At 38.9% G+C, this 84,470-nt stretch carries 68 protein-coding genes and 2 tRNA genes; 32 read left to right on the top strand and 38 right to left on the bottom strand.

The annotated features are described in order from the left end of the window. Positions 1 to 329: 329 nt before the first annotated feature. The 13 genes from GGR21_RS18730 to galE all read left to right on the top strand — a co-directional run bounded on the left by GGR21_RS18730 (position 330) and on the right by galE (position 8,745). Positions 330 to 905, top strand: coding sequence for an HdeD family acid-resistance protein (locus GGR21_RS18730; RefSeq protein WP_183308796.1), 576 nt, complete (start codon positions 330 to 332; stop codon positions 903 to 905). A gap of 71 nt (positions 906 to 976) precedes the next feature. Continuing rightward, positions 977 to 2,476 carry a glycosyltransferase family 39 protein gene (locus tag GGR21_RS18725; RefSeq protein ID WP_183308795.1) on the top strand — a complete coding sequence of 500 codons (1,500 nt, stop codon included), beginning with the start codon at positions 977 to 979 and terminating at the stop codon, positions 2,474 to 2,476. A gap of 93 nt (positions 2,477 to 2,569) precedes the next feature. Further along, a complete protein-coding gene (gene dtd / locus GGR21_RS18720) occupies positions 2,570 to 3,022 on the top strand; it encodes a D-aminoacyl-tRNA deacylase (protein WP_183308794.1) in 453 nt (150 codons plus the stop codon). Continuing rightward, on the top strand, positions 3,022 to 3,348 hold the full coding sequence (locus GGR21_RS18715) for a nucleotide pyrophosphohydrolase (RefSeq protein ID WP_183308800.1): 327 nt from the start codon (positions 3,022 to 3,024) through the stop codon (positions 3,346 to 3,348). Before dtd ends, GGR21_RS18715 begins: the two co-directional genes overlap by 1 nt. A gap of 1 nt (position 3,349) precedes the next feature. Then, on the top strand, positions 3,350 to 4,216 hold the full coding sequence (gene deoC, locus GGR21_RS18710) for a deoxyribose-phosphate aldolase (RefSeq protein WP_183308793.1): 867 nt from the start codon (positions 3,350 to 3,352) through the stop codon (positions 4,214 to 4,216). A gap of 30 nt (positions 4,217 to 4,246) precedes the next feature. Then, entirely contained in the window at positions 4,247 to 4,744 is a 498-nt protein-coding gene (gene ribH / locus GGR21_RS18705; RefSeq protein ID WP_183308792.1) for a 6,7-dimethyl-8-ribityllumazine synthase, read from the top strand. Between the two features lie 36 nt (positions 4,745 to 4,780). After that, positions 4,781 to 4,863 (top strand) — tRNA-Tyr (locus GGR21_RS18700). 11 nt (positions 4,864 to 4,874) lie between these two features. Then, positions 4,875 to 4,947: transfer RNA gene (locus tag GGR21_RS18695), tRNA-Gly, on the top strand. A gap of 97 nt (positions 4,948 to 5,044) precedes the next feature. Then, positions 5,045 to 5,569, top strand: coding sequence for a hypothetical protein (locus GGR21_RS18690; protein ID WP_183308791.1), 525 nt, complete (start codon positions 5,045 to 5,047; stop codon positions 5,567 to 5,569). 24 nt (positions 5,570 to 5,593) lie between these two features. Beyond that, positions 5,594 to 6,823, top strand: a complete 1,230-nt coding sequence (locus GGR21_RS18685; protein WP_183308790.1) for a hypothetical protein — start codon at positions 5,594 to 5,596, stop codon at positions 6,821 to 6,823. Positions 6,824 to 6,940: 117 nt separating this feature from the next. Then, positions 6,941 to 7,072, top strand: a complete 132-nt coding sequence (locus GGR21_RS21000) for a hypothetical protein (RefSeq protein WP_262890074.1) — start codon at positions 6,941 to 6,943, stop codon at positions 7,070 to 7,072. Positions 7,073 to 7,157: 85 nt separating this feature from the next. Continuing rightward, positions 7,158 to 7,592, top strand: coding sequence for an acyl-CoA thioesterase (locus GGR21_RS18680; RefSeq protein WP_183308789.1), 435 nt, complete (start codon positions 7,158 to 7,160; stop codon positions 7,590 to 7,592). 118 nt (positions 7,593 to 7,710) lie between these two features. Then, positions 7,711 to 8,745 (top strand): UDP-glucose 4-epimerase GalE, encoded by a 1,035-nt coding sequence (gene galE / locus GGR21_RS18675; protein WP_183308788.1) that lies wholly within the window; start codon positions 7,711 to 7,713, stop codon positions 8,743 to 8,745. 54 nt (positions 8,746 to 8,799) lie between these two features. On the opposite strand, the gene GGR21_RS18670 is transcribed toward galE, so the two are convergent. From GGR21_RS18670 to GGR21_RS18610, 13 genes are all read right to left on the bottom strand, one after another. Further along, a complete protein-coding gene (locus GGR21_RS18670; protein WP_183308799.1) occupies positions 8,800 to 9,660 on the bottom strand; it encodes an AraC family transcriptional regulator in 861 nt (286 codons plus the stop codon). A gap of 372 nt (positions 9,661 to 10,032) precedes the next feature. Next, positions 10,033 to 11,853, bottom strand: a complete 1,821-nt coding sequence (locus GGR21_RS18665) for a helix-turn-helix domain-containing protein (protein WP_183308787.1) — start codon at positions 11,851 to 11,853, stop codon at positions 10,033 to 10,035. A 134-nt stretch (positions 11,854 to 11,987) separates the two neighbouring features. Next, a complete protein-coding gene (locus GGR21_RS18660) occupies positions 11,988 to 12,638 on the bottom strand; it encodes an HAD family hydrolase (protein ID WP_183308786.1) in 651 nt (216 codons plus the stop codon). Positions 12,639 to 12,783: 145 nt separating this feature from the next. After that, entirely contained in the window at positions 12,784 to 13,575 is a 792-nt protein-coding gene (locus GGR21_RS18655; protein WP_183308785.1) for a M48 family metalloprotease, read from the bottom strand. A gap of 45 nt (positions 13,576 to 13,620) precedes the next feature. After that, positions 13,621 to 14,049: a GNAT family N-acetyltransferase gene (locus tag GGR21_RS18650; protein WP_183308784.1), complete on the bottom strand. Its 429-nt coding sequence runs from the start codon at positions 14,047 to 14,049 to the stop codon at positions 13,621 to 13,623. Between the two features lie 47 nt (positions 14,050 to 14,096). Further along, complete coding sequence (locus tag GGR21_RS18645; protein WP_183308783.1) at positions 14,097 to 14,921, bottom strand: alpha-1,2-fucosyltransferase; 825 nt, start codon at positions 14,919 to 14,921, stop codon at positions 14,097 to 14,099. An 86-nt stretch (positions 14,922 to 15,007) separates the two neighbouring features. Next, entirely contained in the window at positions 15,008 to 16,111 is a 1,104-nt protein-coding gene (gene ychF, locus GGR21_RS18640; protein WP_183308782.1) for a redox-regulated ATPase YchF, read from the bottom strand. A gap of 101 nt (positions 16,112 to 16,212) precedes the next feature. Next, positions 16,213 to 17,418: a serine/threonine transporter SstT gene (gene sstT / locus GGR21_RS18635; RefSeq protein WP_183308781.1), complete on the bottom strand. Its 1,206-nt coding sequence runs from the start codon at positions 17,416 to 17,418 to the stop codon at positions 16,213 to 16,215. A 70-nt stretch (positions 17,419 to 17,488) separates the two neighbouring features. Then, positions 17,489 to 18,568: an acyltransferase family protein gene (locus tag GGR21_RS18630; protein WP_183308780.1), complete on the bottom strand. Its 1,080-nt coding sequence runs from the start codon at positions 18,566 to 18,568 to the stop codon at positions 17,489 to 17,491. Positions 18,569 to 18,605: 37 nt separating this feature from the next. Beyond that, entirely contained in the window at positions 18,606 to 19,538 is a 933-nt protein-coding gene (locus GGR21_RS18625; RefSeq protein ID WP_183308779.1) for a DMT family transporter, read from the bottom strand. A 58-nt stretch (positions 19,539 to 19,596) separates the two neighbouring features. Next, positions 19,597 to 20,286 carry an SGNH/GDSL hydrolase family protein gene (locus GGR21_RS18620; RefSeq protein ID WP_183308778.1) on the bottom strand — a complete coding sequence of 230 codons (690 nt, stop codon included), beginning with the start codon at positions 20,284 to 20,286 and terminating at the stop codon, positions 19,597 to 19,599. A 22-nt stretch (positions 20,287 to 20,308) separates the two neighbouring features. Beyond that, positions 20,309 to 20,917 (bottom strand): hypothetical protein, encoded by a 609-nt coding sequence (locus GGR21_RS18615; protein ID WP_183308777.1) that lies wholly within the window; start codon positions 20,915 to 20,917, stop codon positions 20,309 to 20,311. Positions 20,918 to 20,995: 78 nt separating this feature from the next. Next, complete coding sequence (locus GGR21_RS18610; RefSeq protein ID WP_183308776.1) at positions 20,996 to 23,659, bottom strand: TonB-dependent receptor plug domain-containing protein; 2,664 nt, start codon at positions 23,657 to 23,659, stop codon at positions 20,996 to 20,998. Positions 23,660 to 24,184: 525 nt separating this feature from the next. On the opposite strand from GGR21_RS18610, the gene sppA reads away from it, so the two are divergent. Further along, positions 24,185 to 25,942: a signal peptide peptidase SppA gene (gene sppA / locus GGR21_RS18605; protein WP_183308775.1), complete on the top strand. Its 1,758-nt coding sequence runs from the start codon at positions 24,185 to 24,187 to the stop codon at positions 25,940 to 25,942. 58 nt (positions 25,943 to 26,000) lie between these two features. Beyond that, positions 26,001 to 26,969 (top strand): glycoside hydrolase family 43 protein, encoded by a 969-nt coding sequence (locus tag GGR21_RS18600; protein ID WP_183308774.1) that lies wholly within the window; start codon positions 26,001 to 26,003, stop codon positions 26,967 to 26,969. Between the two features lie 230 nt (positions 26,970 to 27,199). Here the strand turns inward: GGR21_RS18600 and uvrC are convergent, their stop codons facing one another. The 6 genes from uvrC to GGR21_RS18570 form a co-directional block, all read right to left on the bottom strand. Then, the gene (gene uvrC, locus GGR21_RS18595; protein ID WP_183308773.1) at positions 27,200 to 29,026 is read right to left on the bottom strand and encodes an excinuclease ABC subunit UvrC; all 1,827 of its coding nucleotides are present in this window, start codon (positions 29,024 to 29,026) and stop codon (positions 27,200 to 27,202) included. A 52-nt stretch (positions 29,027 to 29,078) separates the two neighbouring features. Beyond that, a complete protein-coding gene (locus GGR21_RS18590; RefSeq protein WP_183308798.1) occupies positions 29,079 to 29,630 on the bottom strand; it encodes an adenine phosphoribosyltransferase in 552 nt (183 codons plus the stop codon). Positions 29,631 to 29,705: 75 nt separating this feature from the next. Further along, positions 29,706 to 31,580 (bottom strand): tRNA uridine-5-carboxymethylaminomethyl(34) synthesis enzyme MnmG, encoded by a 1,875-nt coding sequence (mnmG, locus tag GGR21_RS18585; protein WP_183308772.1) that lies wholly within the window; start codon positions 31,578 to 31,580, stop codon positions 29,706 to 29,708. Positions 31,581 to 31,683: 103 nt separating this feature from the next. Further along, positions 31,684 to 32,415, bottom strand: a complete 732-nt coding sequence (locus GGR21_RS18580) for a copper homeostasis protein CutC (RefSeq protein ID WP_183308771.1) — start codon at positions 32,413 to 32,415, stop codon at positions 31,684 to 31,686. 180 nt (positions 32,416 to 32,595) lie between these two features. Further along, on the bottom strand, positions 32,596 to 33,105 hold the full coding sequence (locus tag GGR21_RS18575; protein WP_183308770.1) for a TlpA family protein disulfide reductase: 510 nt from the start codon (positions 33,103 to 33,105) through the stop codon (positions 32,596 to 32,598). Between the two features lie 56 nt (positions 33,106 to 33,161). Then, entirely contained in the window at positions 33,162 to 34,979 is a 1,818-nt protein-coding gene (locus GGR21_RS18570) for a YgiQ family radical SAM protein (RefSeq protein WP_183308769.1), read from the bottom strand. A 256-nt stretch (positions 34,980 to 35,235) separates the two neighbouring features. Between GGR21_RS18570 and tamL the strand changes: the two genes are divergently transcribed. The 4 genes from tamL to ung all read left to right on the top strand — a co-directional run bounded on the left by tamL (position 35,236) and on the right by ung (position 42,586). Continuing rightward, positions 35,236 to 37,533 (top strand): translocation and assembly module lipoprotein TamL, encoded by a 2,298-nt coding sequence (gene tamL / locus GGR21_RS18565; protein WP_183308768.1) that lies wholly within the window; start codon positions 35,236 to 35,238, stop codon positions 37,531 to 37,533. A gap of 127 nt (positions 37,534 to 37,660) precedes the next feature. Next, positions 37,661 to 39,754: an HD family phosphohydrolase gene (locus GGR21_RS18560; protein ID WP_183308767.1), complete on the top strand. Its 2,094-nt coding sequence runs from the start codon at positions 37,661 to 37,663 to the stop codon at positions 39,752 to 39,754. 28 nt (positions 39,755 to 39,782) lie between these two features. Then, positions 39,783 to 40,958, top strand: a complete 1,176-nt coding sequence (locus GGR21_RS18555; RefSeq protein ID WP_183308766.1) for a C1 family peptidase — start codon at positions 39,783 to 39,785, stop codon at positions 40,956 to 40,958. Between the two features lie 965 nt (positions 40,959 to 41,923). Then, positions 41,924 to 42,586, top strand: a complete 663-nt coding sequence (gene ung / locus GGR21_RS18550; protein ID WP_183308765.1) for a uracil-DNA glycosylase — start codon at positions 41,924 to 41,926, stop codon at positions 42,584 to 42,586. Between the two features lie 40 nt (positions 42,587 to 42,626). Here the strand turns inward: ung and GGR21_RS18545 are convergent, their stop codons facing one another. The 5 genes from GGR21_RS18545 to GGR21_RS18525 all read right to left on the bottom strand — a co-directional run bounded on the left by GGR21_RS18545 (position 42,627) and on the right by GGR21_RS18525 (position 45,703). Next, positions 42,627 to 43,577, bottom strand: coding sequence for an NAD(P)-dependent oxidoreductase (locus tag GGR21_RS18545; protein WP_183308764.1), 951 nt, complete (start codon positions 43,575 to 43,577; stop codon positions 42,627 to 42,629). A 64-nt stretch (positions 43,578 to 43,641) separates the two neighbouring features. Next, on the bottom strand, positions 43,642 to 44,415 hold the full coding sequence (locus tag GGR21_RS18540) for a hypothetical protein (RefSeq protein WP_183308763.1): 774 nt from the start codon (positions 44,413 to 44,415) through the stop codon (positions 43,642 to 43,644). A gap of 2 nt (positions 44,416 to 44,417) precedes the next feature. After that, the gene (locus tag GGR21_RS18535) at positions 44,418 to 44,918 is read right to left on the bottom strand and encodes a DUF5034 domain-containing protein (RefSeq protein WP_183308762.1); all 501 of its coding nucleotides are present in this window, start codon (positions 44,916 to 44,918) and stop codon (positions 44,418 to 44,420) included. A 68-nt stretch (positions 44,919 to 44,986) separates the two neighbouring features. Next, positions 44,987 to 45,409, bottom strand: a complete 423-nt coding sequence (locus GGR21_RS18530) for a hypothetical protein (protein WP_183308761.1) — start codon at positions 45,407 to 45,409, stop codon at positions 44,987 to 44,989. A gap of 96 nt (positions 45,410 to 45,505) precedes the next feature. Next, positions 45,506 to 45,703, bottom strand: a complete 198-nt coding sequence (locus GGR21_RS18525) for a Sec-independent protein translocase subunit TatA/TatB (RefSeq protein WP_183308760.1) — start codon at positions 45,701 to 45,703, stop codon at positions 45,506 to 45,508. A 158-nt stretch (positions 45,704 to 45,861) separates the two neighbouring features. On the opposite strand from GGR21_RS18525, the gene GGR21_RS18520 reads away from it, so the two are divergent. Continuing rightward, complete coding sequence (locus GGR21_RS18520) at positions 45,862 to 47,337, top strand: O-antigen translocase (protein WP_183308759.1); 1,476 nt, start codon at positions 45,862 to 45,864, stop codon at positions 47,335 to 47,337. Here GGR21_RS18520 and GGR21_RS18515 read toward each other — a convergent pair whose 3' ends face one another. Next, the gene (locus GGR21_RS18515) at positions 47,338 to 48,039 is read right to left on the bottom strand and encodes a hemerythrin domain-containing protein (protein WP_183308758.1); all 702 of its coding nucleotides are present in this window, start codon (positions 48,037 to 48,039) and stop codon (positions 47,338 to 47,340) included. A 104-nt stretch (positions 48,040 to 48,143) separates the two neighbouring features. Beyond that, positions 48,144 to 48,752: a response regulator transcription factor gene (locus GGR21_RS18510; protein WP_183308757.1), complete on the bottom strand. Its 609-nt coding sequence runs from the start codon at positions 48,750 to 48,752 to the stop codon at positions 48,144 to 48,146. A 170-nt stretch (positions 48,753 to 48,922) separates the two neighbouring features. Between GGR21_RS18510 and GGR21_RS18505 the strand changes: the two genes are divergently transcribed. From GGR21_RS18505 to GGR21_RS18450, 12 genes are all read left to right on the top strand, one after another. Next, a complete protein-coding gene (locus tag GGR21_RS18505) occupies positions 48,923 to 49,825 on the top strand; it encodes a DUF2156 domain-containing protein (protein WP_183308756.1) in 903 nt (300 codons plus the stop codon). Positions 49,826 to 49,843: 18 nt separating this feature from the next. Continuing rightward, positions 49,844 to 50,710 carry a GNAT family N-acetyltransferase gene (locus GGR21_RS18500; RefSeq protein WP_183308755.1) on the top strand — a complete coding sequence of 289 codons (867 nt, stop codon included), beginning with the start codon at positions 49,844 to 49,846 and terminating at the stop codon, positions 50,708 to 50,710. Between the two features lie 100 nt (positions 50,711 to 50,810). Continuing rightward, entirely contained in the window at positions 50,811 to 51,587 is a 777-nt protein-coding gene (cdaA, locus tag GGR21_RS18495; RefSeq protein ID WP_183308754.1) for a diadenylate cyclase CdaA, read from the top strand. A 219-nt stretch (positions 51,588 to 51,806) separates the two neighbouring features. Further along, positions 51,807 to 53,822: an excinuclease ABC subunit UvrB gene (gene uvrB / locus GGR21_RS18490; RefSeq protein WP_183308753.1), complete on the top strand. Its 2,016-nt coding sequence runs from the start codon at positions 51,807 to 51,809 to the stop codon at positions 53,820 to 53,822. Between the two features lie 136 nt (positions 53,823 to 53,958). Then, positions 53,959 to 55,263 (top strand): anaerobic C4-dicarboxylate transporter family protein, encoded by a 1,305-nt coding sequence (locus tag GGR21_RS18485; RefSeq protein ID WP_183308752.1) that lies wholly within the window; start codon positions 53,959 to 53,961, stop codon positions 55,261 to 55,263. Positions 55,264 to 55,276: 13 nt separating this feature from the next. After that, positions 55,277 to 55,867, top strand: coding sequence for a sugar O-acetyltransferase (locus GGR21_RS18480; RefSeq protein ID WP_183308751.1), 591 nt, complete (start codon positions 55,277 to 55,279; stop codon positions 55,865 to 55,867). Between the two features lie 79 nt (positions 55,868 to 55,946). Beyond that, positions 55,947 to 56,945, top strand: a complete 999-nt coding sequence (locus GGR21_RS18475; RefSeq protein WP_183308750.1) for a malate dehydrogenase — start codon at positions 55,947 to 55,949, stop codon at positions 56,943 to 56,945. Between the two features lie 143 nt (positions 56,946 to 57,088). Further along, on the top strand, positions 57,089 to 59,752 hold the full coding sequence (locus GGR21_RS18470; RefSeq protein WP_183308749.1) for a valine--tRNA ligase: 2,664 nt from the start codon (positions 57,089 to 57,091) through the stop codon (positions 59,750 to 59,752). Positions 59,753 to 59,895: 143 nt separating this feature from the next. Continuing rightward, complete coding sequence (locus GGR21_RS18465; RefSeq protein WP_183308748.1) at positions 59,896 to 60,495, top strand: porin family protein; 600 nt, start codon at positions 59,896 to 59,898, stop codon at positions 60,493 to 60,495. 871 nt (positions 60,496 to 61,366) lie between these two features. After that, positions 61,367 to 63,133 carry an ArnT family glycosyltransferase gene (locus GGR21_RS18460; RefSeq protein WP_183308747.1) on the top strand — a complete coding sequence of 589 codons (1,767 nt, stop codon included), beginning with the start codon at positions 61,367 to 61,369 and terminating at the stop codon, positions 63,131 to 63,133. A 27-nt stretch (positions 63,134 to 63,160) separates the two neighbouring features. Further along, positions 63,161 to 63,634, top strand: a complete 474-nt coding sequence (locus GGR21_RS18455; RefSeq protein ID WP_183308746.1) for a GtrA family protein — start codon at positions 63,161 to 63,163, stop codon at positions 63,632 to 63,634. 470 nt (positions 63,635 to 64,104) lie between these two features. After that, positions 64,105 to 64,929, top strand: coding sequence for an NUDIX hydrolase (locus tag GGR21_RS18450; RefSeq protein ID WP_246348120.1), 825 nt, complete (start codon positions 64,105 to 64,107; stop codon positions 64,927 to 64,929). A 3-nt stretch (positions 64,930 to 64,932) separates the two neighbouring features. Here the strand turns inward: GGR21_RS18450 and GGR21_RS18445 are convergent, their stop codons facing one another. From GGR21_RS18445 to GGR21_RS18390, 12 genes are all read right to left on the bottom strand, one after another. Further along, complete coding sequence (locus GGR21_RS18445) at positions 64,933 to 65,835, bottom strand: bile acid:sodium symporter family protein (protein WP_246348119.1); 903 nt, start codon at positions 65,833 to 65,835, stop codon at positions 64,933 to 64,935. A 261-nt stretch (positions 65,836 to 66,096) separates the two neighbouring features. Continuing rightward, a complete protein-coding gene (locus GGR21_RS18440) occupies positions 66,097 to 67,695 on the bottom strand; it encodes a sulfatase family protein (RefSeq protein WP_183308744.1) in 1,599 nt (532 codons plus the stop codon). Between the two features lie 292 nt (positions 67,696 to 67,987). Continuing rightward, on the bottom strand, positions 67,988 to 69,313 hold the full coding sequence (locus GGR21_RS18435; RefSeq protein WP_183308743.1) for a BT_3987 domain-containing protein: 1,326 nt from the start codon (positions 69,311 to 69,313) through the stop codon (positions 67,988 to 67,990). Positions 69,314 to 69,346: 33 nt separating this feature from the next. Continuing rightward, on the bottom strand, positions 69,347 to 70,492 hold the full coding sequence (locus tag GGR21_RS18430) for a glycoside hydrolase family 18 (RefSeq protein WP_183308742.1): 1,146 nt from the start codon (positions 70,490 to 70,492) through the stop codon (positions 69,347 to 69,349). A gap of 61 nt (positions 70,493 to 70,553) precedes the next feature. After that, positions 70,554 to 72,146 carry a SusD/RagB family nutrient-binding outer membrane lipoprotein gene (locus GGR21_RS18425; RefSeq protein ID WP_183308741.1) on the bottom strand — a complete coding sequence of 531 codons (1,593 nt, stop codon included), beginning with the start codon at positions 72,144 to 72,146 and terminating at the stop codon, positions 70,554 to 70,556. A 26-nt stretch (positions 72,147 to 72,172) separates the two neighbouring features. Continuing rightward, on the bottom strand, positions 72,173 to 75,457 hold the full coding sequence (locus tag GGR21_RS18420; protein WP_246348118.1) for a SusC/RagA family TonB-linked outer membrane protein: 3,285 nt from the start codon (positions 75,455 to 75,457) through the stop codon (positions 72,173 to 72,175). A gap of 320 nt (positions 75,458 to 75,777) precedes the next feature. Then, positions 75,778 to 76,743: a FecR family protein gene (locus GGR21_RS18415; RefSeq protein WP_183308739.1), complete on the bottom strand. Its 966-nt coding sequence runs from the start codon at positions 76,741 to 76,743 to the stop codon at positions 75,778 to 75,780. A 67-nt stretch (positions 76,744 to 76,810) separates the two neighbouring features. Beyond that, positions 76,811 to 77,398, bottom strand: coding sequence for an RNA polymerase sigma-70 factor (locus tag GGR21_RS18410; protein ID WP_183308738.1), 588 nt, complete (start codon positions 77,396 to 77,398; stop codon positions 76,811 to 76,813). A gap of 215 nt (positions 77,399 to 77,613) precedes the next feature. Beyond that, on the bottom strand, positions 77,614 to 79,893 hold the full coding sequence (locus tag GGR21_RS18405; protein ID WP_183308737.1) for a family 20 glycosylhydrolase: 2,280 nt from the start codon (positions 79,891 to 79,893) through the stop codon (positions 77,614 to 77,616). Between the two features lie 140 nt (positions 79,894 to 80,033). Further along, a complete protein-coding gene (locus GGR21_RS18400; protein ID WP_183308736.1) occupies positions 80,034 to 81,617 on the bottom strand; it encodes a sulfatase family protein in 1,584 nt (527 codons plus the stop codon). Then, a complete protein-coding gene (locus tag GGR21_RS18395) occupies positions 81,614 to 83,044 on the bottom strand; it encodes a sulfatase family protein (RefSeq protein WP_183308735.1) in 1,431 nt (476 codons plus the stop codon). Before GGR21_RS18395 ends, GGR21_RS18400 begins: the two co-directional genes overlap by 4 nt. A gap of 147 nt (positions 83,045 to 83,191) precedes the next feature. Then, a partial coding sequence (locus tag GGR21_RS18390; RefSeq protein ID WP_183308734.1) for a GH92 family glycosyl hydrolase occupies positions 83,192 to 84,470 on the bottom strand: 1,279 nt, incomplete at its 5' end.

Here is an 84,470-nt window from a genome sequence, read left to right as displayed (position 1 = left end):
GATTTTTTGTAACTTTTGTATCAAGACAAAAGTTGAGAAAACAAGCCGACAGGCGCGTTAGTGAAATTGAACGATTATTTATTACAATCATAATTCCAACTACTGATTGGCATGCTTAATAATATTTTACTTTTGGGACAGTCTCTTCTGATTCACATTATTAATAAACAAATAGATCATAGTAATTGTTATAAAATAATAAGTACACTTAGTATATAACAAATTAAACTGACACATTATGAAAACGAGCATGAATCACAATTCGCTAAAAATCGATGATAATTTTGTCATGCGAGTTTCCATATAACCATTAAAAACTAAATTATCGTATGAAAAATGATCTGTTCTATTCAGTAAAACAAGCGGTTAAGCATTGGTGGATATCTCCACTGATCGGTGTTATAGCTATTATTCTCGGATTTTGGTCATTATCAAACCCGGGTACTACTTTGGCTCTTTTGGGAGCGTTTTTTATAGCCGGTTTTCTAGTAAGCGGTATCTTCGAAATTATTTTTGCCCTGGCAAATAAAAATACACTAAAAGGATGGGGATGGACTCTCGCCAGCGGTATCATAGATATACTTTTTGCTCTGCTATTGCTTGCCATGCCGATAAGTACAATAGCTGTACTGCTTTTCATGGTCGGTTTCTGGGTGATGTTTCAATCCATTTGGGCCATTGGCGGGGCAATAGAGCTACAACGTAATTCTGTTAAAGGATGGGGATGGATTCTCACATTCGGTATATTAGGAGTGATCCTGTCTTTCATACTTATTGCCAACCCTGTATTTGCTGCCGGATTTATTATTTATATGTTGGCTTTTGCCCTGTTCTGCTATGGCGTTTTACGTATCTATTACGGATTCAGGCTCCGCAATATTCATAAAGATATTGAGGAAGAATAAGGAGCATCTTGCTAATATTTAGGTTTAAGGTTGTATATTTGCACTGAATATACAACCTGTTTTGTAATAATATGTCACACCCTATTATCAGAAACAAGGCAAGTAAAGAAGACAAGATCATATACTCCCTCCTCTTCCTTTTTGCTCTTCTTGTATGCTTTTTCAACACCAAGAATTCTCCATTCTACCTGTTTAATGACTGGTGCGATCCTAATATCTATTTCTCGATAGGCAAAGGTGTATTCAATGGTAAAATCCCCTATAAGGATTTGTTCGATCACAAAGGACCTCTCATATTCCTTATTTATGGTATTGGATACCTGATTTCCAATATGACGCTATCGGGCATATTTCTCATACAGGTATGCTTGTGGACTGTGAGTATGATATATGCTTATAAACTATCGATGTTATTCCTCGACAGGACTTTTTCGTTTACCATCGCCCTGCTCTACTCCACGCTCCTATATAGTAAAAGTGGTACAGGAGGATCGGCCGATGAGTTTATAGTACCGGCCATTACTATTAGTTTCTATTATTTCATTACTTTCTTTGTATCTCAGTACAAGGAAGATCATCTCCGCCACAAAATCATGCTGATACAAGGTATTTGTTTCGGCGTGGCGTTTTTTATCAAATTCAGTGTGGCTGTTTTTTGGATACCGCTTCTACTATCTATATACTATCAGTCTTATTCGGCGAAAAAGTATAAAGAAATGGCATATGATGTTCTGTATTTTCTTGGTGGATTTATGGTGTTATGTGTACCTATCTGCCTTTATTTTGCGGTGAATGGAGCATTTGATGACTTTATTTTTGCTTATTTCCGATTCAATTCGATGTATGCGAATACAGGCTTCGATTTCGATGTACTGATGAACATTGTTGCCCGGACGATAAAATTGGTATTGGGATTTTATATTGCCTTCCCCCTTGTCTTGTTTGGATTGGGAATGCTACTGTTTTCGAGGAAATATATAAAGGAAAAGGCCCCTCGAATGGGTATTTTCTTCGCGTTCGTCTTACTTTATCTACCGATGGTAAACAGTGTGAACCACAACCTGTACGCATACATAAATCTTTATATATTCGCATTAATGGGACTGATTATTCTGGTCAGCATTTTAGCTAAATATATCAAAATAAAATATCGATATACATTGGGGGCGCTTGCTATTGTGGTGGTGTTATTATTGAATATCTACAATCAGGGATTCTTACTATATTCGCCAAATATGCTCAATGCCGATAAAAGTAAAGTATGGCAAAATCAATTTGCCGAAATTATCAATAAAGAACCAGCCCCTACCTTACTCGATCTGGGTTTAGACAAGGGTGTGTATACAGCAGCCAATCTTGTACCGGCATATAAATATTTTTTCCATCCATTGATCGACGACAGGTTGTTTCCGGAAATAAGAAAATCACATGAGGAATTAATAAAAAACAAGGAGCCGTTTTTTGTTATATCATCAGGATTTAGTTTCCCTTATCTGGAAGAGAATTACGAAGTTATTTCAGAATACGTGGAGTCGGAACACAGCAGTATATTTTTATTCAAGAAGAAATGAAAAATTTACCGATAGGATATAATATTACAAAAGATTCTGAATCAAAATAGAAGAACGTAAATAACTCACATTTTTAATAAATATTTATCTAATATGAGAGTATTGATACAACGGGTAAGTCAGTCGTCCGTCACAATAGAAGACCAGATAAAATCATCTATTTCGGATGGAATGCTTATCTTTGTAGGAATAGAAAACGAGGATAGTGCAGAAGATATGGAATGGTTGTGCAAAAAGATCATCAATCTTCGTATTTTTAACGATGACAACGGTGTTATGAATAAATCTATCATTGAAGCCGATGGCGAAATATTGGTAGTATCGCAATTCACACTGCATGCTTCAACCAAAAAAGGAAACCGTCCATCATATATAAAGGCGGCGAAACCGGATATTTCCATACCTTTGTATGAAAAATTCTGTGAAACGCTTGAACAGCATTTTCAGAAAAAGGTGCAAACCGGAGAGTTTGGCGCAGATATGAAGGTATCACTGATAAATGATGGACCGGTGACAATCTGGATGGACTCGAAAATAAAAGAATGATGACAATAGAGGAAGCACAAAAAGAGGTGGATAGCTGGATCAAAACCATTGGAATCCGTTATTTCAGCGAACTTACCAATATGGCCATACTTACCGAAGAAGTGGGCGAACTGGCACGCATTATGGCACGCACATACGGAGACCAGTCGTTCAAAAAATCAGATATGGGTAAAGACTTGGGAGACGAAATGGCTGATGTATTGTGGGTGCTTATCTGCCTGGCTAATCAGACGGGAGTTGATCTCACCGAAGCATTTAAAAAGAATCTGGAAAAGAAAACCAACAGGGATAAAGAACGACATATAAACAACGATAAATTAAAATAACATGGCAGAAGTAAATAAATACGAGGATACACTCAAGTTGTATGATACCAACCTGAATGATGCTGATATCACTAAAAAAGTAAATGACATCATAAGTAAGAAATTTAAGGAAAATGATAAGCCGGAGGTATACAAAAAAATATATTCCTGTATAGATCTTACTTCTTTGAATTCGACCGATACACGCGAAGGTATCTGGAAATTTACCGATGGTGTAAACACTTTCGACGGAACTACAGATATAGATAATGTAGCTGCCATCTGTGTATATCCTAATTTTGTAGAAACAATAAAAGAAGCTCTTACCGCTGACGTGAAAATAGCAGCCGTGTCGGGAGGATTTCCCTCATCGCAAACCTTTATTGAAGTAAAGGTAGCCGAAACAGCTCTCGCCGTAGCCAACGGTGCAAACGAAATAGACATCGTGCTGAATCTTGGTTTCTTCTTTGAGGAAAACTACGAAGAACTGGCTGAAGAGATTGACGAAATAAAACATGCCTGCCGCGATGCCCACTTGAAAGTAATACTGGAAACAGGAGCATTGAAATCGGCATCGAATATAATGAAAGCCTCTGTCCTATCCCTTTATTCGGGAGCAGACTTCCTGAAAACATCTACAGGAAAAGGTTACGAAGGTGCTACCCTGGAAGCTGCCTATGTGATGTGTACTGCTATCAAAGAATACGAAGCCAAAACTGGTCGTAAAGCCGGGTTTAAGGCCTCCGGTGGTATCTCCACTACCGAAGATGCCGTGAAATACTACACAGTAGTAAAGGAGATTTTAGGCGAAGAATATATGACTAATGAATTCTTCCGCATCGGGGCCAGCCGTCTGGCAAAGAATCTCCTCGATAGTATCAATTCATAATTTATAACCCATAATTCATAACTAAATAACATGGCAACAGCATTTCATAATTTATCATCATACAATCCTGAAACAGTACCAAACGGAGCCGATATGAGAATAGGTGTAGTAGTTTCGGAATGGAATGAAGCAGTAACCAGCAAATTGCTTGAGGGAGCATTAAAAACATTAGTAAAACATGGAGTGAAAGAAGAAAATATTATCACTGATTTTGTTCCCGGCAGCTTCGAACTCATTTTCGGATCAAAACATCTGGTAGAAAATAAAGAGATCGATGCGGTGATAGCATTAGGTTGTGTGGTAAGAGGCGATACTCCTCATTTCGACTATGTGTGCAGTGGTGTTACACAAGGTATTGCCGACATGAATATCCGCTATGACATTCCTTTCATATTCGGCTTACTTACAACAGATACTATGCAACAGGCCGAAGACCGCGCAGGAGGCCGGCATGGCAATAAAGGTGACGAATGCGCAATAACAGCATTAAAAATGGTGGATTTTTATCGCAGAAATTTGGAAGAATAAATAAATATATTACCTTTGCATTCGCTAAAGAATTTTGGGCAGTTACCAAAGTGGCCAACTGGGGCTGACTGTAACTCAGCTGACTTACGTCTTCGGAGGTTCGAATCCTTCACTGCCCACAACATACTTTGCGGAAGTAGCTCAGTTGATAGAGCATTAGCCTTCCAAGCTGAGGGTCGCGGGTTTGAGCCCCGTCTTCCGCTCTGATGAAAAGCGACTACAGAAATGTGGTCGCTTTTTTGTTTACAAAACTAAGTATTTAAAAATTAAACTTATACAAGCTATAAAAAAATCTATATTATGAAAAAACTTATATTATTATCCGTATCCTTCTTTCTTACAATTGTAGTCTCAGCACAGATGATAAATACCACAATTCCTATTACCGGATTGGGTGAATTTGCCTTAGGGATGACTCCCGAAGAAATGATTGAAGTCCTTGAGCAAAGTAAAAGTAGTAATTCTAAAATATCAGGAATATTTGACGGAGAATCTTCATTAAGCATAACAAACCTGAAATGCTTCGGATATTTGTTTGATGAATGCTATTTCACGTTCTCAGACAATAAACTCAACCGTATCAATTTTTCGATGGATTTTGATAAAAAAAATAAAGAACCTAAAGAATTCGAAGAATTACTATCTATACTGGAAGATGATTATGGAAAATTACCTTACCAAAAGCAAGGTTTACCTTCTATATGGGAAAATGACGATAAAACAAAGATCATGTTTTTTCTAAAAAACGAAAAGAAAAAGACACGAATAACAATTGCTGTAATGAGAGATATATTCAATTTAAACAACACGATGATATACAAATAGTGGTAATAATTGATTTAAAAAATTATGAAAAAATTACTCATAATACTTGTCTTTTGTGGAATAATAAACCTTACTTCACATGCTCAGCAACAATTTTATGCCATAGATGGCAGTGAGTGGGTGACAGAGAAAGACCGTGATGCACGCGAAAAATTGTTGTGGGACGAATTTTATGTCTATGCCAGCTATATCAAAAAACAAAACCTACCCGAAGCTGAATTAATAGAGACTTACTCTTCCCTGATGGATCTGTTTAAGGACTTTTTCACTACATGCAGGAAGATTAATGCAGGACTTAAAACTATTATTGATGAAAGAGGTCAGGAGTTGGAGTTGATAAAAACCAAAATAAAAATAGATCCTGTAACAGCCCGAAACAAAGAAATGTTTTATGAAAAAGACCTGAGAATAATTTTCGATCTTGGCTTAGACCAATTTGATTTGATTTCCACCTATACCAGAGATATTGTAAATTATAATATCGGAGAATCAGTGAAGGTACCGCGGGTAGATATAGAACGATATACAAATAACGCGACTAAAATAGCAGCAGCAGGCCCCAATTTTACCAAATTGGCCACTGATCTTCAAGAGGTTTCTGACAACTATAAAGGTAAAGCTATACTCGAGGCTGTAGCCAAAGAAAATCAGATCAATCAAAAAGATATATATTATACTTTTGATGGTCGCGAGTATAAAACCCTTAAAGGGCGCAACAATTACGAACAGCGCCTGAAAGACAAATACAATAAGATTTTTGATCTTATAAAAGATGATGTAAAAGACTCTCAGGATATAGAAAATTTACGAGATGTTGTATTCGATACTTTAGATCTTCTTCAAGAAACAAGAACTTTCAATGGCTTACTCGGGTTTTTAGAGAATGACGAGCTAAGAAAGAAAGCAAAAAAAGAATTCCCAAATATCGACTTTACTCCACATACTTCACGTAACAAGGAAATCTGTAATATAAAAAATATATATGATGCATATGATTCACTATTGGGTGTATTTGAGATACAGGCAAGCGTCATGGAATATCTGGAGAAAACACATAAAGAGAATATAAAAGCAAGGAATAAAGGGGGAACAACTGTCATGTCTTTAACGATTGATGTGAACGAACACAAAGATTCTTATGGTGTCACCCACAGCGAATTATTCGCTAAAGCGACTAATGCTGCGAAAAAATTAAATCTATTCTTCCCAAAATTGGTGGCTTTCTACGAAAAAGAAAAGCAAAAAATGAAATAATAAAGGCTACATGAATGTAGTCACTTATTTATGGGACTATCCCTTCCTAAAATAAGTTTTTTGTGTCAACTTACGCTAGGAAATTCAAACAGGAAAAAAGAATACTATCATATAAAAATGGATAATGGATATGAATGGTACTCCGAAATATGGGGACTTATTACAGACATAAAAAATGACTATATAGAATTGAATATAAATATGCAAAATTTAAGTAAAACCATAGGGGTTGAAATAGATACGAAATAGAAATAACTATAGAAAAAATAATTGTCTATATATCATTTCCGTAAAAATAGGCTACCTTTGCAATCCAGAACCATCGTAAATCCTCATGGAAGAAATAAAATATAATCACTCTATTCCCCTTCAGATACGCTTCAATGATGTAGACAAATTCGGACATGTTAACAATGCGGTTTACCTCAATTTTTATGATACGGCAAAAACAAATTATATTGGCACTGTATGTCCGGATGTGAATTGGGAAAAAGATGCTATTATTGTCGTTTATATAGAAGTGATCTTTAAAGCACAGATATACGGAACAGACAATATTGATGTACAAACAGCTGTTACTGCCATTGGAACAAAGAGCTTTGATCTTAGTCAACAGATCATTGATACTAAAACGAATGAGATAAAATGTATTTGTCGTTCAACTATGGTAACTTATGATTTGACAGAACGAAAAACAATACCATTAAAAAATGAATGGATAAAAGCCATATGTGATTTTGAGGGCAAAGATTTAAGAAAAAAGAAGTAAATATGATATTTCCGGCTAAAAGTCAGATATTCTTCATATTACGATAAACATTTTAAATATCCATTCTCTTTTACTTACGATTTTGTATCTTTATGCCTTAATTTAAAACACTCTAATAATGAAGGGAAAAATACTTGTAACAGGAGGAACCGGATACATCGGTTCACACACTGTCGTAGAGCTACAGAACGCAGGTTACTCTGTAGTGGCCATCGACAATCTGTCTAACTCCACCACCGATTCTTTGAACGGGATAGAAAAAATTACAGGAATCAGGCCTGTATTTGAAAAACTCGATTGCAACGACCTCGAAGGTTTGAGGAAACTTTTCAAAACACACCCTGATATCAAAGGCATTATCCACTTTGCGGCTAGCAAGGCTGTGGGAGAATCAGTGCAAAAACCCCTACTCTATTATCGCAACAATCTGAATTCGCTGATAAATCTGCTGGAGTTGATGCCTGAATTCGGAATTAAGAACATTGTGTTTTCTTCTTCATGCACAGTTTACGGAGAACCGGACAATAATCCGATAGATGAGACCGCACCCGTGAAACCGGCAGAGTCACCATACGGAAATACAAAGCAAATAAACGAAGAAATAATAAAGGATGTGGTTCGCTCGGGAGCCGATATCAACAGCATCATACTTCGCTACTTCAATCCTGTGGGAGCACACCCTACAGCAGAAATAGGCGAACTGCCGAATGGTGTACCTCAAAACCTCGTGCCATATATCACCCAGACAGCAATGGGTATACGTGAGCAATTAAGCATTTTCGGAGACGATTATAACACTCCTGACGGCTCATGTATACGTGACTTCATAAATGTGGTAGACCTCGCCAAAGCGCATGTAATTGCCGTGAACAGGATGCTGGGTGAAAAATCAGCAGATAAAGTAGAGATATTCAACCTGGGAACAGGTCGTGGGGTATCGGTACTGGAACTGATAAAGGTATTTGAAAAAGTATCGGGCGTTAAACTCAATTACAAAATAGTAGCCCGCAGGGAAGGCGATATTGAAAAAATATGGGCCGAACCTAAACACGCCAATACAGTATTGGGATGGACTGCCAAAGAAAATATTGAAGATACGATGGAATCTGCCTGGAAGTGGCAATTGAAACTTCGGGAAAAGGGAATAATGTAAGCCAAAAATATAAATTAAGGAAAGGGTGGTAAGATTAACCACCCTTTCCTTTTTCTACTCTATCGGAATATAAATCTCTGTTTTCAGTTTCTCCTCCGGCGTATTATCGGGATTGTTCAGGTATTTTTCAAATCCCTGCTCCATCCTTAACTGATAGCCGCTTTCAGGCAACCATTTTCCATAAATTGAATTGAAAACAGTGTATAAATCACTGTATGGCCCCACATAAGTAAATACAGCGAACTTACCTCCGGCAATATTCCTCACCCCTACTTCGCCTTTTGGTTCAACGGGTTTATGCACCACGAGGCATACATCTGTCCTCAGTTTATCCGTATCAGTTACTTTAGGATCGTCATAACTGGCGGTCAAATGCTCTATGCCCGCCGTATATAATTTATGCTCTTTCACAAAAGCCCACAACTTGCCATAGGCTCCGCAATAGTCCATTGTCTGATAATTACCCTGCAAACGCACATAAATAGCCTTTTTAGGCTCTGCCTCTATTATCCTTGGGGATTTTAACTTTACATCCGAATTGATCTGTAACGGCTTCATAATAGTGTGATTTTTATTATTTCTGTATTCTATTGGTGAGATACCATAGAATTGACGGAAAACCTTTGTCAACGAAGAGGGTACATTATAACCTACGTTGTAGGCAATATCATGAACAGGCAGAATGGTGTATCTTAAAAGCCGAGCTGCAGTCTCAACCCGCATTCTTACAACAAATGCGCCAACAGATTCACCCACAATACCTCTGAATATCCTGTGGAAATGATATATGGAGAATTTAGATACTTCGGCCAGTTCATCCAGATTAATTTCTCTATCCAGATTACGTCCGATGTGCTCTACGACCATATTTATCCGTTTGGCATATTCTTCTTTCGTCATCGTTTTTTGTTCCATCATTCTATATTGATACCGGTACAAAATTAAAGAACACATAATTATTTCACTTTTCCAAACTTGCTATCTTTATTTTGATGAAAAGAAGAAAGAGTACCATTGGTACTCTTTGGAAGGTTTTGTGTAGTTTGAAAAGTGTGATAAAAATTGGGGATCTAATTCATTCAGTACAAAAATATATGTTGAATTGCACATATTTGTTAACATTTATCATTCCTAACCACAAGTTTGAAAATTATTTCATCCCTTGACAAAATGCCATCTATAAGTAAAAATTCAGAATAATCTGAGCAGAATTTAAAGAACACAACAATCCCTCACATTGTAAATATTTATAATTTTTTACAATGTAAATTACTTATATAATGAACTTTAATTCATGTTTACAACTTTATTGTTTCTAAAGTCGGAAGGAGTCAGTCCTGTTATTTTTTTAAACGACTGATAGAAAGAAATGCGGTTATTAAACCCGACTTCGAGGGCAATGGCATCTATGGAAATGAGATCGGACTTTTCATCCGACATTATTTTTATCGCTTCTTTTATCCGGTACTCGTTGATGAATGTATTGAAATTTTTTCCGGTAGTTTTATTTATTGCTTTCGATAAATAGTTCCTGTTAACATTCATTTGTTTCGACAAAGATTCGAGTGTAAGGTCTAATTCCTTAAATACTTTTTCAGTCTTTATCAACTCATGTACCTCCTTCATCAGCATTACATCTTCTGCAGCAGGTTCATCCTCCAGGTCTTTTCCAACATCAATATTCTTGACCGGGACATCCACTTTTTCAAACACAGTGGCTGTACTGCTTGCCCAATCCTGATTTTTTTGAACCAATGCCCGGTAGGCATTACGATTTCTACGATACAATATGATAAATACTACAAGTCCCAAGGATATGAACATAATAATGAGAACCCCATAAAGAAAACGCTCATTATATATTTCTTTCTGATACCTCAATTCCTCACTCTGGGCATTGTTCTCGGCTTCAAAGAGTTCCTGCTCGGCACGCATGATGTGTGTACTGTTATACTTATTCAGATAGCGTTCGTTAAAAGCGATGGTAGAGTCCATATAGGCAGTAGCCATAGCTTTATCACCAGTCTTTATATAATATTCGCACATCAAGGGATATAACGATTTGTAAAGATCATTATTCCCGGATTTTTCTATATATATCAATGACGAATCTATCAGTTGTCCGGCTTTTCTCATGTCTCCCTTCCCAAAGTAACATTGTGCAAGCCCAACTGCCACATCAGATGCCGATTTATAAGCATTTTTATCGAGCATATACGCAAACCCTGCCCTGAAATAAGGAATGGCCTCATCATATCTTTTTTTCTTTATAAGATTATACCCCAGGTTTGTAAGAGCTATTCCATCATAAATAGTCCTGGATTTTACTTTATCAGAACTATTATATGCTAAACGAAAATAATAATCGGAAGAGTCTATCTTTCCTTTCAGGCTGTAGTATATCCCTACCGTATTTATTGCTTTCAGGTTAGTTCTGTCTATATATAATTTTGATGGCACCATAGCCTTTCGAAGATAAGGCATGGCTTTGTTATAATCCTTGAAAAAGAAATACGCTTCCCCTATACGAAAACTAATAGCTTCTTTCAGGGGAAATTCTTCATCTGATACATTCTGTAAAGCTTTATCCATAGAATATATCTGCTTGAAGGCTCTTGCATATTTTGCCCTCCTCCAGTACAAATCAAAAGCGGCTTCCATAGACCTCATCTGCATACATGCATCTTTCATTTTTGCAGACTCTTCACTCAATTGTATCAGCTTATCGGCTTTGTGGAATATTTGTGCTTCATCTTCTTCTGGTAAACAAAAGATTTCAAGTAATCCGGCTTCTTTCAGCAGGAGCGGACTATTCTTCTTTTCGGCAATCTGCTGCATTTTTCTTATCTCCTCTTTTCTCTTTTCCAAAGGCAGATAAGCAAAAACATCTTCATAATATTCATAGAGATCGTTTACCGTTTCCTTGAATCCGTAGTCAGCATAATTGGAAAAAATGGTATCAGAATTGAAAAAGACTACCTTATTATATTCTTTAATAAGAATACTATCCTCCTTGTTTTCTGCCTTGGATGTAGCAGGAAATAAAAGAGTAAAACAGATAAACAACAGTACTGTATTAAGAAAATACTGTGAAAAATATTTGTGCATTTTTGTATTAAGAGCTTGCCTTTTTATTAAATAATGTTGCAATTTAACAATTGCTTTTCTAAACACAACCATTTTTTAACATAAAAGTAGCTATTTAGCTACTTTTATATTTGCTTGTGTACTACTTGACTACTTTAACCTAAGTATGATTTAAGCTTTTCCAGATCTGAAAAATCTTTAACAATACCATAGGTATAATCTTTCAAAAAGCTTTCGGACAAAGTAGTAGCTACTCCTATAACCCGCATGAACGCATATGTTGCAGCTTTTATACCTGTGAATGAATCTTCGAAAACAGCGCACTCGCCCGACTGCACACCAAGATTGGTCTTCGCCAAAACATATCCCATAGGATCGGGCTTTCCTTTTTTGATGCTATCGGAAGTAATTACAGTATCAAATGTGTCTGTCAATGATAACTGATCCAAAACCACCTTCACTTTTGCGGTGGGTGAACTGGTAACAAGTCCTGTTTTATAGCCGGCATCTTTCAAATACTCTATAAAGCCAAGAACACCCGGAATCACTAACTTTGTGTAATCAATAGACTGCTCCATGTCAGAACAAGCTTTTCTTATAGCCTGTTTTTCTTCAAAAGTAGAAATGGCAAAATAGAGCTCTATTATCGAATTAAGGGTCATCCCCTTTATAACTGCCGCAAAATTGTTTATTTTCAGCCTGTTGTTGTCTGCTATACTACTCCAAAATTTGTCGTACTCTTTCTCTGTATCCACCACAACTCCGTCTAAACCGAATAAAACAGTGGTAATCTTACTTTTTGCCATTCTTGTATAGTTTAAATATCTTATCAATAACAAATTTAAACAAAGTAATACATTTTTTCCCGGTCTGCAAATTGGTATAAGATAAAAAAAGCAGGAACCGTATTGTAAACGTTCCCGCCTTGTTTTATTCGTCTGTAGGAATTGCTTATTTGTTTTCCTTTTCGTATTTTTTATCTAATGCTTCTGCTCTTTTACCGCTTTCGGGGTGAGAAGAGAAAAGCTGTCTTACTTTACTGGTATCAACATTGGCATCCTCCTGTAGTTTTTGAATAACACGAAGAGCCGAAGCCATAGACTTAGCATCTTTTCCACATTTTTTAAGCAATTCGTAACCATAGCTGTCTGCTGCATATTCTGCTTTCTGAGAGAATTGCGCACCTGCCAGAGCTTCGCCAAGTTCTCCCAATTGAGAATCGGTAAGAGCCGCAGCTGTATCGCTGGTGGAACCGGCTACATCTTTAAGCGCAGAGGTAAGAAGCGCTTTTTTAAATGCATCTTTCGAGTCTTTATTCACAATGTGAGCTATTTCGTGACCTACAATGCCTAGTATTTCGTCGTCTGTCATCAGATCCATTAATCCTGCAAAAACACGGATACTGCCGTTAGGACAAGCAAAGGCATTCTGATCTACCACAAAATATGCCTTAATGTCCATTCCTTTTCTTTCGCTTTCGGGAATCTGGTTTACTATCTTTTCAAGACGTTGTGCATACTCCCCTCTGTTAGTGGGATCTGTTGTAGCGCAAACCGGGTTGTTTGCATCCATCCAATCCATATATTCCTGAGCGTACTGAGCCATCTGGGCATCGGTAAGGGTAAAAGCCTGAGCTGCTTTTTTAGCTGCATCAAGGTGTTTGCTGTTAATTTTTCCAAATTGGGCATTTGCCGTATATGTGCATGAAATGACCAGGGCTAACGCAAGTAGTAGTTTTTTCATAAATAAAAGTGTTTGAGTTTGTAAATAAAAAAAATATGTAAATTATTAGTGTTTTTCGAGATGCAGTATAGGATATCCTTTACCTTCTCCGTCGTATTCGGAGCGATCTATTTCAACAAATCCAAGATGATAATAAAAGTTTAAAGCCTGTGTGTTTTGTTCGTTTACATCTACCCTGCGGGCATTCAATGTATTTATAGCATAATCGAGCAATACTTTCCCTATACCCGATCCACGGCTTTCGTTGTCAACGAATAACATTTCTATGCTATCATCCGTAACACCAAGAAAAGCCTTTATAATTCCTTTTTCATTTTTGTACACATAAAGTGATACATGCTGAAAATAGATAGGTATATGAGATTTGTAAAATTCAAAATCTTCATCCGATAGAAAAGTATGGGTTGCTTTAACTGCACTTTCCCAAATGTCTATCAGTACTGGATAATCTGCTTTATTTGCCTGACAAATCATTGTTTTATAATAAATTAGATTGTAATTAATCTTAAAATATTGCCTTTTTAATCCAAGATTAACACTTTTCCGTCCTCAAATTTATTAAATGATACGATTCTGGAGAAATCCTGAAGCAATATTTTTTCATTTATGGACATTATATACTTTACCGGAACCTTTCCTATAAATGATGCCCACTCGGAATAAGTACTCGGAGGGCCTACTATATAGGAGCATTTAGACAAGGCGTACAAATCCTTAGCTCCCGATGAAGCCGGTATGGTAAAGTAATCCAGTCCCTGAAAATTAGCAAGTTCTATTTTTTCATTCGAGCATAACAAAAACTTTGCTTTCTTCCCTTGCAATTTCAACTGCTCCGCAATTGTTTTCATCACATAGTAGTAGTCTTCATCGACATAATAATATATGCCATCGAGCCATTCTTTATAATCACCTCTGCGAATATGCACTCCTACTATGGTATAATCAGCATCAAACGACGAAAAAACAGAATCTACCGGATCTGTTATTTCTTGCTTAAAACGAAAGATAGAACGTATTTCATCAGCCTGGCGTTCTACTTCTCCGGCATTACCTAAACGGTTTGGCCAACCCTCTATCATATTCCACCCCAACAGGCGGGAAAAAATATTCGGCTTTCCGTTTTGTACCCAGCCTCTTACTTTTATGGAATGAATGAATTTCTTCAGTAGTTTCCGGGGAGCAAATTTTATAAACCGATTCCTGTTCAGATTCTCGAAGTCGGCAGAATACTCGTTAAAGTTGATGATCAATACTTTTTCGTTGTATTCCAACCCATATGCAACAGACGGTACAATCGACCATATTCTATTACATAATTGCCCCGGAGAATCATAGTTTATAATCATTATTTTAGTAGTTAACAAGTTCACAAGTAGACGAGATACGAGTTAAAAGACTTGTTTACTTGTATCTTGTTTACTTGTTTACTACTTCAAACATTGAAACGGAAGTGCATAATATCACCATCCTGAACAACGTATTCTTTGCCTTCTACACTCATCTTTCCAGCTTCTTTCACTGCTGCTTCCGATCCTAAGGTAACAAAATCATTGTATTTTATCACTTCGGCACGGATAAATCCTTTTTCGAAGTCGGTATGAATAACTCCGGCTGTCTGCGGTGCTTTCCATCCGGCAGTAAATGTCCATGCGCGCACTTCCTGCACCCCGGCAGTAAAATATGTTTGCAGGCCAAGAAGCTTGTAAGCGGCTTTTATCAGACGTGCAACACCCGATTCAGTCAAACCTATTTCCGAAAGGAACATTTCACGTTCTTCATAAGTTTCAAATTCAGCTATTTCCGATTCTATTTTTGCCGCCACAATCAGTATATTGGAGTCTTCATCTTTTATAGATTCGCGCACCTGCTCTACATAGGCGTTACCCGAAACAGCACTGCCTTCGTCTACATTACAAACATAAAGTACAGGTTTGTAAGTAAGCAGATAAAGCTCTTTAGCTATCTTTTCGTCTTCTTTATTATCGAATTTTACCGTACGGGCAGATTTGCCTTGTTCCAGCACTTCTTTGAACTGCACCAGTATATCATAAGCTCGTTTGGCCTCTTTGTCTCCACCTGTCTTCGACTGTTTTTCTACTTTTTGTATACGGGCCTGTATCGTTTCAAGGTCTTTCAGTTGAAGCTCTATATCGATGATTTCTTTATCACGAACAGGATTTATACTACCATCCACATGAGTGATATTATCATCATCGAAACAACGCAACACATGCAGGATAGCATCTGTTTCGCGTATATTGGCAAGGAATTTATTTCCCAAACCTTCCCCTTTACTTGCACCTTTTACCAGTCCGGCAATGTCTACTATCTCTACAGTAGTAGGTACTATGCGGTTAGGTTTTACCAGTTCGGCAAGCTTATTCAGCCTCTCATCCGGAACGGTTATCACACCCACATTAGGTTCGATAGTACAAAAAGGAAAGTTAGCCGATTGGGCTTTCGCGTTCGATAAACAGTTGAAAAGTGTAGATTTTCCCACGTTAGGGAGTCCCACTATACCACATTGTAATGCCATTATTTTCTCTTAGTTTTATTTTCAGGCTACAAAGATAGGACTTTTTATTCAGTTAACAGTCAACAGTTATCAGTGAACAAAAATATACATTATATAAGAAGTTATTTCCTTTGTTCACCTATATCGGCGGCAGCAGTAAATAAAATATCGGTAGACGAATTAAGGGCTGTTTCCATCGAATCCTGTATCACACTGATAGTCATTCCCACACCAACTACCATCATTGCAGTATCCACAGGAATATTAAATAAACTGCAGGCAACAGGAATAAGCAGCAGAGATCCTCCCGGTACGCCAGATGCCCCACAGGCACCCAAAGCAGAAACAACGCTAAGCAGTACAGCTGTTAATATATCCACTTCTATACCCAGAGTATGTACAGCTGCAAGGGTAAGCACCGTAATGGTAACGGCAGCTCCTTCCATGTTGATGGTTGCTCCTAATGGAATGGACACAGAATAGGTATCTTCATGTAGTTTCAGTTTTTTGGCAAGTGCCATATTCACTGGGATATTGGCTGCCGAACTGCGAGTAAAGAAAGCCGTGATCCCACTTTCTTTCAGGCAAGTGAAAACAAGAGGGTAGGGATTCTTTCTTATTTTCCAATATACGATTATAGGATTGACAACTAAAGCGATAAATACCATAGTACCTACCAAAACCAGAATGATGTGAAGATATTCAAATAAAGTTTCTACTCCTGTAAGAGCAATAGTAGATGCTACCAATCCGAAAATACCTATTGGTGCAAAACGGATAATAACCCTGACTATGGACACCATAGCATCGGACAGATCGGTAAAAATCTGCTTGGTATTATCCGATGCCTTCCTCATAAAAATACCAATACCTATAGACCAGGCCAGTATCCCAATAAAGTTAGCATTTAAGACAGCATTGACCGGATTATCGACAATCTTAAATAAAATATCTTTGAGTACCGCAAATATACCTGACGGCGGCAAAAGGTCTGTTTCTACCGATTCTTTAAATGTGATGACCGATGGAAAAAGAAAACTTGCCGCTACGGCTATTAATGCGGATAGGAAAGTACCCAACAAATAGAGCAGAAGCACAGACTTTATATTCGTTTTTTGTCCTGCCTTATGATTAGTAATGGATGATATAATAAGCAAAAAGACCAACACGGGCGCGGCTGCTTTTAATGCATATAAAAATACATCACCTAACAAACCTACAGATACAGCTATATCGGGTAAAAATATACCTAACAGTATTCCCCAAATTAATCCTATAGATATTTGTAATACAAGGTTACCACGTAGTATGAAATTCTTTATAGTCATAATATTTCGAAATATACTATCTTGTTTAATGGAATATACAATATTTATTATTTATCTGATTTTATACGTTTTATATTTTTATAAATACAGATTTTTTATATAAATAGTAACAAAACAGCCATTCCAGACCCAATACAACACATGCTGTAATAACAGCTAACGGGTGTTCGGGAATACTTATCAATCCACCGAAACCTTTTACAAATATACCTACAAATCCATTAAACCATTGATGCCCCATAGTTTGGGTCAATAAATAGATAAGTATAGAATTCATTCCTACAATAGCAAAAGGAAATACTATTTTACTTTGCTTCATGATATCTATAAACCAGAAACAAAATGCCAAGGCTAAAATTGTCCATCCACCCGATGCAAATACAAATGAAGCAGTAGAAATCCGTTTAATAATGGGAACAATACCGGCAAAATCTAAACCATAACCTATAACAAGAAAACCTACTCCCAAAAGAGTCATATATTTCAATTTATTTAAATTGCTGATAGCCGGATCAAACATTAAACGGCCGGCAATAACACCCCATATTGTATGAGCCGCAGTAGGAATACAATTAATAGCTACCCATCCGCCACCGGAATTCATTTTACCCATCAAAACAAGATCCATCCAGGAACCAAAATTCTGATCTTTAACATAAGGATGATCAAACCCCCCGACAGGGAAAAATCTGTATGTTAAATCTGTAAAAAGGAGTAAGGCAATAGAGATAATCATCTGCCATTTTATATCGAGTTTCATTATAGCGTAAGCGATAAGTATAGTAACAGACATCTGGGCGAGTACATTCCATAGTTCCCAAACCAACCTGTTATTATAGGCACATTGAATAGTTACACCCATCAGAAGAAGAATAAAACAACGCTTCAGAATATGTTTCCAGTTTTGCTTATAACTAACACCTTTAGCTTCACGATTAGCTAATGACACAGGCATAGCCACTCCTACTATAAACATAAAGAATGGTTGTATCAGATCCCAGAAACGTAAACCATTCCATTCATGATGATGAAATTGCTCCCATCCTAAAATATCATATAAACCTGTTGTTTCGGCTACTAGTAAAAACATAGTCACTCCCCTGAAGAAATCGAGTGATAATACCCGGTTTTGTGCTTTATCCTTTTGCATATATATTATTTCTATTAAGTAATATTAAAATAGTTATTCAGAGAAAGAAAAGAGAAACCCCAAAAACACTTATTACAGCTCCAATCACTTCCTTTAAAGTAACCTCCTGCTTAAAGAACAGGCGGGAAGGCAATAAAATAAAGATAGGTGTAAGTGCCATTAGTGTGGAGGCAATACCGGCTTCTGTGTATTGCACAGCCATAAGTGAAATTGAAACCCCTATAAACGGACCGAAAATAGTTGCACCCAAAGCTGCTCCGGCACCTTTACCATCATTCTTTACAGCAAGGAGAGTATTGAATTTTCGTTGATATCCCATTATAAGGAGAAATCCAAAAACTCCTGTGATAGCACGAATAAAGGTAGAGGCAAACGGTATCATGTCATTTACAGAATTCATGCTGTCGTGAGGAATACTCAATTTATAGTAATTCATACCAACTTTGCTCAGTACGAGACCCACTCCCTGCCCCACTCCGGCACCAATGCCAAGTAAAACTCCTTTTACCGGCAATTTCAACCCTATTTTGTGAGTAGTTCCCCTATTAAAAATAGAAATACCAATTCCCGTAATAGTTACCAGCATGCCTGCAACAGCCTGCAAAGGCATACGCTCGTCCAAAATTATCCAACCGGAAAAGGCGGCTGCAATGGGCGCCAATGTCATAAATAACTGCCCAAAACGGGAACCAATAAGAATATATGAGTTAAACAAACAATAATCACCCAACACATAACCCACAAAGCCTGATAGTGACAACCAGAACCAGGTTTCGCCATCAGCATATAATGGTACAGGAGATCCTGTAAACCACCATAGAGTAATACCCAGCATAACCAAAGAGAGTGTCATGCGGATTACATTCATTTGTAACGAACCCAGTCGTTTACTGCCAACTTCAGCAAAAAGAGCCGTCGCCGTCCAGGAAACAGCTACTCCCAACGAAAGTATTTCACCTAAATAAGCCATACTTTTTTTATTCGGGAATGAATAAAAAATAAATCACTTAATAAGAAGTGGTAATACGTTATTTCTTTATCACTTTGTCTATAACAGTTTTGGCAGTTTTTTCCATTATTTCATAAGCTATTGCGTTAGGGTGCACACCATCGTCTCCATAAGCTGCCTTCAAAGCATTATTATCGTCTTTCAATACAGGAAAATAATCTATATACGCAAAGCCTTTTTCCTTTGCATATGCTTCTATAGCCGCATTTAAAGCCATTATCTTTTCGGGCACATTTTCTATAGTCGTTCTCCATTTGTACCCGGCAGCTGGTGTTACCGACGAAAGAATGACCTTTATACCGTTAGCATCGGCAAGTTCGGCCATTGACATAATATTTCCGAGCGTAAAATCGTGATCGTACGGACCTGTATTTTCCGCTATATCGTTTGTGCCAATATTAATTACGACAGCTACCGGCTTCAGATTTATCACATCCTGACGAAACCGGGATAGTAGTTGCGGACTGGTCTGACCACCAATACCACGGCCTATATAATTATTTTCTTTAAAGAAATCAGGGCGCTGTCTTACCCATCCTTCGGTAATAGAATTACCAATAAATACCACACGTTTTTCCTCTTTGGCCGGAGCAGCTAGTTCAGCATTTGCCTTTTCGTATTTCTGTAAGTTTATAAGTTCATTGAATTTCTGTGCATTGGCAAAAAGACAAAAGAAAGATAAGATAACAACGAAGACTAATTTTTTCATGAATATTTATATTTAATGTTTCCTAAAACCTGAATGTATATCCTACACTATAAAACAGATTATTGCCGTACGGAGAGTTATCATCCTGCACTACATCATATTGTATCATGGCTATCATTCCGCCAAGGCGCAGTCCTCCGCCAACAAGGAACGAAGGTACAAATTTACTTTCACTTACTTTCACGCCGTCATTCCATTTTACACTTTGCCACATACGGCTTATTTCGGGCTGAATACCGATCACAATATATTCGATAGGATAAAACCTGCCAAAGAGATCGAAACTAACGTAACTGCTACTCCATTTATAGTCATACGTCTTATCCTTAAAATACGTATATCCAAGTCCTGCCCCTGCCGTTAAATATTTATTGAAATCGTATCCTACCTGCGGGGAAATACCTACCACTGTATAGTCTCCAAATTGTAAACTTAAATTACCTCCGAAAGAAAGTTTCGACATATCAAACGATGAACCCGAAGAACTTCTATTATTCGATTTTGCAGAGGTGGCCGTTGTTGTCGAACTTTTACGCTGATCATATACATTTCCTTTATTATCAACATAAATCTGTGCCTGTAAAGCAATAGTCATACTAAATAGCAGAGCCATAAAAATCATCTTTTTCATATCTGATAAAATTTATTATTTATAATTATAACAAACAAACGTATAAATCGGATATTATTAAGGTTGTTCGCATATATTTTAGTCTTTACGTGATATTTTATGAACAGAGTGAATCAATGACCCATTAGTTGTAATACCTTCTACAACTACCGAATAAGAAGTAGATCCGTCGGATGTGTAAAAATCAATGGCAGCACTTCCACTATTATCAGTTTTAAGAGAAGGAGCCCAATGGATGGTAGTACGCAGATCGGGATTCGGGTTTGATTTTTTGTCTTCGGTTTCGTACCTGGGTGAATAAAATTCTTTGGTAACCTGATAACCAAGAGGTGTAATATATTTTATATTGAATTTTATATCCCTTGCACTGGTTATTTCACCTCTTTTTGTCGTTATCATAATAACTCCATTAGCTCCGCGCATTCCGAAAATAGCGGCAGTACCATCTTTTATTACTTCCACTTCGTCTACATCCTGTATAGGTATAGAAGATAAAAATTCCGCTTCATACTGTATATCATCAACTAATACCAAAGGATCGCCACCACCACGGATAGATACTTTGTCACCTGTCACTACGACTCCTCCAAAATTTCTGAGAACCTGAAATATATCGTTTGGATGATATTTTTCAAAATCTTTATACGATACACGTGGATTCATACCCGAAGAAAATGTGGATTTCCCTCTCTCTGACAGTGAATTCTTTTTTCCTATAATTTCTATATCCTTCAGATAGATCATACGCATACCATTAGTCACTATAAAATTCTGATCGGCTTTTTCCATGTATTTTTCAAAAGAAGGACTATCTGTATAGGTATGAGGTAAAGTAAATTTACTTTGAGGAAAAGTCTCATTATCTATAAGTAATTCCACACGATCACCACCTTTTTTCGTCAATCCCTGTATAATAAATGAAGTACTGTCAGGCGCTTCAAAGCCCAGAAAATGAAATTTTCCTTCTTCATCTGTCAATGTCTGGTTAAACACACCTCCCTTTGATGAAATCAGGGTAACAGGATATCCACCCGATTTTTTATTCATAAACAAACCACCCTTCACCGAACCCGATATATACTGTCCCAGTTCAAGATAATTTTTAGGTCTTTCAAAGTCTCCTTTAAGTACTTTTTCTACGTCATACCTGCTCCAGCCCTGAGTCATCATCAGTAAATCGAGTTTACCTGCTTTATCAACATTCATATCTGAAAAGTAATAAACCGGCGATTCTATGTATCCTTTCACCTCTGATGTCAATAACAATGTGGATAGTATATTTACACAAGTATCAGGCTTTATATCCTTATCGTCGGTCACCGAAACCGAAAAACTGGCCATTACGGGATTATTTTCATAATTGGATAATTTTATAGAACCTTTTACTTGTTCTCTCTGTCCGTAATTACTTTTATTTGTAAAAAAATCCACCTTGGTTGTATCAGTCTCACTAATATTAAAAACGAGCCTTTCGCTAATCGGATTCTTATCTGAATCAATCAATAGAAACTGAATAACCCCTGAAGGTAATTGCTCTTTTGGTAAAAACATGAAGGGCTTGGTATTATCCCACTGAAACACATTCAGTATTTGTCCCCGGCATTGTATTGCCACATACAAGGACGATGCGTTATCTACAGGAGCATCGTACGGGTTACGAAGCGAGATAACATACCTGTCGGGCCTGTTATTTACCTGCAAGGCTATATGGCCAGTTACAGCATCAGGCAACTTATATTTTTTAACCAGCCCCGCCTTATTTTTACAAATAGCATAAAACATACTATCGACCTCTGGTTGAAACAGGAGCAATCCCATGCCCAGATGATTGGAATTGAAATCGCCTACAGTATCTCCTTTTGTATTAACTATTATACCTTCTATATCTTCACCATATCCATCCGAATTTAGCGTTTTAAAAGCAATCCTGTTAACAACTCCGGCAATATTATGCCCACCCTCAGGTAAAAAAGAAACATCAAAATCGGGATTGTTAGGAATAGAAATAAACTGTTTGTGAAATTTACCATCGTAGTCATACTTTATATACAGCTGCCTGTTGTTGTTTTCCCTATCCGAAAATTTTAGCGATATGTTAGCTGTATAGTCGTCTTTTATCTTTATTGTCCTCAATTCGCCTTTATTATCTATTATTTCAAGATTATCAGGCTTTATCGGACTATTATTTTTTATGTCGATAAACTTCAGCTCTATGTTGACCTTTCCTTTATCTTCGTATTCAAATTTAGATTCTGTTCTGTAAAGAGCTGATAGTGGATCACCTATACGTACCGATCGTTTAAAAAAATAATTATCACCCAGGCTTTCCATAAACTTGGTATAGAACCGCAACATATATTCCCCCTCGGGCATATCTTCTTGCAGTTTAATATATCCGTGATAAGCTCCGTTCACAGGTCTTATTTTCACCCTGCTTGCAACAGAATCCACAGGATCGATGAGCTCGGCGTACACATAGCGACTCGTAGTATCTACCAGATTGGAATAAGCATCCACAAGGTATATTCTGAACCAGATGTCTTCTCCTGTAATATAATAAGGTTTATCGGTTTGTGCATATATTTTTTCCTGAGGATAAATTCTCACTTGTTTCTGAAAATTATCTGCGATATTTGCAATAATGGAGTCGGGTAGAGGATCAATTTCATTTTGAGCTTCCACCGGTATTGTTGAACCGATGATAAATGAAGTTATAAGTGTTTTTATGTAAGAGATTTTCATATAATGATAGTAGTTATCAAATGATATTAATATATATTCTTTTTATTTAAAACTTAAAAAAAATCATGGTTATGATTATTGACTGTTAATACTGTTTATTCTTTTTTGTATGAATACTTGTATATTTTGATATTAAAAGTTTGTTGTATGTACAAAGAAAGTTATTAAACGGAGTAAAAATAGTCAAATTATTTATATAAAGCGTTTTGTGAACTTTATTAAAAAGCTGTTGATAACTATTATTGTTAAAAACTTATTTTTTATTTTCTTTGATTTGTTGTTAATAAAGGTTTGAAATAAGTCTTATAATTTTCTGTGATTTTTAATTGTTTGTTGCGACTTATTTCATATATGATGTTTTTGTTTAGAAACCATTAAATTTTTATTAAAAAATATTTCAACAGTTTTCAACATTATATCAACATATTATATATTGAATTAAATAAGAGATGATAATGCTGTATAAATAGCTTTTTATCAGATAAATATGTATTTTTGTAACTTATAAATATAAATAATAGAAAGATGAAAGATTTTTTTAAGGGTATGCTGGGCTCAATAGTCGGCTGCTTTATAGTTTTAGGATTGTTTTTTCTTATACTTTTCATTTCAATAGCTTCAATGTCATTCAGTTCTTCGGATAAGTATACACTGAAGGATAATACCGTGCTTACACTGAAACTGGAAGGTGTATTATCGGAAAGGGTAGAAGATGGGAATCCGTTTCTTGCTCTTTTGGGACAGGATCAGGAACCACAAATCGGTCTGGATGATGTTTTATCGTCTATAAAGAAAGCAAAAGAAAATGATAAAATAAAGGGTATTTATATTCATGCCGGAGCTTTTTCTGCCGGTGGAGCATCTATAAAAGAAATTAGAAATCAGTTGCTGGATTTTAAAGAAAGCGGCAAATTTATAATTTCGTATGCCGACATATATACTCAGGGATGTTATTATCTTTCTTCGGTAGCCGATAAAGTGATATTGAATCCACAAGGGAATTTAGATTTGCACGGATTGGCAGCTACGCCTATGTTCTACAAAGGATTGCTTGATAAAATAGGAGTGGAGATGCAGATATTCAAGGTAGGAACCTTTAAGTCGGCTGTTGAGCCATTCATGCTGGATAAAATGAGTGATGCTAACCGCGAACAGCTTTCGGCGTATATAAATGACGCTTGGAACACAATTATTACCGATATATCATCATCGCGTAATATATCTCCCGAAAAATTGAATGTGCTTACCGATTCTCTTCCTACTTTCAGAGAAGCATCGGTAATGTTGGCAAACGGTATGGTAGACACTCTTATGTATGAAACGGGTGTAAAAGAATATCTGAAAAACCTGCTTGAAGTAGAAAAAGTAAAAGATGTACATCTGGCGTCAGTAAATGATATAACGACTGTTCCTGCTGTAAAAGGAGATAAATCGGAAGATATAATAGCCGTATTATATGCAGAAGGTTCTATTACAGACGGATCGGGTAGGGAAGGTATTACCAGTAAGCGTTATGTGAAGGAAATAGAAAAACTAAGGGATAATGACAAAGTAAAAGCCGTTGTATTCCGCGTTAACTCAGGTGGAGGTAGTGCTTATGCTTCGGAAGAAATATGGGAAGCTGTGGGACTTTTGAAAGCTAAAAAACCAGTGGTGGTGTCTATGGGTGACTATGCCGCTTCGGGTGGTTACTATATCTCATGTAACGCAAATAAAATCATTGCACAGCCGAATACACTGACAGGATCGATAGGCATATTCGGTATGTTTCCTAATATTGAGGGTTTGACAAAAAAAATAGGCGTTAGCGTCGATGTGGTTAAGACAAATAAATATTCCGACTTTGGTAATATGACCCGTCCGATGAGGGACGATGAAAAAGTGATACTTCAGAGTTATATAGAGCGTGGATATGATTTATTCCTTACACGTTGTTCTGATGGTCGTGGCATACCGAAAGATTCACTTGATATGATAGCTCAGGGACGTGTGTGGACAGGTAACAAGGCTTTGGAAATCGGGCTTGTGGACGAAATAGGTGGTATTGAGACAGCTATAAAAGAAGCGGCTAAATTGGCTGAACTGGAAAACTATTCATTACGTGATTTTCCTCGTAAAGTTGATTTCTTCGAAGCTTTCCTGTCTAATCAGAAAGAAGAATTGACTACTAAGGCTTTGAAAGATTATCTGGGAGCTGACTACGAATACTTTAAGATATTAAAAGAGATAAAAGAACAGGATTTTGTTCAGGCACGTATGCCTTACGATATGATAATTAAATAAAATAAATAAAAGCCTGTTTTAATCTAAACAGGCTTTTTAGTTTATAAAATTTATTACTATGAATCTTATTTTGTGCTTGATTTCCTGCTTTTCATTTATCTGTTATGGAAATAGTGACGAAGGGAATGTTTGTGAATTGAAAACGGAAGTAGTGTCTTCTCCTGTGGCTTTAGCTGATCCTTTCATACTCTATCACGATGGCACATATTATGCTTATGGCACACATTCAAAAGACGGAATAGAAGTATATTATTCTAATTCACTAAATTTGTGGAAAAAGCATTTTATATTGGCTTTAGATAAGAAAAACTCTTATGGAGAATGGGGTTTCTGGGCTCCTGAGGTTTATTATAACAAGTCGAATAATAAATTTTATATGTACTACTCAGCTGAGGAACATATATGTGTGGCTGTTTCCGATTCTCCCTTAGGACCTTTTATTCAGGATGAAAAAAAGCCTATGAGAGAAGAAAAATCTATAGATTCTTCTTTGTTTGTCGATGATGACAATACACCTTATTTATATTTTGTACGATTTACTAATGGTAATGTTATTTGGGCAGCTCAACTGGAGGATGATTTGGTAACCATAAAGGAAGAAACTCTTACCAGATGTATCGAAGCTTCCGAACCTTGGGAAACTTCGATGGGGAAGGTGGCAGAAGGCCCGTCTCTAGTTAAAAAGAATGGTATTTATTACCTCATATATTCTGCTAATCATTATCAAAGCCAGAATTACGGAGTGGGATATGCTACTTCTTCTTCACCATTGGGTGAATGGAAGAAAGCGGGAGAAAATCCGTTATTGCAACAGCCAAAGCCAAATTTGGTTGGGGTAGGGCATGGCGCTATGTTTCTGGATAAAGATGGCAAAAGCAAGTATGTTTTCCATGCTCATTTCAGTACGTCGGATGTACATCCCCGGTTGATGTATATTACTGATATGAATATTAATAATGATGGAAAAATGACCATGAGCAGTAGTAATATAATAAAGACGGAAATTGTGAATAACTCTGATTATTGATAGTAGTGAAAATAGTCTTGTGATTATTATCTACTTCAATATTCTGGTAATTATTACTGAGTGAGTTACATTTGTGCTCATCTGGAATATCGTCCATTTTTGTATAAACATCTTGATGGTGGAATGAAAATATAAACAATTGATAATCTGTACAGTACATTTATATTTCATAAAGAATTTACGGAAACGGGAAAATATGAGAAAAGTTATTATTGAATAATAAGAATTATCTAATCTTCCTGATCCTTATTGTCTTTATCTTCGAAGTATTTTCTGATGAGGGCAGTTTTATGTTTACCTACAATCTTGTGTAGTTCAGAGTCTTCGGCCTGTCTTATTCTCTTTACACTTCTGAACTCTCTGAGTAACAGTCTTTTGGTTTCGTCACCTATACCTTTAATATTATCCAGTTCCGACTTGATCTGTTTTTTACTCCGTTGATTCCGATGGAAGGTGATACCAAATCTGTGCGCTTCATCCCGAAGGTGTTGTAATACTTTCAGCGAATCGGAATTCTTATCCAGGTATAAAGGAATTGAATCTTCGGGATAATATATTTCTTCGAGCCGTTTAGCTATGCCAACAATGGCTACTTTACCATATATTCCCAATGCTTTAAGGGATTCGCAGGCGGCGCTCAGTTGTCCTTTACCTCCGTCTATAACGATGAGTTGGGGTAGGGGAGACTCTTCTTCCATTAGTCTGTGATATCGGCGGTAAACTACTTCGCGCATGGTGGAAAAGTCATCAGGGCCTTCTACAGTTTTTACATTGAAATGACGATAATCTCTTTTCGAAGGTTTTCCCATTTTGAAAACCACACAGGCCGATACAGGATTGGTTCCTTGTATATTCGAGTTGTCGAAACATTCTATATGTACAGGTAATTCTTTGAGGTTCAGGTCTTTTTGAATTTCCTTGAGTATCCTTACACTTCGCTGTTCTGGATTCAGGCTTTCTGATTTTTTCAGTTTATCTATCTTATATTGCCTTACATTTTGTATAGAAAGTAAGAGGAGCTTTTTTTTATCTCCCCGTAGAGGAATTGCAAATTCAGCGTCATCAATTGTGACATCAGGATAGAATGGCACAACTATTTCTTTTGCTTTCGATCCAAAACGCTCGCGCATTTCTACTATGCCCAGGCCGAGGAGTTCTTCCTTAGATTCATCCATCCGTTTTTTATACTCGAATGTATATACCTGTATGATAGCACCATTGTGTACATTCAAATAATTGATATATGCAGAGTTTTCATCTTCATCGTAGCTGTATACATCTATATTATATTTTATGCTGCTGACAACAGTCGATTTATTTTTGAAGTTTTCTATCAACAAGTATTTGTTTTTCAGGATATTGGCATCCTCAAACTCTTGTTTTTCAGCCATTTCAAGCATTTTTGCATATACTTCGTCGCTCACAATGTTTGTGTTGCCTTTCAAAATCTCTTTTATAGACTCAATATTTTTATTGTAATCTTCCAGGGGCTGTAATCCGACGCATGGACCTAGGCATCTTTTGATATGATATTCCAGGCATACTTTATATTTTCCTTCTGCTACATTTTCAGGTGTAAGATTTAAAGAGCAGGTGCGGATAGGGTAGATTTTGTGTAAAAATTCTAACAAAGCTTTTACACTTGGTACATTTGAATAAGGACCAAAATATTGAGATTTATTTTTTTCTATTTTTCTTGTTAATTCTACTCTTGGAAAATATTCATTCCTTATTACAATAGATGGATATGTTTTGTCATCCTTGAGCATGACATTGTAGCGGGGTTGAAATTCTTTTATCAGATTGTTTTCTAATAGAAGAGTATCGGCCTCGGTATCAACAATAATATATTTGATATCTCTGATTTTGCTTACGAGTATCCGTGTTTTCGGGCTGTCATTATGAGTTTTGGAAAAATAAGAAGAAACGCGTTTTTTTAGATTCTTTGCTTTTCCTACATATATGATCACACCTTTCTCGTCGAAGTATTCATAACACCCCGGCTTGTCAGGAATATTCTGTATTATATTTTTCAGATAATCATTAATATTATCCATTATTTGTCTTTTTATAAATTAACAGAAATTTTGCGCCCTGTAAATATGAATCCTATATTTCAAATTTAATAAGGGCACTTACATCTATATCTTCAGGGAAAAGTTTTCTTCCTTCTAACTCTTCAAGCTCTATGATGAAATTTATATAAACTTTCTTTACTCCCATTTTCTTTACGAGTTTGTAGGCGGCGAGCATTGTTCCTCCTGTTGCTAGCAGATCATCATGAATTAACACAACATCTTCAGAAGAGAGAGCGTCTTTATGAATTTGTATTTTATCTGCGCCATATTCTTTTTCATATTCTTCCTCGAACGTTTCAGCCGGAAGTTTTCCGGGTTTTCTTATAGGAACGAATCCGGCTTCAAGTTTGAGTGCCATGATTGGGCCCATGATAAATCCACGAGATTCTATACCAACTACTTTTGTTATTCCCTTATTTCTATATTCATCCAAAAGAACATCTGTCAATATTGATAAAGATTCTTTTGTTTTGAATAGGGGAGTCACGTCTTTAAACTGTATTCCCGGAATTGGAAAATCGGGAATATTTCTTACTGTTTGTTTTAAAATTTCTAATTTTTCTTCTCTTGAAATTTGATTCATTTTTGTTTTATTTTTTAATGTTTCACGTGGAACAATTCGTTTTTTTTGTTTGCGTTCCACGTGGAACAATTATTTTTATCTTCCTAAAAGTACTAATAATATGGATATGTCGTTGGGTGAAATCCCAGGTATTCGGCTTGCCTGTGCTAATGTTTCGGGATCTATTTTCGATAATTTTTGACGAGCTTCAGTAGATAAGGAAAGAATGTTTTCATAATTAAACTTTCCTTTTATCCGGATGTTTTCGAGCCGTGTAATCTTGTCTGCTATTAATTGTTCTCTTTTTATATAGCCGTCGTATTTTATTTTTATTTCAGCAGCTTCTTTTATTTCCTCTTTTCTGTTTGGTATTTTATCTAGCTCTGTTTTGAAAGCTGGAATATATTCCGCGATGCCATCTATTGTTATTTGCGGACGTGTGATCACATCTTTCAGTTTTATACCTTGCTTTAATGGGCTTGTTCCTAGTTTTTCCAGTCCTGGGTTTATGTATTCTGGCTTTAAAGAATAGTTAGATGCAAAATCGGTGACTCTGTCTATCTCTTCTTTTTTCTCGTTTAATAAATCGATGCGTTCTTTTGTGGCCAGTCCTATAGTATATCCTTTTTCCGTTAGGCGCATGTCGGCGTCATCTTGTCTGAGGAGGATGCGATATTCAGCCCTTGATGTAAACATACGGTAGGGTTCATCCACCCCTTTGGTAACCAAATCGTCGATTAATACGCCGATATAGGCTTCATCTCTTTTCAGGATAAATTGATTGCCTCCATGTGTATTTATATGCGCATTTATTCCTGCCATCAGGCCTTGTCCTCCGGCTTCTTCATAACCGGTTGTTCCATTGATCTGCCCGGCGAAGAATAGGTTTTTTATAAGCTTTGTTTCCAGCGTATGGGTTAATTGGGTAGGATCGAAGAAATCATATTCGATAGCATAACCCGGTCTGTATATATGTATGTTTCTGAATGCCGGAATTCTTTGTAGCGCTTCGATCTGTATATGGAGTGGGAGAGAGGATGAGAATCCATTCAGGTAATATTCCTGAGTGTTTTCTCCTTCCGGTTCTAAGAATAACTGGTGTGATGTTTTGTCGGCAAAGGTTACTATCTTAGTTTCTATACTCGGGCAATAGCGTGGACCAATACTTTTTATCTGGCCATTATATAACGGAGAATCGTCCAATCCATCGCGCAAAGTTGCATGTGTATCTTCGTTGGTATAGGTGATCCAGCAACTAAGTTGTTTCAGCGTTCTCGGCTTGAAATCCAGGTAAGAGAATTTATGAAAATCATCTTCACCTTTTTGTTCTTCCATCAGACTGAAGTCAACGCTACGTCCATCGATTCGGGCCGGTGTTCCGGTTTTCATTCTGTCGGTAGTGAATCCGGTTTCTCTCAATTGTTCGGTAATTCCGAACGAAGCCGGTTCGGAAACACGGCCTCCGCCAAGTTGTGTTTTGCCTATATGCATCAATCCATTCAGGAAAGTACCATTAGTCAAAACAACCGATTTAGCCGAGAAATTTACGCCTAAAGCTGTCTTCACTCCGGTCACTGTTTTGTCCTCAATGATCAATGAAGTAACAGTATCCTGCCAAATAAAAAGGTTATTTGTATTCTCTATAATCTGACGCCATTTCATTATAAAATGTGCTCTGTCGCTTTGTGCTCTCGGACTCCACATGGCCGGACCTTTTGATTTGTTGAGCATACGGAATTGAATAGCTGTGGTGTCAGTCACTATTCCCATTTGTCCACCCAGCGCATCTATCTCGCGGACGATCTGTCCTTTTGCAATTCCTCCCACGGCAGGGTTGCAACTCATTTGGGCTATTTTGTTCATGTCCATCGTTATCAGCAGAGTTTTCGAGCCCATGTTGGCTGCTGCTGTTGCTGCTTCGCAACCGGCATGGCCTGCCCCGACAACAATCACATCATATTTGAAATTCATTTTATTTTTTTGTTGGAATAATTAAGTAATAAAAAAAGTATGTCTTTAAAATAAAAAAGACGATGCAAAGTTAATGTTTTATCGTCTTCCTGTTTTATTCTTTTCAAATCTTATTGGCATTTAGTATTGCTTCTTTTACTTTATTGACGTCTGTTTGTAAAATTGTATACTCTCCTGTATCGTCTATAGGAGCGAAATATTCCATCTGGCTTTGTATTCGACTTCTGAATGAACCGTGAAACTCTTTTAATCCTGTATATTTTGCAAGTTCATTGATATTCTCTTCTGTAATTCCTCCTCCAGGCATTATAACAATCTTGTTATCAGCCTGTTCTATCAGTTTCTTTAAAGTGTCTTTTCCTTCAGGAGCCGTTTTTTCCCCTCCTGATGTGAGTATATGATCGAATCCAAGCTCAATAATATCTTCCAGAGATGAGAATAAGTCTTTACAGCGGTCGAAAGCCCGGTGAAAAGTTGCATTCATGTCATATTCTTTAGCGATTTTGAGTAATTCTTTATTCCTTTTTTTATCGATGGAACCATCATTATTCAGAATCCCAAAGACTACACCATCGCAACCTGCATGTCCGCAATAATGTATGTCTTGCTTCATTATCTCGAATTCCAGATCACTGTATAGGAAATCTCCTTCACGTGGGCGTATTAATATATTTAATTGTATATCAACCAGTTGTCTTGTTTTTTCTATTTGTGACAGGGAAGGAGTCGTACCCCCTTCAGCCAGGTTATCACACAATTCTATCCTGATGGCTCCGCCTTTTTGTCCTTCGATAGCCGACTTAGTGGAATTTGCACAGACTTCTAATGATATCATTTTATTTTAATTATAAGTAGTTAAAGTAGTCAAGTAGTTATCAGTTGCTAAGCAACTTAGTAGTTAAGTAGAATTTGCATAGAATGTAAATCGGTAGAACCAAATATGCGTTTGATACTTCTAATTCATTGACTACTAATTAGTAAAATGAGTGATGACTCCTTTAACGACTAATCGGCATTATTTACTTAATTTTTCATCAAGAATTTTCATTAAACTCTCAAATTCCTTTTTCTGAAAACCCAAAGATGTATATATAATTTTACCTGTTTCGTCTACAATGTAGGAGCGGGGAATGCTTTTTGTTGCGAATTTAGATGTGAAATCACGTTTCTGATCAGGATATAACGGGAAAGTAAATCCTTTTTTCTCATTATATTTAGTCAGTTCTTCATCTGAATGTTCACGACCAACAGTTAGCATTACAAATTTCGGATTGTCTTTGTATTTCGGCCACAGGTCGTTTTTTATTTCGGCCAGTTCGAGCTGGCAGGGAGGGCACCATGTGGCGAATATATTGATTAATATGATCTTACCTTTTAGTTCCTTTGAATCTATATTACCGTTTACAGTAGATGTTAACTTGAACTCGGGCATAATGTCACCCGTTTTTACCAGATCGTCAGCATCTTGCGCCGACAGTGTTGAAGTAATAATAAATATACTTAGTAAAATAATTATCTTTTTCATTTCCGTAAGTTTTATAATTCTTTGATTCCTTGTTTGCTATATATAAAATTTATTCGCTAAATATACAATTTTTTCAATAAATCCTCACGTTTAAGCTTTTTCAATGACTTAACGATCTGCGGGTGGTAATTCTTATCATACCAGAAGAAATATTGCCGTTGTGCCAGTTTTTGTTCTTTTGTGCGGGCTGTATATACTTTTTCCAATGTATACGGATGATAGCCTGTATAATAAATTTCAGTCGCCAGTGTCATTGGCGATGGTGTAAAATCCTGTATCTGTTCCAGCTTAAAACCTAACGGCTTGGTAGCTACTGCTAGCTCAGCCATATCCATTTCGCTGCAACCGGGGTGTGAAGAAATGAAGTAGGGGATAAGCTGCTGCTTCATTCCATGTTCTTTATTCAATCTGTCGAAAGTCTTTTTAAATGCGTAAAACTGATCAAAAGAGGGTTTTCGCATATAATTCAGGACTTTGTCCGAAGTATGTTCGGGCGCGACTTTCAGTCGTCCCGAAACATGATTTAATATCAGTTCTTTTGTGTATTCATCGGATATTTTGTTCAACCGGTTGTCCTCATTCCTGTGGAGCAGCATATCGTAGCGTACTCCGCTGCCAATAAAAGACTTTTTGATCTTAGGTAAAGAATCCACAGCCTTGTATATATCTAGTAAATGGGAATGATCCACATCCAGATTCTTACAAATTTTAGGATGAATGCAGGACGGACGTTTGCATTTGGCACAAATATTTTTGTCCCGGCCTTTCATCTTATACATATTGGCCGATGGTCCTCCCAAATCGCTGATATATCCCTTAAAATCGGGCATTTCAATAACTTGTTTCACTTCTTTCAGTATCGATTCTTTCGACCGTGATGCAATAAATTTACCCTGATGAGCAGAAATTGTACAGAAAGCACAGCCTCCAAAGCACCCTCGATGCATATTGACCGAGAATTTTATCATCTCGAATGCAGGGATCGTCTTACCTTTATACTTAGGGTGGGGCAGACGGGTATATGGCAGATCGAAAGATGAGTCTATCTCCTTTTCTTCCATCGGTGGATATGGCGGATTGATGACAACAGCCTTATCTCCGTATGTTTGTATGATGCGCGATGCGTTCATCATATTCGACTGCTCTTCTACCACCTTGAAATTCTTGGCCTGTTTCAGTTTATCCGATTCACATTCTTCATGAGAGTACAACCAGATATCTATTTCTTGTTGTGAAATATCCTTTTTATCGCTAAAAAAAGCTGTTTGTGGCACATTGGTGAGTTGATCCAGTTTTTTCCCTGATTGTAATTCAGAAATAATCCTTTTCAGCGGCATTTCTCCCATCCCGTACACAAGTAAATCTGCTTTCGAATCGATAAGAATTGACTTACGAAGCTTATCGTCCCAATAATCGTAATGGGTAACCCGGCGCAACGAGGCTTCAATTCCTCCCAGCAATACGGGAACATCGGGGAACAGATTTTTCAGTATATTGGTATAGACCACAGATGTTCTGTCGGGGCGCATTCCAGCCCTTTCATCGGGAGTATAAGCATCATCGGAGCGCAGGCGCTTGTTTGCCGTGTAATGGTTGATCATCGAATCCATTGCTCCGGCTGTTACACCAAAAAATAAACGGGGTTTTCCCAGTTTTTTGAAATCACGGAGGTCGTCTCTCCAATTGGGCTGTGGAACTATTGCTACTTTCAGGCCCTGGGATTCCAATAGACGCCCGATAACTGCTGCTCCAAAAGATGGATGATCGATATATGCGTCTCCTGTGAACAGGATAACATCCAGTTCATCCCATCCTTTCAGTTCCACTTCCTTTTTTGTGGTCGGTTGCCAGTCCGTAAGCTTATATTCTCTCATAATCAGGATGCAAAGTTATCTCTTTTTCTAAATTAACCGTTTATATATGAGGATTCTTAACTCTTTTAATGTACCTATTGTTAAACATTGTATATTTGTAAAGCGTTAATTATTATAAATTAATAGTTGGATTATTTTCAATAGTTCCCGGAAATCGATTTTATATTTCTCCTCTTTTAAGTGGAGGCAACATAAAACTAGAGACTAAAATCACTACTAATAAAATACTTACTACTGATTGGCGTTAATTATTGTAATGAAGAAAAAACTGGTTATAACATTTTCCACTGTTCTGGTATTTATTGCCTGTAATACAACAAAGAACATTCCGGAGGGACAATTCCTACTGGATGGTATAGAGATAAAACATGATACGAAAAATGCAACTTCCGATCTTGAAGATTTTGTCCGGCAGCAGCCGAATACCGGTTTTAAAATCGGTCTGGGTATATATAATATGGCCGGGCAAGACAGTAGCTGGATTAACCGTACAATAAGGAATATAGGACAAGCTCCGGTTATTTATAGCCCTTCTCTTACGCAGCAATCGAAGAATCAGCTGGTAAAGCAACTGCAAAATCAGGGCTATCTGAATGCTGTCGGTGATACTTTACTGCAAGAGGATAAGAGTGGTAAAAAAATGAAAGTGACCTATGTGCTGAAAGGCGGGACTCCCTATACCATCAAAGACTATGAATATGCAATCAGCGACACTACCATAGCCCGTATAATGGGCATAATACCGTCTACACCTTTACTTAACAAGGGCGATTTCTATGATATCGATATGCTGGAAGAAGAACGTCTGCGCATAAATGAGATTATGCGTAATGTCGGCTATTATGACTTCTCTAAAGAGTTTGTCTATTTCAAGGTAGATTCCACGCTCAACTCTCATCAGGTGAATATGTTTATGGATGTTTATCCGAAACCTGACAGCCTGCCTTACAAGAGATATAAGATGAATGATGTGACCGTGATTTCGGGTTTACGTTCTTCCGACTTCTCGGGAGGACAGGGAGGACGTATCAATACAAATCAATGGTTTTTCAGACGTGCAGATACTACGGAATACAGAGGTATTAAGATAATAAGGGGTAGAAACAACTTCCTGACTAATTCGGCCATTGCCCGTAATAATTTCATCCGTAAAGGAGCCTATTATTCTGATATGATACAAAACTGGACTTATCAGTCTTTCAGTAGAATGGGAGCTATAAAGCAGGTGAATATAACCACTGTTCCATCGGCGAAAGACAGTACTTTGCTCGATGCCACAATTATGCTGATGCCTGCCAATGCCCATTGGTTTAAAGCTGCGTTGGACGGGACTAACTCAGCCGGAGACCTTGGTGTTGCGCCCAGTGTATCTTATCAGCATCAAAACCTGTTCAATGGGGGAGAAGTCCTGAATATACGGCTGAAAGGTGCTTATGAGTTTGTCCCGGGTAGCAAGGATAATAATGCCCTTACCGAAAACTATTACGAATATGGTATAGAAACCAGTCTCACCTTTCCCATGTTTCTGTTCCCCTGGCTCAAGAAAAGCTGGCGCGAACAACCGATGTCGTCTACCAAATTTAGTATAGGACTCAATAATCAGCATCGTAAACAATATACCCGCCAGTTCTTTAATATGGGGGTTAACTATAGCTGGGCTACCAAGAGGGGACGCCTGCAACATGGATTCGATTTGTTCGATATCAACTATATACGTATGCCTTGGGTAGATCCTGTATTTGATAGTACATATCTGCAAAACCCGAATAATCCGTTGCTACGAGAAAGTTACCGCGACCAACTGGTAACCCGTACTGCTTATAACTTTACTTTGGTTAACGGCCGCCGGGTAAGCCCTTTGCGTCCAACCTATGCTCTGCGTGGTTCTATTGAAGTTTCGGGAGCTCTGCCTCGTCTTGTAACCGCGATTAACGGAGCTAAGGAGGATGAGCTGGGACAGAAGAAAATATTGGGTGTTGCCTATGCCGAATATGTGAAGGGGACGCTGGAATATTCTCATACACTCTATTTTTCCAAACGGCATTCAGTAGCTTATCGTGCAGGACTGGGGCTGGCACATCCTTATGGAAATTCCACAGTGCTGCCTTTCGAGAGACGTTTTTTCTCGGGAGGGGCTAATAGTGTAAGGGGATGGAGTACCAGGACTCTGGGGCCGGGCTCATACCGGCGTCCCGATGGTGCAACCAGTGACTTTGTTAACCAGACTGGCGATATGAAGTTGGATTTGAATATAGAGAACAGGATGAAACTGACCACGATGTTTGAATTTGCCCAATTCATCGATGCCGGAAATATATGGACACTGAAAAATTATGATAGTCAGCCGGGCGGACAATTCGACTTTAAAGAGTTTTATAAAGAAATAGCTGTAGCCTATGGTGTTGGTCTCCGTCTCGATCTTAGCTTCCTGCTTATCCGGTTCGACGTGGGGCTTAGAGCCTACGATCCGGGAGAAGATTCAAAGAAATTTGTCCTTTTTAAACCACGCCGTAAATATACAGCGTTCCATTTCGGGATCGGATACCCATTCTAATAAGTATAATTCATGTAGTTTCAGTCGTTTACCCTATTATTAAAACTTTAAACTATCCTATTAATTCCTATATTCTTATTATAATAAAAAATAAACTTGTAGATTTGTACTTTAAAACCATAGTTTTATGGCACAATTAAATAAGTTATTCAACGGGAACTTCAAAATTCCTACCCTTGTATTTTTTATAGCAACGATTGTAGTTATCTTTTATTTTTTCCCTCGTGAGGGCAAATATAAATACTCATACACCGAAAATCGTCCATGGCAATATGGGCTTCTCACTGCACCGTTCAATTTTCACATACATAAATCTGATGTACAGATACAACAAGAGCATGATAGTATACTTAATTCTTACATGCCTTATTACGAATCGAAGCAGGATGTAGGGAAGGTTGCCGCTGCTCAGTTCGGGCAGGATGGAAAGGCAAAAAGTATTCCTTCCGATTATATCAGTTATGTGAACAGAAAATTCACGGAAGTCTACAAGGCAGGGATCATCTCGGCCGAAGACTATGACAAGGTGCAGCAACTGCCCAAAAAGCAATTGCAGCTACGCAGCGAAAACAGCAATGCCTTCTCTACCCGCCACCTGGCATCTTTTTACACACCCAAACAAGCATATGATAAGATAATAAGTGATGCGCCTGCCTATATAAATACCAATGATTTACATGCCTTAAACCTGAATGATTACCTGAATGTAAACGTATTCTTCGACGAAAAAAAATCAAATAGCATAAAACAGGATATGCTGAAGCAGGTAGCACTGTATGAAGGAGAAGTGCAATCCGGCGAGAAGATAATAGACAGGGGCGAGATTGTCGATGCCCGCACAAAGAATATCCTCGATTCCTATAACCGGGAACTGGCAGGAAAAGTTGGCACCAAGGCAAAACCCGGCTGGCTGATGTTTGGTGAAATAGTGATGATCTCTTTGCTGATCATGTCGCTGATGGTTTACCTGAAATTCTACCGGTTGCACGAATATAATAACAGGAAGAATATCATTTTTATACTGCTGATGATAATTATTTTCCCTATTATAACAGCATTGATGGCCGACACAAAGATGTTTACGCTGATGTATCTCATTCCGTTTGCCATACCAACAATACTTATCCGTACATTTATCGATTCGCGCACAGCGATGACCACTCATATGATCACAGTTGTGATCTGCGCCCTGATGCTACCTCTTGCCCAGATGGCACAATTTATAGTGATACAGACACTGGTAGGTTACATGTGCATATTCAGCCTGAGAAACCTGTCGGAGCGTTCCCAGCTGGTTTATTGCTCTTTGCTTATCCTGCTCACTTATATTGTGACGTATACCGCATGGGTACTGTGCACAGAGGGAGATATCTCTATTATCAGAGAAAATTACAGGATTTATATATACTTCTGTATAAACTTCATATTTGTGTCATTTGCCTATCTGTTGGTATATATGTGCGAAAAGGTTTTCGGTTTTATCTCCGAAGTTTCCATGATAGAACTATCCAATACCAACCGTCCTCTTTTACAGCAATTGTCTGAAGTTGCACCCGGCACATTCCAGCATTCTATGCAAGTATCCACCCTGGTTGTTTCGGCGGCACATCGTATCGGGGCAAATGCTACCCTGGTGCGTACAGGTGCTTTATATCACGATATAGGTAAAATGGTGAATCCTATATTCTTTACCGAGAATCAGTCGGAGGGGATGAACCCGCATGCGGGGCTAACCGAAAAAGAAAGTGCGCGTATTATCATCGGTCATGTGGCAGAAGGTGTGAAGATAGCTAAGAAACATAATCTTCCGCAACAGATCATCGATTTCATCGAGACTCATCATGGAAAAGGAAGAGCTAAATATTTCTATAATTCGTATGTGAACAGTCATCCTGAAGAGGTTGTTGATGAAGCCGATTTTATGTATCCCGGACCGAATCCGTTTACAAAAGAAATGGCCATACTGATGATGGCCGATACCGTTGAAGCTGCCTCCAGAAGTCTCAAAGATAATAGCAGGGAAGCAATAACCGAACTCGTGGAAAGGCTGATAGACACACAGGTTGCTGATGGCCTGATGAAAAATGCGCCCATAACTTTCAGGGATATTGAGCAGGTAAAAGAAACATTCATCGAAAAGCTGATCAGCATGCGTCATTTGCGCGTTGCTTATCCCGAACTAAAAAGGAAAGAGGGTGGGGAAGAAGAAATTACAGTTTAATACCATAATAACAAAACAAGAATTTAATATGAGAAAGTTATTTCTAGCAGCCGTTGCCATGATTGCAACAGCTTCCTTAAATGCGCAGGGCTACGAATTCACAGTAGTCAAAGAGAATCCTATTACATCGATTAAGAACCAGGCTAACAGCGGAACCTGCTGGAGTTTCTCGGGAGTAGCCTTCCTCGAGTCCGAACTTATCCGCACAGGTAAAGGCGAGCATGATCTTTCGGATATGTACATCGTCCGTCGCAATTATGCCGACAAAGCCGATAAATATGTGCGTGTAGGTGGTAACCTTAACTTCGCGCAGGGTGGTTCATTTGCTGATGTCGTAGAAACACTCGATGAATACGGAGTTATCCCTGATACAGACTATACAGGACTGAATTATGGGGAAACTTCTCACCGTCACGGTGAAGTTGAAGCCGGATTGGCAGGTTATGTGAAAGGAATCGCTGCAAAGAAAAACAGGAAGATATCTCCGGTATGGAAAGACGGTTTGAATGGTATCCTCGATGCCTTTTTCGGAGTAGTGCCTCAGAACTTTACTTATCAGGGAAAATCCTATACGCCACAGTCCTTTGCCAAATCTCTGGGATTGGAAGCTAAGAATTATATTTCTCTTACTTCATATACCCATCATCCGTTTTATGCTCCGTTTGCATTGGAAATTCCAGATAACTGGCGCTGGTCAAACTCCTATAATCTGCCTATCGACGAATTTATGCAGGTAGTAGATCATGCTTTGAATAACGGTTACACTATAGCTTGGGCAACAGACGTTAGTGAGAATGGTTTTACCCGCAATGGTATCGCAGTGATTCCCGATGACGAAGCTCCTGAGAATGTAGGTTCCGATCAGGCGCACTGGCTAGGCTTATCTCAGAATGACAGAAATAATGCCATCCGCAAAAAATTAGAGGAAGGTCCGGTAAAAGAAAAAGTGATCACCCAGGAAATGCGCCAGATAGCTTATGATAATCAGGAAACTACTGATGACCATGGCATGCAGATATATGGTATTGCCAAAGACCAGAACGGCAATAAATACTATATGGTGAAAAATTCATGGGGCGAAACAGGTAAATACAAAGGTATCTGGTACGCTTCCGAAGCTTTTGTGAAATACAAAACCATGAGTATTGTTATTAATAAGGAATCCTTACCTGGAGGTGTAGTTTCGAAATTAGGACTTAAGTAATATCTTTATGACACATAGAGAAGAGGCTGTCCCAAAAGTAATTTTTGATTTCTTTCTGTCATCCTGAACGGAGTGAAGGATCTTCTTTTGAGAGTTGAGATTCTTCGTTACACTCAGAATGACAAAAGAAAGTAACACTTTGATAGTGTAATCTTACTTTTGGGACAGCCTCTTTTTTAATAGTTATAATGCAGGGGCTAAAATTTGAAGATGCGCCAATCATGAATTTTACTTTTGGCTCTGCCGATAGCAAATTGTAAGTACTAAGTGTGAAAACTTTACAAACTTTATATGTTTTTCAAGTTTTTTCATCCATACTTTTTTCATATTGATGTGATTTCTCTTATTTACCTTTCAATATATCAATTTTCAAAGATCGCATTTTATTAGCCTTTATCCAATATTAGTCAACAGCTAACAAATGATTCCCTACATTTGATTTATAAATAAAAACACCGTGTGACTCCGTTTACTCTGTGGTTTAACAAAAACCTGACACACCTGACAGATTCAGTTAACAGTCAACAAAAATTACTTGTAACTCGTAACTGCCCATAGGGCAAAGTAGCTTGTAACTATCCGATACTCTCTCTGTTCCTCCCCCTCGGAGGCAGGGCTGTTAAGTTCTCTGCTTTGTTCTGTTATTTTCTGCTGTCATCCTGAGTGAAACGAAGGATTTCTTATCTTACAAGAGATGTTTCACTCCGTTCAACACGGCAGAGAGAGTATAAATTTCAGAACTTAACAGCCCTGCCCTCGGGGGAACCGGAGGGGGCTCTATTCCTATATAGATAAACTACTCTGAAAAAAATGCAGGTTCGCTCCCACAAGCTTCGGAAAACCATCTGAAATTTTCCTGTGTTTGTTCATTAATAAATAATCTTTTCGCTCATAGATCGAAAAAGACTATCTTTATATCCATTACCTGTAATAGAATAACTTAATACTAATATAACTATTTAGCCATGGATGTAAAAATAGAGGAAAGCTGGAAGGAGCAGCTGAAAGATGAGTTTGAGAAAGATTATTTTATAAAGTTGACAGGATTTGTAAGAGACGAATACCGCACCAAAAAGACGTTTCCTCCGGCGAAATTGATCTTCAACGCTTTCGAGCATACTCCTTTCGATAAGGTAAAAGTAGTCATACTCGGACAAGATCCATACCATAACGACGGGCAGGCACACGGCTTATGCTTTTCTGTTCCCGAAGGGATTCAGGCGCCACCATCGCTTGTGAATATTTTTAAGGAAATAAACCGGGATCTTGGTATTCCCGTACCACGTTCAGGCGATCTGACACGCTGGGCTAATCAGGGGGTACTTTTGTTAAATGCAACACTAACAGTTGAGGCCCATAAGGCAGGTTCACATCAACGGAAAGGCTGGGAAGAGTTCACCGATGCCGCTATCCGTAAACTGGCAGAAAACAGGGAAGGCCTGGTATTTATCCTATGGGGATCATATGCACAGAAAAAGGCTTCATTTATCGATCCCACAAAACATCTTATTCTGAAATCGGTGCATCCATCGCCATTATCGGCTCATAACGGGTTCTTCGGGAACAATCACTTCAGTGAAACGAATAAATATCTTCAATCGAAAGGGGTGGAGCCTATTCAATGGTAATAGAGTATCTACACAACTATAAAATAAAAGGTGGACTAGATCAGTTCACCTTATTTATTTCCCCTCCTTCAAAGAAATTGATAATATTTTTAGTCACTTCCTTTGCCATCTCTGTGCGGGCGGTTAAGGTTTTGGTTCCGGCGTGTGGGCAAAGCACTACATTGTCGAGAGCGAGGTATCCTTCGGGTATTTTCGGTTCGTTCGGAAATACATCGAGTCCGGCAGCATAGATTTCCCCCGTTTTCAACGCGTTTATCAATGCTTCATCGTCTACCAGTTGTCCCCGGGCAGTATTCACTAGTATAGCTGTCTTTTTCATCTTCCTGAACTGGGTTTCTCCCATCAGGTGAAAAGTTTCTTCAGTATAAGGTGCATTCAGGCTGATAATATCCGATTCAGTAAGCAGGGTATCGAAATCCACGTACCGGGCGTTATATATTCTCTCTATATCTTCAGACAGCCGGTTTCTGTTATGGTAGATAATATTCATTCCCGAGGCCACTGCACGACGTGCGACTGCCTGCCCGATACGTCCCATGCCATAGATTCCCAGAGTTTGCCCGTATAATGGCATACCCAGCTCCCCATACAGGCTCCAGTCGAGTCTGGCTCCATTATGGAGCTTATAATTGTAGTATCCGACTCTACGGGCAGTAGCCTGCATAAGGGCAAAACATAATTCGGCGGTAGGCTCCAGTACAGCTTGTGGTGTATTAGTCACGGTTATACCTTTAGAGGTAGCATAATCGACATCTATATTGTTATATCCAACTCCGAAATTGGCAATAATTTTCAGATTCTTTCCGGCTTCAATAATATCTTTATCTGTGCGGTAGGAAAAACTGGGTACCAGTACATCCGCATCAGATATTTTTTCAATTATTTCTGCCAGTGAGAAATTTCCGTTTTCAGGATAAATCACTTCGAAACGGTCTTCAAGGGCTGTAAAGCCTTCCCGTCTGAAGTCATATCCCATTAGTATTTTTTTCATAATCAAAGTTTGTTATTTATTATAACATATTTCTGACCTTATTTTGTTCAGAAACACGCCATTTTTACCAGAATCCCACACCCAAAACAATTCCCAAAGCTTTTGCATAGTTGCCTTTTTGGCTGATTTCATGGATAAGACTCTGGTCATAATGATCATATATTCTGGCTGTAAATTCTGGCCTTGCAAAGTGTTGGGTATAAGTCATACCGAGTGATAGGCTTATTTTTTGTGATATCTTTCTTTCGGCTTTTACTTCTGCATATAGTATTCCCATCACCTTATATTCATCTTTTCTTTTATTGCCGAACCAGTTATATTTTACATCATAAGCAAGATTACTATCTATCTTCTTCAATGTATAACTCATTCTGGGAGAACCAGTGTTACCCATCCCAAAACCCATAGAGCCTGTGAAAATCCATCTATTGCTCTCATGTTTATAGAAAGGCCCGATCATAGCTTTTGCTCCAAAGCCGTACATATCATTCTTTCTGTCGACTATAGTCCGGTCTTTCATATAGAAATCATTCAGATCGATATTATCGAAAAGATTCATATCCGGTGGAATTGCTTTTGCTTTTCGAAGGTTGGCAAATCCGTATGATGCCCATATACCCCAGTTATCATAGATTCGCCAATCGAGCCTGAATGAGAAAGCCAAAGTACTGGGACTGAACATAGCATCGTTATACATTTCATCATTGAACCAGTTATTCAGTTTGAAAGTGTTTTCCACTGCCGCACTCATGTAGAATTTTTTTCTGTTCAGTTCCTGGGAATTTATATTCAGGCAAAACGTTGGAATGAGGACGAGTAATATAAAAATCTTTTTCATAGTCAGAATAAAGTTACAGGTTCGGTCTCTTTTTTTATCACAACATTGTTGGGGCAATTGAACACTACCCGGAAAGAATATGTTCCGGTAACCGGAGGTTCCATTAAAAGGAGTAACATGTCGTAATCCCTGTCATTGTGAGTAGAGATTTTAAAGAACTTTGTAACATCGCTGTTTGCAGGATGATCTTCATCGAAATCCTCATTGCAGATGATCGTAGGGTTATCCGGAAAGTTCAGTATTACTATATTGTCGTAAGAAAATTTCTTGTTAAAAGAAAAAGGTTTCTTCTCATTCGGGGTATATCCTACAAGATAATTTACACCAATAACAAAAGCGTTCCGGTTGACAGGCTCTTCAGAGATATATGCATCTTCCCCGGAATTATCCAGATTTACCACTTCGATATTTACCAGATAGACATCACCATCCTCTTCCGGACATGATGTCGCTGTAAAAATTATAAATGCCAATACAGGCAATAAATAGAATTTCATTTTCATTGTCAAAATAGATAAAAGATTTATATTGGGTATTGTGAAAATATCGAAAATGAAATTTTGTATAGATTTTAAAGAATGCCCCTCTCCTTTAGCATTAATCTGACTGATACCCAATCTACAAAAGGCCTGTCTGACATTTCTTCATCTAAGATCAGCGGGCAACCCAGGTTGGCGTCATCGATATAAAGATGGCCGTATGCTTTTGGTGAAGAAGTCCAGAAACGTTGTGTGGGATTTTTTTGGATGCCGTATAATGCTATTTCATTATCTTCGAACCATTGTGCAGCCTCGGTCAACACGTTCTCTTCTACGATAACTTCTTCTCCGTTCACTTTTTTTTTCTTTTTACGGTCGCTGCGCATTGTAAAAAGAATCAGGCGATGTCCGTTTTCCACCAATTCTTTCAGAACAGGGACTGCTCCTATATCTTTCCCTATCTCGGGAAAATCATGTGTTACACATGTTCCGTCAAAATCTATACATATATCCATATTACTATGATGATTTTTTTAATTGTTTTGTTGCATAAAAAAGAAAACCCGGACAAATATAAGTCCGGGTTTTCAATTATTTGTATCTGATTGATATTATTTTCTTTCTTCTTCGATAGAACCTTTGATATCGTCTTCTATACCACTAACTCCGTCTTTGAATTGTTTAATACCTTTACCTAATCCTTTCATCAGTTCAGGTATTTTTTTACCTCCGAAAAGAAGTAATACAACTATTGCGATAATAATAATTTCCCCTGTACCAAGGTTTCCTAAAAATAAGAGTGTGCTCATCCGTACTGATTTTTAATGTATTAATATTTAGTCCTGCTAAATTAATCAGAATATAGTTATTTCGTATATTTTTTCACATATTTTTATCTATTACAATATTTGTGCACGAAAATGCTGTATTTTTATGACTAATTTAGCAAAATTCAAAGTCTTGTCTGTTGAAAAAAGATAATACGTCATATAACCAGATACTAAAGTCTACGACCATCTTCGGCGGGTCGCAGGTCATCACTATCCTTATCGGGCTGATACGTACAAAAATTATTGCTGTGTTACTGGGTACGATGGGGATCGGTCTCATCGGGATATTACAGTCTGTCATTGATATTATGCGTTCGACTTATAGTCTGGGTATGGATACCTCGGGCGTAAAAGAAATAGCAATGACAAGTGCTAAAGGAGATAAAACCACCCTCGAAAGGACGGTATCACGGTTTAATTTGTGGTTCCGGACAACAGCCCTACTTGCTTTACTTACATGTATTGTCTTAGGTTATCCGATAAGTAACTGGGCATTCGGCAATGGGGAGTATGCCCTGCATATAGCCTTGTTGTCGGTTTGTGTATTCTTTGTAGTAATAACAACAGGACGATCGTCCATATTACAGGGGTTGCGAAAGATTCCCGAAATGGCAAAAACTACTATTTTGGGAAGTTTTATAAGTTTGATATTTACAATACCTATTTATTTTATCTGGGGAATTGACGGCATTGTTCCGGCTTTTGTTGTAAGCAGTTTTATTTCATTTCTCTGTGTGGAATATTATTACAGGAAACAGCATCTCAAAAAAGTAAAAATTCCGCTGAAAGAAGTTTTTTCCGGTGGAATGGATACTTTAAAGCTAGGAATCTATATTGTAGTATCGGGACTGGTGGGAACAGTAAGTATGTTCCTTATCCGTGCATTTATAACAAAGAATATAGGTGTAGAAGCCACAGGATTGTTTCAGGCATCGTGGGCTATAACAAGTGTGTATCTGGGCCTAATACTAAGATCGATGGGATCGGACTTTTTCCCCCGCTTGTCAGCTATCATTGAGAATAAAACAGAAGTGAAAAAACTCGTAAACGAACAGAGCTACATTGTATTGCTGATAGCGACTCCTATTATTGTAGGTATGTTGGTATTCTCCGGCTTAGTGTTGAAATTACTCTATTCGTCCGAATTTTTGAATGCGGCTACTATCCTTCAATGGCAGGTATTGGGCACCTTCCTGAAAGTAATGAGCTGGCCTGTCGCGTTTATTATGCTGGCCAAAAACAAAGGCCTGATGTTTTTGATAACAGAGGTGGCTTTTTATGTCGTTTATCTTCTTTCTGCTTACTTCCTTTACCCTCAATATGGGGTGGATGCGTCGGGTATCGGTTATTTTATAGCTTATGTGGTATATTTTCCTTTTGTATTCTGGATTGGAATGCAAATTGCAGGATTCCGCTGGAACAAGGACGTTATGATGATGGCTTTGATAAATCTGGCACTAATCTGCTTTGCTTTTCACACAGCTTATTACTACCCGGATAGTCTGTTGTTGGGTATCAGTGTATTATGTATATCATTAGCATATACATACTACAATCTGAGAAAGGTCTTTAGTATAGATGATCTGAAAAATTGGTTTAGAAAAAAAGAGTAATTATTTTTTCCGGTTCTTTTCCATTTCCTTTACCCGGGGTATCACAAGGCTGTCTTCGATGTAAGTATGTGCTTCCAGTTCTTCTTCCGCCATATAGAGTTCCATCAGTATATTTACCATCAACATCTGGTCGGTGGTTCCCGGAACGTATTTCATCAATATCTGTTTCAGGTCGTTCATCTTTCCTTCAATGTCATTATGCCTTTCTTCAAAGATATTGATCGAGTAGCTGTCTTTACATGATTCGCTCATCAGGCAGCGCACATAAGGAAATACAGTGTCGTCTTCATACTGCATGTGTTCTTCCACTTCCTTGGTATAGTTATCGAAAAAATCGAGTACTACATGCTGCAAGCCTTTGTCTGATCCGGCAAAAACCAGTTCCAGCTTGCGTCGGATATTGGGTAGTCTCATCTCCAGAAAATAACTGTGCGAGCCTTTCAGGTATTGCAGGAATGGTTCTAATGGAAGTGTATTAAAGACTTGTTGTACATTTATGATCGATTTGTTGGATTGGAAATTTGCCAGAAAGATGAAGCAATCAGGATCGAATCCGTTTTCCCTGCATACAGTATCTACATTCTTCTCCCCGAACCCCAGCGAAATATTCAGTTTGTTCAGCAGAAGCAGAAGCCGGTAGTCGGCATCTATCAGCTCCGACATTTTCATCGACTTTTTGAATATGATTGTTATATTTTGCATGACTTTATATTTAAGTAATAGAAAGTATGTATTTAACGATAATTTTAGAGTTATAAACAACTTAAACAGTTATACCTACAAAAGAAATAAAGAGGTCTGCGACCTTATTCGTCCTGATATTTTATTTCGGAAATATCTACTAACTTATTGATTATCGCATATATAGTAAGTCCCGATATACTGTGCACCTTTAACTTGCGGGTTATATTCCTGCGATGTGTAATAGCCGTATGTATAGAAATGTTGTGATGTTCGGCAATTTCTTTATTACTCATGCCTTTGACCACACTTATCAGTATTTCTTTTTCCCTGTCGCTCAGTTCTTCCTGATCCGACTGTGGATTTAATTCTTTATTCAGGCAGTTATGCAATGTTTCTTCTATCTTCGACTCCGAGTCATTGATTCTGATTATGGCATCGTATGAACGGTAAAATTGTTCATCTATAAGATTGTAGACCAGAGCTATAACCGCTATTTTTTTATTTAAATTGAGCTGATTGCGTACATCCTGCCTTGCCGAATGTCCCAGAAGCATGGGATTGATAAGCACGGCATCGGGTTGCAATATGCTCAACTGATAACTAATATCTTCCATTTCTTTCAGTTCCACGACCTTCCCTACGCTCGACAGCTGGGACAGCACATAGACCAAGCCCTTACGGATAATATATGATGTTTCGGCAACAGCCAATACTTTTTTCGTATTCGACATCTTTCTTATGACAGTTTCTTATCTGGAATGATTCTTTATAAGAGGCAAATTTCGTCATAAAAAATATTATAAACAAATGTTATCAAGTATAAATATATATCTATTGCACATATTATATAAACAATAATTAGTTAGTTTTGTTAAAAATAACGGAGTTATACTAACATTTTATGATCAACTTTAAACAAATTACACTATCTGACAAGAAGGATATAGATGCCTGTTTTGACGGAAATCAATACCGTGCATGCGACTTTTGCTTTGCCAATCTGTATGCATGGAACGCCAAATTTAAAACGGTATTTGCGATAGAGCATAAGACTATTTTTCTCCGTTTTCAGGATTCTGACGGGCAGCTTTACTATATGATGCCTATAGGTAAAATGCCTCTCAGGGAAGCATTCGGCAGAATAATGCAAGATGCGGAGGAAAACCGTATTCCCTTCCAGATGAAAGGGATCAGTAAAAAGATGTGGGAACAAATACAGCATGAAATGCCCGATACATTTTACTACATACCTGACAGAAACAACGATGAATACCTCTATTTTTCTGAGAGGCTGATTAAACTTTCGGGCAAGAAACTGCAAAGTAAACGTAACCATATCAACCGTTTCAAGGCTGATAACCCAGACTGGGAGTATTTTCCGCTGACATCCCGGAAAGAACTGGATGAATGTTCCCGGATGCTTGATGAATGGGAAGAAGTAAATGTTGCGAAAATAGATTTCTCGCAGCGTTACGATTACATCGCCACCAAAATATTACTCCGTGACTTTGATATACTACAGCTTCGGGGTGGGGCTGTCAGGGTGAATGGACGGATAGTTGCGTTTACTATTGGCGAGCCGCTTACCAATGATACTTTTGTTGTGCATGTGGAAAAAGCCTTCGGAGGAATTAATGGAGCTTATACAATCATTAACCAGCAATTTATAGAACACGAGGCGTCGGAATTTACTTATATCAACCGTGAAGAAGACATGGGAATGGAAAATCTCCGTAAAGCAAAATTGTCTTACTATCCCGACTTATTACTGGAAGAGGCGATTTTGATTCCGTTAGTCAAATAAAGGATGTATCTTTAGCCTATGATCCAATTTGCAGATGAACATATTACCCCTGTTGTACGTCAGATGTGGAAAACCTGTTTCGGTGACACAGAAGAGTTTTTAGACACTTTTTTTAAATATAAGTATAAGCCCGAAAACACGTTGCTGTATTTTGAAGAAGGAAAAGTTGTGGCATCTCTGCAAATGCTGCCTTATACAATCACTTTCTATGAACAGGAGATCCCGTTTGCCTATATGGCAGGATTGTGCACGCTTCCCGAATACAGGAAGAAGGGGTTCATGGCTCAATTGATACACAAAGCGCATGAAGTGATTTTGCAAAGGAATATTCCTTTGGCTATACTTATACCTGCCGAGGACTGGCTTTACGGCTTTTATGAAAAGTATGGATACGAACAAGTGTTTGAAAAAGACGACAATCCTATCCCATTAAAAGAGATTATAGATACTTACCCCGGTGAAAAGGCTGCCTATAAGGAATTTGATTCGTTATTTAGATCAATAAATTTTTGTGTACAAAAAACAGAATCTGATTTCAGGGCGATAAAGGAAGATTTTATAGCAGAAAACTGTCCGGTAAAAACGAACCTCTCGGGTATGTCCCGGATTATAGACGCATGGACACTGTTAACTTTGTATGCAAAAGATAACCTCATGCAACATTTCAGGATAAAAGTAAATGATGATACCGGAGAATCTTTTATTTATCTCATAAATAGAGGAGAAGTGGAGCTTATTGTGGAGTCGGACGAAAAGGCTGATCTGGAAGTGGATATTTGTCTGTTGTGCCGTTTATTGTTCGGGTTCAGACTGGAGGAAACAGATCGTAAATACCATCAGTTTTTTGGGAACCATAATCCTATAATGAATCTGATGCTGGAGTAAGCTATAAAAAATCTTATTTCGGACAGGATAACATATTTTATATGCTTTTTCTCTGGAAGAAAACAATTATCTTTGGACTTCGATAAACCCACAATAATATATGGATAATTTTACCTGGAAAGATATTGTAGACATCCTGCTGGTAGCAACAGTAATGTATCAGGTATACCGTGTTGTCTCCAAATCAGGGACTGGGGTTATCTTTAACGGGGTTTTGGCTTTTATCATTATCTGGATATTGGTTTCACAGGTTTTCGAGATGCGCCTGATGGGAGCTATTCTCGATAAATTTGTCAATATCGGGCTGTTTGTCCTTATCATCATATTTCAGGACGATATCCGCCGTTTTCTGATCTCTTTGGGATCAAACCGTACTTTCCGTTTCTTTTCCCGTCTGTTCAGGTCGAAAGATAAAGGAGAACTTAACGATTCTGTCGTTACTTCTTTAGTACTGGCTTGTATGAATTTAGCCAAAACATATACCGGAGCCCTGATTGTGATAGAACAGGAAATAAAACTCGGTAATTTTGAAGAAACCGGAGAAATGATAGAAGCTGATATCAGTACCCGCCTGATAGAAAATATTTTCTTCAAAAATTCACCTCTGCACGATGGCGCGATGATAATTGCCGGAAATAAAATAAAGGCAGCGGGGTGCATTCTTCCTGTATCGCAGAATCAGGATATACCCAAAGCATTCGGTTTGAGGCACAGAGCGGCATTAGGACTCTCGCAGGAGACAGACGCAAAAGTGATCGTCATTTCCGAGGAAAGGGGGAAGATATCATTTGCCAGTGAAGGCAAAATAGAAGCAAATATCACTCCTGAACGGTTACAGGAATTATTGATAGGGACAATGAGAAAGAAAAAGAGATAGTCTCTTTCATCCTTTTTGGGGATTGCTTCTTATAGAGCCTGATTATAACCTTTAATATAAAATTCTTCAACTACCGGTTTATTCTGTTTTGCATACAACTCTTTTATAAAAAATCATCCGGAACTTATGGTATGAATATTGTATTATCAGAATAAATATCAATTGTAAATAATTTATATATACTTCTTCTTATCTTTGGATTAAGAAAGGATAGACAAAATGAAATTTAAGCTCACTTCAAATTATAAACCTACAGGAGATCAGCCGGCTGCGATAGCCGCTTTATCCGAAGGCGTGGTTCAGGATATTCCCTCACAAACCTTGTTGGGGGTGACAGGATCGGGAAAAACCTTTACTGTCGCCAATGTTATTCAGAACGTCGAAAAACCTACTCTGGTACTGAGCCATAATAAAACACTGGCAGCACAGTTATACAGCGAATTCAAAACCTTTTTTCCAGAGAATGCAGTCGAATATTTTGTTTCTTATTATGACTATTATCAACCTGAAGCATACATTCCTTCGACAAATACATACATTGAAAAAGACCTCTCGATAAACGATGAGATAGAAAAACTACGTCTTGCCACTACAACCTCATTATTGTCGGGCAGACGTGATGTTATCGTAGTTTCCTCAGTTTCCTGTCTCTATGGTATGGGTAATCCCGAAGACTTCGAGAACTCTACGATTTCCATCAAAGTAGGACAAAAACTGGTTCGCGATGTGTTTCTCCGTGCACTGGTAAGTGCATTATATTCCCGTAACGAAGTCGATCCTCAGGCTGGTAATTTCAGGGTGAAAGGCGACACGGTAGATGTATTCCTTGCTTATGGAGACCCTGTGGTAAGGGTCGTTTTCTGGGGAGACGAGATCGAAAGCATCGAATGTCTCGATCCGGTAAGCGGAGTAAAAATGGAGAGTTTTGACGATTTCCGTATTTATCCGGCAAACTTGTTTGTTACTACCAAGGAAAGGATGGTCAGGGCAATATCCGAGATAGAGATAGATTTGGGACGGCAGGTCGATTTCTTCCAATCCATCGGAAAACCATTGGAAGCAAAACGGTTGTATGAACGGGTTACTTACGATCTGGAAATGATACGTGAGGTGGGGCATTGTTCGGGTATAGAAAATTATTCCCGCTATTTCGACAATCGTAAACCCGGCACCCGTCCATTCTGCCTTCTCGACTTCTTCCCCGATGATTTTCTTATGGTAATAGACGAAAGCCATGTAACCATTCCTCAGATAAGGGCCATGTATGGAGGTGATCATTCCCGTAAAGAAAATCTGGTGGAGTACGGATTTCGCCTTCCGGCAGCTCTGGATAACCGTCCATTAAAGTTTGAGGAATTTGAAGCGCTTGTACCGCAAACAATATATGTGAGTGCAACCCCGGCCGACTATGAGCTGATGAAGTCGGAGGGAGTGGTTGTTGAGCAGCTTATCCGTCCTACCGGACTGCTTGATCCGCCGATAGAAGTACGACCGAGCCTGAACCAGATAGACGACCTGATGGAAGAAATACAGCTCCGGGTTGAAAAAAATGAGCGCACACTGGTAACCACACTGACCAAGCGGATGGCAGAAGAGCTGACAAATTATTTGATAAACAGCGGTATAAAGTGTAGCTATATCCATTCGGATGTGGATACGCTGGATCGTGTACAGATAATGGATGAGTTGCGTAAAGGGCAATTCGATGTGCTTGTTGGGGTTAACCTCTTACGTGAAGGTCTCGACCTGCCTGAGGTTTCGCTGGTGGCTATACTGGATGCTGACAAGGAAGGCTTCCTTCGTTCACACCGTTCGCTGACACAAACTGTCGGACGTGCTGCCCGTAATGTGAACGGGAGAGTGATTTTCTATGCAGACAAGATTACCGAAAGTATGCAAAAGACTATTGACGAAACCGATCGTCGCCGCGAAAAGCAAATGGCATATAACAAAGAACATGGTATTATTCCCCGCCAGATAAAGAAAGGGCATACATCGGTCTTTAGCCTGCGTAAACTGGAGCAGGTTTTGGTTAAGTCGTACCATCAGGAAGCACAGGATATGGCCATTGCTTCAGAAGATAAGATAGAATACATGAGCAAGGACGAACTGAAAAAAGCCATTGAAAAAGCGAAAAAACAAATGACTGCCGCTGCCAAGAAACTGGAATTCCTTGAAGCGGCGCAGTTCCGTGATCAGATAATAAGATTGGAAGAGGTATTGAAGGAAAAATAAGAACTTTATATCGATCAAAAATGTTGAAAAAACAGGATGTATTTAATAATCTTGTTTTTAATTACAACTGGCTTTAGATTTAATCCTTACTAAGGTAATAAAAAGGTCTGTGACCTTATTTGAAAAGATATAATCTATGTTATTACAATTCTTATTCATTCTTGCAGCTATCATCGTCGGTGCCCGTATACAGGGTATCGGATTGGGAGTAATGGGAGGCTTGGGACTTGCAATCCTGGTCTTTGGCTTTGGCCTCGAACCCACCTCTCCGCCAATAGATGTGATGCTGATGATAGTTGCCGTAATTGCTGCCGCAGGCTGTATGCAGGCCGCCGGAGGTCTTGACCTGATGGTGTCGCTGGCAGAAAAGTTTCTGCGTAAACATCCGCAACACATCACTCTATATGCACCAATGGTAACTTATCTGTTTACGTTCGTAGCCGGTACAGGCCATGTGGCTTATTCTGTACTGCCTGTTATTGCTGAGGTAGCACACGAAACGAAAATACGCCCCGAACGTCCTCTTTCCATCGCCGTTATAGCTTCTCAGCAGGCAATAACGGCCAGCCCTATTTCGGCTGCTACAGTCGCATTACTTAGCATGCTGGCCGGGTTTAAAATTTCATTGATCGATATTTTGATGATAACCATACCTGCAACCCTGATTGGTGTATTGCTGGGAGCATTATTCAGTATGCGTATGGGAAAGAACCTGCATGAAGATCCTGAATATCTGAAACGGCTTGAAGAGAGGATGTTTGAGGATGAAAATAAGGAAGAAAAAAAGAACTATAAATTGAAAAGTAAAGCAGGGCTCTCTGTATTGATTTTCATTCTGGCTACGATTTTGATTATTCTTTTCGGGTCTGTGGAGGATTTACGGAATATAGGAGGAAAGGAAATCGGCATGCCTGTTGTTATTGAAATATTGATGCTTTCGGCGGCGGCGGTCATCCTCCTGTTGACAAATACCAACGGAATAAAAGCAGCGCAGGGCTCAGTATTCGTCGCGGGGATGCAGGCTGTTGTTGCCATATTCGGTATTGCCTGGATGGGCGATACATTTATCAATGGCAACATGCAGGAACTGAAGGAGTCAATAGAAGGAGTAGTCAGGTCTATGCCGTGGATATTCGGGATAGCGTTGTTTGTTATGTCAATATTGCTATACAGCCAGGCGGCCACAGTCCGGGCATTAATGCCTTTGGGGCTAACCCTCGGTATCTCACCATGGATGTTGATCGCACTCTTCCCTACGGTCAACGGATATTTTTTCCTGCCTAACTATCCTACTGTTGTTGCCGCTATCAACTTCGACCGTACCGGTACTACACGTATCGGAAAATGGATACTTAATCATTCATTCATGTTTCCCGGGTTAATAGCTACTATCGGGGCAGTATGCACCGGATTGCTGTTAATAACTTTGATAGGTCATTGAGAAAATAGATACGATGAAGACAGAAAAAGAAAAAATGTTGGCAGGCGAATATTACAATGCAGCAGATAAGGAGCTGATAACCCGTTGGCATCTTTCGAAGAAACTGATGAAGGAGTATTTTCTGGCAGATACCACAGACAAAGGATTGCTCGATAAAATATTGGACGAGCTCATTGGTTCGAGAGGCGAGAATGTCTGGATATCTGCGCCTATATATGTCGATTACGGAGAAAATATACATATAGGTAATAATTGCGAGATTAACATGAATTGTACTTTTCTCGATTGTAATACGATTACGATAGGAGATAACACAGGTATCGGCCCTAATGTACAGATATATGCGGTAACTCATCCTGTTGAGCCGGATGAAAGATTAACACATCCGGCCAATGACAGAGACGCTCCGTCTTTCTGGAATACCTATTCGGCACCTGTGGTTATCGGTTCGAATGTGTGGATAGGAGGAGGCGCGATAATTTTTGCGGGAGTCACTATCGGCGACAATACTACAATCGGGGCGGGCAGTGTGGTAACTAAAGATATTCCTGCTAACTGTCTGGCAGTAGGCAATCCGGCGAAGGTGATAAAGTATTTCGAATAAAATATCCTCGTCTTCTTTTATATCAAACTTTGTTAAACGGATAATTGTTATAATTAAAAACTAATTTGAATAGAACAATATGGAATTTATAACGTCAGAAAAGCTCACCATAATGGGTGCTGCAGGTATGATTGGTTCTAATATGGCCCAATCTGCTATTTTAATGGGTTTATCTTCAAATATTTGTTTATATGACCCTTATGCCAAAGGTTTGGAAGGAGTTGCCGAAGAATTGCTGCAATGCGGATTTAGTGGGTTGAACATAACCTATACCAGCAATATAGAAGAGGCACTAAAAGACAGTAAATACATTGTGAATTCTGGAGGAGCAGCGCGCAAGGAAGGGATGACCCGCGAAGACCTGCTGAAAGGCAATGCCGAGATCGCCATTCAATTCGGAAAAGATGTAAAAGCTTATTGTCCTGAGGTAAAACATATTGTGGTTATTTTTAATCCGGCAGATATAACAGGTCTTCTGGCTCTCTTATATTCAGGGTTGAAACCTTCGCAGGTAACTACTCTTGCAGCTTTGGATAGTACGAGATTGCGTAATGAATTATCGAAACATTTCCATGTTGATCCCGATAAAGTTGAAAATTGCAGGACGTATGGAGGGCACGGTGAACAGATGGCCGTATTTTCATCTACAACTAAAATTGACGGGAAGCCATTAAATGAATTGATCGGTACACCGGCTTTGACTTCCGGGCAATGGGACGATATAAAGCAAAAAGTAATACAGGGTGGAAGAACAATTATGGAACTTCGGGGACGCTCTTCTTTCCAAAGCCCTTCTGTACTTTCATTGGGAATGATACGGTCTGCGATGGGAGGAGAGAAATTTAACTGGCCTGTAGGTGTATACGTGTCAGATGGAGCGTATAATCATATAATGATGGCTATGGAAACTGTTTTAGATAAGACAGGTGTTCACTATAAAGACATAAAGGGAACACCCGAAGAACTCAGCGAATTGGAAGAAAGTTATAAACATCTTTGTGATTTGAGAGATTCTTTGATCAGCTCGAAGGTTATTCCTCCTATTAGTGAGTGGAAAAATATTAACAGTAATCTATAATATAGTATTTCCATACTATATATATTTTGCATGGTGCACTAAAATGTTTCGATATTTTAGTGCACTACGTATTTAAACTAAGACATTTTATACAAAACTATTTTGTATTTTTGTTCCCTCAAAATGATAATCAACTATTAATCATGGAAATTGCAAGTAAATACAACCCTGTTGAAGTAGAGGACAAATGGTATCAGTATTGGCTTAGGAATAAATATTTTCATTCCGAGCCAGACAATCGCGAACCGTTCACGATAGTCATTCCTCCGCCAAACGTCACCGGAGTGCTTCATATGGGGCATATGCTTAACAATACCATACAGGATATACTGGTGCGCCGTGCCCGCATGATGGGCAAAAATGCATGCTGGGTACCCGGTACTGATCATGCATCTATCGCTACCGAGGCGAAGGTTGTAGCTAAACTTGCGTCCGAAGGGATCAGCAAAAACGATCTTACCCGTGAGGAGTTCCTGAAACATGCATGGAACTGGACGCATAAGCACGGAGGTATCATTCTCGAACAGTTGAAAAAACTGGGAGCGTCCTGCGACTGGGACAGGACTTGTTTTACTATGGACGAAAAACGTTCCGAGAGTGTGATCAAAGTCTTTGTTGATCTTTATAATAAAGGACTGATCTACCGTGGTGTTCGCATGGTGAACTGGGATCCTGCGGCACAAACCGCCGTATCGGATGAAGAGGTTATCCATAAAGAAGAACACGGGAAATTGTATTATCTGAAGTATAAGATAGAGGGAGAAGATGATTACATTCTTGTTGCCACCACACGCCCTGAAACGATCTTTGGAGACATTGCCGTGTGTATCAATCCGAATGATCCGAAAACGGCTCATATGAAAGGTAAAAAGGTAATTGTACCTGTTGCAAATCGTGTCGTGCCGATCATCGAAGATGATTATGTGGATATGGAATTCGGAACAGGATTTCTGAAAGTAACACCTGCGCATGATGTGAACGACTATATGCTAGGTGAAAAACATAATCTGGAAGGTATCGACATCCTGAATGACAATGGCACGCTCAACGGGCACGGGCTTCAATATGCCGGAATGGATCGTTTCGAAGTGCGTAAGAAGATAGAGAAAGATTTACAGGATTTAGGCTTGCTCGAAAAAGCTGAACCATATACCAATAGTGTAGGCTACTCGGAACGTACGCATGTGCCGATCGAGCCGAAACTGTCGATGCAATGGTTCCTGAAAATGGAACATCTGGCAAAACCAGCATTGGATGCTGTAGAAAATGATACAATCAAATTCCATCCTGCGAAGTTCAAGAATATGTACCGTCACTGGATGGAGAATATCAAGGACTGGAATATTAGCCGCCAATTGTGGTGGGGTCACCAGATACCTGCTTACTATATTGAAGCCCCCCTTAGTCCCCCCGAAGGGGGAAATTGGGGCTATGTAGTAGCCGAAAACGAAGAGAAAGCAAGAGAATTGGCAATTGCCAAATACCCCTCCCTCGGAGGGGCTAGGGGAGGCTTCGATCTCCGTCAGGATGAAGATTGCCTTGATACGTGGTTCTCTTCGTGGTTGTGGCCTATCTCCGTTTTCGATGGTATCAATAACCCTGATAATAAGGATATAAACTATTACTATCCGACGAATGATCTTGTAACCGCTCCCGAAATTATTTTCTTCTGGGTGGCACGTATGATCATGGCAGGATATGAATATCGTGGTGAAGCCTGTTTCCACAATGTATATTTTACCGGTATCGTTCGCGATAAACAGGGACGTAAGATGTCGAAATCGCTTGGTAATTCACCCGATCCTATCGAACTGATGGAGAAATACGGTGCCGACGGCGTGCGTATGGGTATGCTGCTCACTTCGCCTGCCGGTAATGATTTGCCATTTGACGAAAGTCTTTGCGAACAGGGACGTAACTTCAACAACAAGATATGGAATGCTTTCCGTCTGGTAAAAGGTTGGGAAGTTAACGATAGTATAGAGCAACCAGAATCGGCAAAAACAGCGATCAAATGGTTCGAAAATATATTGGCAAAGACTGTTGCCGAACTTGATGACTCATTCGGAAAATATAAATTGTCGGAAGCATTGATGACTGTTTACAAACTGTTCTGGGATGAATTCTCTTCATGGTATCTGGAAATGGTAAAACCTGCTTATCAACAACCGATAGACAGGAATACTTATGAAGCAACCCTAGCCTATTTTGATTCGCTACTTCGTCTGCTTCATCCGTTTATGCCGTTTATTACCGAAGAACTTTGGCAGGCATTAAGTGAAAGAAAAGACGGGGAAAGCATTATGATATCGGATATGCCGAAGGATTTAGCTTTTAATGCCGAATTACTTGCTTCATTCGAAAAAGTAAAGGAAACTATTGCCGGGGTACGCACCATCCGTTTGCAAAAGAACATCCCGAATAAAGAAGAACTGACATTGGAAGTTGTCGGAGATTATAATACGGAATTCAATAGTGTTATCTTAAAAATGGCTAACCTTTCAGGCATTAATTATACAACAGAAAAAGATCCTACTGCCGCATCATTCCTTGTCGGTACGACAGAGTTTTCTGTTCCGTTGGGTAACAATATAGATATAGAAGCCGAACTGAAAAAGCTGAATGAAGAGCTTGTTTACCTCGAAGGTTTTATCAACTCGGTAAGAAAAAAGCTAAGTAATGAAAAATTCGTTGCCAATGCTAAGCCTGAGATCGTAGACAACGAGCGCAAGAAAGAAGCTGATGCAGAAAGTAAAATAAAAACCATAAAAGAAAGTATTGCTAATCTGAGCAATGCAGGCAATTGAGTTTAGCTAGGCCAAATATAGGAATGGAGACCTGAAGTCTCCATTTTTTTTATCCGGTGATTAACGTTTTTTTGTTAAATAGAATTATTTACTTAATTTTAGAATGTTCTAAAGCATATATAATCTATTAATAAGCTGATATTATGAAAATTATCAAAAATTCTTTTTTGTTGCTTATCACTCTGGCAGCAAGTGTAAATGTATCTGCTCAATTTCCTGTATCGTTTGGCGTAAAAGCCGGAATGAATTTGTCAGAGATACAAAAAATGGAAGATGACATTAAGGTCGGTTTTAATATTGGATTAACTGCGGAATTGGCATTGCCAAGCAGTTTCTACCTGTTGTCAGGTGTCGAATTTACAACTAAAGGTGCTAAAAGCGGAAGTTTAATTTCGGGAGTAGATAGCAAGGCTACCTATAACGCAATGTACCTGCAATTACCCATACATGCCGGATATAAATTCGACCTGGTTCCCGGCACGAAACTTTTTGTTCATCTGGGGCCGTATCTGGCTTATGGTGTAGGTGGAAAAATAAAATGGGATGCAAAAGAAATAGAAAACACGGATTTCTTTAATGATGATTCCAACCGTTTCGACTTTGGTATTAGTGGGGCTGTAGGTGTCGAATTCTTAAACAAAATAAATGTAAGCCTTGGTGCCGACCAGGGTCTGACAAAAGTAATTAAGGACACAAAAACAAAAAATCGTGCAGCGTATATCAGTGTAGGATATAAATTCTGATATTAGTTTACCGGGATTTATATAAACAGATAACTGAGGCTGTCCAAAAGGGAATTGAATTTGGGCAGCCTTTTGTGCATCTGTCTGTCGTTAGATGAGGTTCTTAAAAGACATATCAACCATCAGGGATCTTTGACGCATAAAATCTGAAGAAGTTGAAGAAAAGAGAAAATCTATCAATAATTAAATCGTAATTGTTGCAACTCATATAGCAGTTAATTTTTAAAGACTGGCACCCCCGGCACTTTTGTGTATGGTATTGGGTGTTTGTTATAATTATTCAGGTTCTTTATCTATAGGATAAACAATGAGCAAATGTGATAATATGCCGATGCTCCAATGAAGAATGAAAAATTAAATGCATTGTTTACTGTTAACTGAATCTGTCATGTTTGTCAGGTTTTTGTTAAAAATGAAAAGGATAAAATTATTATAAGTACATGACAAAAAATAGAATATAAACCTATACTGCCCTTACAGGGCGTCCTTTCAGGGTTTATGTTTCCCGACCCAAGGCGTTGCCATTGGGCTTTATTATGTAGCCCTTTCAGGCCATCCGGAAAGGAAATAGGCTGAAAGCCTGATATATTCTAGCCCGGGGCAACGCCCCGGGTACTTATAGCCCAAGAGGTTACGCCCTGTAAGGGAAACATAATAAGCCTTTTAGATATATGTAAAATATTTTTTGTCATGTACTGTGAAAATTATTACAAAAATGTAACATTTGCCTCGCCTTCGCTTCGGCGATTGTTGATTGTAACTTTTTGGTTAACTGATTTTATTTATAATATTCACAATTAAATATATATCGATTTATGATCATCAAATGCGATAAAAATATATCTTTGCACAAAGATTCAACCAGAGAAATATGAAGAAATCACATTTTCTGCAAACACTCTATTTACAAAAGCCTCTCCTTCTCATCTTACTTATAGCCACTCTATCAACGTTGCCGTGGATTGGCCTGGGAGATTTTTATACAAAAGGAGAGCCTCGCGAAGCGGTGTTAGCCATATCTATGATAGAAAAAGGAGAATGGGTTATCCCTTCCAATTATGCAGATGAATTTGCGTATAAACCTCCTTTAAATCATTGGCTTATTGCCGGGTGTTCCCTTCTTCTCAACAAGGGAGAAGTTACACCTTTTACTTCACGGTTGCCTTCAGCTCTGGCTTTTATCGCGATGATCGGAATTTGTTTTATGTTCTTTGCCCGCAGGCGACCTGTGCTAGAGGCCTTTGTTTCGTGCCTGATCCTGATCACCTGCTTTGAAGTACACCGCGCAGCTATGACTACACGGGTAGATATGGTACTTACTTTCTTTTTTGTGGCAGGTCTCATACAGATGTATACATGGTATAAAAAGCGACGAACAGGCCAGCTTCTATCGGTATGGTTCCTGTTGAGTATGGCGACATTATCGAAAGGACCTGTAGGTATTTTGCTTCCATGCATGATTTTTGGAGTCTTTTTGCTAATTCAAAAAGAAAACTTTCTGAAAGCCACCCTTAAATGCATTATGCTCGGGCTACCGGCTATTATTATTCCTTTTATCTGGTACTATGCAGCATACCAAATAAGAGGAGATGCATTCCTCGACAGGGTATTGTTTGAAAATGTAGGCAGATTTTCACATATGGCAGCTTCAGAAATGGGTGCAGGATATGAATTAGGACATGAAAACCCGTTCTGGATGTATGGTGTCTATTTACTATCAGGATTTTTACCATGGACACTTCTTTTGGTAATATCCTTGTTCTTTATAAAATATAGCAAACCCAAATCTTCCCTCAAAGAGACTATTACAAATGCCTTCAATAAGCTGATGTCTATGGACAAAGTTTTACTATTCAGCCTGACAGTCGTTGTTATTTCTTTGATATTTTACTCCATTCCTCTATCGAAACGAAGTGTTTATATACTACCGGTCTATCCGTTCCTGGCTATATTTATAGCGAGGTTTTTTATCTATCTGGCCGATGCGAAGCCAATGGCTGTACGCATCTCAACATCTATGTTGGTCGGCATTTCTATATTGGCCTTGGCGATTGTCGGTCTGGCATACACAGGTCTTATCGATGTAGAGGAATTATCTTACCATATATCGAAAAGAGAACGTACTCTGCGCGATTTCAAGTTGTTTTCAGATATGTTTATTCAGCCCGGAATATGGGGCTTACTGGCTATTACTGTATTACTTTGGGCTATAATAAACAGTATTTACCTGCTTCGCAAGAAAATGAATGTGAAGATACTTATGGCTGGATTTGGAGTTATGCTGGCAATCAATATTTTTATGGATGCGTACCTTTTGCAAGGATTTAAGGATGGCTACTCTGTACGTCCATTTGCGAAGAGGCTGTCTGAGAAGTATGAGCTGACGGGAAATGTATATGTAACCAATGATCTTTTGAAATACCGCAACTTCTACGGATTGAATTTCTATCTTCATAATAATTTCAAAAACATTGCTCTGGAAATGCCCGATACAGGTTTCTTTATTGCATTGAAAGATGAATACGGAAGAATACAGGAAGAGTATAAAGATTACGAGTTCACCCTGTTAGAGTCCAGTGACAAGTATAATGAATATAAGGGAGAGATCGGCTTTTACAGAATAAAGAAAAAAGACTGAGAAAAGAGCACAAACTGAGAAACATCAATGAAGAGCAGACTTAAAAGTATAATTCAAAAGGAAGGAGTAAAACAACTATTTAAATATGGCCTTGTAGGGATAGGGGGGCTGATCATAGAAATAACAGTGTTTTATCTACTGACTAAAAAATTTTCTGTACAATATCCATTTTCTCCGCATATCAGTAACCTGCTTGGAGGAGGGATGTCTGTTCATGTAGTCAACACAGATGTGTCACATATTATTAGTTCGGCCTTGGCAATAATAAATAACTTTATCCTCAACAGTTATTTCACTTTTAAAGTCACAGATAAGAAACTGAAACGCTTCTTTTCATTTATTGGTGTGGCCGCAGTAGGTTTAATTATAAGTACTACTTTGATGACTGTTTTTGTTGGGAAATTCCAGCTGGATGAGATGTTATCTAAGGCTTTGGCCCTTGCTATCGTAGTAGCCGTACAATTCTTTATCAATAAGTTTTTTACATTTAAAGAAACTTAAAAACAAAGATTTACCATAACCAATCAAACAAAAACAGATAATTGTTTGTTTAACAAGTGGAGATTAAACAAATGTATGCATACAATTTGAACATTAAATCTTACCTATGAAAACAACATTAACCTACGCATAGCTTAATCTCTTTAAATTTATAATTCAAAATGCTTAGTAGAGGTATAAAAAAGTATATATCTAATCCAATTATTGGATTATTACCCTTTGAGGTATTTATAATTTTAAGGGCCATAAATGTCGATGTACAAATTGCATTAGCTACATCTTTTATCATTTCTGTAATAGGAGAATTATTGTTTCGGATTCTCTATAAAAACAGTAGTGTAAACCTCATCTTCTATATCTCTGGTATATCTGTCCTCCTGACCCTTTTCTTCTGGTTGTTTACCTATGAATATATAACAAAACCATTCGCGTACATCATTGTTGTTGAGGCTATTATAATATGTTTTTTGATGATAATCCGTATTGGAAGAATGCGTATTAGCGCACGTTTGTTCCGTCAGAAAAGTATGATACAAAAGGCTTTGTTAAACGAATTTTTCGAATCTGCTTTGCTTATTCAATATGGGTTGACTCTGCATATTTTCTGCATCCTTATATACCGTCAGTTTCCAATAAGTGATGAGGTTACACCTATATTAGATCTGGTAATATACATAGGCCTACCTCTATTTACGATATGGGTTGTGGGTGTTTTCCAGCTACTGAAAATTAGAACTATGGTGTCGAAGCTGAGAAAAGAAGAATGGTTGCCAATTGTAACAGAAAAAGGGGAAGTCACCGGCAGGATTGCCAAAAGTGTATCTGTCAACATGAAGAATAAGTTTCTTCATCCTGTAGTAAGGGTTGCTCTTATATCCAATTCGAAAGTATTCCTTCAGGAGCGAGCCGGCGATGATATACTTAACCCCCGCAAATTAGATTATCCTTTCGAGAAGTATATGTTATTCAACCATGAGATAAATCTTGCTGCCCGCAATAGTATCCGACAAATGCTGGGCGAAGATACTGAGATTGAAATACAGTTTCTTCTTAAATATGTCTTTGAAAATGAAAATACTAAAAGACTGATATTCTTGTTTGTAGCTAATGTCGAAGACGAAAGTATGATAAAAAGAAGAGGTAAGATGACCGGAAAGTTTTGGACGGTAAAACAACTGGAAGAAGGTTTTGCTGATGAGATTTTCAGCGAATGTTTCGAACTTGAATTTGAGTACCTGAAGAATATGGTACTCATTCCTTCCGACATTATGAAACCCGCTATGGGAGCAAACTGAAAGTTATAAGTTTTTCCTATTACGCCACACCTGGTAGGAATTTACTATATTCTGCCAGAGAACATATGCCCCCGGCCCTATAGACGATATTGGATTGAGATAAGTTTGTGCCATCCAGATAGCTAAAACTGTGTTTTTCTGGCCTAGCCCCTGACCTCCCGCAACAGTATCGTTATACATGCGCCCCAAGCGACGTCCGGTAATAAACTGACTGACACAAATAATAAGAGCAAGAACGGCTATACTTATTTCTACGATAGAATCGGGGTTTTCCTGGTCAAGAACAAACTTAATTGTCTTACCGGTAACAATAACAAGGGCTACAGACCAAAGGTAAAATGATATACTCTTAGCTTTCTTTATCTCATTGTGCACTCTGGGTAACAGCTTTTGCAATAGCAAAGCTCCGAAAAAGGGGAAAAACAGCAGGGCAAAAACCTTTTGAAAGACTATCCATAAAGAATGGAGGAACGAACTTGCATCCACCTCTCCTGTAAATGAAAATGCCAGAGGAGCAAATACAATAATTGCCATGTTGCATAACAGACTATAAGCAGTCAGACTGGCTACATTACCGCCCAGCATACCTGTGATGACAGGAGCTGATGTGGCCGTTGGAGCCAGCACGCATATCATCGCTCCCTGGGCAATAACAGGATTTATAGGCAATAGAAGCAAATAGACCAGTATGCTACCTGTTATCTGAATAAGGATGAGCCACATGTGCAGCCGGGAGAACTTAATATCCTTTAATGAAATGTTGCAATATGTGATGAATAGCATGGCAACAATGAGATAAGGAGTGAGGAACGCCATAGGTGCAACATATTGATGTAATAAACCGCCTGTAATCATAGCGATTGGCATCATATATGACTTTATCTTACCTGTTACATTATAACTCATATTCAGCCATAAGAATATAGACAAAGGTAACTGATTTTCTTATGGAAAGTTACTGGCCAAACAAATATTTATGATTCTTATTGTCGGAAGTTTAGTTGATTATCATTTACTACAGACTTTAATAGATTGTTGACTTTACTGGTGCCAAGAAAGGACATACACATCCTTCAGCCCTGTGCGGAGAGATTATACTGCGGATAATTATACCTGTTTTCCACTTGTGATACTGTGTCGCAAAGCTTACAAATATTGGATTTGATCTTAATATTCATCAACTTTCAGTTTTTGCCGGTAATTATCCAACCGTTTTTGTAAATCTGTTGTAATACTTTCATAGCCAGTCTGACCATATAAATTATTCAATTCGTCCGGATCTGTCTGCAAATCATATAATTCATTACAATTCAACGTATAATTATCATCTTTATCCTTATCGTAGAAGTGAATCAATTTATACCGTTCTGTTCTCACCCCATCATGCCTATTGGCTTTGTGCTCAGCCGGATAATCGTAATAATGATAGTATAAATCAGTTCTCCAATTCTTCGGTTTCTCTCCCTGGAATAATGGTTCTAGTGATGTTCCACTCATTTCTGCGGGTTTAGAAATACCGGCCAACGAAAGAAACGTCGGTGCATAATCTATATTTTGAACCAATACATCGCTCTTTGTTCCTGCCTTGATAGCTTTTGGATAGCACATTATCAATGGTGTACGGAAAGATTCCTCGTACATGAAACGTTTATCAAACCAACCATGTTCACCCATATAGAAACCTTGATCGGAGGTATAAACGATGATAGTATTATCCATCAATCCTTCTTTTTCAAGATAGTCAATTAACCTTCCTACTTCATCATCTATCGACTTGATACAGCGTAAATAGTCTTTCAGGTAATGTTGATATTTCCAATCTGAAAGCTCTTCCTGCGACATTTTAGGGAGTTGTTTTACAAAAGCTTCATTCCGAATCTTGTATGCAGCGTTCCACTTCTCCAATTGTTCGGGAGTCATCCGGTTCAATCCATTATCCAACCTGCTTACACTCCATTTGGTATTATATGGCGGAGTATTCCTTAATTCACCGACTTTAAGATCACCAATAAGGGCCATATCTTTATCGATGCTCATTTCCTGTGTCTGTGCAGGTGTACAACGTGTGCTATAATCATCGTTAAAGGTCGAAGGTTTGGGAAACTCTACATCTTCATACAGATTCAGATATTTCCCTTCAGGCATCCAGTTCCGGTGTGGAGCCTTATGATGTACCAACAGACAAAATGGCTTACTTTTATTCCGGTGTTCTAAGAACTCTATTGATTTGTTAGTTATCAGATTGGTTGCATAACCTGTCTCCTTAACGTATTCACCATGCGTCTCTTTCGTCATGAATCCGGGATTGTAATATTCCCCCTGATCCCGAAGAACCGAATAATAATCGAATCCTTTAGGCTCACACTTCATGTGCCATTTCCCGACAACTGCCGTCTGGTAGTTATTCTGTTGAAGAAGCTCTGTGAAAAAGGTCTTGGATGTGTCTATACCGGCTCCCAATCGTCTTTGTCCATTTTGGTGGCTGTAGAGCCCTGTCATCAAACATGCCCGGCTTGGAGCAGATAAGGAATTCTCGACGAAAGCCTGTTCAAATAATATTCCTTTTTCGGCTAAACGATCAATGTTCGGTGTAGGAGCAAGCTTGGAAATCGGATGGCCATATGCACTTATAGCCTGAAAAGCATGATCGTCCGTCATTATATATACAATGTTCGGATGATCAGTTTGTTGTTCTTTCTTATCGGTACAGTTATATAGCAAGCTTGCGGGAATAACCAGTAAACTTAATTTGTTTAAATTCTTCATGATATTTATTTGAATTGATAAAGTTATAAAGATAAAACACTTCATATTGGGTTGTCCCCCAAAGTTTTCACTTAATTTAGATTAAAGTTGTTATTGTCCTGTTGATATGAATTTCCCCACGATCTCCACTGCAAATCTGCCTGTATGATTCCATCGTTTCCAAACAGAACATAATAGAAAAGGTCCATCTATCTTTTTATTTCTTTTGACAGATGGACCCCTGATCAACCTAAAGTCGAATACTTATATTACTTTGTTAAGGTTTCTAAGATTCATCATTGTTTCTTGATTATCAATTGCCTTTTGTACCATCCCATTTATAGCCAACTTCAATACGTTTGTCAGCATCAAATAGTAATCCTCCAGGATTTGATGTCGGATTCCGGTCTACAAACCCATCAGGGTTATTCCCTGTATAGTCTTTAAAGAAATAAGTATCGATCTCCATTCTGCCACTCGTTGTTCCTGTAAGCGAAATATCATTATCCGCTACATTCACTGTTGCTTTTCCTGTAGTATAGCTATCTAATTTCCAATAACCTACAAGATTAGGAGTATTTTCCGGAACGCCATACATATTATTTTTCAATTGATCTAACGTTCTGGCTTCACTCCAAAGGCGTACTTGCGAATAACGGTAACGGGTAGAACTTGCAATGTTAGTACCTGTCCTGTTTTCTCCTGCAAGCCTTATTCCTTGTTGTGCAATGAATCTCACCGTTTCATGCTTTTCCGGGGCAGTCAATGTATAATCTACAATGCCGTCCACATATACTGTGATCTGCTGGTTAGCAGAAACTACAGCTATATGGTGCCATACATCCGTTTTCAGTCCGTTAGTTCCTGTACCTTTCGCTGCAAATTGTATACGCCCGTTTACATAATTACCGGCAAGACCAGCATCTCCCAAACGAAGCATAAGACCTGCTCCAATTACTTCATTGGCAGGATTGGTGAAGTTATATCCCCGTGCTGTAGCCAAATAAGTAGGACTGGTACTAGTAAAGGCACTAGCATTGAAAAGAGTTTCGAATGTCCAATTTGAAAACTCATAATCCTGGCTTAAAGGCAGCTGCAGGATACAATACTTTTGCAACTGAGGAACGTCTGCCATAGGAACAGGCTGAGCAGCATAGAGAAAAGTAGAAGACGACTCTAATGCAGGAAGAACATTGCCAACAGATCTTACCGCCAATGGCAAAGCATAAATGAAACCTGACTTATTTTCAGTTGGAATAAGCGGTTCCAAAGCTATATATACAGGGTCGGCAAGCACCTTTCCCGCAGGAATCACTGCTGTGGTAGAGGCTAGCTGGTAACGTTCCTCATCCATCATCTGATACGATGTGCCATATCTGTTATTATATGCGTCGAGCGCGTCTTTATTTATATAAATCTCTACTTCCAGGTCATGATCGAGTGCCTGAGCGATACGCGGAGTAATAACAACCTTCGTTCCTTCGTCGGGAATTACAAAGACAGACGAAACTTCAAGGCCGCTTGCTTCGTGTAAGAAAACTCTATTCGAAATAGCATCTTCGGCATCCTTACATGTGGCTAATCCTAAAATAACCGCCACAGCAAGCAACATATATTTTATATTTATCATTGTTCTCATAGTTTCATTTATAAATTATACTATTATTTATTCCTACTGATGTGGAGGATGTACAGCTTTCATGGCGGCTCTTGTCCATGGATAAAAACCACTCATGCCACTTACCGTGTATTCGGCTTCGATATGGAACGAACCATACCCTCCTTTTTGCAGTGTAACGCCGTCATATACCGGTTGCCATTCGGCATGGCCTTGTAGCTGGTTCGTTTTGCTACCATCCGGCTTTGTAAAGCTGGTAGTGCTATTGAATCCACCATTTGCAGCGTAAGACTCAAAATTAACAGTGGTAAGATACTTCTTTGCGATATCTTTCGCCGAAAGTTCACTTGAGACGAGCGCATCAATAACACTTTTGAGACGACTGTTAAGCTGCGTCTCATTTGCACCTTCATTACCCCAATAGTTTTGTTTTATAAAGTAATCCACATACGGGCCGGTCTCCCTTGTCAGATATTCGCATTCTCCATCTATCGCTAGTATAAGATGTGGATTTGCAGATTTTGGTCCGAGATATTTTCCCAATTCTTTAATGAACTCTTCCATATTGATGAAATGGTTAGAGATAGCCCCTTTACTCCATGAAGGTTCAAAGTCGATATCAAGCCCATCATAACCTCCGGCGATAGTGCTGTCGGCCATTGCCCTTGCATATTTCCGGATAGATTCCAATTGCAATTCACGCTCGGCAGGGTCGGTAGCAACACAGTGTGTACAACTTGTATTATCGCCTGTAGCTCCGGTGTGCTCCCATGTCCATCCCCATGCAGCAAGGTTTTCGGGTGTATTGGACGTGATGCCATTACCTACATATGCTGCGAATGAACAAGCAAGAACCTTTGTCCCTTTCACTTCTTGCACATATTTTAAGTCAGCTTTTTTAGCATCTGTCAATGTGCTTGGCAGCCATGGCCCCCACACTGAGACCATATGTAAACTATCCGGCAACCCTTTCATGGTATTTTTCAAGTTAACACCGCTTCCCGACCAGAAACCATACCAGCCAAATGCCATATCATGCTGGGTTTCGGCTTTCCATTGTCTCAGATTTGCGTAATATTCATCACTTTTACCATCTCCTGTCTCAAATACTTTTGCTTCTGTTTCGGTCCAATCATCACACGAAATGAAACCTGCAAAGCATATCAGTGTTGTCAGACCTATCAACAATATTTTTTTCATGATTTTTATAATTTTTCAGTTTATGTAATTAGCTACAAACTAATATATAAAGTAAGCACTATTACCATGTAGGTTTATTAGGCTTAACATCCCACCAAAGTTTGGTTCCCAACAGGTCCTGCCCGCCAAGTAACTGAACTGCTTTTTCGTAATTTTCTTTATTGTTTTCTTTTTCTGTTATTGCAAACATTCCACGTGAAGCACCAACCCGTTCCAAACCAGATTCGGAACTTCCGTTATTGATAGAAGAAAAGAAGCGTGGATATCCTGTACGGCGTTGTTCACACCATGCTTCAGTTCCAAGGGGATAGATAGCTATCCATTTTTGTGTAATGATCTTCTCCAGTTTCACTTCTTCCCCGGCAGCCTCATCCCATGCAATAGTCAATGTGTAAGGAGTTGGCGGGCTATAGTTCAATGAAGCATCATTTCTTGCATCAACATGATCTTTTGGCACGAGAGTATCATCCGCATAATATGTGGCGGCAGCAGCCTCTGTAAGGTTATTTTGTAAAAATGACAAGGTAATTCCCTCTTCGTAAAATTGCTGGGCGGTACCTCCGGCAGCCCATCCCTTCAGAGCCATTTCCGCTCTGAGAAAAGCTACTTCCGAGGCACTTAGCCACATCATCTTATCTTCTTGTTTTACAGCCGGTATAGAATAGGAAGAACGCCATGTTTCTTCCGGGCGAGCCCCAACCCGAAGACCGGCATATTCTTGTCCCGAAACCGACCTGTTGAAATATATACCTATCCGCGGATCTTTATAACTATTCATGTAAGTAACGATATCTGCCGCACTGGTAGCGTCGTTATAACTTGCCACCATCCACCAAAGGGTATTTTTATCTCCTGTTCCGGTATAATCAATTTCGGCACTTTCGTCAGTCGATGTTATTACTCCAAAAGGGTGTGTAATAGCAGCTGTTGCAAATTTCTCCGCATTTGCCGGATCAACATACGATATACGCATAGCCATGCGAAGCTTTAGTGAATTGGCAAATTTCACCCATTTGGAAATATCTCCCTGGTAAACCAAATCATATTCCTTATACGAGCGATCTTCAGGGGCTAAAGTGACATAAGCGACAAGTTCTTCAATAGCAGCATCGAGGTCGGCAAACATAGCCATATACACATCTTTTTGTGAGTCATATGCAGTTGTAAGGCCTCCGCCCACACCCATCTGGCTGTAAGGGATCGGGCCTACGATATCAGTAAGACGGTGCATAGCCGCAATACGAAGTACCTGTGCCCATGCATAATTAACACCTTCGCCCCCACTCATTTGATTTATTTTAATCCAATTGGCATAAACATCTGCCATCGGATTATCAAAATATGAACTAATCCAGCCCGCAGGAGCATTAAAGGTTGCATGCGTTTGAGTCCAACTTGTATTTGCAGTAGCAAAGTAGCGTCCATAGACTCCGCCAAGTAAGTTTTCGCTACGTTGATATTTATTCTTTGCCGCCGGTAATATCTGGCATTGCATATCTTTTAGCGCAAGTCCATAAGCCACTGCATCGGGAAGCTTTGAGGGTTCATCCGGAAGAGTGTTATAGTTCAAAAAGTTATCTGTACAGCCCGGAGTTATAGCCAGGATAGCCACAAAAAGAACTTTTGTTATTATATTGTTTATAATGTTTCTCATAATTTTTATAATTTTTGGGCAAATTATTAGAATTGAAGTTGTATATTAAAGCCGAGGCTTCTGAGACTAGGCTGCATAAAGTAGTCTATGCCTTGCATAAAAGTACCGGTAGAAGCTGTTAATTCCGGATCGAACGGAGCCTTGCAATAAATCATCCAAAGGTTGCGCCCTACAAAAGATGCTTTAACACGCACTTTATTATTGAACCACTCGGAAGGAAGGGAATATCCTAAGCTAAGTTCTTGCAGGCGTACATTAGTTGCACTGTATATATAATATGACATTACCTGTTCGAGACCGACAACCTGATACCACGTCTGAGCATCCATCATGCCATTGTTTACAGCAACGCCACCTGCGTCGCGGGCAATTGCCGAAGCTTTGGAAACGCCATATCCGTCAAGGATAGCCTGTGTATTGGACGATACAATTCCGCCAAGACGGGCTGTGACCACTACTCCAAGGTTAATTCCTTTCCATGAGAAATCGTTGCGGAAACCAAGATTCCATTTTGGTAATACAGATCCGACTTTTTCTTCAGCCGTTTCTGATTTTACTTTATTTGTTGCCGGGTCAACATAATAATATCCGTTTTCGTCAAGAGCTAACCGGCTCTTGCTCCACAAATCACCCATTGTCCCACCTTTCTTAAGAATAAATTCAAGATTGGTGGATCCTCCGCCTGAATATCTGTCGAGAGAATAGTACGCATCTGTTTGAGCATCATAGTAATTATCCATCAACTCAATAATTTTATTCTTATTGTGGCTGGCTGTAAAACTAGAGTTCCATGCAAAACCTCCCCAGTTATTATTATAGGCAACAGTTAGCTCAATACCTTTATTCTCAACATTACCCGATTGCAGATACATTTCTTTATACCCTGATGATGTAGAAGTCGGGATAAGGAATGTCTGGTTCTTGGTATTCGAATGATAATAGGTTGCATCTACCGAAATAGTATTTCTCAAAAACTTGGCACTGATACCGGCCTCCCATGAATTTGTCCTTTCCGGTTTCAGATTGGTTATCGGTCTTATTTTATCCGGATTCCAACTGTTTAGATTCGCGGCATATTTCAAGGTCTCAATAGATATATTCCTTGGGATAGCGCTACCTACGGATGCCCACGAACCTCTCACTTTAAGAAAACTTATAGCTTTTGGAAGACTTACCATCTCATGCACTAAGCCCGAAAGACCTACTGAAGGATAAAAGAATGACTTTTGTTCTGTGTTAGCAAGTTGTGAAGCCCAGTCGGCACGTCCGGTCAGTGACAGATAAAGCATATCTTTCCATCCCGTTTCAGCACTGGCAAAAATTGATTGTGATTGCTCACGCCAACGATCTTGTATCATAGAGCCATTAGATCCGAACGGATCCACTTCCATCAACGAGAAGAAATTAGGTATAAGTTTCAGCGGGCCACGCGCTCCGGCTGCGCTATATTTCATATCGAAGATACTTGCCCCGACATTGGTAAAGAGTGAGAAATCATCCCATCGTTTATTTACTGTACCAATAATATCTGCATAACGCTGTGTTTCCTCTTCTTTCCGGAATGTATAGTGTCCCTTTTCGCTTGCAGCAAATTTGGTAGGTGTTGACGCATATAATTTTTGAGAATAGTCTCCCGAAGTTTCATCTACTCTTACACGTCCAGCCAGGCTCAACCACTCATTTATTTTATAGTCCAGGTTTACATTTGCCATAATACGCCTGCGGTTAGTGCTACGTATATTACGGTTCATTTGCCACAATGGGTTTTGCAGGTCAAGTTCTCCAAGCCCCCATTTCCAGTTTTGCTGTGATATTCCTGTTGCCGAATTGTATGTTTCGTAAAGTCTCAATTCTTCAACACTCTCGCCGCGCGGATACGTATACAATGCAAGTAATGGATTGAAATACCTGCCCGAACCAAGCATGTTTTTGTCTTTCTGATCTACATATGTAAGACCTGCATCGAGTGTCATCTTGTCGTTTAAGAAAGATGTCGTGTTTCTGAAGGTAAGTGTGTATTTATCCAAAGTATTATTGTCTAGAAGACCTTCTCCTGTTACATTCGAAATAGACACATATGTTTGATTTTTTTCGCTACCTACCGACAAACTTAATGATGTTTGTGAATTTACAGCCGTATTGAAAAAATCTTTCGGGTTATATCCCGGCCCATTTTCCTGTTTTGCACCCCAACTGGAATAAACTCCCGGCATATTGCCATAAGTATTCTGGAACTCATGCATCATCAGTGGATCAGAGAATGTTGTTTGATTAGAAACGGTAATTTGCGGTTTTCCGGTTTTGCCTTTCTTCGTTGTAATAATGATAGCACCATTAGCTGCTGCGGAACCATAAAGAGCGGCAGCCGAGGGACCTGTAAGGACTGTCATACTTTCGATATCGTCTGAATTGATGTCTGAAATGCCTTCTCCGCGGGGTTGATCTGCATATTGGTCATTTTGATTAAGCGATCCGTTATTTATATTCATCAAAGGTACACCATCTATTACATAGAATGCGTTATTATCTTTAGTGATCGATTTTGTACCACGCATAACCACACGCACAGCTCCACCGATACCCGTAGCGGAAGAATTAATGTTTACTCCTGCGACTTTACCTGTCAAAGAGTTCATAAAATTGGCGTCCTTCACTGTATTCAAATCTTCAGATGAGATTTTCTGCACATTGTAGCTCAATGCTTTTTCTGCCCTTTTAATACCCAGAGCTGTTACTACAACTTCATCTAAAGCAATGTCGCCTTCCTGCAGAACAATGTTAAATACAGTCTTGCTCCCTACTGTAAATTCCTGAGATTTATATCCTACATATGATATAACAATAATATCCCCATCGTTTGCGCTTAATGTAAATTTACCGTCAATATCTGTCATTGTACCTGTAGTAGTTCCTTTGATAGCCACACTGACACCAATAAGAGGTTCACCACTTACATCTACAATCGTTCCCGAAATTGTCTTCGCCTGTTGTACAGCTTGTACTTTCGCCTCTTTTATAGAGAGTATAATATGATTACCTTCCATAGAGTAGGTCATATCAGTATTATTCAACATTTCAGACAAGAGTGTATTTACCGGTTTATTCACAACATCCACCGACAACTTAGGTTGCTTAGCTTTTACTTTATTGTTATAAATGAACAGATAGTCGGTCTGAGCTTCTATTTCACTCAGGACTTTGTCCAACTGAACATTCTTCATTTTTATCGATACTCTCGCCGTCTGAGAATATGAATTCCCTGCATACATAAACTGTAGGCTGCATAACAATAACAAAATTGTTGCTCTCATAATTCTAAAGAATTGTTTAGCCTTACGATATTTTTCTCGAAAAACATCTGGCAAATCGTTATTTTTCATAGATTTGTAATGATAATGAAGTTAATACAATTTTTTACCTGTATTGATTTTACTTAATGCCAGAAGATGTTCCCGCATCTTTTGGCATTTTTATGTTATTACTAGTCATCTCATACGCATTTTCCCTTCTTTTTTTGACATTTTCATGATAATTAGTTTATTGATTAATATTTGGTCTGGATTTATTAACGGTTTGTAAACCTATTACTCTCCTAAAATATTTGGTATCACATTCGCTTATAAACATGTGTTTATTTAATGTATAATGTGCTGTTATCAGAATCGCGGGTATATGTAAAGTGCAAATCTTTTTGCAATACTCTTAATGCATGATCTATTCCGTCTACTATCCTGAACTTACCGGTATATGAATAATTGGATACTGTTTTGTTTTGAACAATAATCCTTGTTCCATAGCTTTTTTCAAACTCTTTCATAATATCTGCGAAAGGGCTGTCTACAAAAGATATCAGACCTTCTTTCCATCGATAAGAGTTGTAATCGGTTAATGGAGCCAGATGTAATTTTCCTTCGGACAGATATACTTTGTTGTCGGGAGATAAAGTTATCTCTTGTTCCGGATCCGAGTTTAAAGAAACTTTAACCGATCCATCCATTAAGGCTGTTTCAAAATCTTCGGATTCAGAATATGCTAAAACATCAAACTTTGTTCCCAAAACTTGTATCTTTCCTTTATCTGTTTCTACAATGAATGGCATCTCTTCGTCATGTGTCACATCGAAGTAGGCTTGCCCATCCAATTTCACCAAACGATTCTCATTATTAAATGAAACCGGATACTGAATTGTTGTACGGGCATTCAACCATGCACTTGTACCATCCGGAAGCGTTATATTGATACGTTGTCCCGCAGGTACGGTTATTGTTTGCATAGCTGTATATTTAATTTTGATGTTTTCAGACTTATGCACAAAAAAATAGGAAATAAAGAACGCTATTACAGCAACTGATGCTATCTTCAAAATCTCCTTGAATAAAGGAATTCTATATTTCGGAGTATATGTATCCTCTTTATGAGATAACAAATTTTGAAGATCGCTTTCATCTTTGAGTAATGTCATTGAATCGTATAATTTCCATTGCTCAAGAAACAACTGCTTGTTTGCGACATCCTCCTCAACCCAAGCTTTTAGTTTCTCTTCCTCTTCTTCGGTTGTTTGCCCTCCAAAAAACCTATATAGTATTTCTTGATTCATAATTTATTTTCCCTTTTATATTTAAACACATAAAAAAGTATACCCCCTAGTAAAAAATAATAAAATTTTAATTATTGGTAAAAAATAGTGAAATAACAGTGATTAGTGGCAGTACGATGTAGTCTTTTAAGTATTTACGCAAAATTTTGAGAGCCTTAGACATATGAAACTCAACACCTTTGGTTGAAATAGTCATTTCATCTGCTATTTGTTTATAAGTTTTGTCCTGATAACGACTGGATATAAATATAGAAAGAGTTTTTTCGGGCATAGCAGCCAAAGCTTTATCCAAAAGAATTTGAAGCTCTTCTGAAAATATTTCATCCGGGTTACAAGCTTCAAGATTGTTTATACGCATATTTATTTCCCATTGGGAATGATCTGATATCTTTTTTAATATTTTCGCTTGGAGTTGAATATTACGAAGATGATTCAAACATTTATTTTTAACGCTGGTTAATATATAAGCGTTGAGATTGAAATATTCGTTGAAAGAATCTTTATTGAGCCAATAAGACATAAATGACTCTGTAACAAAATCTTCAGCAACAGGCATATCCTTGACGTAATTATAAGCAAACCTTACAAATTTCTGATAATTCTTGCTGTAAAAATCATTAAAGGCTTTTAAGTCGAATGAGCAATCTTGAACCATTTTACTATGTATGTCTTCCGGGAGAAATATTGTAAAATTAAATTTAGAAATAAATTTTCAAAGGATCATTATTCTTAACTTTTTTAATATTTGCTGTTAAATTAAAATATTTGCCAATCAATGTTTTATGCGTATGAATATTTTTTGAATAAAACCAGTATATAGCAAAAAGGAGGTGCCTATTTTAATAATAGGCATCTCCTTTTTAAATTTTCCTATTGGTTACCTGAATGTTTAAACCAACTGTCTGGAATATCCTTAGGTGCACTACCATTGAAACTATACTGAAGCCTCAATGTATAGCCGCCGCCACCTTCGATAAAGTCCAGCTTAAACGGGTGAAGACCTTTCTTCATTGCAGATTGCCCGCTTTTCAGAACGGCAGAGTGACGTCCATCATTATCGATAACCAATTCATTGTCGATATAGAGTACCCCTCCATCGTCACATGTGAAGAAAAAGCTGTAAATACCTGTTTCCGGCACATCTATGTACCCATCGAAAATCAGCCCGAATGCTTTACTCTCCTTCAACACCTGAATGTTAGAAACAAAAAATGTTTCGTGCGGAGTTTCGCCGGCCATTTCTTTTGTATCCTTAAATCCTTTATCAAAGAAATGACAGATTAAGCCCGGCTTCGGATATTCTACTGAAACAGCGTCCTTCATTTCGCTTGGTTTGAAATTCAATGTATAAATCTCTCCCCGCGCACCTCCTGAACTAAAAAGAGCCATCTTCAGTGTTGTAGGAGCAGATATGGATACCGGAGCCGATAATTCCGGCGATGTTTGCTCCGGAGCAGTACCATCTAATGTATAGTGAATTTTCATCTCAGAAAGTGGGCTTCGCGGTAAAAACTGAGTAGAACCTACATAGACATTTTCCAATGTAAAACCTTCAATGTCAGGCAAGCGATATTTCACTCCAAGGGCATCTAAACGAGGAAAATGTTGTAATAAACGGGCATAAAAACCGTCAAAATTACTTGTATCGTTTGTCCATACTCTTTCTGCCAACGCGAGCATTCGCGGATATATCTGGAAATCGGCTTGTTGCTCGGTAGGGATATACTCTGCCCACAAATTGGCTTGTGCTCCCAGTATCAGATGTTTCTTATCTTCGGGTATGTCGGGGTATATAACGTTCATGGTGTACACATTGTAGGTGCTGCTGTTGGAGTTTACATAGTCGAAATACATAGGATTGGTAGGTGTCATTATCACCTCGTTACCATTCATCACGGCCTTTAGCGAAGCATCTTTTACCCAACCTCTCCAATACATAACGGTAGTGTTCGAATTTGTTCCTCCCTGAAGGATTTCATCCCATGCGATTATTTTTTTACCCTTCGATTCGAGGAAATCCTGCATTTCATGCACAAAGTAGCTTTGTAATTTGCTCACGTCCTCCAGATTATGTTTTTTCATAAATTCCCTGCAATTTTCCGAGTTCTCCCATGTTTCTTTATCGACTTCATCGGCTCCGATGTGAACATATTTGGACGGAAACAGGTCGGCAATCTCGCCCAGCACATTTTTGGTAAATGTATATACATCTTCCGAGCATGGACAGATAGGAGTAGAGAAAAGCTCTCCCCAACCGGCTTCTCCATCAAGCAAAAACGGATATGCCCTGATGGCTGCCATCATATGGCCGGGCATGTCTACTTCGGGTATAATTTCCACATGCCGTTCTTTTGCATAAGCAATCACTTCCTTCATTTCCTCCTGTGTATAATATCCGCCATAGACAGTTTTACCATCTTTTTCGTGGATATAACGAGGATCGATCTCAAAGTTCGGATTTTCTTTCGAACGTTCTATACAGATAGAGTCATGTTTGTTTTTAAGGGATCGCCATGATCCTATTTCCGTCAGTTTCGGATATTGTTTTATCTCTATCCTCCAGCCCTGATCGTCCGTCAGGTGGATATGGAATTTATTCATTTTATAAAAAGACAGCCTGTCGATATGTTTTTTGAGGTAATCCATACCGAAAAAATGACGGGAAATGTCCAGATGCATTCCTCTCCAAGTAAATGCGGGAGAGTCTTCTATCTTGAGATTGGGTAATTGAACCGTCCCTTTAGAACCGAGCGGAATTATCTGTCGCAATGTCTGAATTGCATAAAAAGCACCATGTCCGTCTTTTGCCGAAATGATAACTTTGTCTGATGAGATATCTAATTTATAAGCTTCGACAGAAGGTAAATTCGCCTCGTATCTGATCTCTATAACATTCTTTCCTGCTTTGCTCGATACAGCAATTTTTTTACCCAGAATATCCTGTAACAGTGTCTGTAAATAAAGAGCCTCATCTTTGAATTTTTCGGTATCAGTCACTACGATAGCAACATTTTCATTCAAAGCAAAGTTTCCATCTAATATCTGGATATGCGTCGGATATGGGATGATTGGGAGTTGAGGACTGCCCGATGCCTGCATCTTGAATATGCTACCAACAAGTAGAAAGGTTATTAACAATATTTTTTTCATAAAATTTTATCAGATTTATAGTTAAATAAATATAGACATTCTTCGTTGTAGCACGTTTGCTACATTACGGGTACCCACAAGGGGCATCCCTACATTACTCCAAATACGTAAGTAATATTACTCATTACCTAATAATAGTTTTACCAATAATAAGTATCTATGATCTTCTGCATTTCAGGATTATCACTATCTGTATCTTTCACATCAACCTTCAGTTGCATCATTTCCTGCTTCATTTGATTGATGATTTCCTGATATTCAGGATTATTGTATTGGTTATGATTTTCATGCGGATCTATCCTTAAATCATAAAATTCCCATGTCGGAGCTGTTGACCCTTCTTCCGAGCCTTTTGTATCTAACGGATCGCCATAGAGGAACATTAACTTGTAATTGTGATTGCGTATACCCATATGGGCAGGACGAATTTTATGCTGCGTCCAGTACCTGTAATACATGGATTGACGCCAGTCGGACGGAGTGCTTCCTTGCAGGTTTTTGCGAAAGCTTTTCCCCTGTGAATCTTGCGGAACGTCAGCATGTGCATAATCTGCCAATAGGGCTGCAAAATCGATATTCAGAATGATATCTTTGTTGCGTGTCCCTGCCGGAATTTCTTTCGGGTAACGAATAACAAACGGCATGCGCAACGATTCTTCCAGCATCATCCGCTTGTCAAAGAATCCATGTTCCCCCAAGAAATAGCCTTGGTCTGATACATAGATTACTATCGTATTTTCAGTTAAACCCTCCTTATCCAACATATCGAGCAATCGTCCGATATTGTCATCTATGGCAGCTCCGCAGCGCAAGTAGTCTTTTATCAGCTTTTGATAGGTCTTTTTCCGTGCATCAATTTTATCCAGCCCCTGAGTCGAAAATGGCAATTCGGGGTACAGGCACCACCATGCCGTAGGGTCTTTCGATGCCGTTTCCCACCGCCAGGCCATATTTTCCAGTTGTTGGCCGGGATATGTACGACCCGATTTCTCAGGTCCGAATTCCATCATATTTTCCGGCTCCGGAAATTCTACGTCATCGTACAGATGTTTCAGCCTTTCGGGAAAATCCCAAGGTTCATGTGTCGCTTTGAAATGACAAAACATCATAAAGGGTTTGTCTTTGTCGCGGTTCTTTATCCAGTCCATTGTCATGTTGGTCACTATATCGGTAGAGAAACCGTGCATCACATTTCCTGCCCTTCCCTGATCGTCATCAATCCAGTTGTCCGGAGTTTTCATAATCGGGTCGTGATATTCCCCCTGATCGTGGAACACACAAAAATCATCGAATCCAGTCGGTCTTTTCTTCAAATGCCATTTACCAAAGAGAGCTGTTTGATAGCCGCTTGCTTGCAGCTCTTTGGCTATATTATCTTCTTCGGGACTCAACGCATCGGCAAGGGTGTACACACCGTTGACCTGACTATATGCCCCTGTAAGGATAGACGCCCTGCTGGGTACTGAAATCGAGTTTGTACAGAAAGCGTTATCCAGCACACAGCCTTCTGCTGCCAGACGCCTGATATTATCATTCTTGACATAATCGCTCAGTACTCCTCCATAAATACCCCAAGCCTGCGACGTATGGTCGTCCGAAAGGATGAACAGTATGTTTGGGCGTCCTTCCTCTTTGGCGGAAGGCTGTAATTCCGATTGGGCTATCAGTGGGGTAAACCCACTGATTGTACCAACCGATAGCAATATATTTCTTCTCAGTTTCATTTTACAAAGTCCTTAGTCAACCCGTGTTCACGTTTTCCGGTAGGTTGTATTCTCGTGAGGTTATCCCCTAAGTCTTTACGCATTTCTTCAGCTACTTTCATCAATCTGACTGCCACTTCAGGGTATTGGCTGATAACATCGTAACGTTCTCCCGGATCGCGGCGCAGATCGTACAACTCACACTTTTTCAATTCCGTAGCTTCGCTCAACCTGCCGGGCTGCCCGTCATTACCGGGAACATAAGCCGTATAAGTAGTATATTGGTGAGGGAAGACAAGTTTATACATCCCGTCTGTTACTGCTTCTAAATCATTTTTTTTGAAATAATAGACAAACGATTCGCGCGGATTAGCATTTTCTTTACTTTCAATCAGCGGCAATAAGCTGATCCCATCTATCTTGTGCTTAGGAAGCGGAGCCTCCGCAATTTCAGATAATGTTGGGAACAAGTCGATATTAGATGCTAACTTGTTGCATGTTGTACCCGGAGTTATTTTGCCTTTCCAGTACATGATGCAAGGAACGCGGTTTCCTCCATCGAAGGTTGTCGCTTTTGCTTCGCGCAATCCTCCTGCCGATCCGGCATGATTACCATAATTAGCCCAAGGGCCATTATCGGATGTCAGTATAACCAGTGTATTTTCTTCAAGTCCAAGTTCGCGCAATGTTTGCAACACCTGACCGATACTCCAGTCTATTTCCATCATCACATCTCCGTACAATCCCTGCTCGCTCTTTCCTTTGAATTTGTCGGAAACAGCTAGTGGAACGTGCGGCATAGAATGTGCCAGATAAATAAAGAACGGTTTATTTTTATTCTTCTTGATGAATTTGACCGTACGTTCGGTATAGTCTGTCGTAAACTTGGTTTGATCGGTATTGTAGCCAATTATTTTATTCCCGTCAAATGTAGGTAAATCAGGGAAATTGAATATTTCTCCCTGCTGTGGATGAAATGGCCACATATCATTCGAGTACGGTAAGCCATAATATTCGTCAAATCCATTTTGCAAAGGCATAAAAGGCAACGCATCGCCCAAGTGCCATTTACCATAAATTGCTGTACTGTAATTCTTTTGTTTCAACAATTCTCCCATAGTCATTTCGTCGGGGTGGATTCCATAAGGGGAGTCCGGTCCGGGCGCACCGGAGAATCCTATCCGGTTAGGATAGCATCCTGTCAGCAATCCTGCTCTGGAAGCTCCACTAATAGGCTGTGCCGCCAAAAAATGAGTAAAACGCATTCCTTCAGCAGCCATCCGGTCTATATGGGGAGTTGTATAGCCATAAGCTCCATTGAAGGAGAAATCGCCATAGCCTACATCATCGAGATTTATGAGAATAATGTTTGTCGGTTTTTCCCCGGCATAACTACCGGTTGCAACAGCACTTAATGCTCCTAGTATGAGTAACTTTTTCTTATCCATTCTATTATAGTTTAACATGTTTATATATTAGATCTGCTTTTCTAAATTCAAGTATATGTGCAGGACACATTATTTATATATTCTCCCTACTCCTATAATATAGAAACACATAAGAAGCTTGTTACCCTAGTGAAAAAGATTCATAACTTACTCGAACCATACGGTATGCTTCGCCCCCATTTCAAATTCGAGTATTCCTCCCGCCGATAGATCCGCGAAACTGATATATGCTTTATTGTATGGCTTATTGTTAAGCCTTATGCCCTGGATATATTTGTTTTCCTTCGAATTATTGACAGCCTTTATGGTCAGTGATTTCCCATTACCTACGTTTACGACAGCCTCGTCAACCACCGGTGACCCGAAGAAGTAACGGCCTCCGGCCGGCTCCACCTGATACATACCAAGCGCCGAAAGGATATACCAGGCGGACATCTGTCCCACATCCTCATTCCCTGATAATCCGTCAGGTTGGTCATGGTACAACTCCGAAAGTACCTGCCTTACCAAATCAGCCGTTTTCCAGGGCTGCCCGGTCATGGTGTAGAGATAAAGCACGTGATGGCTAGGCTCGTTACCATGGGCATACTGGCCTATCAACCCGCTTATATCAGGCGAGGCTTCTTCCCCCAGGTTGCCTTCAACCGTAAACAGCGAATCGAGTTTATGATGGAAACTTTCCCGTGAACCGAAAAGTCCCATCAGGCCTTCTATGTCGTGGGGCACCAGCCAGGTGTATTGCCAGGCATTGCCTTCCGTGTAATCGTCTTCACGGTGTGTAGACCGGACAGGATCGAAAGGTGCGCGCCATTTCCCGTCGGAAGAAAGCCCTCTCAGGAAATGTGTCTGCGCATCAAAATAATACTTATAAGCCCTACTTCTGTCATTGAAGTACTGGTAATCCATCTTCTTGTCGTTTTGCAGGGCGACCTGTGCCAGAGCCCAGTCTGCCAAGGCGTATTCGAGGCATGTGGCCACCGATTCGTTATACTTGTCAAAAGGGATATAGCCATATTTCTTATACAGGCCGAGTCCCCGCTCATCGAGCATAGCCGATGTTTTCATCGCTTCATAAGCCAGCTCATGGTCAAATCCGTTGAATCCCTTCAGTATGGCGTCTGCCACAACCGGAATACCGGGATTACCCACCATACAGTCTGTTTCGCATCCCATCAGATGCCAGACAGGCAATTTGCCTTGCTGCTTGTAAATGTGCAGCATGGTATTTATCATATCGTCCACCTTTTCGGGATGGATCAGTGTCATCAGCGGATGTGCCGCCCGGTAAGTATCCCACAGGGAAAATGTCGTGTAATTGGTAAAGCCGTCACTTGTGTGATACTTCCCGTCCGCTCCCCTGTAATCACCATTCACGTCACTGAATACAGAAGGGGCGATCATCGTATGGTACAGCCCGGTGTAGAAT

Source organism: Dysgonomonas hofstadii (genome assembly GCF_014196915.1).
Classification (GTDB): Bacteria; Bacteroidota; Bacteroidia; order Bacteroidales; family Dysgonomonadaceae; genus Dysgonomonas; species Dysgonomonas hofstadii.
Note: the sequence above shows the minus strand (reverse complement) of the source record. Positions and strands in the feature narration are given on the sequence as shown.

Excerpts from the sequence above, each read along its gene's own strand:
- GGR21_RS18405 (WP_183308737.1), bottom strand. The coding sequence starts at position 79,893 with ATGAAAAAAATATTGTTAATAACCTTTCTACTTGTTGGTAGCATATTC.
- galE (WP_183308788.1), top strand. The coding sequence starts at position 7,711 with ATGAAGGGAAAAATACTTGTAACAGGAGGAACCGGATACATCGGTTCA.
- GGR21_RS18540 (WP_183308763.1), bottom strand. The coding sequence starts at position 44,415 with ATGAAAAAGATTTTTATATTACTCGTCCTCATTCCAACGTTTTGCCTG.
- uvrB (WP_183308753.1), top strand. The coding sequence starts at position 51,807 with ATGAAATTTAAGCTCACTTCAAATTATAAACCTACAGGAGATCAGCCG.
- GGR21_RS18630 (WP_183308780.1), bottom strand. The coding sequence starts at position 18,568 with ATGCAAAAGGATAAAGCACAAAACCGGGTATTATCACTCGATTTCTTC.
- GGR21_RS18480 (WP_183308751.1), top strand. The coding sequence starts at position 55,277 with ATGAAGACAGAAAAAGAAAAAATGTTGGCAGGCGAATATTACAATGCA.
- ribH (WP_183308792.1), top strand. The coding sequence starts at position 4,247 with ATGGCAACAGCATTTCATAATTTATCATCATACAATCCTGAAACAGTA.
- GGR21_RS18485 (WP_183308752.1), top strand. The coding sequence starts at position 53,959 with ATGTTATTACAATTCTTATTCATTCTTGCAGCTATCATCGTCGGTGCC.
- uvrC (WP_183308773.1), bottom strand. The coding sequence starts at position 29,026 with ATGGATAATATTAATGATTATCTGAAAAATATAATACAGAATATTCCT.
- GGR21_RS18590 (WP_183308798.1), bottom strand. The coding sequence starts at position 29,630 with ATGAATCAAATTTCAAGAGAAGAAAAATTAGAAATTTTAAAACAAACA.
- cdaA (WP_183308754.1), top strand. The coding sequence starts at position 50,811 with ATGGATAATTTTACCTGGAAAGATATTGTAGACATCCTGCTGGTAGCA.
- GGR21_RS18685 (WP_183308790.1), top strand. The coding sequence starts at position 5,594 with ATGAAAAAATTACTCATAATACTTGTCTTTTGTGGAATAATAAACCTT.
- GGR21_RS18670 (WP_183308799.1), bottom strand. The coding sequence starts at position 9,660 with ATGGAACAAAAAACGATGACGAAAGAAGAATATGCCAAACGGATAAAT.
- tamL (WP_183308768.1), top strand. The coding sequence starts at position 35,236 with ATGAAGAAAAAACTGGTTATAACATTTTCCACTGTTCTGGTATTTATT.
- GGR21_RS18500 (WP_183308755.1), top strand. The coding sequence starts at position 49,844 with ATGATCCAATTTGCAGATGAACATATTACCCCTGTTGTACGTCAGATG.
- GGR21_RS18615 (WP_183308777.1), bottom strand. The coding sequence starts at position 20,917 with ATGAAAAAGATGATTTTTATGGCTCTGCTATTTAGTATGACTATTGCT.
- GGR21_RS18660 (WP_183308786.1), bottom strand. The coding sequence starts at position 12,638 with ATGGCAAAAAGTAAGATTACCACTGTTTTATTCGGTTTAGACGGAGTT.
- GGR21_RS18645 (WP_183308783.1), bottom strand. The coding sequence starts at position 14,921 with ATGATTATAAACTATGATTCTCCGGGGCAATTATGTAATAGAATATGG.
- GGR21_RS18450 (WP_246348120.1), top strand. The coding sequence starts at position 64,105 with ATGATAATCCGTATTGGAAGAATGCGTATTAGCGCACGTTTGTTCCGT.
- GGR21_RS18650 (WP_183308784.1), bottom strand. The coding sequence starts at position 14,049 with ATGATTTGTCAGGCAAATAAAGCAGATTATCCAGTACTGATAGACATT.
- GGR21_RS18690 (WP_183308791.1), top strand. The coding sequence starts at position 5,045 with ATGAAAAAACTTATATTATTATCCGTATCCTTCTTTCTTACAATTGTA.
- deoC (WP_183308793.1), top strand. The coding sequence starts at position 3,350 with ATGGCAGAAGTAAATAAATACGAGGATACACTCAAGTTGTATGATACC.
- GGR21_RS18445 (WP_246348119.1), bottom strand. The coding sequence starts at position 65,835 with ATGAGTTATAATGTAACAGGTAAGATAAAGTCATATATGATGCCAATC.
- GGR21_RS18665 (WP_183308787.1), bottom strand. The coding sequence starts at position 11,853 with ATGCACAAATATTTTTCACAGTATTTTCTTAATACAGTACTGTTGTTT.
- GGR21_RS18610 (WP_183308776.1), bottom strand. The coding sequence starts at position 23,659 with ATGAAAATCTCTTACATAAAAACACTTATAACTTCATTTATCATCGGT.
- GGR21_RS18420 (WP_246348118.1), bottom strand. The coding sequence starts at position 75,457 with ATGAGAGCAACAATTTTGTTATTGTTATGCAGCCTACAGTTTATGTAT.
- GGR21_RS18600 (WP_183308774.1), top strand. The coding sequence starts at position 26,001 with ATGAATCTTATTTTGTGCTTGATTTCCTGCTTTTCATTTATCTGTTAT.
- GGR21_RS18730 (WP_183308796.1), top strand. The coding sequence starts at position 330 with ATGAAAAATGATCTGTTCTATTCAGTAAAACAAGCGGTTAAGCATTGG.
- GGR21_RS18455 (WP_183308746.1), top strand. The coding sequence starts at position 63,161 with ATGAAGAGCAGACTTAAAAGTATAATTCAAAAGGAAGGAGTAAAACAA.
- GGR21_RS18440 (WP_183308744.1), bottom strand. The coding sequence starts at position 67,695 with ATGAAGAATTTAAACAAATTAAGTTTACTGGTTATTCCCGCAAGCTTG.
- GGR21_RS18535 (WP_183308762.1), bottom strand. The coding sequence starts at position 44,918 with ATGAAAATGAAATTCTATTTATTGCCTGTATTGGCATTTATAATTTTT.
- GGR21_RS18460 (WP_183308747.1), top strand. The coding sequence starts at position 61,367 with ATGAAGAAATCACATTTTCTGCAAACACTCTATTTACAAAAGCCTCTC.
- GGR21_RS18475 (WP_183308750.1), top strand. The coding sequence starts at position 55,947 with ATGGAATTTATAACGTCAGAAAAGCTCACCATAATGGGTGCTGCAGGT.
- GGR21_RS18715 (WP_183308800.1), top strand. The coding sequence starts at position 3,022 with ATGACAATAGAGGAAGCACAAAAAGAGGTGGATAGCTGGATCAAAACC.
- GGR21_RS18515 (WP_183308758.1), bottom strand. The coding sequence starts at position 48,039 with ATGCAAAATATAACAATCATATTCAAAAAGTCGATGAAAATGTCGGAG.
- GGR21_RS18625 (WP_183308779.1), bottom strand. The coding sequence starts at position 19,538 with ATGGCTTATTTAGGTGAAATACTTTCGTTGGGAGTAGCTGTTTCCTGG.
- GGR21_RS18435 (WP_183308743.1), bottom strand. The coding sequence starts at position 69,313 with ATGAGAACAATGATAAATATAAAATATATGTTGCTTGCTGTGGCGGTT.
- GGR21_RS18505 (WP_183308756.1), top strand. The coding sequence starts at position 48,923 with ATGATCAACTTTAAACAAATTACACTATCTGACAAGAAGGATATAGAT.
- GGR21_RS18560 (WP_183308767.1), top strand. The coding sequence starts at position 37,661 with ATGGCACAATTAAATAAGTTATTCAACGGGAACTTCAAAATTCCTACC.
- GGR21_RS18580 (WP_183308771.1), bottom strand. The coding sequence starts at position 32,415 with ATGATATCATTAGAAGTCTGTGCAAATTCCACTAAGTCGGCTATCGAA.
- GGR21_RS18530 (WP_183308761.1), bottom strand. The coding sequence starts at position 45,409 with ATGGATATATGTATAGATTTTGACGGAACATGTGTAACACATGATTTT.
- GGR21_RS18655 (WP_183308785.1), bottom strand. The coding sequence starts at position 13,575 with ATGAAAAAACTACTACTTGCGTTAGCCCTGGTCATTTCATGCACATAT.
- GGR21_RS18570 (WP_183308769.1), bottom strand. The coding sequence starts at position 34,979 with ATGAGAGAATATAAGCTTACGGACTGGCAACCGACCACAAAAAAGGAA.
- GGR21_RS18620 (WP_183308778.1), bottom strand. The coding sequence starts at position 20,286 with ATGAAAAAATTAGTCTTCGTTGTTATCTTATCTTTCTTTTGTCTTTTT.
- GGR21_RS18400 (WP_183308736.1), bottom strand. The coding sequence starts at position 81,617 with ATGAAACTGAGAAGAAATATATTGCTATCGGTTGGTACAATCAGTGGG.
- GGR21_RS18545 (WP_183308764.1), bottom strand. The coding sequence starts at position 43,577 with ATGAAAAAAATACTAATGGGATATGACTTCAGACGGGAAGGCTTTACA.
- GGR21_RS18395 (WP_183308735.1), bottom strand. The coding sequence starts at position 83,044 with ATGGATAAGAAAAAGTTACTCATACTAGGAGCATTAAGTGCTGTTGCA.
- GGR21_RS18425 (WP_183308741.1), bottom strand. The coding sequence starts at position 72,146 with ATGAGAAACATTATAAACAATATAATAACAAAAGTTCTTTTTGTGGCT.
- mnmG (WP_183308772.1), bottom strand. The coding sequence starts at position 31,580 with ATGAATTTCAAATATGATGTGATTGTTGTCGGGGCAGGCCATGCCGGT.
- GGR21_RS18725 (WP_183308795.1), top strand. The coding sequence starts at position 977 with ATGTCACACCCTATTATCAGAAACAAGGCAAGTAAAGAAGACAAGATC.
- GGR21_RS21000 (WP_262890074.1), top strand. The coding sequence starts at position 6,941 with ATGGATAATGGATATGAATGGTACTCCGAAATATGGGGACTTATTACA.
- GGR21_RS18470 (WP_183308749.1), top strand. The coding sequence starts at position 57,089 with ATGGAAATTGCAAGTAAATACAACCCTGTTGAAGTAGAGGACAAATGG.
- GGR21_RS18555 (WP_183308766.1), top strand. The coding sequence starts at position 39,783 with ATGAGAAAGTTATTTCTAGCAGCCGTTGCCATGATTGCAACAGCTTCC.
- GGR21_RS18415 (WP_183308739.1), bottom strand. The coding sequence starts at position 76,743 with ATGAATCAAGAAATACTATATAGGTTTTTTGGAGGGCAAACAACCGAA.
- GGR21_RS18575 (WP_183308770.1), bottom strand. The coding sequence starts at position 33,105 with ATGAAAAAGATAATTATTTTACTAAGTATATTTATTATTACTTCAACA.
- ychF (WP_183308782.1), bottom strand. The coding sequence starts at position 16,111 with ATGGCATTACAATGTGGTATAGTGGGACTCCCTAACGTGGGAAAATCT.
- GGR21_RS18430 (WP_183308742.1), bottom strand. The coding sequence starts at position 70,492 with ATGAAAAAAATATTGTTGATAGGTCTGACAACACTGATATGCTTTGCA.
- dtd (WP_183308794.1), top strand. The coding sequence starts at position 2,570 with ATGAGAGTATTGATACAACGGGTAAGTCAGTCGTCCGTCACAATAGAA.
- GGR21_RS18465 (WP_183308748.1), top strand. The coding sequence starts at position 59,896 with ATGAAAATTATCAAAAATTCTTTTTTGTTGCTTATCACTCTGGCAGCA.
- GGR21_RS18525 (WP_183308760.1), bottom strand. The coding sequence starts at position 45,703 with ATGAGCACACTCTTATTTTTAGGAAACCTTGGTACAGGGGAAATTATT.
- sppA (WP_183308775.1), top strand. The coding sequence starts at position 24,185 with ATGAAAGATTTTTTTAAGGGTATGCTGGGCTCAATAGTCGGCTGCTTT.
- GGR21_RS18680 (WP_183308789.1), top strand. The coding sequence starts at position 7,158 with ATGGAAGAAATAAAATATAATCACTCTATTCCCCTTCAGATACGCTTC.
- ung (WP_183308765.1), top strand. The coding sequence starts at position 41,924 with ATGGATGTAAAAATAGAGGAAAGCTGGAAGGAGCAGCTGAAAGATGAG.
- GGR21_RS18510 (WP_183308757.1), bottom strand. The coding sequence starts at position 48,752 with ATGTCGAATACGAAAAAAGTATTGGCTGTTGCCGAAACATCATATATT.
- GGR21_RS18410 (WP_183308738.1), bottom strand. The coding sequence starts at position 77,398 with ATGGTTCAAGATTGCTCATTCGACTTAAAAGCCTTTAATGATTTTTAC.
- sstT (WP_183308781.1), bottom strand. The coding sequence starts at position 17,418 with ATGACTATAAAGAATTTCATACTACGTGGTAACCTTGTATTACAAATA.